General features: G+C 70.4%; 104 protein-coding genes and 1 tRNA gene (1 of these 105 only partly in view). 56 read left to right on the top strand and 49 right to left on the bottom strand.

Features of this window, described 5'->3' with window-relative positions; genetic code table 11:
• The 3 genes from ACE3QY_RS16265 to ACE3QY_RS16255 all read left to right on the top strand — a co-directional run.
• Positions 1-532: the 3' portion of an SGNH/GDSL hydrolase family protein gene (locus ACE3QY_RS16265; RefSeq protein ID WP_374457088.1), read on the top strand. Its footprint begins 179 nt before the window's first position; the window shows 532 of its 711 coding nt (coding positions 180-711); the start codon falls outside the window, past its left edge; its stop codon occupies positions 530-532.
• Positions 533-744: 212 nt separating this feature from the next.
• On the top strand, positions 745-2,760 hold the full coding sequence (locus ACE3QY_RS16260) for a M4 family metallopeptidase (protein WP_374457087.1): 2,016 nt from the start codon (positions 745-747) through the stop codon (positions 2,758-2,760).
• 79 nt (positions 2,761-2,839) lie between these two features.
• Positions 2,840-4,276, top strand: coding sequence for a M28 family peptidase (locus tag ACE3QY_RS16255; RefSeq protein WP_374457086.1), 1,437 nt, complete (start codon positions 2,840-2,842; stop codon positions 4,274-4,276).
• A 106-nt stretch (positions 4,277-4,382) separates the two neighbouring features.
• On the opposite strand, the gene ACE3QY_RS16250 is transcribed toward ACE3QY_RS16255, so the two are convergent.
• A complete protein-coding gene (locus tag ACE3QY_RS16250) occupies positions 4,383-6,314 on the bottom strand; it encodes a M3 family metallopeptidase (protein WP_374457085.1) in 1,932 nt (643 codons plus the stop codon).
• Between the two features lie 63 nt (positions 6,315-6,377).
• Here ACE3QY_RS16250 and ACE3QY_RS16245 point away from each other — a divergent pair, with 63 nt between their 5' ends.
• Together ACE3QY_RS16245 and ACE3QY_RS16240 are read left to right on the top strand one after the other, a co-directional pair.
• On the top strand, positions 6,378-7,220 hold the full coding sequence (locus ACE3QY_RS16245) for an aldo/keto reductase (RefSeq protein ID WP_374457084.1): 843 nt from the start codon (positions 6,378-6,380) through the stop codon (positions 7,218-7,220).
• Positions 7,221-7,473: 253 nt separating this feature from the next.
• On the top strand, positions 7,474-8,703 hold the full coding sequence (locus ACE3QY_RS16240; protein ID WP_374457083.1) for an MFS transporter: 1,230 nt from the start codon (positions 7,474-7,476) through the stop codon (positions 8,701-8,703).
• On the opposite strand, the gene ACE3QY_RS16235 is transcribed toward ACE3QY_RS16240, so the two are convergent.
• The gene (locus ACE3QY_RS16235) at positions 8,684-9,214 is read right to left on the bottom strand and encodes a hypothetical protein (RefSeq protein WP_374457082.1); all 531 of its coding nucleotides are present in this window, start codon (positions 9,212-9,214) and stop codon (positions 8,684-8,686) included. The two genes, ACE3QY_RS16240 and ACE3QY_RS16235, sit on opposite strands and share 20 nt — an antisense overlap.
• 173 nt (positions 9,215-9,387) lie before the next feature.
• On the opposite strand from ACE3QY_RS16235, the gene ACE3QY_RS16230 reads away from it, so the two are divergent.
• From ACE3QY_RS16230 to ACE3QY_RS16220, 3 genes are all read left to right on the top strand, one after another.
• Positions 9,388-10,170, top strand: coding sequence for a hypothetical protein (locus tag ACE3QY_RS16230; RefSeq protein WP_374457081.1), 783 nt, complete (start codon positions 9,388-9,390; stop codon positions 10,168-10,170).
• A 108-nt stretch (positions 10,171-10,278) separates the two neighbouring features.
• A complete protein-coding gene (locus tag ACE3QY_RS16225; protein WP_374457080.1) occupies positions 10,279-10,578 on the top strand; it encodes a hypothetical protein in 300 nt (99 codons plus the stop codon).
• A complete protein-coding gene (locus tag ACE3QY_RS16220) occupies positions 10,575-11,576 on the top strand; it encodes a hypothetical protein (RefSeq protein WP_374457079.1) in 1,002 nt (333 codons plus the stop codon). Before ACE3QY_RS16225 ends, ACE3QY_RS16220 begins: the two co-directional genes overlap by 4 nt.
• 14 nt (positions 11,577-11,590) lie before the next feature.
• Here ACE3QY_RS16220 and ACE3QY_RS16215 read toward each other — a convergent pair whose 3' ends face one another.
• The 9 genes from ACE3QY_RS16215 to ACE3QY_RS16175 all read right to left on the bottom strand — a co-directional run bounded on the left by ACE3QY_RS16215 (position 11,591) and on the right by ACE3QY_RS16175 (position 22,557).
• On the bottom strand, positions 11,591-12,490 hold the full coding sequence (locus tag ACE3QY_RS16215; protein ID WP_374457078.1) for a sucrase ferredoxin: 900 nt from the start codon (positions 12,488-12,490) through the stop codon (positions 11,591-11,593).
• Complete coding sequence (locus tag ACE3QY_RS16210; protein ID WP_374457077.1) at positions 12,487-13,641, bottom strand: cupin domain-containing protein; 1,155 nt, start codon at positions 13,639-13,641, stop codon at positions 12,487-12,489. Before ACE3QY_RS16210 ends, ACE3QY_RS16215 begins: the two co-directional genes overlap by 4 nt.
• 124 nt (positions 13,642-13,765) lie before the next feature.
• Positions 13,766-14,017, bottom strand: coding sequence for a hypothetical protein (locus tag ACE3QY_RS16205; RefSeq protein ID WP_374457076.1), 252 nt, complete (start codon positions 14,015-14,017; stop codon positions 13,766-13,768).
• Between the two features lie 97 nt (positions 14,018-14,114).
• Entirely contained in the window at positions 14,115-14,873 is a 759-nt protein-coding gene (locus ACE3QY_RS16200; protein ID WP_374457075.1) for a sucrase ferredoxin, read from the bottom strand.
• Positions 14,874-14,905: 32 nt separating this feature from the next.
• Positions 14,906-17,824, bottom strand: a complete 2,919-nt coding sequence (locus ACE3QY_RS16195; RefSeq protein ID WP_374457074.1) for an AAA family ATPase — start codon at positions 17,822-17,824, stop codon at positions 14,906-14,908.
• Between the two features lie 331 nt (positions 17,825-18,155).
• The gene (gene hutI, locus ACE3QY_RS16190) at positions 18,156-19,319 is read right to left on the bottom strand and encodes an imidazolonepropionase (RefSeq protein ID WP_374457073.1); all 1,164 of its coding nucleotides are present in this window, start codon (positions 19,317-19,319) and stop codon (positions 18,156-18,158) included.
• Positions 19,316-20,626, bottom strand: coding sequence for a formimidoylglutamate deiminase (locus ACE3QY_RS16185; RefSeq protein WP_374457072.1), 1,311 nt, complete (start codon positions 20,624-20,626; stop codon positions 19,316-19,318). Before ACE3QY_RS16185 ends, hutI begins: the two co-directional genes overlap by 4 nt.
• Positions 20,623-21,825 carry an allantoate amidohydrolase gene (locus ACE3QY_RS16180; RefSeq protein ID WP_374457071.1) on the bottom strand — a complete coding sequence of 401 codons (1,203 nt, stop codon included), beginning with the start codon at positions 21,823-21,825 and terminating at the stop codon, positions 20,623-20,625. The genes ACE3QY_RS16185 and ACE3QY_RS16180 overlap by 4 nt, the downstream gene beginning before the upstream one ends.
• 72 nt (positions 21,826-21,897) lie before the next feature.
• Positions 21,898-22,557, bottom strand: a complete 660-nt coding sequence (locus ACE3QY_RS16175; RefSeq protein ID WP_374457070.1) for a hypothetical protein — start codon at positions 22,555-22,557, stop codon at positions 21,898-21,900.
• 80 nt (positions 22,558-22,637) lie between these two features.
• Between ACE3QY_RS16175 and ACE3QY_RS16170 the strand changes: the two genes are divergently transcribed.
• On the top strand, positions 22,638-23,234 hold the full coding sequence (locus ACE3QY_RS16170; RefSeq protein ID WP_374457069.1) for a nitroreductase family protein: 597 nt from the start codon (positions 22,638-22,640) through the stop codon (positions 23,232-23,234).
• Here the strand turns inward: ACE3QY_RS16170 and ACE3QY_RS16165 are convergent.
• Together ACE3QY_RS16165 and ACE3QY_RS16160 are read right to left on the bottom strand one after the other, a co-directional pair.
• Complete coding sequence (locus tag ACE3QY_RS16165; RefSeq protein WP_374457068.1) at positions 23,181-24,035, bottom strand: serine/threonine-protein kinase; 855 nt, start codon at positions 24,033-24,035, stop codon at positions 23,181-23,183. The genes ACE3QY_RS16170 and ACE3QY_RS16165 overlap by 54 nt on opposite strands.
• Complete coding sequence (locus tag ACE3QY_RS16160; protein WP_374457067.1) at positions 24,032-25,786, bottom strand: ABC transporter ATP-binding protein; 1,755 nt, start codon at positions 25,784-25,786, stop codon at positions 24,032-24,034. The genes ACE3QY_RS16165 and ACE3QY_RS16160 overlap by 4 nt, the downstream gene beginning before the upstream one ends.
• 359 nt (positions 25,787-26,145) lie before the next feature.
• On the opposite strand from ACE3QY_RS16160, the gene ACE3QY_RS16155 reads away from it, so the two are divergent.
• Positions 26,146-27,480 (top strand): M20/M25/M40 family metallo-hydrolase, encoded by a 1,335-nt coding sequence (locus tag ACE3QY_RS16155; protein ID WP_374457066.1) that lies wholly within the window; start codon positions 26,146-26,148, stop codon positions 27,478-27,480.
• Complete coding sequence (locus ACE3QY_RS16150) at positions 27,477-28,937, top strand: MFS transporter (protein WP_374457065.1); 1,461 nt, start codon at positions 27,477-27,479, stop codon at positions 28,935-28,937. Before ACE3QY_RS16155 ends, ACE3QY_RS16150 begins: the two co-directional genes overlap by 4 nt.
• 108 nt (positions 28,938-29,045) lie before the next feature.
• On the opposite strand, the gene ACE3QY_RS16145 is transcribed toward ACE3QY_RS16150, so the two are convergent.
• From ACE3QY_RS16145 to ACE3QY_RS16130, 4 genes are all read right to left on the bottom strand, one after another.
• A complete protein-coding gene (locus ACE3QY_RS16145; RefSeq protein WP_374457064.1) occupies positions 29,046-29,681 on the bottom strand; it encodes a maleylpyruvate isomerase family mycothiol-dependent enzyme in 636 nt (211 codons plus the stop codon).
• Positions 29,682-29,719: 38 nt separating this feature from the next.
• Positions 29,720-30,400, bottom strand: coding sequence for a maleylpyruvate isomerase family mycothiol-dependent enzyme (locus ACE3QY_RS16140; RefSeq protein ID WP_374457063.1), 681 nt, complete (start codon positions 30,398-30,400; stop codon positions 29,720-29,722).
• 20 nt (positions 30,401-30,420) lie between these two features.
• Positions 30,421-30,669: a PspC domain-containing protein gene (locus tag ACE3QY_RS16135; protein WP_374457062.1), complete on the bottom strand. Its 249-nt coding sequence runs from the start codon at positions 30,667-30,669 to the stop codon at positions 30,421-30,423.
• Between the two features lie 168 nt (positions 30,670-30,837).
• The gene (locus tag ACE3QY_RS16130) at positions 30,838-31,773 is read right to left on the bottom strand and encodes a hypothetical protein (protein ID WP_374457061.1); all 936 of its coding nucleotides are present in this window, start codon (positions 31,771-31,773) and stop codon (positions 30,838-30,840) included.
• Positions 31,774-31,985: 212 nt separating this feature from the next.
• Here ACE3QY_RS16130 and ACE3QY_RS16125 point away from each other — a divergent pair, with 212 nt between their 5' ends.
• The 12 genes from ACE3QY_RS16125 to ACE3QY_RS16070 all read left to right on the top strand — a co-directional run bounded on the left by ACE3QY_RS16125 (position 31,986) and on the right by ACE3QY_RS16070 (position 43,123).
• Positions 31,986-32,549, top strand: coding sequence for a DUF1992 domain-containing protein (locus ACE3QY_RS16125; RefSeq protein ID WP_374457060.1), 564 nt, complete (start codon positions 31,986-31,988; stop codon positions 32,547-32,549).
• A gap of 55 nt (positions 32,550-32,604) precedes the next feature.
• Positions 32,605-34,212 (top strand): LuxR C-terminal-related transcriptional regulator, encoded by a 1,608-nt coding sequence (locus tag ACE3QY_RS16120; RefSeq protein WP_374457059.1) that lies wholly within the window; start codon positions 32,605-32,607, stop codon positions 34,210-34,212.
• Positions 34,213-34,326: 114 nt separating this feature from the next.
• Complete coding sequence (locus ACE3QY_RS16115; protein WP_374457058.1) at positions 34,327-35,409, top strand: class I SAM-dependent methyltransferase; 1,083 nt, start codon at positions 34,327-34,329, stop codon at positions 35,407-35,409.
• 74 nt (positions 35,410-35,483) lie between these two features.
• The gene (locus ACE3QY_RS16110; protein ID WP_374457057.1) at positions 35,484-36,569 is read left to right on the top strand and encodes a CoA ester lyase; all 1,086 of its coding nucleotides are present in this window, start codon (positions 35,484-35,486) and stop codon (positions 36,567-36,569) included.
• Positions 36,562-37,431, top strand: a complete 870-nt coding sequence (locus tag ACE3QY_RS16105; RefSeq protein ID WP_374457056.1) for a CoA ester lyase — start codon at positions 36,562-36,564, stop codon at positions 37,429-37,431. Before ACE3QY_RS16110 ends, ACE3QY_RS16105 begins: the two co-directional genes overlap by 8 nt.
• 26 nt (positions 37,432-37,457) lie before the next feature.
• Complete coding sequence (locus tag ACE3QY_RS16100; protein WP_374457162.1) at positions 37,458-37,700, top strand: DUF3040 domain-containing protein; 243 nt, start codon at positions 37,458-37,460, stop codon at positions 37,698-37,700.
• 135 nt (positions 37,701-37,835) lie between these two features.
• The gene (locus ACE3QY_RS16095) at positions 37,836-39,152 is read left to right on the top strand and encodes an MFS transporter (RefSeq protein WP_374457055.1); all 1,317 of its coding nucleotides are present in this window, start codon (positions 37,836-37,838) and stop codon (positions 39,150-39,152) included.
• Positions 39,153-39,213: 61 nt separating this feature from the next.
• Positions 39,214-39,855 carry a hypothetical protein gene (locus tag ACE3QY_RS16090; protein ID WP_374457054.1) on the top strand — a complete coding sequence of 214 codons (642 nt, stop codon included), beginning with the start codon at positions 39,214-39,216 and terminating at the stop codon, positions 39,853-39,855.
• Positions 39,840-40,694 carry a 3-keto-5-aminohexanoate cleavage protein gene (locus ACE3QY_RS16085; protein WP_374457053.1) on the top strand — a complete coding sequence of 285 codons (855 nt, stop codon included), beginning with the start codon at positions 39,840-39,842 and terminating at the stop codon, positions 40,692-40,694. Before ACE3QY_RS16090 ends, ACE3QY_RS16085 begins: the two co-directional genes overlap by 16 nt.
• Complete coding sequence (locus ACE3QY_RS16080; protein WP_374457052.1) at positions 40,691-41,785, top strand: DegT/DnrJ/EryC1/StrS family aminotransferase; 1,095 nt, start codon at positions 40,691-40,693, stop codon at positions 41,783-41,785. The genes ACE3QY_RS16085 and ACE3QY_RS16080 overlap by 4 nt, the downstream gene beginning before the upstream one ends.
• Positions 41,778-42,125 carry a WxcM-like domain-containing protein gene (locus tag ACE3QY_RS16075; RefSeq protein ID WP_374457051.1) on the top strand — a complete coding sequence of 116 codons (348 nt, stop codon included), beginning with the start codon at positions 41,778-41,780 and terminating at the stop codon, positions 42,123-42,125. Before ACE3QY_RS16080 ends, ACE3QY_RS16075 begins: the two co-directional genes overlap by 8 nt.
• On the top strand, positions 42,122-43,123 hold the full coding sequence (locus ACE3QY_RS16070; protein ID WP_374457050.1) for a glycosyltransferase family 2 protein: 1,002 nt from the start codon (positions 42,122-42,124) through the stop codon (positions 43,121-43,123). The genes ACE3QY_RS16075 and ACE3QY_RS16070 overlap by 4 nt, the downstream gene beginning before the upstream one ends.
• Here the strand turns inward: ACE3QY_RS16070 and ACE3QY_RS16065 are convergent.
• Positions 43,120-44,463, bottom strand: coding sequence for a hypothetical protein (locus tag ACE3QY_RS16065; RefSeq protein ID WP_374457049.1), 1,344 nt, complete (start codon positions 44,461-44,463; stop codon positions 43,120-43,122). The two genes, ACE3QY_RS16070 and ACE3QY_RS16065, sit on opposite strands and share 4 nt — an antisense overlap.
• 10 nt (positions 44,464-44,473) lie before the next feature.
• Positions 44,474-45,505 (bottom strand): M48 family metallopeptidase, encoded by a 1,032-nt coding sequence (locus ACE3QY_RS16060; RefSeq protein WP_374457048.1) that lies wholly within the window; start codon positions 45,503-45,505, stop codon positions 44,474-44,476.
• Positions 45,506-45,638: 133 nt separating this feature from the next.
• On the opposite strand from ACE3QY_RS16060, the gene ACE3QY_RS16055 reads away from it, so the two are divergent.
• Positions 45,639-46,697: a GGDEF domain-containing protein gene (locus ACE3QY_RS16055; protein ID WP_374457047.1), complete on the top strand. Its 1,059-nt coding sequence runs from the start codon at positions 45,639-45,641 to the stop codon at positions 46,695-46,697.
• A 19-nt stretch (positions 46,698-46,716) separates the two neighbouring features.
• Here the strand turns inward: ACE3QY_RS16055 and hutU are convergent, their stop codons facing one another.
• The 3 genes from hutU to hutH form a co-directional block, all read right to left on the bottom strand.
• Positions 46,717-48,435: a urocanate hydratase gene (gene hutU, locus ACE3QY_RS16050; protein WP_374457046.1), complete on the bottom strand. Its 1,719-nt coding sequence runs from the start codon at positions 48,433-48,435 to the stop codon at positions 46,717-46,719.
• Between the two features lie 84 nt (positions 48,436-48,519).
• On the bottom strand, positions 48,520-48,822 hold the full coding sequence (locus tag ACE3QY_RS16045; protein WP_374457045.1) for a hypothetical protein: 303 nt from the start codon (positions 48,820-48,822) through the stop codon (positions 48,520-48,522).
• Between the two features lie 97 nt (positions 48,823-48,919).
• Positions 48,920-50,473, bottom strand: a complete 1,554-nt coding sequence (gene hutH / locus ACE3QY_RS16040; protein ID WP_374457044.1) for a histidine ammonia-lyase — start codon at positions 50,471-50,473, stop codon at positions 48,920-48,922.
• 167 nt (positions 50,474-50,640) lie between these two features.
• On the opposite strand from hutH, the gene ACE3QY_RS16035 reads away from it, so the two are divergent.
• The 6 genes from ACE3QY_RS16035 to ACE3QY_RS16010 all read left to right on the top strand — a co-directional run bounded on the left by ACE3QY_RS16035 (position 50,641) and on the right by ACE3QY_RS16010 (position 57,392).
• Positions 50,641-51,054, top strand: coding sequence for a hypothetical protein (locus tag ACE3QY_RS16035; RefSeq protein ID WP_374457043.1), 414 nt, complete (start codon positions 50,641-50,643; stop codon positions 51,052-51,054).
• A gap of 74 nt (positions 51,055-51,128) precedes the next feature.
• A complete protein-coding gene (locus ACE3QY_RS16030; RefSeq protein ID WP_374457042.1) occupies positions 51,129-51,845 on the top strand; it encodes a response regulator transcription factor in 717 nt (238 codons plus the stop codon).
• An 86-nt stretch (positions 51,846-51,931) separates the two neighbouring features.
• A complete protein-coding gene (locus ACE3QY_RS16025) occupies positions 51,932-53,188 on the top strand; it encodes a vanadium-dependent haloperoxidase (protein WP_374457041.1) in 1,257 nt (418 codons plus the stop codon).
• Positions 53,189-53,290: 102 nt separating this feature from the next.
• The gene (locus ACE3QY_RS16020) at positions 53,291-53,977 is read left to right on the top strand and encodes a hypothetical protein (RefSeq protein WP_374457040.1); all 687 of its coding nucleotides are present in this window, start codon (positions 53,291-53,293) and stop codon (positions 53,975-53,977) included.
• Between the two features lie 49 nt (positions 53,978-54,026).
• A complete protein-coding gene (locus ACE3QY_RS16015; RefSeq protein ID WP_374457039.1) occupies positions 54,027-54,788 on the top strand; it encodes an IclR family transcriptional regulator in 762 nt (253 codons plus the stop codon).
• A 30-nt stretch (positions 54,789-54,818) separates the two neighbouring features.
• On the top strand, positions 54,819-57,392 hold the full coding sequence (locus ACE3QY_RS16010) for a hypothetical protein (RefSeq protein ID WP_374457038.1): 2,574 nt from the start codon (positions 54,819-54,821) through the stop codon (positions 57,390-57,392).
• A 5-nt stretch (positions 57,393-57,397) separates the two neighbouring features.
• Here the strand turns inward: ACE3QY_RS16010 and ACE3QY_RS16005 are convergent, their stop codons facing one another.
• Genes ACE3QY_RS16005 through ACE3QY_RS15990 form a run of 4 tightly spaced genes read right to left on the bottom strand, consistent with a single transcriptional unit; the run spans position 57,398 to position 60,552 of the window.
• A complete protein-coding gene (locus tag ACE3QY_RS16005) occupies positions 57,398-58,255 on the bottom strand; it encodes a hypothetical protein (RefSeq protein ID WP_374457037.1) in 858 nt (285 codons plus the stop codon).
• Complete coding sequence (locus ACE3QY_RS16000) at positions 58,252-58,605, bottom strand: hypothetical protein (RefSeq protein WP_374457036.1); 354 nt, start codon at positions 58,603-58,605, stop codon at positions 58,252-58,254. The genes ACE3QY_RS16005 and ACE3QY_RS16000 overlap by 4 nt, the downstream gene beginning before the upstream one ends.
• On the bottom strand, positions 58,602-60,227 hold the full coding sequence (locus ACE3QY_RS15995) for a putative T7SS-secreted protein (protein WP_374457035.1): 1,626 nt from the start codon (positions 60,225-60,227) through the stop codon (positions 58,602-58,604). Before ACE3QY_RS15995 ends, ACE3QY_RS16000 begins: the two co-directional genes overlap by 4 nt.
• A gap of 1 nt (position 60,228) precedes the next feature.
• The gene (locus ACE3QY_RS15990) at positions 60,229-60,552 is read right to left on the bottom strand and encodes a hypothetical protein (protein WP_056905706.1); all 324 of its coding nucleotides are present in this window, start codon (positions 60,550-60,552) and stop codon (positions 60,229-60,231) included.
• A 121-nt stretch (positions 60,553-60,673) separates the two neighbouring features.
• Here ACE3QY_RS15990 and ACE3QY_RS15985 point away from each other — a divergent pair, with 121 nt between their 5' ends.
• From ACE3QY_RS15985 to ACE3QY_RS15965, 5 genes are all read left to right on the top strand, one after another.
• Positions 60,674-60,994 carry a WXG100 family type VII secretion target gene (locus ACE3QY_RS15985; RefSeq protein WP_374457034.1) on the top strand — a complete coding sequence of 107 codons (321 nt, stop codon included), beginning with the start codon at positions 60,674-60,676 and terminating at the stop codon, positions 60,992-60,994.
• Positions 60,991-61,290: a WXG100 family type VII secretion target gene (locus tag ACE3QY_RS15980; RefSeq protein ID WP_374457033.1), complete on the top strand. Its 300-nt coding sequence runs from the start codon at positions 60,991-60,993 to the stop codon at positions 61,288-61,290. Before ACE3QY_RS15985 ends, ACE3QY_RS15980 begins: the two co-directional genes overlap by 4 nt.
• Before the next feature lie 126 nt (positions 61,291-61,416).
• Positions 61,417-65,010 (top strand): (Fe-S)-binding protein, encoded by a 3,594-nt coding sequence (locus ACE3QY_RS15975; RefSeq protein WP_374457032.1) that lies wholly within the window; start codon positions 61,417-61,419, stop codon positions 65,008-65,010.
• 81 nt (positions 65,011-65,091) lie between these two features.
• Complete coding sequence (locus ACE3QY_RS15970) at positions 65,092-65,637, top strand: toxin-antitoxin system HicB family antitoxin (RefSeq protein WP_374457031.1); 546 nt, start codon at positions 65,092-65,094, stop codon at positions 65,635-65,637.
• A gap of 97 nt (positions 65,638-65,734) precedes the next feature.
• Positions 65,735-66,568 (top strand): DUF4097 domain-containing protein, encoded by an 834-nt coding sequence (locus tag ACE3QY_RS15965; RefSeq protein ID WP_374457030.1) that lies wholly within the window; start codon positions 65,735-65,737, stop codon positions 66,566-66,568.
• A gap of 187 nt (positions 66,569-66,755) precedes the next feature.
• On the opposite strand, the gene ACE3QY_RS15960 is transcribed toward ACE3QY_RS15965, so the two are convergent.
• From ACE3QY_RS15960 to dcd (ACE3QY_RS15935), 6 genes are all read right to left on the bottom strand, one after another.
• Complete coding sequence (locus ACE3QY_RS15960) at positions 66,756-67,694, bottom strand: siderophore-interacting protein (protein WP_374457029.1); 939 nt, start codon at positions 67,692-67,694, stop codon at positions 66,756-66,758.
• Entirely contained in the window at positions 67,691-68,542 is an 852-nt protein-coding gene (locus ACE3QY_RS15955) for an ABC transporter ATP-binding protein (RefSeq protein WP_374457028.1), read from the bottom strand. Before ACE3QY_RS15955 ends, ACE3QY_RS15960 begins: the two co-directional genes overlap by 4 nt.
• Positions 68,542-69,603 carry a FecCD family ABC transporter permease gene (locus ACE3QY_RS15950; protein ID WP_374457027.1) on the bottom strand — a complete coding sequence of 354 codons (1,062 nt, stop codon included), beginning with the start codon at positions 69,601-69,603 and terminating at the stop codon, positions 68,542-68,544. The genes ACE3QY_RS15955 and ACE3QY_RS15950 overlap by 1 nt, the downstream gene beginning before the upstream one ends.
• The gene (locus tag ACE3QY_RS15945; protein ID WP_374457026.1) at positions 69,600-70,619 is read right to left on the bottom strand and encodes a FecCD family ABC transporter permease; all 1,020 of its coding nucleotides are present in this window, start codon (positions 70,617-70,619) and stop codon (positions 69,600-69,602) included. Before ACE3QY_RS15945 ends, ACE3QY_RS15950 begins: the two co-directional genes overlap by 4 nt.
• A gap of 30 nt (positions 70,620-70,649) precedes the next feature.
• Positions 70,650-71,717 carry an iron-siderophore ABC transporter substrate-binding protein gene (locus ACE3QY_RS15940; protein ID WP_374457025.1) on the bottom strand — a complete coding sequence of 356 codons (1,068 nt, stop codon included), beginning with the start codon at positions 71,715-71,717 and terminating at the stop codon, positions 70,650-70,652.
• Between the two features lie 114 nt (positions 71,718-71,831).
• Positions 71,832-72,407: a dCTP deaminase gene (dcd, locus tag ACE3QY_RS15935; protein WP_374457024.1), complete on the bottom strand. Its 576-nt coding sequence runs from the start codon at positions 72,405-72,407 to the stop codon at positions 71,832-71,834.
• Positions 72,408-72,462: 55 nt separating this feature from the next.
• On the opposite strand from dcd (ACE3QY_RS15935), the gene ACE3QY_RS15930 reads away from it, so the two are divergent.
• Both ACE3QY_RS15930 and ACE3QY_RS15925 read left to right on the top strand, forming a co-directional pair.
• On the top strand, positions 72,463-73,224 hold the full coding sequence (locus ACE3QY_RS15930) for an SGNH/GDSL hydrolase family protein (RefSeq protein ID WP_374457023.1): 762 nt from the start codon (positions 72,463-72,465) through the stop codon (positions 73,222-73,224).
• Positions 73,225-73,266: 42 nt separating this feature from the next.
• A tRNA-Gly gene (locus ACE3QY_RS15925) sits at positions 73,267-73,342 on the top strand.
• Positions 73,343-73,563: 221 nt separating this feature from the next.
• On the opposite strand, the gene ACE3QY_RS15920 is transcribed toward ACE3QY_RS15925, so the two are convergent.
• The gene (locus ACE3QY_RS15920; protein ID WP_374457022.1) at positions 73,564-75,333 is read right to left on the bottom strand and encodes a hypothetical protein; all 1,770 of its coding nucleotides are present in this window, start codon (positions 75,331-75,333) and stop codon (positions 73,564-73,566) included.
• Complete coding sequence (locus ACE3QY_RS15915) at positions 75,333-76,307, bottom strand: hypothetical protein (protein ID WP_374457021.1); 975 nt, start codon at positions 76,305-76,307, stop codon at positions 75,333-75,335. Before ACE3QY_RS15915 ends, ACE3QY_RS15920 begins: the two co-directional genes overlap by 1 nt.
• Before the next feature lie 162 nt (positions 76,308-76,469).
• Between ACE3QY_RS15915 and ACE3QY_RS15910 the strand changes: the two genes are divergently transcribed.
• From ACE3QY_RS15910 to ACE3QY_RS15900, 3 genes are all read left to right on the top strand, one after another.
• Entirely contained in the window at positions 76,470-76,799 is a 330-nt protein-coding gene (locus ACE3QY_RS15910) for a helix-turn-helix domain-containing protein (protein ID WP_374457020.1), read from the top strand.
• Positions 76,800-78,047: 1,248 nt separating this feature from the next.
• The gene (locus tag ACE3QY_RS15905) at positions 78,048-78,236 is read left to right on the top strand and encodes a hypothetical protein (protein ID WP_374457019.1); all 189 of its coding nucleotides are present in this window, start codon (positions 78,048-78,050) and stop codon (positions 78,234-78,236) included.
• An 88-nt stretch (positions 78,237-78,324) separates the two neighbouring features.
• Positions 78,325-79,410 carry a hypothetical protein gene (locus tag ACE3QY_RS15900; protein ID WP_374457018.1) on the top strand — a complete coding sequence of 362 codons (1,086 nt, stop codon included), beginning with the start codon at positions 78,325-78,327 and terminating at the stop codon, positions 79,408-79,410.
• A 58-nt stretch (positions 79,411-79,468) separates the two neighbouring features.
• Here the strand turns inward: ACE3QY_RS15900 and ACE3QY_RS15895 are convergent, their stop codons facing one another.
• A complete protein-coding gene (locus tag ACE3QY_RS15895; protein WP_374457017.1) occupies positions 79,469-80,119 on the bottom strand; it encodes a hypothetical protein in 651 nt (216 codons plus the stop codon).
• Positions 80,120-80,416: 297 nt separating this feature from the next.
• On the opposite strand from ACE3QY_RS15895, the gene ACE3QY_RS15890 reads away from it, so the two are divergent.
• Complete coding sequence (locus ACE3QY_RS15890) at positions 80,417-80,986, top strand: hypothetical protein (protein WP_374457016.1); 570 nt, start codon at positions 80,417-80,419, stop codon at positions 80,984-80,986.
• Positions 80,987-81,095: 109 nt separating this feature from the next.
• The gene (gene dcd / locus ACE3QY_RS15885; protein ID WP_374457015.1) at positions 81,096-83,453 is read left to right on the top strand and encodes a dCTP deaminase; all 2,358 of its coding nucleotides are present in this window, start codon (positions 81,096-81,098) and stop codon (positions 83,451-83,453) included.
• A 9-nt stretch (positions 83,454-83,462) separates the two neighbouring features.
• Here dcd (ACE3QY_RS15885) and ACE3QY_RS15880 read toward each other — a convergent pair whose 3' ends face one another.
• From ACE3QY_RS15880 to ACE3QY_RS15870, 3 genes are all read right to left on the bottom strand, one after another.
• Positions 83,463-83,807 carry a hypothetical protein gene (locus ACE3QY_RS15880; RefSeq protein ID WP_374457014.1) on the bottom strand — a complete coding sequence of 115 codons (345 nt, stop codon included), beginning with the start codon at positions 83,805-83,807 and terminating at the stop codon, positions 83,463-83,465.
• 1,567 nt (positions 83,808-85,374) lie between these two features.
• Entirely contained in the window at positions 85,375-85,668 is a 294-nt protein-coding gene (locus ACE3QY_RS15875; RefSeq protein WP_374457013.1) for a helix-turn-helix domain-containing protein, read from the bottom strand.
• 111 nt (positions 85,669-85,779) lie between these two features.
• Entirely contained in the window at positions 85,780-85,911 is a 132-nt protein-coding gene (locus ACE3QY_RS15870; protein ID WP_374457012.1) for a hypothetical protein, read from the bottom strand.
• Positions 85,912-86,349: 438 nt separating this feature from the next.
• Between ACE3QY_RS15870 and ACE3QY_RS15865 the strand changes: the two genes are divergently transcribed.
• Genes ACE3QY_RS15865 through ACE3QY_RS15850 form a run of 4 tightly spaced genes read left to right on the top strand, consistent with a single transcriptional unit; the run spans position 86,350 to position 90,910 of the window.
• On the top strand, positions 86,350-86,667 hold the full coding sequence (locus tag ACE3QY_RS15865) for a hypothetical protein (RefSeq protein ID WP_374457011.1): 318 nt from the start codon (positions 86,350-86,352) through the stop codon (positions 86,665-86,667).
• A 60-nt stretch (positions 86,668-86,727) separates the two neighbouring features.
• Positions 86,728-87,900, top strand: a complete 1,173-nt coding sequence (locus tag ACE3QY_RS15860; RefSeq protein ID WP_374457010.1) for a HigA family addiction module antitoxin — start codon at positions 86,728-86,730, stop codon at positions 87,898-87,900.
• A complete protein-coding gene (locus tag ACE3QY_RS15855) occupies positions 87,897-89,033 on the top strand; it encodes a hypothetical protein (protein WP_374457009.1) in 1,137 nt (378 codons plus the stop codon). Before ACE3QY_RS15860 ends, ACE3QY_RS15855 begins: the two co-directional genes overlap by 4 nt.
• Positions 89,033-90,910 carry an ATP-binding protein gene (locus ACE3QY_RS15850; protein ID WP_374457008.1) on the top strand — a complete coding sequence of 626 codons (1,878 nt, stop codon included), beginning with the start codon at positions 89,033-89,035 and terminating at the stop codon, positions 90,908-90,910. Before ACE3QY_RS15855 ends, ACE3QY_RS15850 begins: the two co-directional genes overlap by 1 nt.
• 87 nt (positions 90,911-90,997) lie before the next feature.
• Here ACE3QY_RS15850 and ACE3QY_RS15845 read toward each other — a convergent pair whose 3' ends face one another.
• From ACE3QY_RS15845 to ACE3QY_RS15835, 3 genes are all read right to left on the bottom strand, one after another.
• Entirely contained in the window at positions 90,998-92,464 is a 1,467-nt protein-coding gene (locus tag ACE3QY_RS15845) for a Druantia anti-phage system protein DruA (RefSeq protein ID WP_374457007.1), read from the bottom strand.
• A 195-nt stretch (positions 92,465-92,659) separates the two neighbouring features.
• Positions 92,660-93,580, bottom strand: a complete 921-nt coding sequence (locus ACE3QY_RS15840; protein ID WP_374457006.1) for a hypothetical protein — start codon at positions 93,578-93,580, stop codon at positions 92,660-92,662.
• Entirely contained in the window at positions 93,577-94,239 is a 663-nt protein-coding gene (locus tag ACE3QY_RS15835) for a hypothetical protein (RefSeq protein ID WP_374457005.1), read from the bottom strand. Before ACE3QY_RS15835 ends, ACE3QY_RS15840 begins: the two co-directional genes overlap by 4 nt.
• A gap of 257 nt (positions 94,240-94,496) precedes the next feature.
• Here ACE3QY_RS15835 and ACE3QY_RS15830 point away from each other — a divergent pair, with 257 nt between their 5' ends.
• Complete coding sequence (locus ACE3QY_RS15830) at positions 94,497-95,273, top strand: hypothetical protein (protein WP_374457004.1); 777 nt, start codon at positions 94,497-94,499, stop codon at positions 95,271-95,273.
• Positions 95,274-95,311: 38 nt separating this feature from the next.
• Here the strand turns inward: ACE3QY_RS15830 and ACE3QY_RS15825 are convergent, their stop codons facing one another.
• On the bottom strand, positions 95,312-95,803 hold the full coding sequence (locus ACE3QY_RS15825; protein WP_374457003.1) for a hypothetical protein: 492 nt from the start codon (positions 95,801-95,803) through the stop codon (positions 95,312-95,314).
• A 188-nt stretch (positions 95,804-95,991) separates the two neighbouring features.
• The gene (locus tag ACE3QY_RS15820; RefSeq protein ID WP_374457002.1) at positions 95,992-97,362 is read right to left on the bottom strand and encodes a hypothetical protein; all 1,371 of its coding nucleotides are present in this window, start codon (positions 97,360-97,362) and stop codon (positions 95,992-95,994) included.
• A gap of 110 nt (positions 97,363-97,472) precedes the next feature.
• Here ACE3QY_RS15820 and ACE3QY_RS15815 point away from each other — a divergent pair, with 110 nt between their 5' ends.
• From ACE3QY_RS15815 to ACE3QY_RS15805, 3 genes are read left to right on the top strand one after another with little or no spacing between them, the layout of a single operon-like run.
• Entirely contained in the window at positions 97,473-97,697 is a 225-nt protein-coding gene (locus tag ACE3QY_RS15815) for an Lsr2 family protein (protein ID WP_374457001.1), read from the top strand.
• A 37-nt stretch (positions 97,698-97,734) separates the two neighbouring features.
• Entirely contained in the window at positions 97,735-98,010 is a 276-nt protein-coding gene (locus tag ACE3QY_RS15810; RefSeq protein ID WP_374457000.1) for a hypothetical protein, read from the top strand.
• A complete protein-coding gene (locus ACE3QY_RS15805) occupies positions 98,007-98,651 on the top strand; it encodes a Fic/DOC family protein (RefSeq protein WP_374456999.1) in 645 nt (214 codons plus the stop codon). Before ACE3QY_RS15810 ends, ACE3QY_RS15805 begins: the two co-directional genes overlap by 4 nt.
• A 132-nt stretch (positions 98,652-98,783) precedes the next feature.
• On the opposite strand, the gene ACE3QY_RS15800 is transcribed toward ACE3QY_RS15805, so the two are convergent.
• Together ACE3QY_RS15800 and ACE3QY_RS15795 are read right to left on the bottom strand one after the other, a co-directional pair.
• Entirely contained in the window at positions 98,784-99,611 is an 828-nt protein-coding gene (locus ACE3QY_RS15800; protein WP_374456998.1) for a hypothetical protein, read from the bottom strand.
• 362 nt (positions 99,612-99,973) lie between these two features.
• Entirely contained in the window at positions 99,974-100,885 is a 912-nt protein-coding gene (locus ACE3QY_RS15795; protein ID WP_374456997.1) for a tyrosine-type recombinase/integrase, read from the bottom strand.
• A gap of 502 nt (positions 100,886-101,387) precedes the next feature.
• Between ACE3QY_RS15795 and ACE3QY_RS15790 the strand changes: the two genes are divergently transcribed.
• Together ACE3QY_RS15790 and ACE3QY_RS15785 are read left to right on the top strand one after the other, a co-directional pair.
• Entirely contained in the window at positions 101,388-103,577 is a 2,190-nt protein-coding gene (locus ACE3QY_RS15790) for a hypothetical protein (protein ID WP_374456996.1), read from the top strand.
• Between the two features lie 719 nt (positions 103,578-104,296).
• Positions 104,297-104,872: a hypothetical protein gene (locus ACE3QY_RS15785; protein WP_374456995.1), complete on the top strand. Its 576-nt coding sequence runs from the start codon at positions 104,297-104,299 to the stop codon at positions 104,870-104,872.
• A gap of 323 nt (positions 104,873-105,195) precedes the next feature.
• Here the strand turns inward: ACE3QY_RS15785 and ACE3QY_RS15780 are convergent, their stop codons facing one another.
• Together ACE3QY_RS15780 and ACE3QY_RS15775 are read right to left on the bottom strand one after the other, a co-directional pair.
• Positions 105,196-106,662, bottom strand: coding sequence for a hypothetical protein (locus ACE3QY_RS15780; protein ID WP_374456994.1), 1,467 nt, complete (start codon positions 106,660-106,662; stop codon positions 105,196-105,198).
• A gap of 128 nt (positions 106,663-106,790) precedes the next feature.
• Positions 106,791-107,756 carry a hypothetical protein gene (locus tag ACE3QY_RS15775; RefSeq protein WP_374456993.1) on the bottom strand — a complete coding sequence of 322 codons (966 nt, stop codon included), beginning with the start codon at positions 107,754-107,756 and terminating at the stop codon, positions 106,791-106,793.
• 594 nt (positions 107,757-108,350) lie between these two features.
• Between ACE3QY_RS15775 and ACE3QY_RS15770 the strand changes: the two genes are divergently transcribed.
• Genes ACE3QY_RS15770 through ACE3QY_RS15760 form a run of 3 tightly spaced genes read left to right on the top strand, consistent with a single transcriptional unit; the run spans position 108,351 to position 111,343 of the window.
• A complete protein-coding gene (locus tag ACE3QY_RS15770) occupies positions 108,351-109,574 on the top strand; it encodes a hypothetical protein (protein WP_374456992.1) in 1,224 nt (407 codons plus the stop codon).
• Entirely contained in the window at positions 109,567-110,694 is a 1,128-nt protein-coding gene (locus tag ACE3QY_RS15765) for a hypothetical protein (protein ID WP_374456991.1), read from the top strand. Before ACE3QY_RS15770 ends, ACE3QY_RS15765 begins: the two co-directional genes overlap by 8 nt.
• Positions 110,695-110,704: 10 nt before the next feature.
• Positions 110,705-111,343 carry a DUF2461 domain-containing protein gene (locus ACE3QY_RS15760; protein ID WP_374456990.1) on the top strand — a complete coding sequence of 213 codons (639 nt, stop codon included), beginning with the start codon at positions 110,705-110,707 and terminating at the stop codon, positions 111,341-111,343.
• 7 nt (positions 111,344-111,350) lie between these two features.
• Here ACE3QY_RS15760 and ACE3QY_RS15755 read toward each other — a convergent pair whose 3' ends face one another.
• Together ACE3QY_RS15755 and ACE3QY_RS15750 are read right to left on the bottom strand one after the other, a co-directional pair.
• Complete coding sequence (locus tag ACE3QY_RS15755) at positions 111,351-112,109, bottom strand: hypothetical protein (protein ID WP_374456989.1); 759 nt, start codon at positions 112,107-112,109, stop codon at positions 111,351-111,353.
• Between the two features lie 10 nt (positions 112,110-112,119).
• Entirely contained in the window at positions 112,120-112,626 is a 507-nt protein-coding gene (locus ACE3QY_RS15750) for a SigE family RNA polymerase sigma factor (RefSeq protein WP_374456988.1), read from the bottom strand.
• A gap of 149 nt (positions 112,627-112,775) precedes the next feature.
• Between ACE3QY_RS15750 and ACE3QY_RS15745 the strand changes: the two genes are divergently transcribed.
• On the top strand, positions 112,776-113,312 hold the full coding sequence (locus ACE3QY_RS15745) for a hypothetical protein (RefSeq protein ID WP_374456987.1): 537 nt from the start codon (positions 112,776-112,778) through the stop codon (positions 113,310-113,312).
• Positions 113,313-113,382: the final 70 nt, after the last annotated feature.

The following is a 113,382-nucleotide window of genomic DNA, read 5'->3' as shown; positions in this document are numbered from 1 at the left end:
CCTGGTCATCGGCGACTCGTGGTCCGTGGGCCTGGGCCAGGACGACCTGAGCCGCTCGTGGGCCGCCGAGCTGCCGGGCGAGGTGCACGTCGCCGGCTTCTCGGGCTCGGGCTTCAGCGCCCGCGCGAGCAGCTGCGGGCGGGTGTCCTTCCACGACCGCGCGCCCACCGCGCTCGACGTACGTCCCGCGCTGGTGGTCGTCGAGGGCGGCCTCAACGACTACGACCAGCCCGCGACCGCGATCGACCGCGGCTTCCGCGACCTGATGGCCGACCTCGCCGGCCAGCCCGTCGTGGTCGTCGGCCCGGCCGCCGCCCCCTCCCGCGCCGGTGCCGTGCCGCGCGTGGACGAGCTGCTCGCCTCGCTGAGCGACCAGTACGGCGTGCCCTATGTCCAGACCAGCGACCTCGACCTCGACTACCTGGACGACCGGCTGCACCTCACCGAGGGCGGCCACGAGGAGTTCGGCCGCGTCGTGGCCGAGCGGATCGCCGCGGTTTCGCCCGGGCGCCCCGTCGTACTCCCTCGCTGAGACCGCTCTCACGCAACGGATTCCCGCGACGCACCGATTATCGGACAACTACCCGGGTTCCCGTTCGGGACGTGCATCTTCTCGCGTTGCACGAACCTGCAGATCGGGGGTGATTGACGCGCGTCCGGCCGATTGCGAACTTGTGCACTGGTCTGCATCACCCAATCCGTCCTCGGGCTCTCGGGCCCGAACTCACGATTGGAAAACCCCAAGTGAAGACAACTCGACTGGCCGCACTGGCCGGTATCGCTGCGACGGCCGTCGCGGCGTCGTTCCTGGCGCCGACCGCCACCCCGGCCGACGCCGCACCCTCGGCGGGCAACCCCCGTCTCGAGGCCCAGCAGGCCGCCAGCGCCTGGGTGAAGGGCCACGGCAACGCGCTGGAGCGCGCGTCGCAGGACGCGTTCACCCGCACCGGCACCTTCACGGGTGACGCCGACATCTACTCGATGGCCTACGAGCGGACCCACGAGGGCCTGCGGGTGGTCGGCGGCGACTTCGTCGTCCTGGCCAACGGCGAGGGCCAGGTCGTCGGCTCCTCGGTCGCCCAGGAGGCCCCGGTCGAGATCACCGGCACCACCCCGAAGGTCAGCGCCGACCGCGCCGCCAAGGCCGCGCAGGCCCTGGCCGACCAGGGCTCGCAGGCCTCGGCACCCGAGCTGGTCATCTGGCACCGCGACGCCGGCACCAAGCTCGCCTACGAGGTCGAGGTGCGCGGCACCGACCAGGGCGAGGTCTCCTGGCAGAAGGTCTGGGTCGACGCCCTCACCGGCTCCGTCCTCGAGTCCCGCGAGCAGATCGCGCACGGCACCGGCACTGCGGCGTACTCCGGCCCGAACCCGCTCTCGATCGCGACCAGCGGCTCGGGCAGCAGCTACACCATGACCGACCCGACCGCGACCACGCTGAGGTGCCAGGACGCGGCCAACAACACCACCTTCTCCGGCACCGACGACGTGTGGGGCAACGGCAACGCGACCAACCGCGAGACCGGCTGCGTCGACGCGCTCTACGCCGCCCAGCAGATGAAGGCGATGATGTCGTCGTGGCTCGGCCGCAACGGCATGAACGGCTCGGGCGGCTGGGTGCCGATCCGCGTCGGCCTCAACGACATCAACGCCTATTACGACGGCACGCAGGTCCAGATCGGCAAGAACCAGGCCGGGGCCTGGATCTCCTCGATGGACGTGGTGGCGCACGAGTTCGGCCACGGCGTCGACGACAAGACCCCCGGCGGCATCTCGGGCGGCGGCACGCAGGAGTTCATCGGCGACGCGCTGGCCGCGGCGACCGAGTACTACGACGGCCAGTCCGCGCCGTACGACAGCCCGGACCACACCGTCGGCGAGGAGGTCAACCTCGTCGGCCAGGGCCCGATCCGCGACGGCTCGAACCCGGCCAACGTCGGCGACCCGTCCTGCTACACCAGCTCGATCCCGAGCCAGGAGGTCCACGCGGCCGCCGGCCCCGGCGACCACTGGTTCTACCTGCTCTCCCGCGGCGGCGTCTCCAAGTGTGACGGCACCTCGGTGACCGGCATCGGCGAGCAGGCGGCCATCAAGGTCCTCTACAACGGCATGCTGATGAAGACCTCGTCGTCGAACTACCTCAAGTACCGCACCTGGACGCTCACCGCGGCGAAGAACCTGGACAGCACCTGCGCGCAGTTCAACGCGGTCAAGAACGCGTGGGACGCGGTCAACGTGCCCGCCCAGACCGGTGACCCGACCTGCGGTGGCACCACCACGCCGCCCACCACCCCGCCGACCGGCGGCAACATCCTGGGCAACCCGGGCTTCGAGTCCGGCGCGACCACCTGGACCGGCACCTCCGGCCCGATCACCAGCAACACCGGTCGTCCGGCCCGCACCGGCTCGTGGAAGCTCTGGCTCGGCGGCAACGGCTCCAGCAGCACCGAGACGATCAACCAGTCGGTGACCATCCCGGCCTCCGCCACGGCGGCCACGCTGTCGTACTGGATCCGCACCGACACCTCGGAGAGCGGCTCGACGGCCTACGACAACATGCGGGTCCAGGTCGTCGACGGCTCGACCGCCACGACGCTGCGCACCTTCACCAACGTGGGCACCAACGCGACGTACACGCAGTACTCGCACAACCTCACCGCCTACAAGGGCAAGACGGTCACCATCCGCTTCACGATGACCGAGGACTCGTCGCTGCAGACCAGCTTCGTGGTCGACGACACCGCGCTGAACGTCTCCTGACGAACACCGCGTCCTGACGGGGCGGGGCAGCACTGCTGCCCCGCCCCGTCTCCTTTCCACCGACTCCTCAGGAGATCCCATGCGTTCCCTCCGTACGACGGCCCTGTCCGCCGTCGCGGCCTCGGCCGTCGCCGCCTCGCTGCTCGCCGGCACCGGCTCGCCCGCCGTCGCGGCGCCCTCGCCCGACCTCAGCATCACCAACGTGACCGCGCACCTCCAGCAGTTGCAGAACATCGCCACCGCCAACGGCGGCAACCGCGCCACCGGCCGACCGGGCTACAAGGCCTCGCTCGACTGGGTGAAGGCCAAGCTCGACGCCGTCGGCTACACGACCCAGGTCACCTCGTTCTCCACCTCGTCGGGCACGTCGTACAACCTCGTCGCCGACTGGCCGGGCGGCGACCCGGAGCACGTCGTGATGACCGGCGCCCACCTCGACAGCGTCTCGTCCGGTCCGGGCATCAACGACAACGGCACCGGCTCCGCCGCGGTCCTCGAGGCGGCGCTCGCGTGGGCCTCGAGCGGCAACACCTCGCGCAACCACCTGCGGTTCGCGTGGTGGGGCGCGGAGGAGCAGGGACTGCTCGGCTCCAACCGCTACATGGCGACGCTGCCGACGGCCGACAAGGACCGCATCGACCTCTACATGAACTTCGACATGGTCGGCTCCCCCAACCCCGGCTACTTCGTCTACGACGACAACGCGGCCGGCAACTTCGCCCGCGACACGATGACCGCCTACTACACGTCGAAGGGCATCCCCTGGGAGTACATCGACGTGCAGGGCCGCTCCGACCACGCGTCGTTCCGCAGCTACGGCATCCCGACGACCGGCATGTACTCCGGCGGCGAGGTGACCAAGACCAGCGCGCAGGCCCAGAAGTGGGGCGGGACGGCGGGCCAGGCGTTCGACCCCTGCTACCACCGCTCCTGCGACACGATCTCCAACATCAACACCACCGCCCTCGACCGCAACCTCGACATGATCGGCCACATGGTCTGGCTCTACGCCGACAAGGACTTCGGCACCTCGATCCCGCCGACCACGCCGCCGACGGGCAGCAACCTGCTGGCCAACCCCGGCTTCGAGTCCGGCGCGACCTCGTGGACCGGCACGTCCGGGCCGATCACCAGCAACAGTGGGCGCCCGGCCCGCACCGGGTCGTGGAAGGCCTGGCTCGGCGGCAACGGCTCGACCTCGTCGGAGAACATCGCCCAGAACGTGACGATCCCGGCCTCGGCGACCGCGGCGTCGCTGTCGTACTGGATCCGCACCGACACCGCCGAGTCCGGCTCGACGGTGTACGACACCCTGAAGGTGCAGGTGGTCAGCAGCGGCACCACCACGACGCTGAAGACCTTCAGCAACGTGGGGACGAACGCGACCTACACGCAGTTCAGCCACAGCCTGCTCGCCTACAAGGGCAAGACGGTCACGGTGAAGTTCCTGATGAGCGAGGACTCCTCGCTCCAGACCAGCTTCGTGGTCGACGACACGGCCGTCACGACCTCCTAGGCCCGAGGGTCTCGATACACCGCTCGCTGGCGCTCGCGAGCTACTCGACCACCTGCCCTCAGGTGGTCGAGTAGCCGAGCGAGGAACGAGCGAGGCGTATCGAGACCTACTCCGCGAGCCAGGCCTCCCAGGCGGCGAAGGAGTAGGGGCGGCCGAGGAAGTCGGCGACGAGGTCGGCGGCGTCCTTGCGGCCGCCCTGCGCGAGGACGCGGTCGCGGTAGCGGCCGGCGACGTCGGGGGCGAAGAGGTCGTCGACGTCGAAGGCGGAGAAGAGGTCCTTCGCGATGACCAGGGACCACATGTAGGTGTAGTAGCCCGACGAGTAGCCGTCGAGGTGGCCGAAGGCGCAGTGCATGTGCGCGCCCTCCAGCGGTGGGTACACCGAGTAGCGGCGCTGGAGCTCGTCGCCGTAGGCCGTCAGGTCGTCGTGCTGCTGCGCGTGGAACCAGTAGGACCGCGCGGCGTACGACATCTGCTGGGCGGCGTGCGTGCCCTTGCCGAAGTGGTCGGCCCGGCGCATCGCCGCGACCAGCTCGGGCGGGATGGTCTCGCCGTCGGCATCGCGGGCGAAGGTCGCCAGCACGTCGGCGTCCCACGCCCACTCCTCGAGCATCTGGCTCGGCGCCTCGACGAAGTCCCACTCGGTGGCGACGCCGGAGAAGCGGACCCAGTCGCCCTGGCCGCCGAGCACGTGGTGGACGAGGTGGCCGAACTCGTGGAAGAGGGTGACGACCTCGCCGTGCTCCATCAGGCCGCGGCTGAAGTTGCAGACCAGGCCGCCCTCGGGCAGCTGGACGCCGGCGATGCCGCGGACCACGTCGAACTGGGCGGCGTGCTTGAACTTGCCCTCGCGCGGGTGCAGGTCGAGGTGGATGCGCCCGATCCGCCGCCCGTCGAGCCCGACGTCGTACGTCGCGACGTCCTCGTGCCACGTGCCGGCCTCGGCCCGGTCGACCGGGGTCCACTCGAGGCCGAAGAGTCGCCCGGTGACGTCGAGGAGGCCCTGCCGGACCTGCTCGAAGGGGAAGTACGTGCGCACGACCTGGCCGTCGACGTCGTACTGCTCGCGGCGCACGAGCTCCTCGTAGTAGCGCGAGTCGTACGTCGCCACGGTGTCGGCCGCGGGGTCGTCCTGCCGCTTGCGCTCGAGGAGCACCGCGAGCTCCTCGCCGGCCCGCTCGTTGGCCGCGTCGCTGATCCGGTCGATGAACGCGGCGACGGCCGCGCCGGTGCCGATCATCTTGACCTCGGTGTCGTAGTCCGGCCACGAGTCGTAGCCGAGGAGGTCGGCGGTCTCGCGGCGCACCGCGAAGATGTCCTGGAGGACCTGGTCGTTGACCGGCCAGGCCACGTTGTTGGCGGCCAGGCTCAGCTCGCGGCGTGCCTCGCCGTCGGAGCCGAACGTCATGAACGGCACCAGGTCGGGGTAGTCGGTGGTGATGGTGACCAGGCCGTCGTCGTCGGCCGGGTGGGCCGCGCGGTAGTCGTCGGGGAGCCCGGCGAGGCGCTCGGGCGCGAGGCGCACGGACCGCACGTCGTCGCGGATGTTGCGGCCGAAGTCCTGCGACAGCCTCACGCCGCGCTCGCTCAGCTCACGCAGCCGCTCGCGCGTGGCGTCGTCCCGGTCGACACCGGCGCGGCGGAAGTCGCGCAGCGTGTGGTCGAGCACCCGGCGCGCGTCGTCGTCGAGGCCGTCGGCAGAGAGGGCGTCGAAGACGGCGAAGAGGTCGCGGTCGAGGCCGAGCTCGGTGACGTACTTCTGGACCTCCTGGCTCAGCTCGTCGGCCCGGTCGCGGACAGCGGCGTCCGGGTGCACCTCGGCCCACAGCGACACCTCGCCGGCGTTGGCGATCGCGGTCTCCGCGCGGTTCCAGTCCGCCAGCACGCCCGGGGCGTCACCCGATCCCGTCTTCACCTGCTCGACGAGGCGCCGCGCCTCGGCGAGCTGGCCCTCGCAGCGCTCACCGACCCAGGCGAGCCAGTCGCCGTCGCCGGGGAGCTGGAGCGGAACGGATGCACGGTCGGTGTCGTGGGTCACGCAGCGAGCCTAGGACCCGGAGTCCAGCGGAATACCTCGCGGAGCGGGTGTGTAGGGACCTGTATGACTGTTCCGACCATCACGCTCCACGACGGCACGTCCATCCCCCAGCTCGGCTTCGGCGTCTTCCAGGTGCCGCCGCCCCAGACCGCGGCCACGGTCGCGCAGGCCTTCGAGGTGGGCTACCGCCACATCGACACGGCCCAGATGTACGGCAACGAGGCCGGCGTCGGCGAGGCGATCCGCGACTCGGGCCTCGACCGCGACGACCTCTACGTCACGACCAAGCTCAACAACTCCTTCCACCGCCCCGACGACGCGCGCCGTGAGATCGACGCGTCGCTGGAGCGGCTCGGCATCGAGAAGGTCGACCTGTTCCTCATCCACTGGCCGCTGCCCACCCGCTACGACGGCGACTACGTGCAGACCTGGCGCGCGCTGATCGAGGCGCAGGAGGCCGGGAAGACCCGCAGCATCGGCGTCTCGAACTTCCAGCCCGCCCACCTCGACCGCATCGTCGAGGAGACCGGCGTGGTGCCGGTCGTCAACCAGGTCGAGGTGCACCCGTTCCTCACCAACGAGGACGTCCGGGCGGCCAACCAGAAGCACGGCGTGCTGACCGAGGCGTGGTCCCCGATCGCGCAGGGCGGCGTGCTGGACGACCCGACCATCGGCGAGGTCGCCGCCGCCACCGGGCGTACGCCAGCGCAGGTCACGCTCCGCTGGCACCTCCAGCGCGGCGACATCGTCTTCCCGAAGTCGATGAGCGCCGAGCGGATGAAGGAGAACTTCGAGCTCTTCGACTTCGAGCTCACCTCCGACCAGGTCGACGCCATCTCCGGCCTCGACCGCGGCGAGAAGGGCCGCACCGGCCCCAACCCCGACACCTTCGACTGGATCCCCTGATCCGTCGCTGAGCGGTGGCCGAGGGGGATTCCTGCACCGTTGAATCCCCCTCCGTCACCGCCCACCGGAGCGTCGTACGCAGACACGCCCACCAGCGGTGGCCCACCCACATTCCTCGCCCTGCGAATGTAGGTGGACCACCGCTCCGAGGTCCTCTTGGGCGTGTCGCCTCGACCGGCGGTGGCCCACCCACATTCCTCGCCCTGCGAATGTAGGTGGACCACCGCCGACAGGCAGTTGAGAGGATGGGCGGGTGAGCTCGGGGGCGGAGGACTTCAGGTTCCGCGACATCTGGCTCGTCGCGTACGGCCCCTCGATCGTCTCCGCGATCGGGCACGGCGCGATGATGCCGGTGCTCGCACTGCGGGCCCGCGACCTCGGCGCCGACGTCAGCACCGCGGCCGCCATCGTGGCGATGCTCAGCGTGGGCATGCTCCTCGCGAGCCTGCCGTCGGGGGCGCTGATCGCCCGGATCGGCGAGCGCCGGGCCCTGGTGGGCGCGGGGTTCCTCGACGCCGCGGCCATGACGCTCGCGGCGACGACCGGGTCAGTGGCCGCGCTCGCCGCGGCCGTGCTGCTGAGCGGGATGTGCTGGACGCTCTTCCTGATCGCACGCCAGGGCTTCATGATCGACGTCGTCCCTGCCACCCACCGGGCGCGCGCGATGTCGTTCCTCGGCGGCACCTACCGGGTGGGCATCCTCGTCGGCCCGCTCCTCGGCGCGGCGCTGATCCGCGTCTCGAACATCTCGGCGGTCTTCTGGCTCGGCGCGGTGACGTCGATCGGTGCGGGCCTGCTCGCCGGCGCGATGCCCGACCTCGGCGAGGACAAGCGGGCCGCTGCGCGGGAGGCCGGGCACCTCCCGGTGTGGACGGTGATCCGGGAGCACCGCCGACTGCTCGCCACCCTGGGCAGCGCGATGGTCGTCCTCGGCATGAGCCGCTCGCTCCGGATGAGCCTGCTGCCGCTGTGGGCGGACCACGTCGGGCTGTCCGCCTCGACCACGTCGCTGATCTTCGCCGGCGCCGCCGCGCTCGACGTGGCCCTGATGTGGCCCGGCGGCTGGTTGATGGACACGCGCGGCCGCCGGGTCGTCGCCGTACCCGTCGTGCTGTCGATGGCCGTGGCCTGCCTGCTCCTGCCGCTGGCGACGTCAGCCGTCACGGTCGCGCTGGTGATGGCGCTCATCGCGGCCGGCAACGGGCTGGGCGCCGGGATCGTGATGACCCTCGGCGCGGACGCGGCGCCGGTCGACGGCCGGTCGCAGTTCCTGGGCGCGTGGCGGCTCTGCGGCGACATCGGCAACACCGGCGGCCCGCTGCTGGTCAGCGCCGTCGCCGTCGTCGCCCCGCTGGCGACCGCCTGCCTGGTCGTGGGCGCCCTCGGACTGGCCGGGGCGGGCTGGGTGGGCTACTGGACGGGTCGCGTGGACCGGGTTCGCGCCACCGAGGCGAACGTCGAGGTCAGCCGACCGTCACGGTGATCTCGTTGGAGGTCGCCTGGGTGTCGGTGTCGATCACGCGGAACTTGTTGGGCCCGGTGCGGCTGGTCTGGACGTACGTCGCGAAGGTGCCGCCGCTGACCGACATGGTCACCGGGAAGTCGGACCACTCGCCGTTCTCCATCCGCTGCACCTGCAGGATCGCGCCCTCACCGGACTGGTAGGTGCCAGTCAGGTCGATCTGCTGCATGGGGCTCACCGACTGCTGCGTGGCCGACAGCGAGATGGCCTCGGCCGGCGTCTCGGACGTCGACTCCCCCGCGCTCGGCTCGGACGTCTCCTCCGGCGCCGGGATCGAGCTCTCGGTGTCGGTGGGCCGCGGCAGGCTGAAGGTCGCCGAGGCGGTGCTGTCGTCGGACGCGCTCGTCTCCTCGCCGATCCCGGCGGCCTTGACCCCCACGAGGACGGCGAGCCCTCCGAGCAGACCGATGGCCACGGCGACTCCGACGAGGGCGAGCAGCCCCGTCAGGACGGGACGGTTCTCGGTGTCCATGGAGACCTTTCAACCGGCGGGCACGGGCGCGGCCATTCTCCGTGATCGCTGGTTGCATGGCCAACCGGCGGCCGCCGCACCCCTCGGGGTAGTCCAGTGGCAGATGGTCCTCCAGGAGGCTGTCGGACAGCCATCTGCCACTGGACTACCCGGGCGTCGGGAAGGATGGGCGCATGCAGTCACCGTTGCGACACGGCAGGGCAGCCCTCGGTACGACGATCGCCGGGGGCGCGCTCGCCGCGCTGTCCCAGGCGCCCGAGCGGGCCTCGCGCCTCCTCCGGCACCGCTACCCGACCGTGGCCGTCACCGGGATGACGGGTGTCGGCAAGACCCGCCTGGCCGACCGCCTGTCCCGCCGCGCGAGCGCCGAGAGCGGCCAGGACGTCGGCTCCGCGGTCATGGAGCGGCGTACGCGCCGGGACGCGCGGATGCGCGGCTACCGCTTCCGGGTCGTGCCGGGCGAGAACGCCGCGACCCGGCTGGGTGCGCTCGACGAGGTCTTCCACGACGAGCCCGTCGACGGCGTGCTGCACGTCGTCGCCAACGGCTACGCCACCCCGCGCCGCGCGGGCGGCACCACCGGCACGGCCACCGCGACCCGTGAGGAGCAGCTGGCCGCCGAGCTCGAGGACTGGTCGATCACCGCGCACCGGATCGCGAGCATGGCCGTACGCCGCGACCGTCCCACCTGGCTGATCGTCGCGGTCACCAAGGCAGACCTCTTCGCCGACGACGTCGAGGCGGCCGTTGACTACTACTCCCCCGGCAGCGGCTCGCCCTTCGGCGACAAGCTCGACGAGCTCCGGGCGCTCGCCGGCGGCGCCAGGCTGTCGATCGACGTACTCCCCGTCTGCGCGCAGGGCAGTGGGAAGAAGTCGTCCATGCCGGAGAAGGCGTGCACCGACCTCCTCGGCCGGCTCGAGCTGCGGATGGCCCAGCTGAGCGGGCACGTCTGACGCTCCGCCCCACCCCGATGGGCGAGGCGGTCCAGACCACGGCGAGGCCGTAGTTCACAGTTTCACCACATCGCGTTTCGACTCCCTTCATCGGGGCAGAAGGTCGCCATGAGGCCGATCGCGATCAACCAGCGGGCGCTGCGGACCGCCAAGGCAGAGCTGGACTCCGCGCGTGAGGCGCTCAAGGACGCGCTCGGCGACGTGGACCACCCGGCCGACGACTTCCCGTGGCGCGACCTGATGGTCGAGGGCGTGCGCAGCCTGGTCGAGGACGCCGAGCAGATCAGCAAGAAGTGCCGCACGCTCGCCGGGGCGATCGACGACTCGATCATCGACTTCGACGAGCTCGACCTCATGGTCGGCGAGGCCGCCCGGGTCGCCGCGAAGCTGGACCAGGTGACCCCGTGACCAAGGTCGTCGCCGACAGGATCGAGACGCAGCAGGACGGGCTCCAGTTCGGCGACCCGATCGGCTGCGGCTACCACTGGCTCGAGCCCGACAAGATCGACTCCTACGGCGACTCCGTGCGCCGCCTCGCGTCCAAGGTCGAGCTCGCCGTCGACGGCTTCGAGCGCACCGCCACCCTGTCGGAGGAGGTGTTCGCCGGCGAGGCCGCCGACACGCTCCGCGACCGGGCCGGCCGTCGCCACGAGGAGTCGGTGACCGTGCGCGACAACCTCCGCGGCCTCGGCCGCGCGATCAACGCCTACTCAGACGTGCTGCGCCGCCACCGCGAGGGCCTCGAGCAGCTGCGTGCCCACGCCGCGAGCCGGGGCCTCGAGGTCCGCGGCCAGCGCATCTGGCCACCGGTCGAGACGCTGCCCGGCGACGCGACCCAGAAGCAGGCCGACGCGTGGGAGGCCGACTGGAAGGCCTACCAGGAGTGCTTCGAGATGAAGATCGAGCTGCGCGACGCCCGGCGCGCCAGCACGCGCGAGCTGGTCAGGGCGCTGGCCGACTACGCCGACGTGCACCCCGACAAGGACAAGGTGAAGCTCGTCGCCGCCGACGCCAACCAGGTGAAGTTCGGTGAGCTGCGCCGCGAGGCGGCCGAGGAGGCCATGGAGGCGGTCCAGGCCAACGACCGCGCCGACGCCGCGCAGCGCACCGTCGACCAGCTCAAGCGGCGCGAGCAGCACGCCCTCGACCAGCTGGAGAAGCTGGTCCTCGAGGAGCGCCCGCCGGAGGAGATCCAGGCCCAGGCGGCCAAGGTGCAGACCCTGCACCGCGAGCTCGCCGAGGCGAGGGTCGAGGCCCACGACGCCGAGCAGGTCGCCGAGCGCGAGCAGGCGCAGGCCAACCGCGCCGCCCGCAACCTCGAGGCCGCCGAGGAGGGCAAGCCGCGCCTCGTGGTCGAGCGCGCCGACTGGCAGCCCGCGACCAACCTCAAGGACCGCCTCGGCTGAGCACGGCGCCGGTCTCAGGCCGGCCGGACCTCGACGACCTCGTGGCGGGGCACGGGGTTGTCACGGCGCGCCGAGCAGGTGAGCCGGTGCGCCGTCTCGCCCGGCACCCGTCGTACGACGACCTCCCGGGCGCCGTGCCCCGCGACGTCGAACCGGGCGGTGGTCACCTCGCCGTCGACCCGCACCGACCGGGCGAGGACGTCGTCGAGCCCGGTCAGGCCGAGCTCGCGGCGCAGCGCCGAGTCGGCGGCCTGGGCGCCCATCGGCAGGTCGGAGCGGCCGCGGAAGTGATCGAGGAGGACCTCGCCTGCGGCGGTCGCGTCGGCGACCGCCAGGGCGGCCGCGGCGTCGAGGCCGCCGTAGTAGAGGCCGCGCGGCAGCACCACGAGGTTGCCGGCGAAGCGGTCACCGCCGACGTGCGAGGTCTCCCACACCTCGTCCGCGTGCGGGCCGTCGGCCAGGGCGAGCGCGGCGGGTCGGCCGAGCTCGGCGCAGCAGGCGTCGTGCCGCCCGTGGGTGCAGACCGCGAGCAGGGGCGGGGTGTGGGGCTCGAGGCCGAGCGAGCGGCCGGCACCGAGCGGGGCGAGGTCGAGGTCGCGCAGGTCGTTGAGCTCGTCGAGCACCACCGTCTCGGTCCACGACTCCGGACCGGCGGCCCGGCAGGCGAAGACGTGGACGCCCGCGTCACCGGCGCGGCGACCGGGGCGCCGGATCAGCAGCACCCGGACCCGGTGGCGGCCGGCGACCTCGCGCAGGTGCACGCCGAGGCCGTAGGGCAGCCGCGCGTCGCGGAGCACGTCGACGCCCCAGGGGCCGGCGTGCTCGACGAGCAGGTAGCTGCGCACGGTGGAGGCCGTGCCGGCGAGGGCGTCACCCCGCTCGCGACTGGCCGCTGCGCAGCGGAAGTCCGTCACCGGACGACCTCGAGCAACCCTTCACGCACCAGGCGCCGACACAGCACCAGCGCACTCCCGGGATCGAGCGGCAGGTCGGCGGGGGTCAGCTCGCGGTGGGCCGCGACGTGCTCGAGGGCCGGGCGGACCCGGATCGGCACCCGCAGCACCCGGTCGCCGATCAGCACCCGGACGACATCGCCGTCGTCGGCGAGGACGCACGGCCGACCGGAACGCCGACGCAATGGCGTGGTGGCGTCGAGGGCCGCGAGCGCGGCACGGTCCAGGAGCGCGCCCGGGAGCCGGGCGGGACGGCCGCTGAGGAACCGGTCGGCCTGCTCGTCCGCGACGGCCGACGGGTCGAGACGGCGTACGGCATCGGCGAGCGCGGCGAGGTGGTCGCCGAGGCCCTCGGCGAGACGGGCGGGGTCGTCGAGGTAGCCGGCAGGCAGGTGGGAGTCGGGGACCTCGTCGAGCAGCCGGCCGACCTCGCGCTGCAGCAGGCTGCGCCAGGTGAGCTGGTTGATGCCGATCGTGAGGTGGAGCGAGACCGCCTCCTGCGCGCGGGCTGCGTGCGGCGTGCCGGTCGGGAGGTAGGCCACGACGCCGGGCTCGAGGAGCAGCTCGCCCGGACCTCCCTCGCCGTGGATCTCCCACAGCTTGGTGCCGTGGGTCTGCACCACGAAGACGTCGTGGGAGTCCGAGTGCACCGCGAAGCCCTGGGCTCCGGGCGGGGTGAGGTAGGCGTTGGCCTGGCAGGGGTGGCCGAGCTCGAGCTCGAGGTCGGCGATGAGGTCGCCGACGGGGGTCCAGTAGCGCTGCAGGCCCTGCAGCACGATGGTGGCGCCCTCGTCGTGGAGGCGCATCAGCTTCACCGGGTCGACGAGGCCGGTCAGCGGCTTGCCGGCGAGGCTGCCGCCGCGGGTGAAGGAGGACTCCGGAAGCACCGAGCCGTTGCGGGCCACCCGGACCGCCGGCGTGCGGATGGCCGTCTCCGTCAGCAGGTAATCGACGTCGGCGAGGGAGAGGACCTCCGCGCCGAGGCCGGGGGCGGTGCGGTGGACGTGGACGTGCGACGCCCAGACCTTGTCGACGAAGGTCTGGGCGTCACCCGTCAGGCGGTCGAGTGCGCTCGGCCTGGATCCACCGGCCGACGCCGTCGCGAGCGCCATCAGGCGGGTGCGATGGCAAGGCGGAGCGCCGAAGGCGGGCCGCTAGGCCCGTCGAGCGCGCGACAACGCAGCCAGCGTGCCCGCATGGTGGGGCGCAGCAGGCGAGAGGTCGGTGGATCCAGGCTCAAAGCGCGGTCCCGTCGGTGCCGTCGGCGTCGGTGGAGTCGCCGTCCGTGCTGTCGGTGGAGTCGCCGTCGGTGCCGTCCGCGTCGGTCGAGTCACCGTCCGTGCCGTCCGTGGAGTCGCCGTCGGTGCCGTCGGCGTCAGCACCATCGGTGCCGTCGGCGTCGCCCGGGGCGGCGGGCACGCCGGTCGGGTCGGTGCCCTCCGTGGTGATCTCGTCGTCGCCCAGGGGGCTGTCAGGAGTCGTCGTCATGGATCCTCCTCGTCGTGCCGCGACGGACGGTCCGCCCCGGATACGTCATCGAGTCTCGTGCTCGCCCCCACACCGTCCCACACCCCTGGGGACGTGGTCACCGGGCCGGACGCACCTCGAACGACGTCGTGCCCTTCACCTTGTCGTCGCCGCAGGACTGGCGGCGCGCGGGGCCGGGCACCGCCACGACCTCGTCGGCCGGGTCGCCGCCCGCCAGCACGTGCAGCTCGCGGACCTGGTCGACCCCCGGACGCCCGGCGCGGCCGCGGACCCATGCCGTCGGCACCTCGCCGCGATCCACCGCCTCGCACGCCGCCAGGGCCGTCGCCGTGTCGAGGCGGCCGAGGGTGAGCCCGCTCGGCAGCGAGAGCAGGGTGCCGGAGAACCGGTGGCCGCCGAGGTGCGTGGTCTCCCACGTCCCCTCGGGCCACTCCTGCGCGAGCAGCCCGGCGATCGGGCGGCCGACCTCGGCGCAGCACCGGTCGCGCTTGCCGTTGGTGCAGACCAGCCACAACGGCCCGTCGTACGCCGGCAGCGCGGCGAGGTCGAGCCCGAGGAGGTCCTCGGGCCGCTCGAGCACCGTGCCGCGGACGTCGAACCCGTCGGCGGTGGCGCGGGCGTGGAAGACGTGGGTGCCGGGCCCGGCCCCACCGTCGTACCGGCGCAGGAGGAGGACCTTGAGGTCGAGCCCGCCGAGGTGGTCGCGGACGGCCTCGGGCAGCCGGTTGTCGGCGACGGCGTCACGTCCCCACGGGCCGGGCGACTCCACCAGCAGGATCTCGGGGTCCGTCGGTGCGGTGCCGATGATCGGCTCGTCGTCGGTGAGGCTGGCGAGCGAGCACCGGAAGTCAGGCATGGGCGCAGTCTTGCCGATGCCTCAGCGGCTGCTCACAGGAGGCCGCGGCGCCGCGCCACCGCGGCGGCCTCGGTGCGGGAGGCGGCGTCGAGCTTGGCGAGGATGTTGGAGACGTGGACCGAGACGGTCTTGGTGCTGATGAACAGCTGCTTGCCGATCTCGCCGTTGGATCGGCCCTCGGCGACGAGGGCGAGGATCTCCCCCTCGCGCGGGGTCAGCGTCGCGGTGTCGGATCCGGTCGCCGGGGCCGGTGCGGAGCCCTGGCTGGTCAGCTCGGCCACAAGGGGCTGGGCGCGCAGCGCATGGGCCGCCTCGCGCGCCAGGTCGCCCACCTCGCGGGCGCCTGCCGCGTCGCCCGCGGCACGCAGGACGCCGGCCAGGCGCACGCGGGTCTGCGCGATCTCGGGGACGGACCCGTAGGCCACTGCCGCGTCCTCCGCGGCGCGCCAGGCGCCGACCAGCTCGTCGCTCGACGGCGGGTCGACCTGCGCCAGCCACCGCCAGCGGAGGTGCTCGGCGGTGCGGCGCGCGACCCACATCCGGTACTCCGGGCCGTGGCTGCCGTCGTAGGGGGCGTAGAAGTCGATGACCCGGCCGCCGTCGCCCATCATCCGCTCGACCTCGAGACCGGCCGACGCGCGCTCGTCGGCGGACTGGTGCGGAGCGGCGTTGGCGAAGGCACCGACGACGATCGTCGCGAGGCGGAGCCGGGCCTGGAACCAGTCGTGCCACAGCGGCACGACCGTGGCGACCACGTCGTCGTAGACCCGGGCGGCCCGCGCGGCGTCCGCGGCTGCGGCGGCCCGCATCAGCTCGGCGCTCGCCGAGGAGATGGCCGTGAGGCCGTCGGTGCCCCAGTAGTCGCGCAGGCGGTCGAGCGCCTTCGCCTTCTGCTCGCCGCGGATGCCGATGGTGATGAGCATCTGGTGGGCGAAGTAGAGCCACTCGAAGACCATCGGCGGGTTCTGCCCGCTGACGTCGAGGAGGTCCCAGGCCTCGTCGAGCCTGCCCTGGTGGGTGAGCGCGACGGCCAGCAGGAGTCGCGCCTCGGCGGGGTAGGGGGACCACGTGAGCCCACCGACCTCGCTGCGGGCGATCACCTCGCGGTAGACCTCCACGGCCCGGTCGAGGTCGCCCTCGTCGTGGTGCAGCCGGCCGAGCAGGTAGAGGGCACGGAGCTCGGGCTCGACGAGACCGGCCTGCCGGGCCCGGTCGGCGGCTGCCCGCCAGCCGGCGCTCGGGCTGGCGCTGCCGGCCGGATCGAGGCCGGCGACCGTGGTGTGGAGCTCGACGGCCAGGCTGGTGAGGTCGTTGCGCTCGGCGATCTCGAGCGCTCTCAGCGCGACCGCGCGCGCCTCGTCGGCGTGCCAGCCGCTCAGGCTCTGGGCGTGCACCAGGAGGGCGCGGGTGAGCAGCTTCGGTGGGGCGCCGCGCAGCAGCCCGACCGCCTCGGCCGCGATGTCACGCGGCGACTCGGGGGTGTCGGTCAGCATGAGCGCCGCGGCCAAGGACGTCAGCAGCTGGCCGCGGTCGACGTCGGCACCCTCGGGCGGGAGGGCGGCGAGGCGGGCCCGCAGGACCTTGACCGCCTTGGGCACCCGCCCCGAGGCGATCAGCGCCTCCGCGCAGCGCCGGGCGAGGGCGAAGGCGTCGATGTCGGCGACCGGCGCGCGGGACGTGTCGATCAGCTCGAGCGCGTCAAGGAAGTGGGTGGCCGCCTCGGAGGGACCACCCACGGCGAGCGCCTCCTCCCCGGCCTCGATCGAGGCCCGGACCGCCACCGGACGGTCGTCGGCCCGGCGGGCGTGCTGCGCCAGCTCGGCGGCCGTGCCCACGGCGCGGCCCTCACCCAGGGCGGCGACGAAGTCGGCGTGCAGGCGGACCCGCTCGCCGGGCAGCAGGTCGTCGTAGACCGCCTCGCCGAGGAGCGCGTGACGGAAGGCGTAGGTGCCGCCGCGCGAGGCCACGAGGACGTGGGACTCGACGGCGTTGCGCAGGGCCGCCTCGAGCTCGGCCGCGCCGAGGTCGGACACCGCGGCCAGCAGCTCGTGGCTCACCTGGCGCCCCGCGACCGAGACGATGCGCACGACCTGGCGGGTCGTGTCGTCGAGCCGGTCGAGGTGGACGAGCAGCACGTCGGCGAGCTCGCCGGGCACCTGGCCGGACCACGCGGCGCCGACGAGCTCCTCGATGAAGAACGGGTTGCCCTCGGCCCGGTCGACGATCGAGGTGTACTCGGCCTCCGACATGGTCGAGGGGTGCAGCGCCCGCACGAGACGTCGTACGTCGTCGTCGGCGAGCGGCTCGAGCTGCAGCCGGTCCACCCCGCGCAGCCGCATCCACTCCGCGACCTGGCGGCGCAGCGGGTGGCGCCGGTGGAGGTCGTCGGCGCGGTAGGAGACGACGAGGGAGACGCCGGGGACGGGACGGGAGAAGAGGAAGCTCAGCATGTCGCGGGTGGACTCGTCGGCCCAGTGGGCGTCCTCGACCATCACGAGCAGCGGCGCCTCCTCGGCGACGGCGGAGAGGAGGTCGCCGAACGCGTCGTAGACGTTGCCGCGGTCGAGGGCCTGGTCGCCCGACGCGGTCTCGCTGCTGCGGATCCGCCGGCCGGGCTGCAGGCGGGCGAGGGTGGGGTGCAGGTCGAGGACGCGGGTCGCGACGTCGGACCGGTCGGCCATCACCCGTCCGAGGACCTCGGAGAAGGGGAGGTAGGGCAGGGAGCTGTCGGCGAGGTCGAGGCAGTGGCCGGCGACGACCTGCCAGCCGGCCTCGAGGGCGGCGTCGCGCAGCGCCATCAGCACGCGCGTCTTGCCCACGCCCGCGTCGCCGGCGACGAGCATCGCTCGCGCGGACGGCTCGTCCCCGGACGTGCGAATGCCGAGCTGGGCAGTCAGCTGCTCCAGCTCGGCATCGCGTCCGATGAGGTCGGTGGTCCGCAGGGCCGGCACGGACGACATTGTGTCGTGCCGGACCGACACTCGCGGGTCGACCGCGGTGTGGCTCACTTCTGGGTGTCGTCGGCGCGGACGCGGGTCCAGCGGCGGACGCCGTAGTCCTTGCGGACCTTGTCCTGTCGGTAGGCGATCTCGGCACCCAGGAAGCTGTCGGTGGCGAACATGTGCTTCTCCTCTTCTCGGCGGTCCCGGCTGGACCGTGGGAAGAGAGTCCGTCGCTGAGGTAGGGGCGGACATCGGGCGGGTGCCCTATTCACGCGGGGACAGCTACCTCAGACGGGGTCCGGGTGGCGTACGACGGCCGTCTGAGGTAGCTGCCACTGGACTACCCCGGGACGACGGGGCGGCCGTGCTGCCACACCCCCGCCACGAGCGGGACGCCGGGGCGGTAGGCGAGGTGGACGTACGACGGTGCGTCGAGGAGGACGAGGTCGGCGGCCTTGCCGGGGGCGAGGACGCCGACGTCGTCGCGGTCGAGCGCGGCGGCCCCCATCGCGGTCGCGGCGTGGAGCGCCTCGGCCGGGCTCATCCGCATCTCGCGGACCGCGAGCGCGATGCACAGCGCCATCGAGGAGGTGAAGCACGACCCGGGGTTGCAGTCGCTGGCGAGCGCGACGCGGACGCCGGCGTCGAGCAGGCCCCGGGCGTCGGGGTAGGGCTGCCGGGTGGAGAACTCCACGCCCGGCAGCAGCGTCGCGATGGTCCCTGAGTCCCTCAGCGACTCAACGTCCAGGGCGCTGAGGAAGGTGCAGTGGTCGACCGCGACCAGGCCGAGCTCGCAGGCCAGCCGCACGCCGCCGCCGTACGTCAGCTGGTTGGCGTGGAGCCGCCCGCGCAGGCCGATGTCGGACCCCGCCGCCAGGATGGTGCGCGCCTGGTCGACGTCGAAGGCGCCGTCCTCGCAGAACACGTCGATCCACCGGGCGTGCGGTGCCGCCGCCGCGAGCATGGGGCCGGTGACGAGGTCGACGTAGTCCTCGGGGGTGGTGTCGGCGGGGACGACGTGGGCTCCGAGGAACGTGGTCTCGTCGGTGAACTGGCGGGCCACCGCAAGACTGCGGGCCTCGTCGTGCACGGACAACCCGTATCCACTCTTGATCTCGAGGGAGGTGGTGCCCTGGGCCCGCATCTCGGCGACGAGCCGGGCGACGTGGGAGGTGAGCTGCTCGTCGGTGGCGGCACGGGTCTTCGCGACCGTGGTCCGGATGCCGCCGGCCGTGTAGGGCTGGCCGGTCATGCGCGCCTCGAACTCCGCCGACCGGTCGCCGGCGAAGACCAGGTGGCTGTGTGAGTCGACGAAGCCGGGGACGACCGCGCGTCCGCCGGCGTCCACCCGGACGTCGGCGTCCGGGGCCTCGGCGGCCGGGCCGACCCAGGCGATCCGGCTGCCCTCGACCACGACCGCGGCGTCGGTGACCAGCCCGAGGAGGCCGTCGCGGTCGGGGTCGTTGGTGGCGAGCTCGCCGATGTTGGTGATCACGGTGCTCATGGGAAGACCCTCTCGATCGCCTCGCCGAGGTCGCGGCCGATCTCCGCGCGGTCGCCGTCCTCGACGATCCACCGCCCGTCGGCCATGACCCGTCGTACGTCCTCGGCGACGGCCGCGAAGACGACGGTGTTCTCGTCGCGGCCGGTGCCCGCCGTGCGCGGGGAGGCCGGGTCGAGGACGACGAGGTCGGCGCGCTGGCCGACCGCGATGGACCCCGCGTCGGCCCACCCGAGCGAGGCGTGGCCGTCGGTCGTCGCCGCGGTCAGCAGCTCGGCCGCCGCCCAGTGCCCGCGCTGCTGGGTGGCCAGCCGCTCGTCGAGCTCCACGGCCCGCATCTCCTCGAAGAGGTCGACCATCGCGTGGCTGTCGCTGCCGAGGGTGAGGCGGGCGCCGGCGTCGTGCAGGGCTCGCGACGGCCCGATCCCGTCGCCGAGGTCGCGCTCGGTGGTTGGGCAGAAGGATGCGTAGGCGCCGGCGCCGCCGATCAGGGCGACGTCGTCGTCGGTGAGGTGGGTCGCGTGGACCAGGGAGGTCGTCGGCCGGAGGAGGTCCCGCTCGGCGAGCAGGCGCGCGGGGGTCATGCCGTACTCCTCGAGGCAGGCATGGTTCTCGGCCACCTGCTCGGAGAGGTGGACGTGGAAGGGCCGCTCGCCGACCCAGGAAGCGACGGCGTCGAGGTCCTCCGCCGGCACCGCGCGCACGGAGTGGACGGCGGCACCGACCTTCTCGGTGGACGAGGATCGGGCACCCAGACCGCTCACCCGGTCGATCCACGCCTCCACCGACCCGTCGGAGTAGCGCACCTGCGCGCCCTCGGGGGCGGCCCCGAAGCCCGAGGAGAGGTAGAGCGTGTCGAGCAGCGTGACCCGGATCCCCGCCTCGCGCGCCGCGTGCACGAGCACCTGCCCCATCTCGTTCGGGTCGGCGTAGCGCGTCCCGTCGGGCTGGTGGTGGAGGTAGTGGAACTCCCCGACGCAGGTGATCCCGGCCGCCGCCATCTCGCGGTACGTCGCCCGCGCGAGGGCGAGGTAGGTGTCGGGGTCGAGCCGCGCGGCGACGTCGTACATCTGGTCGCGCCAGGTCCAGAACGTCCCGCGCCCGCGCTGGGTGCGACCGCGCAGGGCGCGGTGGAAGGCGTGACTGTGGGTGTTGGCGAGCCCGGGCAGGACCAACCCACGCACCGGGATCGCGCGCGGCGGGTCGGCGTCGGGGGTGACCGAGGTGAAGCGACCGTCCTCGACCTCGACGAGGACGTCGTCGCGGAAGGCGTCGCCGAGCCAGGCACGCTCGAGGAGGTACGCCGTCATGCGGGGCCCATGGGGCGTGCCAGCTCGGCCAGCACGTCGGCGAGCGCCTCGACCCCGGCCAGGCAGTCGGCGGTCTCGGCGTGCTCGTCGGGCGAGTGCGAGACGCCGGTGGGGTTGCGCACGAACACCATGGCGGTCGGGATGCCGGCGTCGGACAGGATGCCGGCGTCGTGGCCGGCCTGGGTCGGGATGACGGGCCAGCCGCCGAGACCGGCCAGCCGGGCCGCGAGGTCGGCGTCGAAGGCGACGGAGCCGGAGACCGACTCGGCGGTGACGGTGAGCGAGGTGCCGTCGCGGCCGGCCCGGTCCTCGGCCTGGCGCCCGATCGCCTCGACCAGCGCGGCGAGGGCGTCGTCGGAGGAGGCGCGCGCGTCGAGCCAGGCCGTCACGAGGGAGGGGACGGCGTTGGTGCCGTTGGGCTCGACCGCGATGCGGCCGAAGGTGGCGCGCTGCTCCGCGAGGCGGGCCTGCTTGTTGGCGGCCAGCGCGGTCATCGCGTAGGTCAGCATCGGGTCGTGCCGGTCCTCCATCCGGGTGGTGCCGGCGTGGTTGGCCTGGCCTGCGAAGTCGAAGCGCCAGCGGCCGTGCGGCCAGATCTCGCTCGCGAGGCCGACGGCGACCTCCCGGTCGACGAGGTCGCGTCCCTGCTCGACGTGCAGCTCGACGAACGTGCCGACCCGGCCGAGGTCCATCAGCCCGCGCTCGGGGTCCAGCCCGGCGTCGGCGACGGCGTCGGCGAGGAAGGTGCCGTCGCGGTCGCGCAGCTCCCTCGCCTGCTCCCAGGTGGTCGCGCCGGTCACCAGCCGCGAGCCGAGGCAGGCCCGGCCGAAGCGCGAGCCCTCCTCCTCGACGAAGACGCCGACGCCGAGCGGGCGGCTCGGCTCGAAGCCGCGGGCCCGGAGGGTGTCGACGGCCGCGAGGGCGGACACGACGCCGAGCGGACCGTCGTACGCCCCGCCGTCGAGGACGGAGTCGAGGTGCGACCCGGTGAGCACGCCGGGCTGGTCGGACCCGCCCCACCAAGCGACCTGGTTGCCGATGCCGTCGGTCTCCACGGCCAGCCCGCGCGCGGCGCACTGCTCGGCGAACCACGCCCGCAGCTCCGACTCGGCCGAGGTCCACGGCTGGCGGAAGTAGCCACCCGACGCAGCGGAACGACCCACCGGCGACAGGTCCCGCCACATCTCCTCGAACGCCATGCGCCAAGTCCACCGTGCCGGCCCACCCGGGTCAACGAACCGCCCCGGCACGGCGTCTCGGATCTGAGACGCCTACCCCTCGACCCAGATCCGCGTGGTGCCCACGGGAGTGAACCCCACCTCCAGCGCGGCGGCCAGGTCCTCGCCGCGGTCGTAGGTGACCAGCGACCGCCCCGGGAAGGTCGCGCCCACGGCGGTGACCACCTGGTCCCACGCGCGCTCCGCTCCTCGCACGTTGGTGAGGTAGACCGCACCGGTCCCGAGGGTGGCGACGCACCCCAGCGGGGCGCGCTCCGACGCGAGCACCGCGAACGTCGGCCGCTCGAGGAGCGAGGGGACGATCACCCCGGTCGTGTCGCCGGCCGCGTTCCAGCGCTCCAGGCCGTCGGGCGCGACCCGGGACCAGCCGGCTGGCACGGACGCGGACGACGGGGCCGGGAGGTGCAGCCACGAGGCCTCGAAGAGCGCTCGCAGCCCCAGCACGGTCAGGTCGAGGGTCCCGAAGCAGTCGGCGACGCCACGATGCGGAGCCTCGGCCAGCGCCGCCTCGACGTCCCCCACCCCCGCCCCGGGCTCGATCACGAGGGCGGCCGAGTGGAGGGCCGGCACGGGGTCGAGTGCCCGCCAGACCCCGTCGGCGAGCCTGCTCCGGACGCCGTGCGCGGCGCACATCCCGACGTACCAGTCGAGGCCCGCGTCCACAGCCACCCGCAACCGCGCGTCGATCGCCATCGCGCAAGCATGCCGGTCCTCTTGATGGTTGAGGTGCGAGGAGCGCCAGCGACGAGCCTCGAAACCACGATGATGGAGCCATGGAGTTCCGTGAGGTCGTCCGCCGGCGCCGGATGGTGCGGCGCTACTCCGAGGAGCCGGTAGACCCGGCGGTGGTGGACCGGATGCTCGAGCACGCGCAACGCGCGCCCAATGCCGGCTTCACGCAGGGGTGGGCGTTCCTGGTCCTCGACACCCCCGAGGACGTCGGGCGCTTCTGGGAGTCCACCGGCGCCGATCCCACGACCCACAACCGGTGGCTCGACGGCATGCGCACCGCGCCGGTCGTGATCGTGCCGCTCGCCTGCAAGGACGCCTACCTCGAGCGCTACGCCGAGCCCGACAAGGGCTGGACCGACCGCCGCGACGACCGGTGGCCGGTCCCCTACTGGTACGTCGACGCCGGCATGGCCGCGCTCCTCATCCTCCAGACGGCCGTCGACGAGGGGCTGGGCGCCTGCTTCTTCGGCATCCCCGGCGAGCACACCGGGACGTTTCGCGCGGCCTTCGGCGTCCCGGACGACCACACGCCGGTCGGCGCGATCACCGTCGGGCACCGGGTGACCGACCCCGGCGCGGCGGGCTCACCGGCGCGGCGGGAGCGGCGCGACGACGTGGTCCACCGCGGGCGCTGGTGAGCGGAGCGGCTCGAGCGCGTCGCGCACCTGCGCGAGCCGCGGCCGCGACGCCACGTCGAGGCTGAGGCAGGCCGCCAGCAGCTCGCGCACCTCGACCGGCAGCTCGTCGAGCCCCTCGGGCGCGACGGGCGCGCGCCGGTGGACCAGCGGCCAGCGCCTGCGGCTGTCCCACGTCGCCTCGTCGCCGTACGGCGCCGCCCCGCCGAGCGCCTCGACGAGGGTCATGCCGAGCCCCCAGACGTCGGTAGCCGCCGAGAGCCCCCGGCCGCTCGCCTGCTCCGGCGCGAGGTAGCCGCGGGTGCCGGCCCCCGGCCGGCCGACGCCGGGTCGCCCCGCCAGGCTGAGGTCGATGAGCACGGCCTTGCCGTGGTCGACGACGACGTTGTCCGGCTTGAGGTCGAGGTGCAGCCAGTCGTGGCGGTGGAGGTAGCCGAGGACCGCAGCCAGCTGGCACCCGAGCTCGGCCACGTCCGGCAGCCCGAGCGGCTCGTGCTCGAGGACCGCCGACAGCGTCGCGCCGCGCAGCGTCTCCAGCACCACCGCCGGCGGATCGAGGTGCACGTCGTAGCCGCGCACGAGGTGGGGATGCGCGTACGTCGTGACGAGGTGGCCCTCGAGGAGCACGGCCTGCCGGACGCGTGGGTCCGCGCGGCGGTCGGCTCGCAGCAGCTTCACCACGCAGCGGGTGCCGCGCGCCTCGTCCCACGCGTCCCAGGTCTCGAGCCGTCGTCCGAGGGCCAGCAGGGTGAGCGGACGATAGCCCGGTGGCAGGTCGCCCGTCGGCGTACGACGGCGCGTCACCGGGTGGCCCCCACCGCTGCCGGGTCGAGGCTGACCACGCGGTCGACGTGCTCGAGCACGACCGGGTCGTGGGTCAGCACCAGGATCGTCCGGTCGCGCGGGCCGGCGGTCAGGGCCTGCATCAGCCGGCGGGACGACGCCGCGTCGAGCCCGGTGGTGGGCTCGTCGAGGACGAGGACGCGGCCCGGCCGCAGGAGCGCCCGGGCGATCGCGAGCCGCTGTCGCTGGCCGCCGGAGAGCGACCGCCCGCGCTGGCCGACGCGGGTCCCGAAGCCCTGCGGGAGCCGTTCGACGAAGTCGAGCGCGTCCGCCGCCCGGGCGGCTGCTCGCACCTCCGCGCCAGTGGCGCCGGGCCTGCCGAGGACGAGGTTGTCGTGCACCGACGCGTCCAGCATGAGCTGCTCCTGGAGGACGACCGTCACGGCGTCGCGCACCGACGAGGCGGTGTGCTCCGCGACGTCGTGCCCGTCGACCAGCACCACGCCCGCGTCGGCCGACAACTGCCTCGTCAGCAGCCGGCCGACGGTCGACTTGCCGGATCCGCTCGGGCCGACGAGACCGACGACCTCGCCGGGGGCGACGTCCACGCTCAGCCCAGCCAGGGCGGGCGCAGTCGCGCCCGGATAGGAGTACGACACCTCCCGCAGCGACAGGGCGCCGGGGCCGTGCGGGAGGTCGGTGGCGCCGGGGCGGTCGCCGCCCGCGGGCTCGTCGAGCAGCTCCACCACCCGCTCGACGCCGGCGCTCGCGGAGTACAGCGCCGGCACCAGGTCGGCCAGCGTGCGCACCGGCCCGAAGCACTGCATGAGCAGGGTGAGGAAGGCGAGCAGCCCGCCGAGCGTGAGCCGGTCCGTGGCCAGCGTCCACACGCCGAGTCCGACGACGACGAGGACGCCGACGAGCTCGGCGAGGTCGACCAGCGGCAGGAAGACCGCGCGGATCCGGCTGGCGGCGAGCTCGGCACCGGCGATCGCGCGGTTGTGGCCGTCGTACGCCGCCACGGCCCGGTCCTCGCGGCCGTAGGCCTGGACCAGCGCCGCGTTGCCGAGCGCCTCCTCGGTGACGCTGCCCAGCGAGCCACCGCGCCGTCGCCGCTCGCGCGAGACGTCGCGGGTCAGGCGGGCGAAGCGCGTCGAGACCCACCAGAAGAGCGGGCCGACCACGAGGGAGGCGAGAGCGAGCTGCCACTGCATCCACGCCAGCGCACCGACGAGGACCAGCAGCCGCACGAGGGCACCGACGCCCTCGCTGGCCTGGGAGACCATGAACCGCTCGACGGCGGCGACGTCGGAGGTCAGCCGCGTGAGGGTGTCTCCGAGGCGGCGTCGGTCCTGGACGGCCGCCGGGAGCGACAGGACGTGGGAGAAGACGTCGCGGCGGAGGTCGACGAGGAAGCGCTGCGAGACGTACGTCGCCAGGTAGTCGTCGGCACCGGAGACGATCCCGCTGGCCACGTTGAGGCCGACGTAGAGCAGGGCCAGCCACACCAGCGGCTCGAAGGCCGCCGGCACCAGGACGTCGTCGACCAGGCGCTGGTAGAGCATCGCCTCGGCCACGGAGATGGCGGGCGCCGCGGCCAGGACGAGCAGTCCGAGCAGGAGCCAGCCGCGCAGGGGCCGCAGGCGGGGCCAGAAGCGTCGCGCGATGTCGAGGAGCCGCATCGAGGCCGCGACGTCGACGAGGGCCGACTGCTCGGGCGCCGCGCTGAGCGCGCGCTGCAACCGATCGGCGAGACGACGGCGTACGGACATCGGCACTCCTCGGGATCTGGCGGCGGACGACGGAGGACGGGTGGGCGGCCCCGGAGGCCGCCCACCCGTCGTGGTGGGGCGCGGTTCAGCTGGAGCGCGAGCGCGACCGGCTGCGGTTGCGACGCCGACGACGGCGGCGCCGGCGGCGCCCGTCGTCACTGGAGGAGTCCCCCCGGCGAGCCTGGACGGCCGGCGCGAGGGCGGTGAGGATTCCGGATCGGGCCACGACGGCCTCCTTCGGTTTCGGTACCCGGGTCTTCCCGGCTGACACGGAGGACTCTCCGGGCCGGACGTGACACCTCCATGAGCTGATGATGAGAGCGCCCTCATGGACGGCCGTGCGGCGCTACCGTCTGCGCATGACCGACCGCGTGGTCACCGCATTGCAGGCCCTCGTCCGCATCCCGACCGTCTCCGACCGCGATCCCGCGCGCGTGGACACCGACGCCTTCGACCGGCTGCTGGTCGAGCTGGAGGCGCAGTTCCCGTTGCTGCACGAGCACCTCGAGCTCACCCGGGTCGGGACCCACGGGCTGCTGCTCCACTGGACGGGCGCGAGTGCCGAGAAGCCGATCGTGCTGATGGCGCACCTCGACGTCGTGCCCGTCGACGGCGAGGCGCCGTGGCAGCACGACGCGTTCGGCGGCGAGATCCACGACTCCGATGCGGGACTGGCGATCTGGGGTCGCGGCACCCTCGACGACAAGGGTTGCGTGGCCGCGATCTGCGACGCGGTGGAGACGCTGCTCGAGGCCGGGCACGTCCCGGCCCAGGACGTCTGGCTGTCCTTCGGCTGTGACGAGGAGGTCAGCGGCACGGCGGCGCCGGAGGCCGTCTCGGTGCTGCGCGAGCGTGGGGTGACCCCGTGGCTGGTGCTCGACGAGGGCGGTGCGATCGCCGGCGGCGCGTTCCCCGGCGTGAAGGCGCCGCTCGGCGTCATCGGCGTGACCGAGAAGGGCACCACCTCCCTCGAGCTCGTCGCCGAGGGGCGCGGCGGTCACGCCTCGACCCCGGCGAAGAACGGCCCGACCGCCCGCATCGCCCGGGCGATCCTGCGCATCGAGAAGTCACCCTTCCCCGCCTCCGCGCCTGCCCCGACGCTCGAGCTGATGCGCCGCCTCGCTCCGCACCTGCCGCTGCCCGTGCGCCCCCTGCTCGGCCGGGCCGACCAGCTGGCGCCGGTGATCACCCGGGTGCTGCTCGCGGCTGGCCCCGAGGCCGCCGCCATGACGCGTACGACGGTCGCCGCCACCACCCTGAGCGGATCACCGGCGCTCAACGTGATCGCCTCGACGGCGAAGGCCGGGCTCAACATCCGGGTCATGGTGGGCGACACCGTCGCCGGGGTGGTCGAGCACGTCCGCAAGGCCGTCGGCGACGACTCGATCCGGATCGACGTCGTCGAGTCGGGCGAGCCGTCGCCGGTCTCGCCGATGGACGAGCCGTTCGAGCTCATCGAGGCGTGCATCGGCGAGGTGTTCCCCGAGGCGGTCGCGACGCCCTACGTGATGATGGCGGCCACCGACTCACGGCACTTCACCGCGATCAGCGAGCACGTCTACCGCTTCGCCCCCTTCCGGATGACCAAGGCCCAACGCCAGGCGATCCACTCCTACGACGAGCACATCGGCGTCGCCGACCTCGTCGACGGAGCGCGCTGGTACCAGCTGCTGATCGAGAGGCTCCCCCGATGACGACCACCTCCCCGGCCGCCCCCACCGCCGTCAAGGGCCTCGCCGCGATCGTCGGCTTCCTGGTGATGGTGGAGTTCGCCAGCGGCATCCTCCAGGGCTTCTACACCCCGATCTACCCGCAGATCGCCGACCACCTCCGGATCCACGAGGGCGACGTCAACTGGTTCGAGGCCGCGCAGCTGATCGTCAGCGCGCTGTGCATCCCGCTGCTGGCGCGCCTCGGCGACCTGGTCGGGCACAAGCGGGTGCTGCTCATCTCGACGGCCGTCACCGCCCTCGGCTCGTGGTGGCTCGCCTTCTCGCCGACCTTCACGACCTTCCTGATCGGCTGGGCCATCCAGGGTGCGTACGTCGTCTGGCTCCCGCTCGAGATCGCGATCATCCACCGCCGCACACGCACGTCCGGCCGGCAGGAGCTGCTGACCCGGCGCGGGGCCGCGATCCTCGTGGGGTCGCTCGAGCTGGCCGTCATCGTCGGCGCCGTCGCGAGTGGCGCGCTCGTGGACTCCCTGGACATGAACGTCCTGCTCACCCTCCCCGCGCTCGTCGTGACAGCCGTCTTCTTCGTCATCCTCTTCGGCATCGAGCAGGCGCCCGGCGACGACACCGGCGGCATCGACTGGACCGGCCTCGCGTTGATCACCGTCGCGCTCGGCGTGCTGATGGGCGGCCTGGTGTGGCTGCGACTGGACGGGCCGGGGTCGCTGCGCGGCTGGGCCACGATCGTGGCGGCCGTCGCGGTGTTCGCGGCGTTCTGGCGCTTCGAGCAGCGGCACCCGGAGCCCATCGTCGACGTCCAACTGCTGTCCAGCCCGGCGCAGTGGCCGGTGCAGCTGACCGCCTTCCTCTTCGGCATCCCGGTGCTCGGCGGCCAGATCCCGCTCTCGACCTTCGCCCAGGCCGACCCGGCCGAGCGCGGCTACGGCCTCGGCGCCGACTCGGGCTTCATCTCCACGCTCATCGGCGTCTACGTCATCACCCTCGCGATCGGCGCGTTCACCCTCCCGCTGACCACGCGCCTGCTCGGCGGCGTGCGCCGTGCGCTGGTCGTCGCGTGCGCGCTGGTCGGCGTCGGCTACCTGCTGTGGCTGCCCTTCCACGAGCACACCTGGCAGGCACTCATCAACATGGCTGTCGCCGGTGTCGGGTCGGGTGCGCTCGTGGCCGCGCTGCCGGCGGCAGCCGCCGCTGCGGCACCTCCCGAGCGCACGGGCATCGCGACCGGCATGACCAACGGCACCAAGACCGTCGGCGGCGCCATCGCCTCGGCCATCTTCGCGATCGCGCTGACCGCCACCGGCTCGCTCGACGAGGCCTCGGAGAAGGTCGCCCCGCTCGGCGGCTACCTCACCGTCTGGGCCGTCTGCGCCGGGGCGTCGTTCCTCGCCGCCCTCGCCCTGCTCGCGGCACCGCGGCACGCGTTCAGCGACGTACGCACCCCACAGGTGGTCGAGTAGCCCGCGAGCGCCAGCGAGCGGGCGTATCGAGACCCACTCACCCGGGTCGGGTCTCGATACACCTCGCTCGTTCCTCGCTCGGCACTCGACCACCCGGAGAAGGGCCGGCTACTCGGCCGCCTTCAGGACCTGCGTGAGCCGGGTGGCGCCGGGACCGTCGAGGTCGGCGAGGGCCTGGTGGCGGCCGGAGACCGCCAGGAGGATCGACACCAGCGGGCCGCGCACCTCGGCCCCGTCGCCGTACGCCAGCTGGGCGTCGGTGGCGACCAGCCGGAGGCCGGCCGCATGCTGCTTGCCCCCGCCCAGCCCGACGGATGTCCTGAGCTGGTGCGTGAGGGCGCGAAGGACCGCCTCCTGCGGGTAGGCCCGGACGAGGCCGAGCGGCCGCCGGACGTCCTCGCCGTGCACGACCTCCTCGACCAGGCGGCTGTCGAGCGGTGCCGGCGGGGTGGTGCGGCGCCCGGCGACCTCGCGCAGCCGCTGCAGGGTCTCCGCGGGGGTGGCACCCTTGTGGCGGGCGACGCCCGCGTCGTTCTGGCGGTCGAAGTCGAAGCGCGCCCGCGTCATCGCGACGACGATCCCCCAGCGCGTGGTCCGCGCGTTGTCGACCAGGTGGGCGGCGACGTCGTGCACCGTCCACCCCGCGCACAACGACGGTGTCTCCCACTGCTCGTCGGCCAGCCCCGCGAGGTCGTCGACGAGCGCGTCGCGCTCCGCATGCACCAGGTCCCAGACATCCGCCATGTCGTCAGCCTGTCAGCCGGGTCGGACACCCGCCGCGGTCAGGGCGCCAGCGCTCCCGCGAGGAGCGACGCCGCGCGCGGATCCAGGGCCGAGGTGTCGGCCCGGTGCCAGATCAGCCGGAGCAGCACCTCTGCGGTGTCGCGCACCTCGACCGGGGCGCCGGCACCCAGGGTGACCTCGCCGGCCACGTCGGTCGGGACCAGGCGTAGCGCTGAGGTCACGGCGTCCACCCGGCCGAGCCGCACCTGTCGCGGGTACATCACCCCGGCGACCTCGAGCACGCCGTCCCAGGCCAGCGCCGGGTCGTACGGCCGGGGCGTGCCGAGCGCTCCCTCGAGGTCCCACGCGTGCATCGCTGTCTCGTGCACCTGGCGCCGCCGCCAGAAGCCCGCAGCCCGGTCGTCGGGGTCGAGCGTCCACGCGGGCGCGTCGGCCGGCGCCGACTCCAGCACCTCGACGAGACCGGCGGCGGAGCGGCGGTACCACGCCACGAGCTCATCGAGCCCCGCCGCGGCACCAGGCTCCGACGGGACGAGAGAGGGGCTCTGGTGCGTCACCGCGTGCGCGGCCCACTGGTGGACACCGCCGAGATGGACGGCGAGGTCGCGCACGGACCAGCCGGGGCAGTGCGCCACGGGTGCGGCGAGGTCGGCGCCGTCGAGGACCTCGGCGAACCGGTCGGTGTGGTGGCGCAGCAGGGGCAGCCAGTCGAGGGCCATGCCCCGACGCTAGCGGTGCCTCAGCGGGTCGCGCCGTACCCGGCGGCGGCCTCGATGCTGTCCTCGGACGGCATCAGGAACCAGAGCAGCGGGTAGACCAGGAACTGGCTGCCCGGGATGACGATGAGCGAGACGACGAACAGCAGCCGCGTCATCCACGGCGTGAGGCCGAGGCGTCGTCCGACGCCGGCGCAGACGCCGCCGATGATGGCTCGCTCCGTGGAGCGGACGAGGCCCTGCCGGGCGAAGGACGTGCGGATCTTTTCCATGCCTCCAGCATGCGCCGACCGGGCCCTCCGCACCATCGGGATCGCCCCCGGCTCCACCCCGAGCCCGTCCCCGATGATGAACTTCCACCCGAGCGCGTGGAACTTCAGGTCGCTCCGACCCGCTCCACGCTCAGCCCCAGATGAACTTCCACCCGTGTGCGTGGATCTTCAGGCGGCCAGGCGTCCGGGGAAGTGAGGCCGCCAGTCCTCGCTGGGACGCTCCGGCAGGTCCTCGAGGCCCCGTTGCGACAGGAGCCGGAACACGCGCCGCACCGTGCGCCCGGGATCGCCGTAGATGCCGGACGCGACGACGACGAGGATCCGCCACTCGTCGTCGTCGATCTCCTCGCGCCGGTCGAGGTCGGCCTCCCACTGCTCGATGCGCTCGACGTGGTGGCGACCGTCGTACTCGACGATCACGCGCACCTCGGGCCAGCAGAGGTCGAAGCGGCGGACCACCTCGCCGTCCACGGTGCGCACGGACATGTTGACCTCGGGCTCGGGCAACCCGGCGAGGACGATGAGCATCCGCAGCCGCGTCTCCATCGGCGAATCCACCTTCGCGCGGACGTAACGCGCGGCTTGGCGCGCCAGTCGGGCGTGAGTGCCGGTGGCTGTCTTGGCCGCGCGGCGCAGGGCCTTGACCCGGACGTGGTGACGCCGCACCATCCAGTCGCCGGCGACCACCAGCTCGACGAGCGACAGCTCGTCCGCCAGCTCGACGAAGAGGTCCACGAGAGTCGACACGCGCACACCGTCGCGGACGACGGTCGCGGCCCCCGGCCGGTGATGGGTCGTGACCCCGGCTCGGCGGAGGCGGTGCCCCTGGTCGGGGACGGTGACGTGCTCGCCCGGGCGGGTCTGCACCGGGACGCGCCACACCCGTGCCGCCGAGGCGTGGCTGGCGAAGGCAGAGTCGAAGTGGCACGCCAGCGCGGCCTTCACCCGGAGGACGGCCGAGTCCGGCACGTCGGCCGCCACGACGACCCCGTGCAGGAGCCGCCTGAAGGCAGGCGAGTCGACCGTCGCTCGGGGGATGCCGGCCTGCAGCGCGCGGAAGCGGGGGAACGGCTGGCTGGGGTCGAAGGGGCGAAGGCGGTGCACCAGAGCAGGGTGCCCGGATCGGATCGCGGACGTCGTACGTCATCCACAGGCCGCGCAGCCCCCACGCTCAGACCCAGATGGAATTCCACCCGAGCGCGCGGATCTTCAGGCCGCTCCGACCCACCTCACGCTCAGCCCCAGATGAACTTCCACCCGAGGGCGTGGAAATCCATCGCGCGGCCACCGACGGCAGCGCGACGTAGGGTCGGAGCATGTCGGCAGACGACGAGTTCGAGACCGCGGACACCGAGTCCGTACGTCGCGGGGTCGAGCGCGACGAGCGGACCGGGCGGTCCGCCGCGGCCGCGCGCATCGCCCAGCAGGCGAGCTGGGTCGACCTCCAGGTGCGGCAGGCGATGGAGCGCGGCGAGTTCGACAACCTGCCCGGGCAGGGGAAGCCGATCGAGGACCTCGGCGTCGAGCACGACCCGGACTGGTGGGTGAAGAAGCTCGTCGAGCGCGAGCACATCGCCCTCCTGCCACCGGCGCTCGCGCTCCGCAAGGAGGACGCCGAGCTGGAGGCCCGGCTCGACGCGATCACGGTCGAGCGCGAGGTCCGTCGCGAGCTCGAGGACTTCAACAGGCGGGTTGTCGAGACCCGCCGCCAGCTGCAGGGCGGTCCGCCGGTGGTGACGGCCACCCGGGACGTCGACGCCGAGCTCGCCGCCTGGCGCGAGCGGCGTACGGCCCGGATCGAGGCACAGCGCGCGACGCGGGCCGCCGGCGAGCCGGCTCCGCGGAAGCGGACCTGGTGGTACCGCTGGCGCTCGCGCTGACCTCCCGGTCCTGACCGGCGTTGCCTGTCCGGGGTGCCGGGACGACACTCGGGGGATGACCTCCGACCCGGTCGCACCGGCGGGAGCGACGCGAGGGCGGCGCGACTGGCGCGCGGTCCACGCCGGGCTCGCGGGCGTCCGCGAGGGGCTGACCACCACCGACCTCGGCCTGCTGGCCGATGCCGCGTGGTGGATCGGTGACTCGCCGGAGTCGATGGAGGTCTCCGAGGAGGTCTACCACCGGCTGCTCCTCGAAGGACACCAGCACGAGGCGGCCGACAGGGCGCTGCGGCTGGCCCTCGCGTGGAGCACCCGCGGCGACCTGACCGTCGGGATGGCGTGGCTGGCCCGGGCCCGACGGGTCATCGCCGGACTCCCCCGGGGCGCCCTGCACGGCCACCTGCTCTACTTCGAGACCGCGGCGGGCATGGACGTGACCGGTGACGCCGAGCATGCCGAAGCCGCCGCCGAGGAGATCGCGGACCTGGCCGCCGAGCTGGACGACGCCACCCTGGCCAGCTTCGCGCTGGCGACTCGCGGCATGGCCGCCGTGCGCCGCGGGAGGACGAGCGAAGGCTTCGCCGAGCTCGACGAGGCGATGCTGCCGGTGCTCGCCGGGCGCGTGGACCCGCTGTGGTCCGGTGACCTCTACTGCACCGTCATCCACCTGTGCGACGAGCTCGGCGACCTCGCCCGGATGCGGTCCTGGACGGAGTCGATGGCGCGCTGGTCCCGTCCACAGGGCGGCACGTTCCTCTACGCGCACGTGACTCGGGTGCACGAGCTCCAGCTGCTGGTCGCCGAGGGGGCGTGGGCCACCGTGGAGGCCGAGCTCGGCGCCCGGAGCGCCGACCTCGTCGGCGCGCACGGGTGGCTCGCCGGCGAGGGGTACTACACGCTGGGAGAGGTACGACGGCTGCGGGGCGATTGCGCCGGAGCCGCCGAGGCCTACGCCCTCGCGCGCGACCTCGACCACGACTCCCTGCCGGGGACGGCCCTGCTGATGCGGGCCGAGGGGAGGTCTGCGGATGCGCTCGAGGCGCTCCGGGTCGGCCTGGCGGACGCGACCCGCCTGGGGCGCGCACGCATGCTCGGGGTGGCCGCCGAGCTCGCGCTCGAGGAGGGCGAACCGGCGTACGCGGGTGTGCTGGTGTCCGAGCTCGAGGCCACGGCGACGTGGTTCGCGACCCCGGGCCTGGCCGCCCGGGCCGCGCAGGCCCGGGCCGCGCTCCTCGTGCACGACGGGGCGCCCGCCGAAGCGATCACCCTGCTCGAGCGCGCGGCGGTGACGTACCGCGAGCAGCGCAACCGGTACGCGACGGCCCAGGTCCACGAGGCACTGGCGGGCGCGCGGCGCGCAGTGGGTGCCGATGCGCAGGCGAAGGCCGAGACGGCGACCGCGCTCGCGATCTACCGCCAGCTGGGGGCCAGCCCCGACGTGGCGCGACTGACCGACGTCGGACCGCGCCCGTGCGGGCTGACCGAGCGTGAGGTCGAGGTGCTCGCCGCCGTCGCCGCCGGCGCGACCAACCGCGAGGTCGCGTCGTCGCTGGTGATCAGCGAGAAGACGGTGGGTCGCCACCTCGCCAACATCTTCACCAAGGTCGGCGTCGGCACCAGGACCGCGGCCGCCGCCTGGGCACGGGACAACGGCCTCGTCTGAGGCGTACGCCCCATGCGCGCCGGCACGGATGGCGCATCTGCCCGACGCGGCGGCGCCCCGGCGGCGCCTAGCGTCCCGAGGCAGCACCATCCACCACCCGCCCAGGAGGACGTCATGACCACGCTCGAGCCTGCTCCGACCGCCACCCCCGATGCCGCCGATCCCGAGGAGGTCGCCGGCCGGGTCGTCGGCATCCTCAACGACGGAGCCATCTGCGTCCTGGCCAGCATCGGCCACGAGCTCGGGCTCTTCGACGCGCTGGCGTCGCTGCCCCCCGCCACCAGCGTCCAGGTCGCCGACGCGGCCGGCCTGGACGAGCGCTACGTGCGCGAGTGGCTCGGCGGGATGGTGACGGCCTGCTTCGTGCAGTACGTCCCGGACGACGGCACCTACTACCTCTGCCCCGACCATGCACCGTTCCTGACCGGGACCGGAGCCGACAACCTGGCCCGGACGATGCGCTTCATCTCCCTGATGGGGCAGGTGCAGCCCAAGGTCGTCGAGGCCTTCCGCCGCGGCGGCGGGTTGTCGTACGACGACTACCCGGGCTTCCACCACCTGCAGGCGGCTGACAGTGCCGCGGTCAACGACGCCTCGCTGCTCGACACCATCATCCCGCTGGCCGGCGTGACCGAGCGGTTGGCGGCCGGCATCGACGTCGCCGACATCGGCTGCGGAGAGGGTCACGCGATCAACCTGCTGGCACGAGCCTTCCCGAGGAGCAGGTGCGTGGGCTACGACTTCAGCGAGGAGGCCATCGAGACCGCGCGGCGCGAGGCCGCCGCCTGGGGGCTGGCCAACGCACGCTTCGAGGTCCTCGACGTGGCGACACTGGCGGAGGAGTCGGCCTACGACCTGGTCACGACCTTCGACGCGATCCACGACCAGGCGCACCCGGCGACCGTGCTGTCCAACGTCCGCCGCGCGCTCCGTCCCGACGGGCGGTACCTCATGGTCGACATCAACGCGTCGAGCAACCTCGAGGACAACCTCGGGCTGCCGTGGGCGTCCTTCCTCTACGCGGCGTCCACCGTCCACTGCATGTCGGTCTCGCTCGGCCAGGGCGGCGACGGCCTGGGCACGGTCTGGGGCACCCAGACGGCCGAACGGATGCTCCGCGAGGCCGGCTTCGCCGACGTCGTCGTGCACGAGCTCGACGCGGACCCGTTCAACGCCTACTTCGTGGCGCGTCCCTGAGGTCTTCGCGGCACACCGATCCGGGGAGACATCCGTCATATCGACGCACGCGCGCGCGGCGGTAGTTTGCGGCCATGACACGTTCTGCCAAGGACTTCTTCGCCCCGCTCGCCGTCGGGGCGCCCGCGCCGCTGCGCGACATCCCCGCCCGGCCGAGCCGGGCGATCCACTTCTTCGACCCCGGCAACGAGAAGATGGCGGCCAAGGTGCCCGGCATGGTCGGCACGGTCGACGTGCTGCTCGGCAACCTCGAGGACGCGGTCAAGGCGGAGAACAAGGAGAAGTCCCGGCAGGGCCTGGTCGACATCGGGAAGGCCACTGACTTCGGGCCGACCCAGTTCTGGACCCGGATCAACTCCCTCGACAGCCCGTGGGTGCTCGACGACCTGACCACGCTGGTGCCCGAGATCGGCGACAAGCTCGACGTGATCATGGTGCCGAAGGTGCAGGGCGCCGAGGACATCCACTACGTCGACCGGCTGCTCGCCCAGCTCGAGGCCAAGGCCGGGCTCGACCGCCCGATCCTCGTCCACGCGATCCTCGAGACGGCGCGCGGCGTGGCGAACATCGAGGAGATCTGCGCGGCCAGCCCGCGCATGCAGGGCCTCTCCCTCGGCCCGGCCGACCTCGCCGCGGACCGCCGGATGAAGACCACCCGCGTCGGCGGCGGCCACCCCGGCTACCTCGTCCGCCAGGACCCGCCGCGCGACGACCTCGGCGTGGCGCAGTACGACGCCCAGCGGACGACGTACCAGCAGGACCTGTGGCACTACACGATCGCCCGCATGGTCGACGCGTGCGCGATGCACGGGATCTATCCCTACTACGGGCCGTTCGGCGACATCGCCGACACGGTCGCGTGCGAGGACCAGTTCCGCAACGCCTTCCTGCTCGGCTGCGTCGGCGCGTGGAGCCTGCACCCGGCGCAGATCAAGATCGCCAACAAGGTCTTCTCCCCCAGCGTCGAGGACGTCGCGCACGCCCGCCGGGTCATCGCCGCGATGGGCGACGGCACCGGCGCGGTGATGATCGACGGGAAGATGGAGGACGACGCCTCGGTCAAGCAGTGCCAGGTGATGGTGCGCCTCGCCGAGGAGCTGGCCGCGATCGACCCCGACCTGAAGGCCGCCTACGACGCGATCGAGGTCTCCGATGCCTGAGCTCACCCCGCTCCGCTCCGTCCTCTACATGCCCAGCTCCAACGAGCGGGCGCTGGAGAAGGCGAAGTCGATCGCCTGCGACGGCCTGATCCTCGACCTCGAGGACGCCGTCGCCCCCGACGCCAAGCCCGCCGCCCGCGACGCTGCCGCTGCCGCGGCTGCCGGCGGCGACTACGGCCGGCGCACGGTCACGATCCGCGTCAACGGCATCGGCACCGAGTGGCACGACGACGACATCGTCGCCGCCAGCCAGGCCGGGCCCGCGGCGATCGTGGTGCCCAAGGTCAACAGTGCCGAGGAGGTGCAGCAGCTCGTCTCGGCGATGGAGAAGGCCGGCGCACCCGACCACACGAAGCTCTGGGCCATGGTCGAGACGCCCGTAGCGATCCTCGACGCGCTCGCCATCGCCCGCGCCTCCGAGCGCCTCGGCGCCTTCGTGCTCGGCACCAACGACCTCGTCAAGGAGCTGTACGCCGAGCACGTGCCGGGTCGCGCGCCGATCCTGCCGAGCCTCCACACCGCCCTGCTCGCCGGCCGCGCCGCCGGCATCGCGGTGATCGACGGCGTCTACAACGACGTGAAGGACACGGACGGCTTCCTCGCCGAGTGCGAGCAGGGACGCCAGATGGGCTTCGACGGCAAGACCCTCATCCACCCCGGCCAGGTCGAGGGCGCCAACGCCGCCTTCGCCCCGAGCGAGCAGGCGGTGGCCGACGCGCGTGGGCTGATCGCCGCGTGGGAGGACGGGCAGGGCGCCGGCGTGGTGACGTACAACGGCCGGATGGTGGAGAACCTTCACGTCGAGTCGGCCCGCCGCACGCTGTCGATCCACGAGGCGATCGAGGCGCTCGGCACCGTCTGAGGAGCTCGATGGTCCGCTGAGCGGACATCACCCGCAGGGATGAACCGAACTTCACAAACGTTCCGGGCCCCGGCACAGTGGTGCGGCGCCGCCCACCGTGGGCTGCCGTACAAGGAGGAACCACCATGATTGTCCTCGGACTGATCCTGCTCATCCTCGGACTGCTCCTGCCCCAGAGCATCCTGACCACCCTCGGCATCATCCTGATCGTGGTCGGCCTGGTGCTCAACTTCGTCCCGATCGGCGGCAACAGCCGTCGGGTCTGGTAGCGGCGCACCTCACCTGGCTCCAGGCGCGATCTCGGGCCCCGGACACCTCGCGGTGTCCGGGGCCCGCGCTCGTCACCGTCGGTCCCGTCCGAAACCCGCGTGCCCACCGTCGGTGGCGGGAGACACAATCCTCCGGTGAGCTCCTCGGTGACCCTGCGCCAGTTCTGGACACTGCTGTCCCCCGAGGGGCGCTGGCTGCTCTCGACCGTCGCCGTCCAGACCCTCGGCCGCGGCCTCACCCTTCCCTTCACCGTGATCTACCTCCACGAGGTGCGCGGCTTCTCCCTCGACCTCGCGGGCGCCCTGATGGCGTTCATCGCGATCGTCGCCCTCGCGGTGACCGGCCCGGGTGGCGCACTCACCGACCGCGTCGGTGCCCGTCGGGTCCTGCTCTTCTCCACGACCAGCCAGCTCGTCGGCTGCGTGGTGCTCGCCTTCGCGACCACGCCGGTCGTGGCTGCCGCCGCGATGATCTTCCTCGGCATCAACTTCGGGATGTCCTGGCCCGCCTTCAACGCGCTCATCGCCGCGGTCACCACAGGCGAGATGCGCCAGCAGTACTTCGGCATCAACTTCGCCCTCGTCAACCTCGGGATCGGGGTCGGCGGAGTCGTCGGCGGGATGTACGCCGACGTCTCCCAGCCGCACACGTTCACGGTGATCTTCCTCGCCGACGGCGCCAGCATGCTGGTGCCCATCGCGCTGCTCCTCGGTCCGCTGCGGCGGGTGAGCGGCCACCACGAGGCGCCCGACGACGCCGACGCCGCCAGCGGCTCCTACCTCGCGATCCTGCGCAACCCCGCCGTGGTCGGCATGACGGCGCTGACGTTCATCGCGGTGTTCGTCGGCTACGGCCAGCTCGAGGCGGGCTTCCCGGCGTTCGCCCGGCAGGTGGGTGACGTCTCGACCCGCGTCGTCGGGTTCTCCTTCGCCGTCAACACCGCGGTGATCGTGCTGCTCCAGTTCTTCGTGCTGCGTCGGATCAGCGGGCACCGGCGCACCCGCGTGATGCTGGTGATGTGCGCGCTCTGGGTGCTCTCGTACGCCGTGCTCGGCGCCACGGGAGCGCTTCCGGGGCCGCTGGCGGCCACCGCGGTCCTCGCCTACATGGGCCTGTTCGCCCTCGGCGAGACGATGATGCAGCCGACGATCCCGGCGATCACCAACGACCTGGCGCCCGACCACCTCCGCGGTCGCTACAACGCCGTCAACGCCGGCGCCTTCCAGGGCGGGGCGATCCTCGGTCCGCTGTTCGCCGGCTTCGTCCTCGACCGCGGCTGGTCGACCGCCTACATCGTGGTCCTCGCCGCCGGCTGCGGCCTGATCGCGGTCCTGGCCCTCGTGGTCGAGCGCCTGATCCCTCCCGCCGTCAACGGGGTGCCCGACGAGCCCGTCCTCACCGCCGACCCGGCCACCGGCGACCGGGCGCCGCAGGGTTCTGCACCGGCCTGAACGACGACGCCTCGCGCGACATTTCACTCGCCGGCGCTCGTGGCGCCACTAGGGTCTGTCCATGCCTCGCCCCCTCACCCTCTTCGGCGTGGCCTCGCCCTACGCCTTCGACGTGGTCGAGTCCGCCCGCCGCCTGGACCGGGACGTCGTCTGCGTCGACAACCACGGCGGCGCCGACACCCGGCTGCCCGGCCTGAGCGGGCTGTCCGACGACACACCGCGCACGCCGTTCACGCTGGGCCTCTCCTCCGCCGCCCACCGGGGCCTGGCCGCCCACGCCGCCGCCGACGCCGGCTGGTCGGAGCCCGAGGCGCTGGTCGACCCCACCGCCGTGGTGCCCTCGACGGCCACGATCGGCCACGGCGCGTACGTCAACGCGGGTGCGGTCCTCGGCTCCCACGCGAGCATCGGCTGCCACGCCAACGTCAACCGGTCCAGCTCCATCGGCCACGACGCGCGCCTGGGGTTCGGGGCCTCGACCGGGCCGGGGGTCGTCCTGGCGGGCGGTGTCGTCGTCGAGGCCGGTGCCTTCGTGGGCGCCGGAGCCACGGTGCTGCCGGAGGTCACGGTCGGGCACGGCGCGACGGTTGGCGCCGGTGCCGTGGTGACCCGCGACGTGGCGGCCGGCGACGTGGTCGTCGGCAACCCCGCGCGGGTGCTGCGCACCCAGGAGGTCGAGGAGCTGGCATGTCCGCACTGCTGAGCGACCTCGACCGGCCGGCTCCCATCGTCCTCGCTCCGACCGGCATGGTGCCGACGCGCGCCATGACCCCGCACGTGCCCCTCACGCCGGCCGAGATCGCCGCGGACGTGGCGGCCGCGGCGGCGATCGGCATCACCTCCGTGCACCTCCACGCCCGCGACGAGGCCGGCGACCCCACGTGGGAGCGCGAGGTCTACGCCCGGATCGTCGGGGCGGTGCGGGAGAAGGCGCCCGACGTGGTGATCAACGTCAGCACCAGCGGCCGCACCTGGTCGGAGGTCGAGCGCCGCGCCGACTGCCTCGCCCTCGACGACGACCTCAAGCCCGACCTCGCGTCGCTGACGCTCTCGTCCCTCAACTTCCTCACCCAGGCCTCGGTCAACAGCCCCGACACCATCCACGCGCTCGCGCAGATCATGCTCGACCGGGGGATCGTCCCCGAGCTCGAGCTGTTCGACTTCGGGATGGTCAACTACGTCCACGTGCTGCGGCGCAAGGGCCTGCTCCCCGGCCCCGTCGTGGCCAACCTGTTCTTCGGCAACGTCGCCGGCATGCAGGCCACGCTCGGCGAGATCGGCCTCGCGGTCGACCGGCTGCCGGAGGGCACGATCTGGTCGGGCGCCGGGCTCGGCGACTTCGGCCTCCCCGTCCAGTCCCACTCCATCGCGTCGGGTGGCGGCGTCCGGGTCGGGCTGGAGGACGGCATCTGGTTCGACCGCCACCGCACCACGCCGGCCACCAACCCGATGCTCGTCGAGCGGGTCCACGAGCTTCTCGCGCTGCACGCCCGCACGATGATGCCGCCGCAGGAGCTCCGCGACAGGCTGGTCGCGCCGTGAGGATCCCCTCCGCGGCCCCGACCCGGCTCTCCGGGGACGAGGCGGCCGCGGTGCGTGCGGCCGTCGACCGGGTGATCACCGACGGGCCGTGGATCCTCGGGCCCGAGGTCGAGTCCTTCGAGGCCGACTTCGCCGCCTACACCGGGCTCGCCCACACGGTGGGCGTCGGCAACGGCACCGACGCCCTGGTCGTGGCCATGACCGCGCTCGGTCTCGCCCCCGGAGCCGGGGTGCTCGTGGCCGCCGACGAGGGCGGGTACGCCGCGACGGCCGCCCGCCTCGCCGGGCTGGTGCCGGTGGTCATGGACCTCGCTCCCTCGTCGACCGTGGTCGACGCCTCCACCGCCGCTGCGGCCCACCGACCGGGGGTCGAGGCGATCGTCGTGACGCACCTGCACGGCGACGCCGTACCCCTGGCGGAGCTCGACGCCTGGCGCCGCGCCCAGGGCCTGGCGCTGGTCGAGGACTGCGCGCAGGCGCACGGCCTCCGGGTCGGCGACCGCCACGTCGGCAGCACGGGTGACGCGGCCACCTTCAGCTTCTACCCGACGAAGAACCTCGGTGCCGTCGGCGACGGCGGCCTGGTCGGCTTCAGCGACCCGGCGGTCGCGGAGCGGGCGCGGGCGCTGCGGCAGTACGGCTGGGTGGACGAGCGCTTCCGCCCGGACCTCGCCGGCGGCCGCAACACCCGGCTCGACCCGCTCCAGGCGGCGGTGCTGTCGGCCCGGCTGCCCCACCTGGACGAGCGCAACCGACGCCGGCGCGAGCTGGCGAACCGGTGGCGGGAGGCCCTCGCGGGCTCGGCTGTGCTGTGGGGCGACCCCGCGACCACCGTCGCGCACCACGCGGTCGTCGTCACCGACGACCGCGACGGGCTCGCGGACCACCTGGCCGCGCACGACATCGACACGGCCGTGCACTACCCCCACCTCGTCGGCGAGATGCCCGGCCTCCGCGCCGAGGGAGGCCCCGCGCCGGTGGCCGCCTCCGTCGCGCGCCGGATCCTGAGCCTGCCCTGCTTCCCCGAGCTGTCCGAGGCGGAGGCCGACCAGGTCGGGACCGCCCTGAACGACTGGAGACCCCGTGGCTGACCGCACCTTCCCCGTCCACCGCGACGACCGCGGCGAGCTGCTCGTGGTCGAGGGCGACGAGCTGGACTTCCCGGTCCGCCGGGTCTTCACCGTGGTGGGCCGCGCGGGCGGTGGCCCGCGCGGCGGGCACCGCGCGACCTGCACCGAGCTGCTCGTCCTGGTCAGCGGTGCCGCCACGGTCACGCTCGAGCGGAGCGGGCCCGCGGCGGAGGTCCACGTGCTCGAGAAGCCGGGTGACTCCGTCACCATCGCCCGCGGTGACCACGTCGACTACCAGCTCGACGGTCCGCACTCGGTCGTGGTCGTGCTCTGCGACGAGCCCTACCGGAGTCCCGCATGACCCGCGCCTCGGTCCTCATCCCGATCCACGACAAGCCCACCACGCTCCCGCTGACCGTGGACACGGTGCTGCGCCAGACCGTCGCCGACCTCGAGGTCCTGCTCATCGGAGACGGGGTGACCGACGACGTCCGCGCGGTCGTCGCGGAGCTCACCGACGGTGACGAGCGCGTGCGGTTCCTCGACTTCCCCAAGGGCCCGCACCACGGCGAGCGCTACCGCCACGACGCGGTGCAGGAGGCACGCAGCGACGCGATCTTCTACCTCTGCGACGACGACCTCCTGCTCCCCGACCACGTCGCCGACCTGCTGAGCCTGCTCGAGGAGCACTCCTTCGTGCAGAGCCTGAACGGCGAGGTCAGGCCCGACGGCAGCGTGCGGTTCTACGCCGCTGACCTCGGCGACCCCGAGGTGGTCGCGATGCACCTGCGCGACGACATCCGCTTCTGCTCGGTGAGCATCACCGGCACCGCGCACACCCGGGCGCTCTACGACGCTGCGGACGACCGCTGGGACACCACGCCGACCGGGTGGTGGCCGGACCACTGGCAGTTCCGCAAGCTGATGCGGCACCCGTCGTACTCCGGGGCCACCTCGTCGCGGATGACCGCGCTGCAGTTCCCCACGAGCAGCGACGGCCGCGACACCTGGAGCGCCGAGGCCCGGGTCGAGGAGCTGCGTCCCTGGCACGCGCTGGTGGTCGCACCGGGCGCACAGGACGAGATCGACCGGCGCTGTGAGTCCGGCCGGCGGGAGCAGCTGGTCGAGGAGCGCGCCACGATCGCGCTGCTCCAGCGCGACCTCGCCTGGTTGCGCGCGGAGCACGAGCAGACGACCGAGCAGAAGGACTGGCTGCGCAGCAAGTTCGACGAGAGCCAGGGGCACCTCGAGTGGCTCAAGGGCCAGCACGCGGCCGCACTCGCGACGATCGAGCGGCTCGACGCCAAGGTCGCCCGCAAGGACGAGGTGATCGCCCGGCTCCGCGCGAAGACGGGCTAGTCGCTCCGGGCGTCGGGCTCGTCGCGCGCCAGGTCGGCCGGCCACAGCGCCGCACCGAAGACCGCGCACGCGTGGATGAGGAAGTAGTAGTTGGTGAAGGCCTGCTTGCTCAGCAGCACCGTCCCGAGCAGCGACAGCCCGATGCCGAGCACCAGCCACGTAGCGCCCGCCGGCGCAGTGGCGCGCACCCAGGCGGCGATCGCCAGGCCGGCGAGGAGTGAGCTGACGGAGAGCACGACGGCCGGGATCGGCACGCCCACGTCGACCAGGTCGACCGCCAGCGAGATGGAGTCGGCGCGGTAGGGCTGCACGAGCTGGGCCCGCACCACGGCCTGCCAGAACTCGGCGGGCGCCCAGAGGAAGCCGGCGACCACCAGCAGCGCGGCCGCCCCCACGCCCGCGAGCAGGGCGCGCACACCGATCGTCCGGCGCACCAGCCTCTCCAGCGGCAGCCACACGACGGCGTACTGCTTGGTCGACAGCAGCAGCGCGACGGCGGCGGCACCTCCCACCCGTGAGCCGCGACGCGCGGACCAGGCGAGCAGGGCGACGCCGAGCACCAGCGCCGGCTCGATCCAGTAGTTCACGCTCGTGAGCAGCGCGAGGGCGGTCAGCGGCAGCGTGGTCACCAGGATGCGGCCGACGAGGTCCGTCGTCATCCGCCAGACGAGCGCGGTGGCGACCAGCAGCGCGGCCACGCTCGCCAGCCGGACCTCGCCCACGACGTGCCCGGGGAGGTACGCCACCAGGCTCCCCGGCAGGTAGGGGTAGCCCAGCAGGATGCGGTCACCGTCGACGAACTCCTCCGCCCACAGCCGCGCCGTCTCGGCCGCCGTGTAGGGGTTGTGGAAGGTGAGGGCCCACGGGTTGCGGCCGTCGAGCAGCGCCGCGGTCGAGTCCCGGACGAAGTAGCCGACGTCGATGTCGGGGTGCACGTCCCACACGTAGAGGACGTGCAGCGCCCCGGCTGCGGTGAGGTGGAGCCAGAAGAGTCGCGGCACGACCACCGCGGCCACTGCCGTCAGGGCGGCGAGCCCGCCCAGCACGGCGGCGAGCGCGGGGCGGTCCGAGAAGCCGAGGACCATGACCAGCTGCCCGGTCACGGTCCCGACGACCGCCGCGGCGACCGCGAGCGGCACCACCAGGCGGGACTCGGTGCCGCCGCGACGGGTGCCGGCGAGCGCGAGGAGCAGACACACCACCAGCGGGACGGTGGCCAGGAACGGCACCGACTCCACGATCCCGAGAGTCGAGGCCACCAGCGCCAGCACCACCAGCGGCACCCGGCTCGGCCACGTCCGCCGCCGCCCGATCGCCGGGACAGCCGGAACGAAACCCATGTGGAGCAGCTCAGGCGCTCTCGGGGCCGCGACGGAAGCGGTCGTTGAGCCAGGTGCTCGCCGTGCCCATCCAGCCGGCGAGGTCGTGCACCACCTTGCCGAGGGTGTCCTGGGTCCGCTCGAAGGCCTCGCCGTAGCTGGCCGCGGCCTCCTGGGCGGCCGCGGACACCGAGGCGCTGTCGTCGTCCTGGCGGCGCGGGTAGGTGCCACCCAGGACCGCGGTGTAGGCGCCCGAGTCGATCCAGCGGCGCAGCTCGGTGGCGCGCACGACGGCGAACGGGTGGGACTGCTGCTGGAGCAGGGTGAGCTTGATGAGCGACTCGCGCACGTCGCCGCCCTCGTCGTACTCCGCGCCCTGGGCGAGGAACGAGGTGACGTCGAGCTCGTCGAGGGTGCCGCCGCTGGCGATCTTCATGTGCGTGCGCAGCGCCGCGGTGGGGTCCTGGCAGGCCAGCACGCCGGCGCGGTCCGCGGAGAGCTCGGACTTGCGCGACCATTCGAGCAGTCCGACGGTCACCATCCGGATGCCCAGTGCGCCGCCCGGGATGGCGCTGAGCAGGCCGGTGAGGCCCAGGAGGCGCAGCAGCAGGGTGCGGTAGACCGCGTGGCCGCTGATCGCGTGACCGAGCTCGTGGCCGATGAGGAAGCGCAGCTCGTCGTCGTCGAGGTGGTGCACGAGCCCGGACGACAGCACGATGATCGGCTTGTCCATGCCGACCGTGATGGCGCTGAGCGTCGGGTCGGACTGGACGTACATCTCCGGGAGGTCGGACGCGTCGAGCGTCTGGCCGACCTCGGCGAGGATCCGGTGCAGCCGCGCGAACTGGCGCTCGTCCACCCGCACCGCGGAGCCGAGCAGCGTCAGCCGCCAGGCCCGCTCGCGGAAGACCCCGGACATCGTCTTCAGAAGCACGTCGAAGCCCTTGAGCTTGCGCAGCGCCACGAGCGCGCCGCGGTCGGCCGGGTGTTCCCAGGTCCGCGAGCTGATGTCGGTCAGTGTGACGCGGGCGCGCGCCGGCTTCTTGTCCCCCGTGTTGGCCATGGCGCGCATCCTGCCGCAAACCGACCGCGCGTGGGGCCCACTTGCGCATCGGGGACCCGCCCCGCCTTCCCGGACGTCGAGCAATCCCCCGGAAAGAGCCCGAGCTCGGACCGTGCCGTCTTACCGTGAAAGCATGATCGACCGTGCGGTCCTCGAGCCGCGAGACCCGAAGACCGCCACCACCTTCGCCGTGACGCTGTGCGTCGTCGGGGGTGGGCTCAGTGCCGCTGTCACCGCGTTCGCGCCCCAGGACGTCGACCCGGGGATGAAGGCTCCCGTCCTCATGATCTCGTTTGCGGTGATGCTGGCCGGCCTGCTGCTCGTCGTCGTCAAGGAGCAGCTCCGGGTGTGGCTGTGGCTTCCCGTGCCGCTGCTCGGCATCGTCTCGATCGTGCTCGCCGACCTCGCCACGAACGACGCCTCGGCCGCGGGGCAGGTCATCCTCTGTGCCCCGGTGCTCTTCGCCGCCTCGCAGCTCCGGGCTCCGGCAGCCTGGCTGGTGACCTGCTGCGCGGTCGCCGCCGACGCCGCGATCGTCCTCGCCCTGAGCCCGCCGGAGCGTGCCCTCCCCGACCTGGCCTCCGTCGGCGTGCTCCTCGTCATCACCACCTGGCTGCTGGTGCGCGCCGGGGAGCGCACGACGCGGCTCACGGACAAGCTGCGCGAGCAGGCGGCCATCGACCCGTTGACCGGCCTGGTCACCCGCCGGGTCCTCGACGACGCCGCCCGATCCGTGCTGACCAGCAGCGACGGCGACGGTGGCACGTCGCTCATCCTGCTCGACGTCGACCGGTTCAAGCAGATCAACGACACGTGGGGACACCCCGCCGGAGACGCCGCCCTCACCCATCTCGCCGAGGTCCTGCGGGCCCACAGCCGCCCCGAGACGGTCCTCAGCCGGCTCGGCGGCGACGAGATGGCGATGCTGCTCCCCGGCTGTCCCTACGACACAGCACTCCGTCGCGCGTGGGAGCTCGTCGAGGCCGTCCGGACGTCCCCGCTGACCCTGGCCCACGGCGAGCAGGTGACGCTCTCGATCAGCGTGGGGGTCGCGCACGCGCCGGTGCACGCCGACACCCTGCAGGGCCTCTACACGACGGCAGACCTCTCCCTCTACGACGCCAAGCGCACCGGGCGGGGTCGGGTCGGACGCGTCCCGGACACCGTCGAGGGGACGGACGCGCGAGCGTGACGGCGGAGCACCACCACCCTCAGCCTTCGCGGACCGGGATCCGGACGCCGCGCTCCTCGGCGACCTCGACCGCGCGGTCGTAGCCGGCGTCGACGTGGCGGATGACGCCCATGCCCGGGTCGTTGGTGAGCACGCGCTGGATCTTCTCCGCCGCGAGCTCGGTGCCGTCGGCGACCGTGACCTGCCCGGCGTGGAGCGAGCGGCCGATGCCGACCCCTCCGCCGTGGTGGAAGGACACCCAGGTCGCCCCCGACGCCGTGTTGACCAGCGCGTTGAGGATCGCCCAGTCGGCGATGGCGTCGGAGCCGTCGAGCATCGCCTCGGTCTCGCGGTAGGGCGAGGCGACCGAGCCGCAGTCGAGGTGGTCGCGGCCGATCACGATCGGCGCCGTGAGCTCGCCGCTCGCCACCATCTCGTTGAACCTCGCGCCGGCCTTCGCCCGGTCGCCGTAGCCCAGCCAGCAGATCCGGGCTGGCAGGCCCTGGAACTGCACGCGCTCGGCGGCCATGTCGAGCCACGTGTGGAGACGGGCGTACTCCGGCTTCTCGTCGGCGGGGAAGAGCTCCTTGATCGCGCGGTCGGTCGCGGCGATGTCGGCCGGGTCGCCGGACAGCGCGGCCCAGCGGAACGGGCCCTTGCCCTCGCAGAAGAGCGGGCGGATGTACGCCGGCACGAAGCCGGGGAACTCGAACGCCCGGTCGTAGCCGCCCTTGCGGGCCTCGTCGCGGATCGAGTTGCCGTAGTCGAACACTTCGGCGCCGGCGTCCTGGAACTCCACCATCGCCCGCACGTGCGTGGCCATCGACTCCTGCGCTCGCTTCGTGAAGCCGCGAGGGTCCTCGGTGCGCTCGCGCTCCCAGTCGTCGTACGCCGTCCCGGAGGGGAGGTAGAAGAGCGGGTCGTGCGCCGAGGTCTGGTCGGTGACGATGTCGACGAGCGGCCCGTCGCCCGTCCCGACGCGGTCGTTGTGGCGCTCGAGGAGCTCGGGCAGCAGGTCGGCGGCGTTGCCGAGCAGGCCGATGGACAGGCCCCGGCGCTCGTCGCGGGCCTCGAGGGCGAGCTCGATCGCGTGGTCGAGGTCGCGCGCCTGGACGTCGAGGTAGCGGGTCTCGAGACGGCGGTCGATGCGGTGCTGGTCGCACTCGATGCAGATCGCGACGCCGTCGTTCATCGTGACGGCGAGCGGCTGCGCGCCGCCCATCCCGCCGAGGCCCGCGGTGACGGTGATGGTGCCGGCCAGCGTGCCCTCGAACTTCTTGTCCGCGATGGCGGCGAACGTCTCGAAGGTGCCCTGCAGGATGCCTTGGGTGCCGATGTAGATCCACGAGCCGGCGGTCATCTGGCCGTACATCGTGAGCCCGAGGTCCTCCAGCCGGCGGAACTCCTCCCAGTTGGCCCAGTCGCCGACCAGGTTGGAGTTGGCGATCAGCACCCGCGGCGCCCACGCGTGGGTGCGCATCACGCCGACCGGCTTGCCCGACTGCACGAGCAGCGTCTCGTCGTCCTCGAGGTCGCGCAGGGTGCGGACGAGGGCGTCGTACGCCTCCCAGCTGCGCGCCGCCTTGCCGGTGCCGCCGTAGACGACCAGGTCCTCGGGGCGCTCGGCGTTGTCGGGGTCGAGGTTGTTCATCAGCATCCGCAGCGGCGCCTCGGTCTGCCACGACTTCGCGGTCAGCTCGGTGCCACGCGCGGCGTGGATGGGGAGGCGGGGGTTGCCGAGAGGAGCGTCCGTGGTCATGCCCTCATGAAAGCCGCGCAGCGCCCGCCACCGGAAGAGGGCGGCCCGGATCGCAGTCTGTGATCCGAGACTGCTCGGTCGGCTTCAGCGACCTCGGTTGCGGGCCGCGGCCCAGGCACGTGCCGACCTCATCAGCTCGTCCTGAGTGATGTAGGTGTCACCGGGTCGCAGGTACGGGCGCACCTGCTTGACCCCGTTGGAGCACAGCGCGTCGTTGTGCCAGTTGTGGTCCATCGTGGGAGCCCACCGGCACGTCCACTGGGACGCCGCGGACGACGCCACGACGGCACGCGCGTCATCGGTCCTCGGCGACGCCTGGGCCGCCGGGCCGACACCGGTCACCAGGAGGGCGCCCAGCAGGAGGGCACCGCTGAAGCTCGTTCTCACGAGACGCAACGTAGTACCGCCCGGGAGCTGCGTCCCCGGAACGACACAATTGCGCAGGCGGCGGCCGTGCCGCTCCCTGGCCTCAGGCCAGCTGGCCTCAGGCCAGCTGCCCGACCACCGACTCCGCGGCGGCGAGGACGGCGCCGGACTGGACGAGGTCGACGGCGGCCTCGATCTCGGGCGAGAGGTGGCGGTCGGGGCCGGGGCCGGCGATGCCGTTGCTGCGGAGCAGCTCGACGACGGCGCCAGTGGCCGGGGACGGGCTGAGGGACGCGCGCAGGTCGAGCGCGCGAGCGGCGGTGAGCACCTCGACGGCGACGACGCGGGCGAGCCCGTCGACGGAGCGGCGCAGCTTGCGTGCGGCGTTCCAGCCCATCGAGACGTGGTCCTCCTGCATGGCGCTGGAGGGGATCGAGTCCACCGAGGCCGGCACGGCCAGCCGCTTGAGCTCGGAGACGATCGCGGCCTGGGTGTACTGGGCGATCATGTGGCCGCTGTCGACGCCGGGGTCGTCGGCGAGGAAGGGCGGCAGGCCGTGGCTGCGTGCCTTGTCGAGGAAGCGGTCCGTGCGTCGCTCGCTGATCGAGGCCACGTCCGCCGCGACGATCGCGAGGAAGTCGAGGACGTAGGCGACCGGAGCGCCGTGGAAGTTGCCGTTGGACTCCACCGCATCGCCCAGCACGACCGGGTTGTCGATCGCGCTGGCGAGCTCGCGACCCGCGACGGCGGCCGCGTGCTCGACGGTGTCGCGGGCCGCGCCGTGCACCTGCGGTGAGCAGCGCAGCGAGTAGGCGTCCTGGACCTTGTTGCACTCGATCGTGTTGTCGGGCCCCTCGCGGTGCGAGGCGACGATCGCCGAGTCGGCCATCAGGGCGGTGAGGTTGGCCGCGGACAGGGCCTGACCGGGGTGCGGCCGGATCGCCTGGAGCTCGGGCGCGAAGACACGGTCGGTGCCGAGCTGGCCCTCGACGCTCATCGCCGCGGCGACGTCGGCGGTGCGCAGCAGCATCCGGAGGTCGGTGATCGCCATGACCAGCATGCCGAGCATGCCATCGGTGCCGTTGATCAACGCCAGGCCCTCCTTGGCGGCCAGCTCGACCGGCTCGAGGCCGGCGGCGGCGAGCGCCTCGGCGGCCGGCACGAGGGTGCCCGCGGCGTCGCGCACGTCGCCCTCGCCCATCAGCGCGAGCGCGCAGTGCGACAGCGGCGCCAGGTCGCCCGAGCACCCGAGCGAGCCGTACTCCCGCACGACCGGCGTGATGCCGTGGGACAGCAGGTCGGCGAGCAGCTGCGCCGTCTCACGACGTACGCCGGTGTGCCCGGTCGCGAGCGTGGAGAGGCGCAGCAGCATCAGCCCGCGCACGACCTCCCGCTCGACCTCGGGACCGGAGCCGGCGGCGTGCGAGCGGACCAGCGAGCGCTGGAGCTGGGCGCGCATCTCGGTGGGGATGTGCCGGGTGGCGAGCGCGCCGAAGCCGGTGCTCACGCCGTACGACGGCGTCTCCGCGGCAGCCAGCGCGTCGATCACGCCGCGGGCGCGGTCGATCTCGGCGAGCGCGTCCGCCGTGAGCTCGACGGCGGCGCCCTCCCGGGCGACGTGGATGAGGTCCTCGAAGGAGACGGGGCCCACCCCGACCTGGATCGTCTGCATGCCCACATTGAAGCCTCGGCGCGGGCCCGCGACCAGAGGCCGGAGCAGCACCGCAGTCTGGGATGCGAGACACGCGGCACCCACCCCGGAGGGGGAGAACATTCCGGCGCGGGTGTGGCACGGTCGAGGTGGATGCGGCCCAACCGGGCCGCGGGGAGCAGGTCGTCATGAGCACCACCGCATGGGTCATCCTCGTCATCGTCGTCGTGCTGGTCGTCGCGGCGCTCGCCGCCTGGGCGATGGCGCAGCAGCGCAAGAGGAAGCACGTCGAGCACGCCGAGCACCTGCGCCACGAGGCCCGGGAGCACGCCAGTGAGATCCCGGAGAACCAGGTGCGCGCCAGGGAGGCCGAGGTCGAGGCCGAGCGCGCCCGCCTCGAGGCCGAGCGCGCCCAGCAGCGGGCGCAGGAGGCGCAGGTCGCCGCCACCCAGCAGCAGGCTGTCCACGAGGACCGGCTGCGCACCGCCGACCAGGTGGACCCGCGGGTCGACACCACGTCGGAGGACTACACCCCCGACACGGTGCTCGACGCCGACGACGCCCGCCGGACGGACGGCACGGAGGGGACCCGCCGCACCTGAGCCCGCAGGCCCCAGTCACGTATTGGGGATGACGGCACCGGCGTCGATCTCTAGCCTCGAGGTGAGGGATCACGATGCCGGACCTGGTGCTCACCGAGACGCAACAGCGGGCGCTGCGCCACCTGCTGGCGGCCGAGCCGCGCCCGGGGTCACCCCTGCCGGCCCGTGACGTCCTCGAGCGCCTCACCCAGCTGATCCCCGCGGACGCGGTCGAGGCCGTCTACCAGGACGGCAGCTACGCCATCACCCATGCGATCTGCCTCGGCGACCACGGCGACGAGGAGGTCGACCTGCCGGAGCCCGGCGACGGACCGCACTACCTCGGGATCATGCACTGGCGCGCGAACCCCCTTGCCGCCGAGGCGTGCCTGGGTGGGCTCAAGGGGCAGTCGGACGGGCTGTGCATCGGCTTCCGCAACGGCGCCGACGGCTTGGTCCAGATCGCCCTCGGGCGGTGGCACGGACCGTTCTCCGAGCGTGACATTGCGATGCTGCGGATGCTGTCGCCGCTGCTCGCTCGTCTCTCGCGCGAGCGCCTCACGCCCAGCCTCCCCGTGTCGCTGACGACGCAGGAACGGCGGGTGCTGAGCCACGTAGCGGCGGGCCGGTCCAACGCCGAGATCGCCCAGGCGCTGTTCGTCGCCCCCTCGACGGTCCGCAAGCACCTCGAGCACAGCTATCGCAAGCTGGGCGTCACCAGCCGGGTCGCGGCCGTGGCGAGGCTGCAGGGCAGGGACCTGCCCGACCTGGACCTCCGCGAGCGGCTCGAGCGGCTGCACGCGAGCAACTGATGTTCGCGCAAACGCGTATGGCAGGGGCGCCAAGGGCCGCCTGACACTCACGAGCAGGGACATCCCTCTCGCGAAAGGCAGCTGCCATGACACTGAACCGAACTCGCGTCGCGATCGGCGCCGCGGTCCTCTTGGCCGGGTCGGCCCTCTACGCCCCGTCGGCCACGTCCTCCACGCGCGGTGGCTCGCACCACCACCACCCGGACCCGCCGAGCTCACCCGACAGCGCCCAGGTCGTGCTCGACTGGGAGCGCGTCGCCTTCGCGACCATCTACCCGGCGACCCCCATCCCCGTTGGCGTACCGCTGCTGGGCTACACCTCCACGGGGATGTACGACGCCATGCGGGCCTCGGCGTCGTCCCGCCACGACAGCTCCGAGACCGCGGCCGTCGCGCAGGCGGCGCACGACGTGCTCGTCCACTACGTGCCCACCGCCGCGAGCTCGCTCGACACCAGCCTGGCGACGTCGCTGGCCGGCGTGCCGGACGGCAGTGCCGAGGACCGGGGCGTGTGGATCGGCAGGAAGGTCGCGGCGCGGCTGATCGGTGAGCGCGCTGACGACGGCTACCTCGACACCACCATCCACTACACGCTCCCGCCGGGCGTCGGCACGTGGCAGCCCGTCCCGCCGGCAACCGACATGCTCGGCGCCTGGATCGGCTCCATGGACCCGCTCGTGGTGAAGCGGCTGGCCAAGGTCAACGGACCGGACGCACTCACCAGCGACGACTACACCACCGACTACAACGAGGTGAAGCTGCTCGGCTCCGCGACGTCCACCGTGCGCAGCGCGGCGCAGACCGACACGTCCCGCTTCTTCAACAGCAACTCGGCGACCATGGTCGGTGACGCCCTCGTGCGCTACCTCGAGGCCCACCCCGAGAGCCTCGAGGACACCGCGTGGCTGTTCGCCGCGATCCACAGCTCCATGACGGACTCGCTGATCAAGTGCTGGCAGCTCAAGCGCGACGTCGGGTTCTGGCGGCCGATCGAGGCCGTCGCCGGGGCGGCGGACGACGGCAACCCCGACACGCAGCCGCAGGCCGGGTGGACGCCGCTCCTGGCGCCGACGCCCCCGTACTCCGACTACGTCACCGGTCACGGCTGCCTCACCAGCCCGGCCGTGGAGGTCATCCGCACCCGGCTCGGCGAGACCACCCAGCTGGAGCTGCGCTCGTCCAACTTCCCCACCGCGCCGCGCACCTACCCCAGCCTCAGCGAGCTGGAGTTCGACGCCCTCAACTCGCGCATCTGGGGCGGGCTCCACTTCCGTGACGCCATGTCGGACGGGTACGCCATCGGCCACCGCACCGCACGGGTGGTGATGCAGCGACTCGACTGAACGACACGGGCACTCACCCCTGAAGGTGGGCGAGTGCGCTGCACGCGAGCAGGGGTGCTGCCAGACTGGCGGCATCCCTGACTCGTGAAATGAGGAAGTCCCGTGACCACGCTCATCAGCATCACGCTCATCGTCATCCTCGTGATCGCCCTGGCCCTGGTGGTCCCGATGGTCCGGCGGAAGAACCGCGAGGCCAACGTCGCCCGCGCCGAGCAGCTGCGGTCCGAGGCGGCCACGAGCGCGCAGACCGTGCTGCCGCCCGCGCAGGCCAGGGCCGAGGAGACGCGGGCCAACGCCGAGGAGGCACGCGCGATCGCCGAGCGGGCCGAGGCCGAGGCCGAGCAGGCGCGGATCGCCGCCAGCCAGGCCGAGGCGGCCCACGAGGACCGGATCCGCGCGGCCGACCGGCTCGACCCGCGCGTCGACCACCAGGCCGACGACTACGCCCCGCAGGTCCCCGGCACCGAGGCCCCGCGACCCACCCCGCCGGCCGAGGTGAACGCCGAGCCCGAGCCGGCGCCGAGCGCCGCGGCCGAGCCCGCTGCCGCACCCGCGGCCGAGCCTGAGCCCGCTCCGCAGGCCGAGGAGACCCCCGCCGAGGAGACCCCCGCCGAGGAGACCCCCGCCGAGGAGACCCCCGCCGAGGAGACCCAGGCCGAGCAGCCGCAGGCCGGAACGCCGCTGCTGCCGCGCCGCACCCCGGGCGCCAACGACATGCCCGGCAAGCCGATGGAGAGCGAGGGTGGCGGCGGCGGCTGGTTCACCAAGAAGGACGGCTCCGGGTCCTGACCCGACCGGGCGGCCGCGCGCCGGCCGCCGACGTGCCACGATCGGCCCCGTGAGCCAGGTCCCCGCAGCCACCCGCGCCCTGCGCGTGCTGCGCTTCCTGGCCACGCAGGCCGACCCCGTCCCCCTCGACCGGATCATGCGGGCCTGCGACCTGCCGCGCAGCACGGCGTACCACCTGCTCAACACGATGATCGACGAGGGCTTCGTCGTGCACCTGCCCGACGAGCACCGCTACGGGCTCGGCGTCGCCGCGTTCGAGGTCGGCAGCGGCTTCACGCGGCAGGAGCCCCTGGCCCGGCTCGCGCGCCGCCCCCTCGCCGAGCTGGTCGACCGCACCGGCCACGGCGCCCACCTCGCGGTCCTGCACGGGCGCGACGTCCTGTACGTCATCGAGGAGCGCGCGCCGGGACGCCCGCCGCTGGTCACCGACGTCGGCGTACGCCTCCCCGCGCAGCTGACCGCCTCGGGCCGGGCGATCCTGGCTGCGCTGCCCGCCAGCCAGGTCCGGGCGCTGTACCCGGACCGCAGCGCGTTCGTCGAGCGGCACGGCAAGGGTCCTGCGTCACTGAGCGCACTGCGCACGATCCTCACCGAGACCCGGCAGCGCGGCCATGCCTCCGAGGACGGCGAGGTGACACCCGGCCTGCAGAGCGTCGCCGCCGCGGTGCTCGACCACAACGGGCACCCGGTCGCCGGGGTCGCGGTGACGTTCGCGAGCGACTCCGCCGCCGACGCCGGCGCCATCGCCCGGGCCGTCACGGCCACCGCGACCCAGCTGACCAGGAGGGTCAGCGGCGGGCTCGCGACGTAGCCCCGGCGGGCACCGGGTCGTTGGGCCCTCGTGACCACGACGCCCCACCCCGCTCGCCGTGTCCTGATCTCCCTGCTGGCCGCCGCAGGGTTGGTCGGCGCCGGCGCCCTGACGGTCGCGCACGACCCGACCCCGTCGGCCAACCTGTCGTCCACCTACGACTCCCAGGCCCGCCAGCGCGCCGAGGTCGTGGCCGAGCGCAGGCCGCACAGCCACCCGGGGGTCGGCGGCATCACCGCGGCCCTCGACGACGGCCACGGCCACGTGCACGACCCGGCCACGAAGAACGCGATCAGCCGCAGCGGCGAGGCGGCGACCGCTCCTGACCCGACGACCCCGCGCCAGCGCGCCGCGAGCCGGGCCCGCGCCGAGGCGCAACGGACGCTCGCCGAGCCGCGGCTGACCGAGGTCCCCCTGCGCAGCAAGCGCCGCGTCGTCCCGGAGAGCCGCTACGCCATGGCCGGTGGCTGCTACACCCTCGGCGGTCGGCCGCTCACCTTCCAGGCGACCGGCCTGGGCACCTACCTCCTCTACGCCGCCGACCGCACCTTCCTCGCCGCCTCGTCCGGGGACACCACCACGTGGGCCGCCGCCCCCTCGCCGGACGCCGACTGGACGGTCCGCGGCGCCGGCCGGGGACGCTTCACCTTCACCCTGGCCGACGGGCGCGCGCTGCGGCGTACGGCGTCGGGGGTCGGCATGGGCACCGCCGAACCGTTCGCGCTGCGCCGCACCGAGGGGTGTGCCGCCTTCCCCGAGGTGGAGACCAACGTCGACGGCCGCCCCTTCGGCGGCGCCACGTCGTTCCAGGAGGTCCGGGGCTACGTCGACCCCCACGTGCACGGCCAGACCCACGAGTTCCTCGGCGGCCGGGTGATCTGCAGCCCGCCGTTCCACAAGTACGGCGCCGCGGCCGCGCTCGTCGACTGCCCCGACCACCAGCTCGCCGACGGCCGCGGTGCGCTGCTGGAGGACGTGCTCGCCGGCCACGCGCCGGGCACCGGGCACGACCCCGTCGGCTGGCCGACGTTCTCCTACTGGCCCAACCCGCACTCGCTGACGCACCAGCAGGTCTACTACAAGTGGCTCGAGCGCTCGTGGCGTGCAGGACTGCGCATCCACACCAGCCTGCTCACCGAGAACCACATCCTCTGCACGGTCTACCCGCTGAAGAAGAACTCCTGCGACGACCGGGACGCGGTGCGGCTGCAGGCGAAGGACATGCGGGCGATGCAGGACTACATCGACGCGCAGTACGGCGGTCCCGGCCGCGGCTGGTACCGGATTGTCACCGACCCGTTCCAGGCACGGAAGGTCATCAACCAGGGCAAGCTCGCCGTCGTCATGGGCATGGAGACGTCCGTCCCGCTGGGCTGCAACGTCCAGCTCGGCCGCCCCACCTGCACCGAGGAGCAGATGCTCACCGAGCTCACCGAGATGAAGCAGCTCGGCGTCAGCCAGATGGAGCTGACCAACAAGTTCGACAACGCCTTCACCGGCGTCGCGGGCGACGCGGGCACCATCGGGCCGCTGACCAACAGCGCCAACTTCCTGAGCACCGGGTCGTTCCTGCGGATGCAGCAGTGCCCGGCGAGCAACCCGCCCGGCACGGAGGACCGGCTCCAGTCGCCGAACCTCGGTGACCTCGGAGGTGGCCAGCAGCAGACGCCCATCGGAGGAGCACAGCAGGACGCGATCTTCGGCGCGATCTGGAAGCTCTTCGGCGACGTCGGCGTCCAGCCGGCGCCGGTCTACCCCGCCGGGCCGCACTGCAACCAGCTCGGCCTCAGCCCGCTCGGGCAGAAGCTGCTCTCGGCGATGATCGACCAGAAGATCCTCTTCGACCCCGACCACATGAGCGTCGCCGGCCGCAACGCCGCCCTCGACTACCTGGAGCAGCAGCAGGCCGCCGGCCGCTCACCGGGCGTGGTGTCCTCGCACTCCTGGTCGACGCCCGACGCCTACCCGCGGATCTACCGCCTCGGCGGCTTCGTCGCCCCCTACGCCGGCGACTCGACCGGCTTCGTGGAGAAGTGGCGCCAGCACCTGGGCTGGACCGACTCCCGCTACTACTTCGGCTTCGGCTTCGGCTCCGACATGAACGGCTTCGGGGCACAGGGCGACCCGCGCGGCGCCGGCGCGAGCAACCCCGTGACGTACCCCTTCACCGGCCTCGGCGGCGTCACGGTCGACCGGCAGCGCAGCGGCGAGCGCGTCTTCGACGTCAACACCGACGGCGTCGCCCACTACGGCCTGTACGCCGACTGGGTGGAGGACGCCGAGCACGTGGCCGGCGCCGAGGGCGGCGCGCTCGCGGCCGACCTCTCCCGCGGCGCGGAGGCCTACCTCCAGACCTGGGAGCGGGCCTGGGGCCTGGCCCCCGACTCGTGCCGCAACCCGGGGCTGCGGACGTCGGTGCGCACCTTCATCCGCGCTGCGGACCCGGGCCTGCGCGCGCGGGCGCTCATGCGCCGCGTCGGGCAGCCGTGGCAGCGGCTCGGCCGCGAGTTCACCTACTGCGCGACCAAGCCGGGGAGGGAGCGGGTCCTGATGACCGTCGAGCTGTCCCGCGGCGGGACCGTGGTCGGGGTGCGACGCGGCTGACGGGCTCAGCCGTGGGTGGCGCGCGGCTGCGTGGGCATCGGGTCGGAGCGGACGCCCTCGGTGTCGGTGAGCTCGGAGGCCGGGATGACCGCCTGGTAGATCCCCGGCTCGACCTCGGCGGCGCCGAGCTCCTCGGCGTCGGCGGCCGAGTCCGGCGTGACGACCACCAGCACCTCGTCACCCGCCTGCTGGAGCACCCGCACGCGGTGGTCGCGCCAGCGGCCGACGAGGGCGATGTCGAAGACCTCGCACTCGGCGACCGGCACCACGCGGGCGTGCACCATCGGACGTACCTGGGTGAACCCCTCGGGGACCCGCTCGTCGCCGACCCACACCAGCTCGACCGACTGCTGGTCGGCGGTGTAGGAGCAGGACAGGTCGAGACCGGCGTGCTTCGCGCGCGGGCCGACCACGTGGAGCGGGGGGAAGTAGCCCTTCGCGCCCTGCCAGCCGCGCGCGGCGCCCTGGTAGCGGGAGAACTCCCGCTCGCGGCCGTCGAGGCCGATGCGGATGTAGCGGGCGCCGACCGGCACGCGGGTCATGGTCAGGACCCAGACCGGCGCGGCGTTGCGCAGGAAGCCCGTCGGGTACGTCGGCCACGGCACGTCGGCGTGGCCCGGCGCGTTGGTCGGCACGCGCAGGTCCATCAGCGGGTTGGTGCCGAAGCGGACCACGTCGACGTGGTCGGGAGCCTCGCCGAACGGTCCGTCCGCACCGTCGAGGCCCAGCGCCCGCACCCGCTCGACCGGCGTGAGGCCGATGAGGTCGTCGGGCCGGTAGACCGGCCCGGTCAGCTCGTCGTAGCCCTGGTCGACGATGCGCCGGGAGACCTCGGGCACCAGGAGCTTCTCCAGGACGGTCATGACTCGCGCCTCCTCGGGTGGATGGACGTCACCCTCTCATCCACCTCGGTCAGCTCCGACAGCGGCGCGGAGCCGTGCCAGCCGTTGTAGCTGTCGCCGGCGAGCCCCTCGCGCTCCGCGAGGCCGCTGTCGTTGGTGAAGAAGCCGCACTCGTCGCCCGACACCGCGCTCACCGAGATCGTCCCGCCGCGCCAGACGGCCGACGTCTTCACCGAGAGGAAGTCCTCGAGGTCGTCGAGGTCGGTGCGCGCCGATCCGGTCCCGGGGAGGCGTACGAAGTCGCGCCCGTGCGACTCCACCTGGATCTGCTTCCCGTCGACGACGGCGTAGAGGCCGGAGGGTCGGATCACTGGACCGGCATCCACATCTTGGTGCCCATGTAGTCCGTGAGGACCGCGACCAGCTCCTGGCCGCCCGAGCTGTCCATCCGCCAGATCTGCGAGCCCTCCGGCATGGTCGTCGGGGTGTCGGTGCGGAACTCGGGGATGCCGCCCGAGGTGTAGCCGTTGCCGGTGAACGGGTTGTCCGGGTCGAGGGCGTCCTTGTCGTAGTTGCCGTTGCCACCGAGGTCGGAGTGGCGCGGCACGTCGAGACCGCTGGGATCCGTCTGGTCGTAGCGCAGGACGTGGATGTCGGAGTCGTCGGGCGAGAAGGGTGAGTCCTTGTAGTCGAGGCCGAGCTTGTCGTGCATCTCGCGCGGCGTGTGGAGCTGGTCGACGTCCTCGGCGCGCGAGGTGAAGCCGAAGGTCTGGTCGGACTTGAAGTAGGGGTTGGTGTCCGAGCTGCCGCGGAGGTAGTCGTCGACGGTGCTCTGCGGGATGACGCGCTGCATCGGGGTGCCGGGCTCGACCCGGATCGCGTCGCGCGCCTCGACGAGCCGCTGCAGCTCGCCCGGGCTGAGCTCGTCGATCGGCTTGTTGACCAGGCCGCGGAGGTCCTCGGGCAGGTCGTCGAGCCGGCGGAGGCCGGTGAGCTCGTCGAAGCGGTCGAGCTTGCCGAGGTCGGCCAGGTTGTCGAGGCGGTTGAGGTCGCCCAGCGCGTCGATCGCGTCGAGCCCGCCCCTGGCGCCGCGGGTCGCGAGGGCGCCGGTGCCGGCCGTCGCGACCGCGATGATCGCGTCGGGCACGAGGTGGCCGATCGCGCGGGCGGGGTCGTCGGCCCAGGTGTCCCAGTCGAGCAGCGCCTTGCCGAGCTCCTTGCCGAAGCCGATGGGGTCGGTGGTCAGGCCGGTGTAGATGCCCTTGGCCATCTCCCACGCGTTCTCCGCGGAGAGCTCGTACTTCTTCATCAGCTCCTCGGGGGTGATGTCACCCGTCGCGAGCTTGTAGGAGTCCATCACCATGTTGACGGGGCTGAACGGCACCATCGTCAGCAGGTCCCACACCGCCTCGCCGGCGCCCTCGAGGATGCCGCCGACGAACTTCAGCCCGGACTCCCACCAGCTCGGCTCCTCCGGCGCGTCGGCGCACCCGGCCCGCACCTCGCCGGCGCACACGTGGGCGGCGTTGTCGAGGTCGGCCCGCGCCGCGGCGAGCTCGGCGAGCGCCCCCTTCTGGATCGGGTCGCCCCAGTCGTTGAACGGCTCGGCCGGGTCGGTGCCGCCGCTGCTCCAGTAGGCCTGCATCCTGCCCATGTAGGAGTCGTACTGGGTGCGGGCGCTCTCCGACTCGCGCTGCCCGCGTTCGTACTCCTTGCGGGCCCACTCGGCCCGCGACTGAGCGTCCTCGAGCGCACCGGCGTACGTCCTCAGGCCGGCGGCGGCCTTCTTGAAGCCGTTGCCGGCCTTGACCCAGCGGTCGGGCTCGAGGTCGTGGGCCTCGCGGAACTCGTCGGCCGCACGGCCGGTCCACCCGGAGACGTCGATCTTGGCCAGTGCGTCGCCCGTGTCGTAGAAGAGCTGGCCCTTCTGCTCCATGGTCAGCGCCCTGGAGCGGACGTTGCCGGGGTTGCCCTCGATCTCGAAGTCCGGCATCTCACATCACCTTGATCGCCGCGATCGTGCCCTTGAGGCCGGAGAGCGCGTCGTAGCCGGCCTTGTCGGTCTCGAAGTAGTTCATCGCGATCTTGCCCAGCCGGCCGGCCATCTCCTCGACGTCCTGGCAGAGGTTGTTGACGCCTTCCTCCCAGCGGTTCTTGAACTCGTCGAGAGCGTCCCACACCACGTCGCTGCCGACGTCGCCCTTGCCGGGCACGAGGTCCTCGACGTCCTTGTCCTTGAAGAGCTTGACGGTGTCGTTGAGCCCCTGGGCGGCCTTGCCCATGCTCTCGAGGTCGACTTCGTAGTCGTAGGACGGCATGGCTGAGGAGTTCCCCCTGACGACCGCCCTCAAACCGGCCGAACTCGGGCATCGTGGTGCGTGTAGACCTGTCCGCGCGGGGTATGGATCCGGACGACACCCGAACAGGAAGGGGGCGGTCGTGGCCGTCGGACTCGTCTACGCCGAGATGCAGGCAGCCGCCCAGGCGGCGGCCGACGCGGTGGAGCCGCTGCAGCAGACGCTGCGCGACCTCGCCGCCACCATCGAGACCGAGGCCGGCGCCGGCTTCAAGGGGCAGGCCGCCGTGGGCTTCGGCGAGGCGGTGAACGCGTGGTTCGACGTGGCGGTCACCCTCGGCCCGATCCTCGAGGGCTACTCCCAGAACCTCACCTACGTCGCGCAGGAGCACGCCACCAACGACGTCGCGCAGGCCGAGCGCGCGGGCCAGCTCGCCGACCGCCTCGGCGGTGGTCCCCGATGAGCGAGCGCGGACTGGTCGTGCACCAGGGGGCGCTGTCCTCGATGGAGACGGCGCTGGCCGACGCCACCACGGCGATCACCCAGCAGATCGACGACCTGCTCGAGGAGGCCGAGCGCCTCACCCCCGGCTGGGACGAGAGCAGCGAGTCGCACGCCGCGCACCTCGACTACCAGCAGAAGCTCCGCGACGGCGTGAAGCAGCTCACCGACGCCCTCGACCAGGTCCGGCAGAAGGTCGCGACCTACCGCGAGGACGCCCGCGAGATCGAGGTCGAGAACGTCGCGATCGTGAACTGACCGCACGCCGGTCGGTGCCCCAAGTTACCTGCGGGTAGGATTCTTCTCACTCGTACGTGCCTGCCGTCGGCACCGTGGGCGGCCATATGCTCCGGCTCGTACGCCCCGACCGAGGAGCAGTCCTTCATGCAGATGTTCGCGATCGTCGTCTCGCTGGCCGCAACGGCCGTGGCCGTGGTCCTGACCGTGCGCGCCGTACGCCACATGGTCGGCGTGATCCGCACCGGCCAGCCGGCCTCGCGCAGCGACGCACCCGCCGCCCGCCTGCTCAACATGCTCAAGGAGTCGGTGCTCCACACCCGGATGCTCCAGTGGCACTGGATCGGCATCCTCCACTGGTTCGTCTACGCCGCCTTCATCTTCCTGTCCTCGGCGGTCATGGCCGGCTACGTCCAGCTCTTCGACCCGATGTTCGAGATCCCGGTCGTCGGCAAGTGGTACATCTACGGCTGGGCGGCCGAGATCCTCGGCCTGCTCGGCACCCTCGGCATCATCGCGCTGGCGGTCTACCGCCAGGTCAAGCACCCGCGCTCGCTCGGGCGCCGCAGCCGCTTCTTCGGCTCGAACTTCTGGCAGGCCTACTTCGTCGAGGGGATGGTGCTGCTCGAGAGCGCGGCGATCCTCTTCATCCGCGGCGCCGAGTACAAGCTCCACCACGGCACCAAGCTGCACTTCCCGCTCAGCCACCTCGTCGGCGAGTGGTTCTACCCCGACTCCGTCGACGCCCTGAAGAACATCGTGTTCTTCGTGGCGATGGTCAAGATCACCTCCGCGATGATCTGGCTGATCGTGATCGCCTCCAACCTCACCATGGGTGTGGCCTGGCACCGCTTCACCGCGTGGTTCAACATCTTCTTCAAGCGCGAGGCCGACGGCAGCACCGCGCTCGGCGCGATGAAGCCGCTGACGTCCGACGGCAAGGCGATCACTCTCGACGACATCGACGACATCGACGAGGACTCGGTCCTCGGCGCCGGCAAGGTCGAGGACTTCTCGTGGAAGGGCATCCTCGACTTCACGACCTGCACCGAGTGCGGCCGCTGCCAGTCGCAGTGCCCCGCCTGGAACACCGAGAAGCCGCTCTCGCCGAAGCTGCTGGTCACCGCGCTGCGCGACCACGCGTACGCCAAGGCCACCGGCGACGAGGCGCACGCCGAGCGGGCGCTGGTGGGCGTCGGCTCGAAGGGCGAGTCCGCCGGCTCGGGCACCGACGTCCTCGACTACTTCTACAACCCCGGCGACGGCGACTTCGTCATCGACGAGGACGTGCTCTGGAGCTGCACGTCCTGCGGCGCCTGCGTCCAGCAGTGCCCCGTCGACATCGAGCACGTCGACCACATCATGGACATGCGGCGCTACCAGCTCCTGGTGGAGTCGAACTTCCCGGCCGAGCTCAACCAGCTGTTCAAGGGCCTGGAGAACAAGGGCAACCCGTGGAACATGTCGCCCTCGAGCCGGATGGACTGGGCCAAGGGCCTGGAGTTCGACGTCCCGGTCGTCGGTGAGGACCTGGAGTCCCTCGAGTCGGTCGACTGGCTGTTCTGGGTCGGCTGCGCCGGCGCGTACGAGGACCGCGCGAAGAAGACCACCCGCGCCGTCGCCGAGCTGCTCGACCTCGCCGGGATCTCCTTCGGCGTCCTCGGCAACGGCGAGACCTGCACCGGTGACCCGGCCCGCCGCGCCGGCAACGAGTTCGTCTTCCAGGGCCTCGCCCAGCAGAACGTGGAGACCTTCAAGGAGTACAAGGTCAAGAAGGTCGTCTCGACCTGCGCCCACTGCTTCAACACCCTGAAGAACGAGTACAAGGACTTCGGCATCGAGCTCGAGGTCGTCCACCACACCCAGCTGCTCAACCGCCTCGTGCGTGAGGGCAAGCTGACCCCGGTCAAGGACGGTGCGGGCGCCGCGAAGCGCTCGATCACCTACCACGACCCGTGCTACCTCGGCCGCCACAACCAGGTCTACTCGCCGCCGCGCGAGCTGCTCCAGGTGCTGCCCGGCGCGGAGTACGTCGAGATGGAGCGCAACTCCGAGCGCTCCTTCTGCTGCGGCGCCGGCGGCGCGCGCATGTGGATGGAGGAGAACCTCGGCGAGCGGATCAACGTCAACCGCACCAAGGAGGCCGTCGGGACCGGCGCCGACCAGATCGCGGTCGGCTGCCCCTTCTGCCGCGTCATGCTCTCCGACGGGCTGACCGCCCAGCAGGCCAAGGGCGAGGCCCGCGAGGAGGTCGAGGTCCTCGACGTCGCGCAGATGCTGCTCGCCTCGGTGAAGGGTGAGCAGGCGACCAAGGCCGCCCCCGGCTCCTCCCCCGCCGCGGCCCCCGCCGCCGCTCCCGCTGCTTCCGCCGCCGCGGACGTGGCCACCAAGGACGAGCCCGAGGCCGGCGACGTGACCGTCACCGAGGACACCGTCACCGAGACCGCGGACGCGGGTCCGGCCGCGAAGGCGTCGGGCGGCTCGTCGCTCTTCGACACCCCTGCGCCCGAGGAACCCGCCGCTCCGGCGAAGCCCGCCGAGTCGGGCTCGCTCTTCGACACGCCCGCGCCGGAGCCCGCCGCTGCCGAGAAGCCCGCCGAGAACCCCGCCGAGAAGACGATCGAGAAGTCGGCGGACACGGACCTCGGCGCCGGAGGGTCGCTGTTCGCCCTCGGTACGCCGGCCGAGCCGGAGGCCCCGGCCTCCGCTCCCGAGCCCTCCGCACCCGAGGCCGCCGAGGAGACCCCCGAGGAACCGGCCGCCGAGGCGAAGCCCGCTGCGGAGCCGGCGGCCGACCTGGGCAGCGGCGGATCCCTCTTCGACATCGCCGCCCCCGAGCCCGCCGCATCGGAGCCCGCCGCACCCGCGGAGCCGGAGGCGGAGGCAGAGCCGGCGGCGGACGTCGAGTCTCCCAGCGACTCGACGCCGAGCGAGCCGGTCGACGCACCCACGACGGCCGCGCCGACTGCCGCGAGCGGGACGACGTCGACGCCGACCACCGACGCCGACCTGTCGAGTCTCGGCTCCCTCTTCGACCTCGAGGCGCCCGCGACCCAGCCCGCCCCCGAACCCGCAGCAGCCGCCGAGCCCGCAGTGGACGTTGAGTCTCCCAGCGACTCAGCTCCCAGCGAGGCCACCCCGGAGCCCGCAGTGGACGCTGAGTCTCCCAGCGACTCAGCCCCCAGTGAGGCGGCAGCGGCGCCCGTGGCGAGCGGTACGACGTCCTCGCCGGCCACTGACGTCGACATCAGCGGCGTCGGCTCGCTCTTCGACATCGAGGCTCCGGCAACCGTCGCCGCGCCGACTCCGGCTGCGCCCCCCGAGCCCGCGGCAGAGGCCGCACCGGAGCCCGAGCCGGCCGCTGATCCGGAGCCGGCAGCCGTGCCCGAGGCGGCCGCGGACCCGGTGTCCGACCCGGAGCCGGAGGCAGCGGCCGAGCCGGAGGAGGTGGAAGCGCCCGGTGCACCGCCGAGCGGCGCCGACCTGAGCCAGGCGGCGACCTTCCGCGACCCGGAGGACACCCCGGCGCCGGCCGAGGCCGCTCCCGCCGCGGACCCCGACACCGTTCTCGACGCGGACGACGCGCCCAGCGAGGAGCCCGCGGCGGAGGCGACGGACGAGGACGACGTACCGGCCCAGCAGGTGGAGGAGCCCGAGAAGAAGCCGTCGGCGCAGCCGGCCGGCCACACGCCGCGCACGGACGCCGACATCGACGGAGCGAGCTCCCTGTTCGACCTCTGACCGAACCTGATGTCACGTTTGATGCCACGTGATGTCACTAAGGTGTTGACATGACATCACCGTGATGTCACGATGATGCACATGGACATCACCCCGTACGTCGACACCCTCCGCCGCGACCTCGTCGCCGCGGCCGAGGCCGGCAGCGACGACCTCAAGCAGGCGGCCGAGCGCCTGGCGTACGCCCTGGACCCCAGCGCCCGCCTGGCGCTGATGGAGGCCATCTCCCACGCCGCGGCCGAGATCACCGCCGAGCTGCCCGAGGGCAGCGTCGACGTCCGGCTGGTCGGCCGCGAGCTCGACTTCGTGGTCGAGGTCGCGCCGCCGAGCGAGATCCCCGCGCCGCCCCCGCCGCCGGCACCGCCGGCCGCACCGGAGGAGGACGACGGCGACCTCGCCCGGATCACCCTCCGCATTCCCGAGGCGGTCAAGGCCCGCGCCGAGGAGAAGGCGGCCGCCGCGGGGCAGAGCCTCAACACCTGGATGGTCGGCCTGGTCCGCAGCGCCACCAACGAGCACTCCATCAACGTCGACATCGACCTGAGCAGCGTGCCCTTCGTGGGCTACGACCCGTTCGCTGCCAACCGCAAGCAGGGCGGCAACCGCCGGATGACCGGCTGGCTCTGACGCCCCGGCCCCGCTGAGGGCCACCCCACCACCCGCTACAGCGGACCGGCACCGGCCGGCCCGTCGGACGAACACACCCCAACGACCGGAGAGACCGATGAGCAACCAGCTGGACCTCACCTTCGACACCCCCGAGCCGATCGCCCTCTACGTGGAGAACGGCCGCGGCAGCGTCGACGTCACCGCGACCGACACCACCGAGACCACCGTCCGCATCACCGGCGAGCGAGCCGAGGAGTACGACGTCCGCGACCTGGGCGACAGGATCGCGATCATCGCCCCCAAGCGGAGCGGCGGCTTCCTGGGCAAGGACGCCCGCGCCGAGATCGTCGTCGAGGTCCCCGTGGCCAGCGGCCTCAACGCCAAGGTCGGCAGCAGCGACCTCGCCGCCCACGGCCGGTTCGACGACACCCGCGTCGACAGCGGCTCCGGCGACGTCTCCCTCGACGTCGTCGACGGCGAGACCGTCGTCCAGTCCGGGTCGGGCGACGTGGTCGCCGAGCACCTCGCCGGCGACGCCCGGATCAAGTCCGGCTCTGGCGACGTCCTGGTCCGCCGCGCCGACTCCCGTCTGCTGGTGACCACCGGCAGCGGCGACGTCCGCATCGAGGCCACCGGCGACGAGCTCGCCGTGAAGACCGGCTCGGGCGACGCCCTGGTCGGCCACCTCGCGGGCGAGGCCATCTTCACCACCGGCTCGGGCGACCTGGTCGTCCACCGCGTCGAGGCCGGCCGGGTGACCGCGAAGACCGCCAGCGGCGACGTGCGCATCGGCGTCGTGCCCGGCACTCCGGTGTGGACCGACGTCCGCACCGCGAGCGGCCGCCTCGCCTCGGACCTCCCGAGCACGGGCGAGCCCGCCCCCGACCAGCCCTACCTCGAGGTGCGGGCGACCACCGCCTCCGGCGACGTCACCCTCCACCAGGCCTGACCGACAGCACCCACACCACTCCGCAGCGAGACCACCGAAAGGAGCACGGCCATGTTCGACTCACTCACCGACATCGAGCTCATCGCCCGGCACCGCATCGCCGAGCGCGTGCGCTACTCCCCCCGCGCACCCAAGCGCCGCTGACGCACCACCACGCACTGGCGTCGCGCCGGCGACAGGAGTCCGGTCAGGACTTCATCGCCACGCCGCGGCGCCAGTAGCCCATGAAGGCCACCTGGCTCCGGTCGAAGCCGAGCTCGTTGACCAGGTGCCGCCGGAGGCCGGTCACGACCTTCGACTCGCCGGCGATCCAGGCGTAGGTGCCCCCCACGCCGTTCAGGTCGCCGGACACCTCCTCGCCGGAGGAGGAGTAGAACGGCGTCTCCCACAGGTCCGGGTCGACCTCCTCGGCAGCCACCTCGACAATGGCCCCGGGGATCCCCAGGTGGGCGACGACCGCGTCGTGCAGGCCGGCACCCAGCTCCTCGCCCTCCCGGGCCAGCCACACGACCTCGACGCCCGCCGGACGGCGTACGTCCTGCACGTCGGCCGCGTGCGGCACCTCGAGGAACGCGATGCCCCGCGCGTCGTCAGGCAGCTGCTCGAGGACCGTGCAGATCGCGGGCACGGCCGTCTCGTCACCGACGAGCAGCAGGTCGGCTGCCGGGGGCGGGGTGAACTCGATCCCGCCGTAGGGGAAGCCCCGCCGGGGCGCGAGGACCACGAGGCGGTCCCCCGCGGCCGCCGTCGAGGCCCAGGTCGAGCCCGGGCCGACGAGGTCGCCCTCGAGGTGGAGCACCATGTCGACGACGAAGGTGGTCTGCTCGCCCGAGCCGCGGACGTCGCGGATCGTGTACGTCCGCATGTGGCCGCGCTCGCTCGCCGGCCGCTCGAGCCACGTCCCGAACCACGACTCGTCCGCACCCTCAGTCGAGGTCCGGCCGCCCGTCACCGGGTCGGGGAAGATCAGCTTGATGCGCTGGTCGTAGCGCGGACCGTCGACGCCGAAGTCGGCCAGCTCCGGGCCGCCGAGCTCGATGCGGACGAAGGTCGGGCTGATCCGCTCGACGGAGACGACCTCCAGGTCGGCGAACAGCATGGGCAGGGTCGAGGAAGTCACGGTCATCGGTTCTCCTGGCGCTGGGGGTCGGTCGGGATCTGGCTCGGGATGTGGTGCGGACGATGGCGGCCCATGGGCACCACCAGCGGGGTGTGCGACACCGGGTCCTCGATGACCCGGTTGTCGAGGCCGAACACGGTCCGGACGACCTCCTCGGTGACCACCTCGCGGGGCGTGCCCTCGGCCGCGACGGCCCCCTCGTGCAGGGCGACCAGGTGGTCGGCGTACCGCGCGGACAGGTTCAGGTCGTGCAGCACCATCACGATCGTGGTGCCGCGACGCGCGTTGAGCTCGGCGAGCAGGTCGAGCATCTCGACCTGGTGGGCGACGTCGAGGTACGTCGTCGGCTCGTCGAGCAGCAGCAGGTCGGTGCCCTGGGCGAGGGCCATCGCGATCCACACCCGCTGGCGCTGGCCGCCGGACAGCTCGTCGACGGCGCGGTCCGCAAGGGCGTAGGTGTCGGTGAGCACCATCGCCTCCTGCACGGCCTGGCGGTCCTCGGCGGTCCAGCGCGTGAAGACGCCCTGGTGCGGGTGGCGGCCACGACCGACGAGGTCGGCGACCGCGACGCCGTCGGGCGCGATCGGGTTCTGCGGCAGCAGCCCCAGCACCTGCGCGACCTCCTTGGTCGGGCGGCGGTGGATCTCCTGGCCGTCGAGCAGCACGGTGCCGCCCTGCGGCCGGACCAGCCGGGCCAGGCCCTTGAGGAGCGTGGACTTGCCGCACGCGTTGGGTCCGACGACGACGGTCACCTTGCCGTCCGGGATCGCGACGCTGACCTCGCGGACGACCGTGCGGTCGCCGTAGCCGAGGGTCACGCGGTCGGTCAGCAGCCTGGGGGTGGAGGTGGTCATCATCCGGTCCTTCCCGTCGCGGCGCCGCGCGCCAGCAGCCAGAGCAGGAACGGTCCGCCGACCGCCCCGGTCACGATCCCGACGGGCAGCACCACGTCGGGGATGAGGTACGCCGCCACGTAGTCCGCGAGCAGCATGAGGATCGCGCCGACCAGGGCACCGCCCAGCAGGCTGTGCCGGCCCCCCATCAGGGCGCGGGCGATGGGGCCGGACATGAACGCCACGAAGGCGACCGGCCCGGCCGCCGCCACGGCGACGGCCGTGAGCAGCACGCCGACCAGCAGCAGCGCGTCGGTGCGGTGGCGGCCGACGCCCAGCCCGGCCGCGGCGTCGTCACCGAGCTCGAGCGCCGGGAGCGCACGGGCCAGCACCACGAGCGTGGGCAGCAGCACGGCGAGGGCGACCGCGAGCACACCGATGGTCGACCAAGGGACGTTGGTGACGCTGCCGACGAGCCAGCGCAGCGCGAGCTGGACGTCCCAGGTGTTGGAGCGGGCCAGGAGGTACTGGACGACCGAGACCATGGCCGCGGCCACGCCGACCCCGACGAGCACCAGCCGGTAGCCGCCGGTCGTGCCGGCGACCCACCGCACCACGGCGGAGATCGCGACGGCGCCGGCGACCGCGAAGAGCGAGACCGCCCCGTCGCGCAGGCCCAGGGTCAGCAGGGCGAAGATGCCGGCCGCGCTCGCCCCGAGGCTCACGCCGACGATGTCGGGGCTGGCCAGCGGGTTGCGGAGCACCATCTGGAAGAGCGAACCCGCCGCGCCCAGCGCGACGCCGACCAGCACGGCGAGGACCGCGCGGGGCAGCTTGGACTCCATCAGGATGAACGTGGAGACGGGCATCTGCTCGCCGAAGAGGATGCGGAAGAAGTCCGGGACCGTAAAGGTGTAGTCGCCGAGCAGCACCCGGACCGCGAAGGCCGCGACGAGGGCGACACCCAGGCCACCCAGGGCCAGCCGGCGGCGACGCCGCGGCCGCCGGGTGAGGGTGCGCAGGTCGGCCAGCTCCTCGGCGGGAGCGGCGGGGGCCGTCGGCGTGATCACGGGAGCAGTCACAGTCCCATCCGTCCGCGGCGTACGAGGAGGAGGAAGAAGGGCACGCCCACCACCGCGGTCATGATCCCGACCTGCACCTCCGAGGGCGGCAGGACGATGCGGCCGGCCGTGTCGGCGAGCAGGACGAGCACGGCCCCGAAGCCCGCGCTGAGCGGGAGCAGGTGCCGGTGGTCCGAGCCGGTGCGGGTGCGGACGAGGTGGGGGACGATCAGGCCGACGAAGGCGATCGGACCCGCGGCGGCGGTGGCGGTGCCGGCGAGCAGCACGATCGCCAGGCCGACCAGGATCCGGTCGCGCGTGGTGTGGCGGCCGAGGCCGGTGGCCATCTCCTCACCCAGCGCGAGCGCGTTGAGGGTGCGACTGAGCGCCAGCGCGAGCAGCGTGCCCACCAGGAAGACAGGGGCAAGCGAGACCACGAGGTCCCACGGACGACCGCCGATCGAGCCGACCTGCCAGCGCCGCATCACGTCGAGCGCGGTCTGGTCGACGAGCTGGACGGCGACGGTCCAGCTGCTGGCCGCTGCGGCGAACGCCGCTCCCGCCACGGTCAGCTTGGCCGGCGTCGCGCCGTCGCGCCCGATGGCCGCGATGGCGTGGACCGCGACGGAGGCGACGGCCGCACCGACGAGCCCGAGGGCGACGAACGCCCAGATGCCACCTACCCCGAGGACCGAGATGCCGAGCACGATCGCGAGCGCCGCACCGGAGTTGACGCCGAGGATGCCGGGATCTGCGAGCGGGTTGCGGGTGAGTCCCTGCATGCAGGCCCCGGCGAGCCCGAGCGCCACACCGACGAGCAGGCCGAGGACGGTCCGCACGGCCCGCACCTCGATGACCGTCCGGTCCGGGCCGGCCTCGAGGACCGCGGTCGGCGAGATCATCCGCGACCCCAGGAAGACGGACGCGAGGACGGCCACCACCAGCAGCCCGAGCAGCACGGCGTACGCCGTCCCCGGACCGGCCGCGGAGGTGCTCCGCGGCCGGTCCAGCAGCTCCAGCCCGGTGGTGGCCGTCATCTCAGGTCTCGTCCGTCGTCCGGCGCGCGATCAGGGCGTGGAGCCGTCGCCGTCGACCGCCGCGGCGACCTTCGGGATGAACATGTCCATGGCGACCGGGATCGACAGCGGCGAGGGGGCCGAGAGGCCGATGGACTCGATGGGGTCGACCTGGGCGTACCAGCGGTTGTCGGCGACGGCCGGGATCTGCTGGACCAGCGGGTTCTCCGCGAGCTCCTTCACGTTGGCCTCCGAGGTGGCGTAGGTGAGGAAGACGTCGGCGTCGAGCTGGGCGGTGCGCTCGGAGGAGATGTTGAACAGGAACTGGCCCGGCTCGCTGCGCTCCTCGACCAGAGGCGAGTTCTTCATGCCGAGCTCGACCAGCAGGCGGGGGCGGTTGTCCATCACGGTGTAGACGTAGAACGACGACGGGTCGGCGTTCGGGCCGGCGTAGGTGAAGGTCTTGCCCTCGAGCTGCGGGAACTCGGCCGCGGTGTCGGCGATGACCTGCTCGGTCTCGGCCTTGACCTCCTCGGCGAGCTCGGAGCGGCCGAGCGCCTGGCCGACCATCTCCAGCGACTCCTGCCAGGTGGTGTTGTACGGCGCCTCGGGGTAGGCGACGACCGGGATGCCGGCCTCGGTCAGCTGGTCGTACTCCTCCTGGGTGATGCCGGACTGGGTCGCGGTCACCAGGTCGGGCTGCAGCTTGACGATCTTGTCGACCGGCACGCCGTCGGCGGTGCTGAAGCGCGTGGGCTGCTCGGCACCCTCGATCTCGCCCAGGGCCTCGTCGAACCAGTCGGACGAGGAGTTCGCGTTGCCGGCGTACTCGATCTTGTCGGCCCCGACGGGCACGACGCCCAGGGACAGCGGGTAGTCGGCCTCGGCGTAGCCGACCGCGACGACGCGGGTCGGCTCGGACTCGATCGTGGTCTCACCGAGCGCGTGCTCGATGGTGACCGGGAACGCGTCGGCGTCCGCACTGGTGGTGGCCGTGGGCTCGCTCTCGCTGGCCGACGAGTCGGTGGAACCGGTGCTGCAGCCCGTGAGGGCGGCGACCAGCAGGGTGGCCGCGGCCATCTTGAATGCCGTGGGCGCGGCGAGCGTTCGCTTCATCATGTCTCCGGTGCAGGGGTGGGTGAGGCTGACCTAACTTAGGCCAGCCTAACCACACTTGTCCCGGAGATGGGAACACGGGTGTGCCCTGATCCACGATGCGGACCGGGCGCGACGTCAGATCTGCGTGCGGTGGAAGTTCTGGAACGAACGGCTGGGCGTGGGGCCGCGCTGTCCTTGGTAGCGCGAGCCGTACTTCTCCGAGCCGTAGGGGTGCTCGCTCGGCGACGAGAGCCGGAAGAAGCAGAACTGGCCGATCTTCATGCCCGGGTAGAGCTTGATCGGCAGGGTCGCGACGTTGGCCAGCTCGAGCGTGACATGGCCGGAGAAGCCCGGGTCGACGAAGCCGGCCGTCGCGTGGGTGAGCAGCCCGAGGCGGCCCAGCGACGACTTCCCCTCCACCCGCGCGGCGATGTCGTCGGGCAGGCTCACGACCTCGTACGTCGACCCCAGCACGAACTCCCCCGGGTGCAGGATGAACGGCTCGTCGCCCTCCGGCTCGACCTCGCGCGTCAGGTCGGACTGGTCGGCCATCGGGTCGATGTCGGGGTAGCGGTGGTTCTCGAAGACCCGGAAGAACCGGTCGAGGCGTACGTCGATGCTGGAGGGCTGCATCATCGCGGGGTCCCATGGATCGAGGGCGATCCGGCCGGCGTCGATCTCAGCGGTGATGTCGCGGTCAGAGAGCAGCACGCGGCCAACCTAGGCCACCCGTCGGGCGCTGTGGAGGGGGTCGCACAATGATCCGGTGACCTTCCACCGCTACGTCGCCCTGGGCGACTCGTTCACCGAGGGCGTCGGCGACCCCGACCCCTCCCGCCCCAACGGGCTGCGCGGCTGGGCCGACCGCGTCGCCGAGGTCCTGGCGCAGCAGACCGACGACTTCGGCTACGCCAACCTCGCGATCCGGGGCCGCAAGCTCGGCCCCATCGTGGCCGAGCAGGTCGACGCCGCGATCGCACTGGAGCCCGACCTCGTCACGATCCACGGCGGCGGCAACGACGTGCTCCGCCCGCGGGTGGACCTCGACGCCCTCGCCGTGACGTACGACGCCGCGATCGCGCGGCTCGCGGCGACCGGTGCACGCGTGGTCATGTTCACGATCTTCGACCCGGGCGGCGGCGGGATCTACGGCCCCGTCCGCGGCCGGATGGCGATCTTCAACGAGTGGGTGCGCGAGATCGCCGACCGCCACGGCGCCACCATCGTCGACATGTGGCGGATGCGCGACATCGAGATCGCCGGCGTCATGGACACCGACCGGATGCACCTCAACTCCTTCGGCCACACCCACATGGCGCACGCGGTCCTCGAGGCCATCGGCGTCGAGCACGGCCTCGAGCCCGTCGAGGTCGGCCCCCTGCCCGTGCTCGACCGCCGCCAGCAGTGGCGCGCGAACGCCCAGTGGACCCGCGAGTTCCTCGTCCCCTGGGTCCACCGCCGGATCACCGGCCGCTCCTCGGGCGACACGGTCACCCCGAAGCACCCGAGCCTGTCGAGCGTCCGGTAGCCCCGGTCCGGTATCGTTCGGCCCGCCGTCCCCGGACGGCATGCGGATGTAGCTCAGTTGGTAGAGCGCGACCTTCCCAAGGTCGATGTCGCGAGTTCGAGTCTCGTCATCCGCTCCAATGGGGTAGTAGTGGAACTACCCATCGCATAGTTGCGAAACCCTCTCCAAGCAGGCCTGGGGTGGCTTCTTGCCACGCGATCTGCTGCGTCGGCGCCTTGCCCCCGGCTGAGGATGCGTCCTGGCGCACGCCGACCCATTCAGCGGAGCAGTTTCGAGTGTGTCCGGGCACGCTTGCGCCGCGTCCAGCTCGATGCTGAACGCGGCGCGGGCGAAGCTTCTTCAGGCAGCGTCGGGAACGGGTTGATCCGGTAGCCCGACACCTGGCGGCGCCTGCTTGTTGTGCGGATGGCGCTTGCCAGCTCGCACCCAAGCCGGTGGACGGGTGTAGCCGTTCTTGGTCGGCTTCGGCCTGGGCTCGCCGACGGGCGACTCGCCGTCCTTGTAAAACCGCTCGATCTTGCGGATGTTAGCGGCCGTCAGGCACAGGACGGCGACGAGGGCGTTGGCGGCGAATCCGCGCACGCGGCGCTGGGAGGCGTCGGCGGTCCGTTCCTTCTTCGGCGTCTTGATGTAGCCGTTGTAGCCCTCGATGAGCGTGCGGGTGTCGTAGTGGTCTTCCCACTTTTGAGACTTGTAGAGCAGCGGCTGCAGGTACTTCTCGGCGGCGGTGCCAGCGGCGGGCAGGCTGACCTGACCGCCGGTGCAGCAGTCGGGACGCTCGTCCGCGGGCGGCGGGCCGAGGACAACCGCGTGCTCGCGGATGGTGGGCATCCCGAGTGACAGCGGACCCTCGGGACGTGCCGGGCACACGGCGGTGGCGCTGCCGCCCATGGCCGGGCAGAACCATGCGTCGCCGCCCTTCTTCCGGAAGCGGTAGAGCGAGCGTCGGGCGATGCGGTCGCGCAGGGTCTGCCAGTCACCGGTGCGCTCGTAGTCGGCGCGCGCCTCGACGAGTTCGGTCGGGGTGGAGGGGCAGAACGGGGTGCCGTCGACGTAGATGGCGCCGCGCTGGGTGCCCTGGATGCTGCCTTCGTGCTTCTTCGTGGACTTCTTGTAGTCCATGACGGGTTTGTAGCCCAACTCGATGAGGGGCCGGTTGAGGTCCTTGGCGAGGGCGTGCCCGAGGATGCCGCGGTCCGCGATGGCGTAGTTGGGCTGGTGTCCGCGGTCCACGATCGAGTGGAGCAGACCGGCGAACTCCTTGCCGACCTCTTTGGCGTGCGTGTTCATGGACGCGGCGATGGCCAGAACAGGGTGCCGGCACTCGCGGTAAGGGTCGGGCCCGGTGGCGGCGATGTGGAGGCTGTACGCCCACGCCATGGGGTCGTTGTGCATGAAGTGCCAGTCGACCATGAACTCGGGACTCATCCGGTCGGTGGGCTTCTTCTTCTGCGAGTTGTGGCCGTTCTTGCCCCATACGAAGATGGGCGTGGAGTCCATGACGATGTTGCCGCTCCAGTCGGCACGTGTCTCCTCATCAAGGAGGTTCCAGGTGGCCTCCAGGAGGGCGTTCTGGATCCAGTTCAGCCTGGCCTTCTTCAGCTTCACCAGTTCCGGGTCGTACCTGGCGACGATTTGTTCGACCTCGGCGCGGGTCTTGCGCATGTGGGTGGCCCCAGGGAACGGGTCGCAGACGTCGGTGAACCGGTGCCACGCGCGCAGGACGCGGTGGTAGACCGCGGTCTTGCTGGCACGCCCGTTGTCCACCGGCAGCCCGAGCAGGGCGCGTGTGCGCGCAGCGAGGCGGTTGCATATGACATCAGCGATCTCGATGAGCTGCGGGCTGTCGCCGATGCGAAGCAGGCACAGCATGATGACGAACAGGAACCGGTCACGGTCTTCCCCGTACACCGACGGCCGACCACCCAAGCCTCTGGCGGGCTCGCGCCACTTCGCCACCTGCTCCGGGATGCCGGTCAGTTCGACGAGCTCGTTCATGCCCTCGACGAGCTGGTGGTCGAGAAGGCCCTTGTGGGTGGTGCCGTCGTCGCGCCGTTGGACGTCGAGGAGCATTGCCAGGTGGCGGCGCTTGTTCTCGCTGATGTTCATCAACGTCGCCCCTTGTACGGCGCGGCCCTCGAGGCACTGGGCGCCATGCAACCCTCGGCCCGGGCACGCTGCGTCAACGCCGCGCGCGCTTCCCCGGGGTCGACGCCGGGTGCGAACTCGAGGAACCGGCCCAGACCGCTGAGGGTCTCGATGCCGGAGGCGTCGAGAATCGCCTGAACCGGCACGCCGGCGATCAACTGGGTCACTATCCACGTGCTGCGCAGCCGCTGGGCGTTGATCGGGAAGGGCTTGTCGTTGCTGCGCCGGATCAGGCGATGCACCTGATTGACGTCGCACGTCGTACGGCCGGGCAGGAAAATCCACTGCTCAGGCTTCCACGACGCCCGAGCGATTTCCGCAAGCACGGTCTCCCATTCAGCGAGGACCGGCACCTTTCGCGGGCGCCGGCCCTTGATGTCCAACACCACGCCCAACCGGTCTGGATGGACGTCAGCCGCGGTCAGCTCGAGGAGCTCGGTGGCGGACAACCCGGCACCCGTGCAGCCGGCAAGTAGCGTGGTGCACCCGATGCGCCGAGCATTGGTCGCCTGCCCGGCAGCCCAACTACGCAGTGCGATCTGCTGGTCCCAGTCGAAGGGAGCGACCGGCTTGTTCGTACGGAGCGGTGGCAGCCGGTAGGTCGTGGACTCCGCTCCCATGAGCACGTCGGCCATCCGCATCAACGTGGAGCGGTAGGTGGCCACCGTCGCGTTGGTGAACTCGCCGCGCGCAAAGAGGTGGTTGGTGTAGGAGGTGATGATGTCGTGCCTAAAGGCGTAGCGATCCTCCAAGGGGATGCCGGCGATCTTCCAGCACCAGTACGCCAACCCGGCAGTAGTCCCCAACATGATCTGCGCCTTGTGCGGCGTCTTGCCTTCGCACCGAGTCACGGCCGCTCGGACGTACGGTCCGATAACCGCCCACGCATCGGCCGACATGTCGCGTGGCCGGTAATCGGCGATGGCATCGTTCACAGCGACCTCGGCAGGCGACGCGACGACGGGCTCACCCTCAGGAGTCGCGTGTTGATTTCGACCATCATGGCCCGCGGTGAGCGATTTTGCGAGGTATACGTCTTGGACGTTTAAGTCCTTCGAGCATCCGACGAGCGTCAGGTGCCGACCTACGCTGGGGTCATGGCGCGTACCCGACGGAGGTCGCCCTCCCACCTGGTCGACGGCTGGCCCGACGAAGCTGCCTCCGACGCGACCGTCGAAGTCGCGCGTATCCTGGCCATCCGACTGAGGGAAGCAATGGATGGTCGCTCCGCCCGAGAGACCGGTCGCATCAGCCGCGTCGACTACTCCACCGTCTCCGCGATCCTGAACGGAACTACCTGGCCTGACCTCAGGACGATTGCCCGTCTCGAAGCCGGCCTGGGCGTCGACCTGTGGCCCTCGGGTGTAGCTCTTTCGGGCGCGGCTGCTCGCGGCCCGCAGGAGGGTCCGTTCGGCGTCGCTGGCTGAGTTCACGACCGGCACCATGCGCAAACTCGCCGCGGTAACCGGCAACGACGAAACAGCAAGGACTGGGACATACGCACGCTGTGTGCGGGAGGCCAGAGTTCATGCACCATCTCGCCGCCGTGAACTTCCGGCGGCGACCAGGTGCTCACCTTCGCCCCTCTTATGGCCCATACGCGAGCGTGAGCAATGCCGGGTTCGCGGCCGAGGCGTAAGCCCACCGACGGGTCCCGTGATGCGGCCCGTAGAAGTTAGATGCGACTTTGATATTTTTGTTGGAAGCCAACCGCAAGAGTTACGAATGAGCTCGGCTCGTCCCACGTGACTGACTACCACTCACTTCGCGCGCAGGCAGCCTTTGCCATCGTCTTGCCCACCCCAGAGATTGAGGTGACCGGATCGTCCCAAGGACGGGGCGACGTGAGTCCGACGCGCGCGCCCCGTCCGGTGCGGACTGGCTTCCGGGCGCACCGTAGGCACAGCCACGCCGGACGAGCGCCGTGCTCGTCTTCGCGGGCAGAGCGCGAACGAGGGGCCGCCCCGCGGCGACCCCTCGTTCGCGAAGTCCCCTCACCGCCAAGTAAGGGACGCGCCCATCACTGGAGCACGCGACAAACGTAGTTCGTGATGGGACGTATTCGTCTCAACCCCGCCGGCGTGTCGCCGCCTTCGCCCGCAACTGCAGCTCTAAGTGGTCGAGTCGGAACCAGTGGCGGCCGTCGGACACAACCGAGGGAACCCGATGCCGTCTTGCGCGGGCGCCGAGCGCTATCGCGGAGCAACCCATGATCACGGCTGCCGGTTGAAGAGGCAGCCAGACGTGCTCATCATCTGGAGGCCTTGGGGCCCGACGGCCTTCCGCCTTCTTATCCATCCTCGCAGCAGCCCTGGATCGCCGTTCCGCAGCAAGGGCCACTACCTGCGCTCGAAGCAGCGACGGATGGCGAGGACGCGATGCAAGGTCGCCCCGACGGAGCATCTTCGGAGTCAGACTGGGGTGGACCCCGAGGATCGCTGCGGCCTCGACTTGTGTCACCCACTCGGACATGACAAGCAGGCTAGTGAGCGTGCGCAATGACTGGTAGCCCTCTCGGCCAGCCTGTGGAGGCGGCGACACGGCCGCGCCTTCGGGAGGTGGCTAGGACGTAGCACGTGACCTGAGAAGGCCACCCATTGCGTCAAGAAGTTCATGACAAGATGGCGGCAATCGCGGTCTGGGCGCTCCCGGCTAGATCTGTGAAGGGACAGTGGGTGGATAACGTTCTGGTCGAGCGAGTGGTCACGGCAGCCCAGCGCCTCGAGATGGCCGAGTGGGATCGAGAGCACGCACGCGCTCGCGCACTACTGCAAGAGCATCGCGACACGATCTCGATCGAGGACGCACAACGGCTGACATTCCTACCCCCCGACGAGTTGCAAACGTTGCTGGCTGGCGCGTGAGCTGTCAGCAACCCTGCCGACCGGTTGAGGCCACGACCTCGCCGGACGCCCGGCCGAGTTCGACTCTTCTAACGCAACGAGGGGCGTGATGGCTCAACAAGACTGGAAGCGCAAGAAGGCAGCACGCCGCCGGCGAGCCGGCGCTGTTGTCATCGCGATCGTGCTTGTTACGACCGCGCTGCTTGCTCGGTACCAGCTCTTCTCCCGCGAGGTGTTGTTCGGGCCCCGAGCGGAGTTCTACGCAAACCTGGCCACAGCGTCTGTAGTGAGTTCTGTGCTCCTGCTCGCGGCATGGATTTGGGTCTCAAACTCGAGCTCGTCGAGCGACTCTACGTCATCGACGTCGGGCTCCTCGCCGGCACTGGCCTTCGCCGCCGCGGCCGTCGCACTGCCGACTGCAGCCGTTGCAGCCATTCAGGTCATGTTTCCCGCCACGCCGTACGACGCTGCAGCGCCAGCCTGTGCGGGCGCACCGGTCCTCAAAGCCCGCTTTCTGGGTCAGACTGTCGCCCCCGGGGTGAACGCACGGGATGGTGCCGGAACTGGGTTCCCGAACGTCGATCGTTACGGCGGTTCATGCACGCTCGGCTTCGACGGCTTCTGCATCGGCGAGCCCGTTGTGGAGAAGCTCAGCGGTCTGGAAGACACGCGTTGGTACATCGTCCATGGCCGAGACCACGTGGTGTCGTCTTCAAAAATCCGCGACCAATCCCCCGTCGCGCGTCTCGCCCCGAAACCCGACGCTGACTGTGAGAGCAAGTACGGCGGCCTACCCGCGCCGGACGAACTGGAGTTCACACCTTCGCGCGACAGCGGCCCGCTCGTGAAGCTATCCGCCCGGGCTGAAGGGGCATCGCTCGTGGGCTACGCCGTCTATAACCCCGATCCTCGTAGCGGCACCTACGGGTACTCGCGAGTAGGGATCGTCGACACAGAGCCGACCTTCGATGGGACGTGGGACAGTTCCACGGCCGTTTCCGACCTACGCAAGCAAGAAGGAACCATCTACCTGGGGGCGGCGATCTGCCTGGCAGCCGAGGTTCCTTTCCGCGACGCAGCCGTATTTGCGGCCACCTATCGCGACGGCCGAGTGGTGCGTCTGCGTCCCGACGAGAGACTCAACGATGATGCGACGAAGTTGCTCCGCCAGACCGCCTGCTCTACCAGCCCATGACTCGAACCGCCGGCTGCGCGGTTTGACGTGATCTGGCGGGTCCACGAACAGGCGTGCTTCACACGTCGGACTGCGGCGAGCTCTCGCCATGCCGACTCAGAGCGGCCAGGCGGGCATAGGCCAGGTCTCGCGCTGCCACCAACTCGTCCCAAATAGGCGTCGCTGTTCCGGTAGGCGGCTCGATGAGTGCGAGCTGAATCGAATGAAGCAGCTCGACCAGGATCTGCTGAGCCTGGTCGGCGCCGCCAACTGACGCACCGGGGTTGCGGATCGCCCGTCTACCGGAGTCTCGCGGTCCGACGTCGCTTTGCGGCACGGCGCTGGATCCGTCGAGTCGGACCTCGTACTGAGCAGCAAGTCGGTGCAGCTCGCGCAGTTGGCGCCTCACCTCGTCGCGCTCACGCTGATAGGTGGACTGACAGCTTGCGCTGCAGAACAGGGCCGGACGTCCACCCGTCCGTTCAACGGGCTCAGCGCATGCCGGTCGCTTGCAGATCAACCGAGGAGTCGGTTCTCCGCGATGCGCAGAACGGAGGCGTCGCACGCTGTCAGCCAAGACGTCCTCCACATATGTCGGATGAAACTCACCCAGTCTACGCGGCTCGGCGGCGTTCGCGAGCGTCAGTTCCAGCGCTCTGACCTGCACGATGCGCTGCGCGGCGCGCCACAAAGGTCCCACGAAAGTCGGTGGGTTGTAGGACGCTGTCACTATCTACTACTCGAGAGGAGAAGCAGTGGCAACGCAAGCTGAGTGCTCACGCGTTCTGCCTCGATGCGCACTCGCGGGCAACCGCCGAGCTCGCAAAGCACTGCAACTAGTCCTAACGGACCAGGCGAATACCTATGGACTCGAGAGCCGATTGGCACCGAAACTGGGTACTTCTCTTTTGCGCAGTGCCTGCCGCCCGCCAGCTCGATCACTGTGGGTAGCACACCGTGTCGCGTGTCTGACACGAACAGAAGAGACGAACAGAGTCGCTGGAGTTGTCACGAGGGGGGATGCGAAGTGAGCTGGAGAGCCTTTGCCGGGGAAAACGTCGCACGCACCCGTGACGAGCGCGCTTTGCAGGGACTAGTCGGTCCGCTTTGGGAGACGGTCACACGTGTCGCGGACGGATTCGACCCCGACGACGCCGACAAGCGAGTGATCGCCACCGCTCAAGCTGCCCTACGAGGCGAGCTCGAGCTGCGTAGGTATGTTCGCGATCCCCGAGAGGCGGCGCCGCTCCCGCGCTCTTTCCGCGGGTCCGACACCTTCATCGACCTCATCTGGCTGTCAGCTGAGTACCTCGCGCACAGCTCTGCCTCTCACAGCAACTCCGTTCTGGTGTCGTTGGGGCCAGCCTCCGGCGGCGATTGGTCGTCCTTCGGGCTTGACGAAGGTGAGGACGAAGAAGTCACCCCGGAGGTGAACTCTCTCCTGGCTGGTTCGCGTGACGACGGGATCGAACAACTCATCTCGGATCTCGCGCGTATCTGCGACGGGAACCGCGAAGTTGCTCGCGCGTATGACCACCTGTTTGCGCGCGTGGCGCTGCTCGCCGAAAGCTCCAGCGGCAACACACTGATCCAGTAGCTGTTCGAGCACCGCACGCCGACCGTCACCGCTATGGCGGCCGGCCGGTGATCCGCGCTGCGCGATGTGAGCAGACAAACTGGCAGGCACGCCGATTTCGGGAGGGCAAGTGGCGCAGACGGGGGACCTGGATCTGGCGAGTCTCGATGCCCGCGTGTTGGAGATCCGCCGTGCGATCCTGGACCGACTCAACACGCTCGAAGACGACCTCAAGTCCCTCGTGGGAAAGTACGAAGGAGCCGGGGGCGAAGCGAGCGAATCGGCCACCGACCCAACCCGGCCCGCCGCAGTGGCATGGAACCTGCTGCAAGAGCTTCTTGACTACCCCAAGGCCGTTCGGCACAGGATCGACACCAGCCTCGCGCGCACGCCCGATCGTCCGCGCAATCAGGCCAGGAGCCTTCGCGACATCTCCGAGCAGGTCGTCGAGGCTGCAAGCAGCGTCCAGCAATGGTTCGCCGCCATGCACTCCAGCGACATTCCCTCGGCACTCGAGGAATCCCTTAGCGTCGCCATGAGCGAGCTCAAGATCGAGAACCAGCTTGGGTTCATCGCCGCCGGCAACGCCGACCAGCTCGAGACGATGGTCGAGGATGCGCGCAGGAAAGTCTTCCAGGACACTCCGGATCCAGAAGTTGGCGACGCAGAGCGGCGCGACACCACGCCTGTAGCAGTGTTCCGCAGTCCTCACCACGAGGCGACCGCGCCCAGACACTGGCCCATCATCTTGGGTCACGAGGTCGCCCACCTCAAGCTCGACACCCTCGCCGCGTCCTGGGCGACCGAAGCCAACGACGTCCTTGGGACGGAGAATGGTCGCGAAGCGCCTCCGGACCCGGTCTACCTACTGAAGCGCCTCGACCTCATCAAGGACTTCGACTTCGATGAACTCCAGCGAATCCTGATTGAAGAGCGGGAGGCTCGAGTCCAGCGCCGGCCGCCAACGCCCCATTTGGGCCACGACGAAGGTCCCGGAAGACACTCCGGCGAAGCGCCAGACGAAGACCCCAGTCTGCCGATCCAAGAGTGTCTTCGAACGGCCAATGACTGGGTCGAGGAAGTTGTGTGCGACCTGTTCATGGTTCGCCGTTTCGGACCGGCCGCGGTCGCGGCGATGGCCAGCTACCTCACCGCCGTGGGCGCCTATGTTGCATGGCGGGGAACTCACCCACCGGGCTTCTTCCGCATCAAGCTGATGGTCGACTACCTCGGTGGCGTCCCGCCTGAGATGGAGGACGTCATTGCCCCGTGGCGCAAGGTTCTCGCCCCCACTCCCCAGCCGACATCTTCGGCATGGGCCGCCCAGCTCATGCGGTTCGTGGTGACCAACATGAACCAGATCCGTGGGTTCGTCGACTCCTGGCCCGGTGAGCGATACGACGTCACCGACGAAACCCGTCGCGCTGCTGTCACTCTTGCTTTGCGGCAACTCAGGTTCGGCATCCCCCCGTTCAGCGCTGCCAAGGACTCCTTCTCAGACACCCCCAATAATCAGCCCGCTCCCGATGGGGGTGGCGGCAACGACGGCAACAACAACAACGAGCGCACGGCAGATGTCGCCGCTGTCGATGCCCGGTCGGACGCCCCGGCGGTGGGCAGCCCGGACCGGTCGGACTCGATGCGAGGCGCCGACCTCGTCGAGCATGTCAAGTACGAGCAGGTGCAGCTTGAATCCGCCGACGTCATCAACGCTGCCTGGCTCGCAGCAATCGAGCGATCGCGGCCAGAGAGCTTGGTGCACGAGAAGGTGCCGATTGACCGCCTAGCGCTCAAGTCCATCGAGACCCTGCGGATGCTCGAAACCCACCCTGGCATCGCGGCCGAGACGCATCACTCGCTTGCAGAGCCGAGGCCTTCGGACCCAACATCTGGAGCGATTCTGGGTCTAGAGGAGATCCGCCGGCGGATGTCTGCCCCCGACCACTGGCGACGGATCATCGTCACGCCACGCATCGAGGACGGTGGGACGGCCGCCAGCATGGATCTGCGGCTCGGCAATCGGTTCATCGTGTTCCAGCGCACCGGCATCTCGAGTTTCAACGCCGCACAGGGCAGCAGCCCACGAGCGGTCCAGCGTCTGGTCGAGAGGCCGCTGACAGCACCTTTCGTCCTGCACCCAGGTGAGGTGGTGCTGGCAGCCGCGCTGGAGTACATCGCGCTGCCGCGGGATGTGGGCGCACAGGTGATCACCCGCTCGGCATATGGCCGGCTAGGGCTCATCACCGCGACCGCGGTACAGGTTCACCCGCTCTACCGGGGCTGCCTAACCCTGGAGCTCGTCAATCTCGGCACCGTGCCGTTGACTCTCTACCCGGGCGAGCGAGTGGCGCAGCTCGTCTTCTTCAACGTGCAGGCTCACGACCCAGACCGAGGCCTCACGCCTGACGAACTCTTCGGCGGCTCATTCGTCTGTCCCACGGCTCCGGAGTTTCCTGATGTGCAGGTCGACCCTTGGATCAAGACCTGAGCGGCTCGGCTAACACTTCTCAGCCGACTCCACAGACCCGACTTCGGTGAGTTCGGCCGTGTGGGTTGTCCCATCGGCCCCGGTCACGACCACGGTCTTGCCGTCGTCGCGGAACGACATACTGCCGCAGTACTCGTCGGAGCTTCCAACCGTGACACGGTAGAGAGGTGAGGTTGGTCCGCTATTCGCGTAGCCGATTCCAGCTGCGATCACCAGCGCGCCGAAACCGACCACAGTCATGAGTCGGGCCGACGCCAACTTTTCGGAGGCCGAACGCGCTTCGTTCTCGCTCCAGATCCGCAGGTCTTCGCCATTGTTCTTGATTGTCTTCGGAACCCCGAAGGCTGCGGTCATGGCCTGCCACGACCCGAACCCAAGCGCGCCCACGGCGCACGCGATGAAGACAAGGACGAAGAAGCGCGCGAAACCACCTTGGACGGCCCCGCTGACGAAGGGTGCAGCGAGAGCCAGCGCAGTGGTGAGTACACCGGTGAGTCCGGTAAGCCCAGTGCGCCACTTGTCCGCTGTCGCCCGGAGATCAGTCAGGCTGGTTTCACTGAGAACCAGGGCGCGGCGGGCCCAGTACCGGTCTTCTGAGGTCAGCCGCCTTCGTGGCTCTGGGGCTGGAGGAGCAGGAGCGGGGGCGCCCTGCGCCGCAGGTGCCGGACCAGGTGCCGGGACTGGCGCAGGTGTCGAGGACTCCGGGGGCGGAGGAGTCGCGGTCATCGGCCGTCGTCCTCCGATCCTTCCCACATTGCGCCGCATCCGGCCGGAACGGTTCCTATCTCGCGGTTCTTGTGGGACTTGTTGCAGTCACACATCACGGCCTGTTGGGATGCGTCTGCCGTGATCGCAGCAGCGGACTGGGACACGATGATCGGGCCGAACCGCCTTGACGTGCGGTGCTTACACCGCGAACAGGTTCCCTCGACCCACACGGACCCCTGGCTCTCCCACCGGACACAATCGGTCCACGGATCGACGCTGACTTCGTCGTAATCGACGTCCACGGGCGGTGCCGGGTTGGGTGCCGGGTTGGGTGCCGGGTTGGGTGCCGGGTTGGGTGCCGGGTTGGGTGTCGGCACAGGGCCCGGCGGTGGTTGCCCAGCCACGTTTTCGTTGCCGACCAGATCCGAACCTTCGTCGACGCTCATACATCCCCCTTCGCACTTGTCTGAACGCTACCCACCTTGCGGGGTGATGGCTACGCACAACGGCCGCTGTCGGCGGCTGAGGCTAGGCTCGCGACGACGGGGCGGCAGCGGCGAGATAGAGGTGTCCCGATGACTGGCGGGTCCAAGCGCGTCATCTTCATGCAGGAGGGGCGGTGGCGCTGGGAGTTGATCGTGGACGGCGTCACGGTGGCCCAAAGTCCTAGCGTCGGGTACGCCTCACAGTCCGAGTGTCGCGCCATCGCCGATCTGGTCGTCAGCGGTCACTTCCGCGACGCGGACCGACGCATCCGCGACCCGCGGAGGTGAGCGTGAGGGGTCTGGGCCGTAAACCAGTGCGTGAGGGCAACGCACAATCGAGGAATCCTCGAAGCCAATCACAGGGAGGGCCTGGCCGCGCCACCGCCGGCGCCCGTGTCGGGATCGCAGACTCGACAAGCCCAAGGGAACTCGCCCAAGACGAGGTGATCCGCCTGCCTGCCGCACGAATAGCAGAGGCGACGCTCGTGCAGATAGTCAACGCAGCTGTCGATGAAGGGCGCTCCCGGGTCGCCCCATTCGGCGAAGTGGTCACGCCACGCAGCGACTTGGAGTCCACTTGGTTCGTCGAGCGTCAGCTGCACGTGTAGCGCGTCAAGCGATGTAGGCGGTGTGGGCACCGCACCTCTAGTGTTAGGATGTATACGTCCTAACATGATGGGGCCGCAGTGGCTGCCCGCGCCGATCGACGCGCCGAACGGTGGGACTGGCTAGTTCGACCGTCTTGACGAGCGTCGAGAGGTTGCGGGCTCGGGCGGGGGAGGCGATAGCCCCTTGAGGAGCGCGCCCGGATCCATCTCCAGCGAAGCGGCAACCCGCAGGATGCTGTGCAAGGTCAAGTTGTTCTGGCCGCGCTCGACTTGCCCGAGATACGACCAGTGCAACTCAGAGCGCTCAGCCAACGACTCCAAGCTCAGTTCGAGGTCCAGGCGGCGTTCGCGGACGCGACGCCCGAACTCGCCCGCTGCTTCGGAGATGGGTTGCTTGTTTGAAGTGGCGGGCATGCGCACACTTCATCCATCTCAGACGCCTTCATCCAGCGCCTATTCGTCTAGGACGCATACGTCTTAACATCCTCGGAGCGCCTGTGGCGTCCCTGAGCCGTATCGACGAAGTCAGAGGTTCTTGCGAATCCATCCCACGCCGACGTCTTGGCCAGCGGTCACGAGGCGCGCGCGGTCCACCTGCGCGAACATGGCGGCGTTGCGCTCGTCGCTGAAGCGTCGTTCAAGACGGTCGACGCGCATGGACTTACCGCTCTCGGTGCTGACCCGCCAATGAGTGTCTGGGTGGACTGTCGCCTGGTCGCCCGACCCCGCCCGTCTCGTCAGCCTGCTCGTCGACCACCTGACGGGTTGACCTCGCTCTGCGACCCATGAGACGCAAGCACCGACCGGGTCGGGATCAGGCGCAGCTCACCGGTTGTCGCCGGAACCGCCGAGCAGCCCTTGCCGCTGCCGATCAGCCAGCTTGGCGATGTTGCGCTCGGCCACCTCGTTCAGCGACAGACCAAGGAATGCATCGCTCAACGCTATCTAGAGGCCGCCCTCAGGAGTGGGGCGAGGTGCAGACGTCGATGGCCTCACCACTGCCGTCGGCCGGACCGTTCAGCGCGCACCACCTGACCCACACTCGCGTTAACCGATTTGGTTATGCACCGAATCGGTTTATGCTAACCTGCACCGGTGGACGTCTTCTTCGATGACCGGAAGTTCGGGGAGACGTGCGCCAACGACCGACAACTCAAGCGCAGATACGGCGAGAAGCAGGCCAAGCGGATCGCGCTGCGCCTGCAGCAACTTCGCGTAGCCGACAACGTGGCGGATCTCCGGCAAGTCACCGGGAGGGTGCACGCGCTGACCGGTGACCTAGCCGGGCTGATCGCCCTCGACCTCGACGGGCCGTACCGCCTGCTCGTGGAGCCCCTGGTGGACGGCGACGGGCCGGTTGAGTGGGACAAGGTCACCGAAGTGGTGGTCCTCGAGGTACGGAACTACCACTGACCGCCACCACCGCCCGCGGTGCCAAGAAGAAGAAGAAGAGGCCGAGAGGAGGCCATCCGGATGACGAAGCAGAACAGGACGCTGTACGCAGCGCCTGAACCCGACTACGCCGTAGCGCCGGGCGAGACGTTGCGTGATCGGCTCGACGAGCTCGGGATGAGCCAAGCCGAACTAGCGCGCCGCACAGGGCTGACTCCCAAGCACGTGAACCAAGTGCTGCACGGACAAGCGTCACTGAGTTCCGACGTCGCCCAGCGCCTCGAGTACGCCACTGCCACCCCGGCGCGCTGGTGGCTCCGGCTCGAGGCCGACTACCGAGCTGCTCAGCAGAAGCTGGCCGAACGGAACCTCGTGGAGTCCGACATCGCTTGGGTCAAGTCCATGCCCGTGCGGCATCTGGTCAAAGTTGGAGCAATCCCGGCCGAACCCAAAACCCCGACCGACCGGCTGGACCAGCTGCTCCGATTCTTCGGAGTGGCCAACGTCGATGCGTTTCGACGTATCTGGGCCGAGCCTTCAGCAGCGTTCCTCCAGTCCCGCGCATACGAGATCGACACCGCCGCAGTCACTGCGTGGCTGCGCCTGGGCGAAGTAGAAGTGCAAAAGGATGCACCCGTAGCGCTTTTCGATCCCGACGCCTTGCGAAGCAAGCTTCCCGAGCTACGCGCCGCAACTGCGCTTCCTACCCGACGCGGGATTCAGCACTTCCTCACCCATTGCCGAGAGGCCGGCCTGGCCGTCGCCTTGGTTCCGGAGATCTCGGGAGCCCGCGCGTACGGCGCCACCCGGTGGGTCGCGGGCCGGCAGCGTCCCTTGATGCAGCTGAGCATGCGAGGCAAGACCGACGCGGCGCTCTGGGACGCCTGCTTCCACGAACTGGGCCACGTGCTCCTGCACGATCGACGCTCGGTGTTCATCGAAACCGACGCCGGTGACCCGTCCGGGACCTCGGTTGAGCAGCAGGAAGCTGAAGCGAGGCAGTTCGCCGAAGATCTCCTCATCCCGCCCCATCACGCAAGGGAGCTCTCCGAACTCAAGAGCCCAGAGGACGCACTGGACTTCGCGGAGAGCATCGGCGTCGGCGTCGCCGTCGTGGTCGGACGTCTCGAGCGCGACGGCCTGTGGAGCTACACCACCGGCGCCCATCTCAAGACCCGTCTGGACGTAGAGCACCTGGTCGCCGAAGACACTCGACCGACCCGCACGTGGACACTGCCCGGGGCCAGCTCATGAGCATCAGCGCCGGCTCTCCGGAGATGAACTACGCCAGGCTGCCCGAGGACCTGCTGGCGGAACTGCTCGCAAGCACCCCGAGCATCACTCAACAGGTCACCAGCCTCCTCGTCCCAGCCTTGGAACGGCGCGGCGAGCTCCGCGAAACCGCAGAGCGTGCTGGATGGATAGCCAAGACGCGACCCAGCGCCACGGGGACGGTCTGCGCTGTCGACGGAGGGTTCGCCGTCGAGCGGACAGTGGCCGTGGACATAGCCATGGCAGTAGCGGTGGGCGTCGAAGGGTTTGCCGACGGCACCCCCGCGTGGGACACCAACCAGTACCGCTCCTTCCACCGCGTGCTCGTCCACGACATCGACAACGAGCGGCTTGCTCGTTCGGCGATGATCGCCCACGAACTGTCCGTGATCGCCGACGCCACGCATGACGTGCGCATCTACGACGGCAGCCACGTCACCCCGATCATCCAACTCAACAGCGGCTTCTCGTCGCAGAGCACCGACGTGAGCGGAGGTGCCGTCGAAGTCGCCGAAGAGAGCGACCTGCTCGACACGTTCGAATGGTTCGTAAACGACCCCAAGATCATCGCCATGCCGAAGTACGACTCGAGCAGAGACATCGCCAAGGCTCTCTCCGACGTCGTGGGCACGACCATCCCCGGCGACGACAAATACATCACCTCGCTCATCCTCGAAGGCGGCGAGTACATACGGCCGCGACGAGTCAGCGGCGACCCATGGCGCCAACTGCACCTGATCGCTCGTGCCGGATCGCCCGCCGAGCGGTGGGGCGCGGTCCGACGCCTCGATGAGCTGCTCGACCCTCTTCGTCACCAGGAGCTCTGCTACACCTACTGGCGACCCACCAACGACAGCCCCACCTACCGCATCGAGCTCAAGCCGGCCCTCGCCGACGACGAGACCGCGCTTCAGCTGGTCTTCGCCACGCTCGCACGTCAGATCACCGGCCCCTTCGTGCGCGAGCCCTACCCGCAGTACCTCGCCGACGTCATGGCCAAGAGCGTCGGTCTCGGCCTGTCGGCCCTGCAGACCGCATCGCTGCTGCAGCTGAATCGTCAGCATCCTGAACTGAGCGAGTTCTTGGTGCACTCGTACCGCACGGAGGGAATCTGATGAACCACGACGACACGGTCTACCGCGACGACCTCGACCCCGACCTCGAGCCCGACTTCGACCCGGACGTCGAGGACCTTCTCGGCGTGCCTGTTGCCTCGGATCGCAGCATCGCTCCGCCCACCTCCCAGGGCGAGGTCGTCGGGATCGTCGGCTCTCCATCCTCGACCGGTGAGATCACGATGGATGTGGTCGAGTCAGCGTCCGGTGCCTCGCTTCTCGGTGATCTGATCTACACCTGCCACCCCCTCGACGGCGGACGACACATGCTTGCACTGGGGTCGGTTGGGGAGATCTCCACTCACAACCGGTGGCACGAGGACCCGAACATGCGTGGCGTGTTGCGGGTCCACGGCGCCCTCCCGCACCTGTCCGGAGACGGGGACGTACGAACCGCGACGGTGCAGGTGCAGGCCGTCTATGAGACCGACGCGGCGTGTCCCCCGTTCGCCGAGAACCCCCGGGAGTCTGGAGGCGCCCTGGGGATGAGCCCCACCACCGGACAGCCGGTGCGGCGCGTCGATGAGGGACTCGTCCAGGCGCTGGTTCAGCGCCACCAGGACGACGTGGTGTACCTCGGCCGCGTGTACCGCAGCGACGTGCGCCTGCCGATGTTCGTGCGTGACTACACCGGGCCAGCTACGGACGGTGCCTACCACGTCGGCATCTTTGGACGCTCCGGCAGCGGCAAGACCGCCTTCGCCACCTACTGGCTCGCGATGCAGCTTCGGCACCCCGAGCTCTCGGTCCTGGTGTTCGATCCCCAGGGGCAGTTCGCTCGCCAGCCCGACGGCTTTGTCCTTGACTTGCAGGGGTACGCACGCCAGTTCGGCCGGGACGTGCACACCCTGTCGATCGCCGAGGACATCCAGATGCCGAAGGACGCCCCCTTGGCGCTTGAGCTTCTAGAGGGCACCTCGTTCTTCCGGCACCTGACGATTAAAATGGCCCTCAACCGTGAGGCCGCCGTGTCCGAGCTCGAGCGCAAGCTGCAAGCCGTCGAGGACTGGGAGGACTCGCCAGCGGATGAGGTATTGCGCGCCATCCTCCAGGCGTTGGCTGATGACGACCAGGCCCTCCAGCGCATCTTCTCGGGCAAGCCGCAGCGGGAACGGCTCACCACGTCCCTGCTTTTGGCGCTCAGCGACGAGAGGGAGTTCGGCCATCTCCTGGCGGACTTCGGTCCGATCCATTCCCTGTTCACGCGTGAAGCGACGCGGGGACAGCGGCTCAGTCTTCGGTGGCTGCTTCATCGCGTGCTCGACCAAGACGTCAGTCCCAAGCCGTACGTCATTGTGGACTTGAGTAGCCGATCGGGCACGCCGTGGCTGGACAGCGCCGAGACGAAGGCGCGCCTCATGCGCAAGATCGCCCATGAGCTCCGCCAGATGGCCGAGCGGACATGGCGCGAAAGTGGAGGCAACCTCATCAACTGCTCAGTGGTCTTTGACGAGGCGCACCGTTTCGCCCCGGCGAAGGCCGAAGGCGAGGAGGTCGAACGCCTTAGCGCGCGTCTCGTGGACTACGTCCGCGAGACCAGAAAGACCGGCCTCGGCTGGACCTTCATCACCCAGGAGATCGGCTCGCTCAACCCCGGCATCTTCACCCAGCTCCGCGTACGTGCCTACGGATACGGCATGACCAGCGGTTCGGATCTGAACAAGCTTCGCGACGAGGTGGGACGCGACGCATCCCTGTCGCTGTACCAATCGTTCCCCGACCCGAACTCGCTGAGCGAGAAGGTCTACCCGTTCATGATCACCGGCCCCGTCAGCCCGCTGAGCTTCACTGCAGCGCCGATCTTCTTGCAGGTTTTCACCGACGAGGCGGAGTTCCGCGACGCCAACCACGCCGTCTTCGAACCAGGGGGGAGCTAGCGGGCTGGCCGCGGCCTCGACCCATCGCGCCCAGAGAGCAGCGGGCCGCCACCGGGCCACTATTGCGGCCCAAACACCGGTGGCGGGTCAGGTGTAGAGGCGCCAGGTGTTCGGATCGAAGGAAAGCCAGCTCGTATCACGCTGGCTGCGTGGCAACGCCCACCTCTCGCGCCAGAAGGCCGCTACGTCGTCGGCGGCATCGTCGAAGAAGTCGAGGTCGTGCTCGTCGCCGCGCAGGTACGAATACGAGTTGCGGGCGAGTGGATTGAGGAACACTTCGCGCTGCACCCCGTGGAAGCGCATCGCTCGGGACGGCAACCCCAACGCCTGCAACGCCTTCTGGATCACTTCGCGGCGATTGCGGAAACCTGGAGCGCCCCACCGTTCGTGCCGGTGGCTTGCTCCGGCGGAGCGTTGCATCGCGAACGCGGCGAGTTCTTCATAAATGTCGCCCGAGAAGTGGAAGTCTCCGCTGCCGCGAGTAAACCCGACCGGGTGCATGACAAGACTTCCGTCGCGTCGGCGGACACGGTTGTAGACCGACGAACGTCCGAGGGCGGAGGACGTGGTGATGAGCGCGAGCTGGGCCTGTGGATCGCGGCCCGCGATGAGAGTTTCGCGGTGGCCGTAGCGTTCCGCGAACGTCTCGCGAACCTCACGCGACCCGGCGATCATGGCCATCAGCTTGCCGCCCAGCAAGTTCGAGTAAGGCGGCACTGCACCGAGGACGAACGCGTCCATCACCGAAGTGAGCCGCTCTCCTCTTTGATCTGCATTCCAACCGATCCGCTGGTCACGGCTGTTCAGGGCATAGACCGGGTCGGCGAGACCGATGAGTCCCATCACGGCATCGTTGTGCGCAGTGTCGACCACAAGGAAGCGCAGTCGCCGGCCGTATCCCCCAGAGACTGGCACCGACCAGTGCAAGCTGCACCACCGCCACAGAGGGGCGTCGGGGCTGCGGTAGGTGTCGACGGGAACCAGGCGCGGACGGATTCGCGACGGCGCAACGTCGATGCCGGCAGCCAGACGCTCGATAAACGCCGGCTCCTTCTTCGCCAGTGCCGCCCTGCCGCGGTTGCGCAGTGCCTTCACTGCCTCGAGGTGTAGCCCCCTCAGGTCGTCCTTGCCATTTGCGACCGGCGCGATCAGGCCGGTAGAGAGGAGTCGAAAGCCCTGCTGTTCCAGATGCTCCGCAACCCTCGCGCGAAGCCGGACCGCTTCCGGATCATCGTGCTTGCCAGCCTCGTCGTCAGTCGGGCGAGAGTCTGCGTCGGATGCCTGTCCGAGCGGTGCGCCGCGTTCGGAGTGCGGGTTACGCGGTGCTGATGTTGGCTTTGGAACAAGCGGCGAAGTCTCCATGAGCTGCACCATGCGCAAACGCTGAGCCGCCGTAGGCAACGCATGTCCCGACTCGAACTCGGCCATCTGAGAGACGCTGACCCCGACCAACTCCGCGAGACCCGAGTCAGTCATTGCAAACTCGCGGCGCAGGCGTCGCACAATGACCGGCACTGCGTCAGGCTCCGCACCTGCGAATGCTGCATCGGTCATGCTCGAAGTATGTCGGAGGTATCGCGGTGAACTACGACCGAATCGCGGGCCCCGGCAAGCTCAGCGGACTTGACGCGGGCATCTCGGTACCGCCTCGTTAGCCAGCACGCGTCACGTGCCGCTTGGCGGCTGAGAGTCAGACGACGCCCTGCCGCAACCGCGCGAGTTGTGTTGCTGTAGCGAACGAGACTCCTCTCAATCGTTGCCGTACTCGCCTTCGTAGTAGTCCATGTCCTCGTCACTTCCTTGGGCGTTGAAGACGACCGGTAGGTCGGCGGTCTCGATGAGTTCCGCTCCATCGAGGACGAGTCCGCAGTTGCTGCACCCGAAGTAGTCGGACGCGACGGTGAGCTCAATGGTGGCTTCGAAGTCGTCCGGACCGACCTGATCCCACGACACTTCCGTGTTCAGCACTTCCTCTCCCTCGAGCATGCCCACGTATCCGCACGCGGTGCAGCTCGCGTCTGCGCTGTGCTTTAGTCCCGCGTCAACGGGACGGCCCGGGCGCCACTGTCCGGCAACTCGCGCGGGAAGGGTGCCCGCGGTGTGTTGGGCGAGGCGTTGTTTGGCACGCTCCATCAGCATCTGCACCCGGTTGGTGAGGTTCTGGGCGTTCGACGCCAGGTACGCGTTGACGATGTCGTCGCGGTCTCGCCCGACGAGGTCGGCCATCTCGAGGTCGAGGGCGTGGACGAGGATGGCCGCCTGCGCCCAGTACCGGGGCCACCAGGCCGCCTCGGGGATGTTGGTGAATCCGGCGGTACTTCCGTGCAGGTAGTCGTTGCGGGCGTTGGTGATATGGCCTGCTTCGGTCTCGTTGAATGGCCGGAAGGCCTTCTGACACCGCGAGTACAGGGTCTTCGCGCGCACCGAGGTGAAGCGGGCGTCGCCTTCGACGAGGCCGCTTGCGATGAGGAGGTTCCTGCCGTCTTCGGTCGGCTCGGCGATGAGCAGCGGCGAGACGCGCGCAAGTGCAGCTTTGGCGAGGAGCTCTAAGGCGAGGGAGGCCCAGAGCGCCTGCTCCTCGAACGGGCGGGCGTCATCGGGGTCCATGGCGCGGTTCACGAAAAGCTTTGCCTTGGTGAACAGTGCGTCATGGTCGTAGGGAGTGCTCACGTTGGCTCGTTGGCATACCGGATCGCGAGGCGCTTCATGAGCCGGTCGGGTTCACTGGAGGCGTCATCTCTGGCGTGCAGGAACTGGTGGTTGTCGATGGCGAGGACCTGCCCGGCTGTGGCCCATTCGAACGGCGTGGCTTGCTCTTGGGCGGCCTGCGTAAGGACCAGGCTTGCTCGGGCGGCTCGAGGATCGGCGGGTGTCATGCAGACGGGGTCGAAGCGAAGGCGCTTTCCGTCGAGTGCTGGGGCTAGGAAGGCGGTACTACCGCTCCTGACGGTGAACAAGCCTTCTCTCATGTCGCACAGCTGCGGCCAGGAGAACTGGGCCAACTGCATACCCCAGAGCAGTGTTGGCACGGCGCTTGGCGCATCGACGGAGAGCAGAAGGACATCTGGCGGCATGCGGTGGTGGGCGCAGTCGCTGTGGAAGGGTTGGCGACCGGTGCCGTATCGAGCGCTGATCGAGCGTTGGTGGGAGTCTTCCTCTTTCGTCGGCTTCAGCACCTCGATCGGTCGTTGCCCGGGCCGTGACAAGGCGGTGCTCCAGCCTTCTTTGCGGACCCAGTAGGCGAGACGGTCGATTCCGCCGTCGGTGGTCGCGAAGCCGTTGCGACGCACCTCGTCGACAATTTTACCTAAGGACTTCAATGACTGCATGTTCGCCCATGACCGCCTAACTGCGCGCCATCACAGCGGGGCTACGCCTGGTGTTGAGCAGAAGCGCGCGGGGCAGCCTCGCTTCCCATCTACGTGTCGTGGCACACCGCACCCTCTCCTGACCTGAGGGATCTGATGACTCGGCTTCGCCCGGGCTAGCAGCCGAACCTCATCGACGCCCGTTGATACTTCTTTGTACTTTTTCATACTTTTGGTACTTCGCCCGATCGGTCACAGAACTGGCTAGCATCCACGACATGCTGCCGGGGGCTGTGCTGGACGACGTCGTCGATGTGATCCGCGAAGCGTCGGAGGGCCTTCGCCGGCGCATCGTCGAAGGACGCGTAACCCAAGAACCCGACATGACGTCGCGGGTCGTGCAAGAGATCGAAGTGCGCAGTGCGAGCGTGCCGGGCGTGACCATCGAGTTCACCGTCATCGACGGACTGGGTCCCGGAGCCGCGGAGAACACCATCGGCGCTGACGTCTTGGGCGTCGTCAGGATCGAAGTCGAGGGCCGCCGGCAGTCGAAAGGCTTCTTGGCCCAGTCCAAGCGTGATGGCCAGGACGGTCTGCACCTCGATCCCGCTCCTCCCGAAGACGAGGGCGGTGCCTACTCGCACTGGTTGTGGCGGGGCGACGAGGTTCGCCTCGAACGCAGCGGCACCATCCACATCACGAAGCCCTCGGCGCGGCTGGCCGAGCAGTGCGAGAACATGCTGCGACTCACCCCGGCGTCGTTCGTCTTTGTCTACTCCCCGGATCAGATCGCCGTGGTGAGCGCCACGGCCGTCAAGGCGCACCGGTCCGCACCTCCTCGAACGAAGAAGTTCAAGCCGTTAGGCACCAAACAGCTGGACGATTTCTTCGTGCACGTCCTCGACTGCTTCATCGGTGACGAGAGCCTGTCGGCCGCCTCAACGGAGGAGCTGCGCCAGCTCGCCCTCACACAGCGTGCGTCGACGGCTTGGCTGCTGAGAGTGCGCGACGAGCAAACCGATGATGAGGACGGCGCAGGCGGAGCCGCCCGCTAATCCCAGCGTCACGATGATTCCCCCGGGCCGACCCCGGGTCAGTCGTAGGCCGTCGAGACGGCGATCGAGACGATCGGGTCTACGGAGCCTCCACCGGCGAGCCACTCGACAGCTGTCATGTCGTCCAACTCCTCGTGAGGCGCCTCAGCGAGGAGTCCTTCAACGCTGTACGGGTGCATGCCCGGGGAGAGCTCTCGCAACACGAGCTGCAGCTTGGGCAGCCGTTGCCCGTCGGGAAACTGCCACTCCGGGAACCGGACGTTGTGACCAGGACCCACCGCATACAAGACCTGCTGTTCCGCCCACTCGAGCACCTGGTCGGTCGTGCAGCTCAGCAGCTGCGCTACCTGATGCGCAGTGAGTTCTGGAGAGGCTTTGCGTCGCGTTTCTTCTGCGCGCCTGCGTAGGGAGGCGCGAGCGGCCTCCTTGCGCGCCGGGTCGAAGGAGTCGGGTGGTGCTCCAGAGTCCAGAAGGAACTGCCGCTCTGCAGGCGTCAGCGGTTCATCGGCACCTAGCGGGTCGTGTCCCACGCAGACACGCTACGCCTGGCAGTGCGGTTCGAATACAGCACGCCTGTCGCACCACCGGCCGGTGACGCGGTCGAGGCCGGTCCGTCGTCGGACCGGCTAAGCGCGACCTCGCTCCCTGAGGCCCGCCACGTCTCCCCGATTGAAGGCGGCAGACGGGCGGTCGTTTCGACGTACCGCCAAGCACGGGCTCATCGACCCGGAAGGAGGTGAAGCGGAATGGCCGAGGGAACCAGACGCAACCAGTTGCCGTGATGGCCTTCGCTTGCCCCCCAGGTACTGACCTCCACGACCGCTGCCTCCAAGCCACCGTCGAACTCGACGATGATGCGGCGCGGCGGAGACGATCCGAGAAGATCTACGAGCGAGCTGACGTGCTCGCCCGGGGTCCTTAGCCGGTTGATGTGCGAGTGCGGCGTAAGCGTCTCGATACGTACACGGGCCACGGTGTTGTCCGAGGGGTCGCGCCGCACATCGCTGACAGCTGCTCCGTGGTTTAGGTTGACACCCACCATGAGCAGCGCTCGTTGCTCCAGTTGCATCCGAACATCGTCTTGGTGATCATCCAGTGGCGTGAACGCCGCCTCCAGGGCGTCAACGTACGAACCGATCGCGTCGGCTCCGCCGACGACCTCGATACTGGATCGGTCGCACCCGATGGACACCAAGTGATCGACGACGCTGCCGGGAGCCGGGTTCACCACTCGTATGGACTTCGCCCCTCTCGCGAGCGTGTCGGCGAGCATCCCCGTCGTGACTAGATCTGTGGCCGGCATGCTGTACCCCACGACGTCGATGGTGTCGGCTGCGTGCAGCGCCTGAGCTGCGTCTCGCCATAGCTGCCGAGTCAGTGGGTTGGCGTAGAAGGCTGATTTCGCGGCCGCCGGCGGGACGATGAAGGGCACGCGACCGGGCAGTCGCAGACGCCGTGTCTCGGTGCTGTCATGTTCCTCAGTCCAGCGCTGCGAGTTGCCCAAGCGGTTGATCGTCGCTCCGGTCGTGTCTCCTGAGACCCAGAACGTGTCCACCGATCCGTGAAGCTTCAGCAGCTGGAACGTCGTCGCAGATCCTTCGCGGAAGGTCTGAACCTCGGGAACTGGTGGGCGATCCTGGATGGTGTGGTGACCCCTGACGACGTTGTTCAGAGTCCAGTCCACTCGCCACTGCGATCCGACGAGGTGCTCGACCAGCGTGTCGTAGTTGAATGTCGCGACCGTGGAACGCCTGGCATGCAGAGCACCGATGAAGCGCTGGAAAGCCCACGGTGGCGCGTCCCGCACCGTCACATTCTGGGCCTCGAGCAAAACCTCACGCACGAGCTCCGATATCTGCAAGAACAACGCGTGATTGCGCGCGTTGGCCACTTCGTCCAGATCGGGCTGCGGTTCGGCAAGTCGAGAAAGCCACGTCTCGAACCGGCCCCCCGAGAACGACGCGGGCACATCGACTCCCGCCAGCCGAAGACGCCGCGCGATCTCAGTACCTAACGCGTCCGTCAGCGGCATGCGACCTTCCGACAGCGCGTAGGAGAAACCTGCCCCGAGAATCACCACGTGGTTCATGACCGAGATCGTCGCACCTCCCCGAGCGCGAGGGTCTCGCCGGAAGCAGTTGCGTTTTCAGTACCGTTCACCTCGACGAGCAAACTCCCGGCGCGAGGATCGGCGACAAGATGGCGAAGCGTGTAGAAGTCACGTTGGTGGACGACCTCGATGGAAGCGCCGCGCAACAGACGATCACTTTCTCCCTCGATGGATCGGCATACGAGATCGACTTGAGCGACGAGAACTCGAACCGATTGCGAGACGCGCTGGCCCGCTACATCGAAGCCTCGCGAAAAGTCTCCAGCACGCCGGGCCGCCGCCGGACACGCTCCGCGTCGCGCCCCGCCGGCTGACGCGCGCAGCCCTGTTGTCTGCCCCGCTCACCGGTCAATGGCTTGCCAACACACGCACGCAAACTGCGGTCCAGTTCTCGTCGAGCGTCGCCACCAGTCGGTACACTGGACCACCAAGAACGGAGTGATCACGATGACAGTCGACGAGCAGTGGCAGCGCGAGCGTGCGATCCGAGACGCACGGCAGACCAACATGCTTGAAGGTACTCGCAGCACTCCCGCCACCCGGGCCGATGAGGACGCATACCAGCGTGGGGAGATCGACCTGTCGCAACTGAGCCAGAGGGTGCGAGCGCGTTACGGCCTCGCGTGACAACACGCCCCTGGGAGGTTGGCGGCCACGACGAGCGGTGGGACGGCTACTTTGCTGGACCGGACCTCGCCGTCCTCGCCAACAAGGTCGGCGCGACTACGCCCGATGAGTTGCACGCGGCGGAGAACGATCTCCTCGAAGTGCGTTTCGTCGAGCTTCGCACCGGTGCAGTCTGTCTGTCGCGCTCGTACGACACCCAACACTTGAAGGCCATCCACTTTCATCTTTTTCAGGACGTCTACGAGTGGGCTGGCGAGGAGCGAACCGTCGGGCTGCGCAAAGGTGGCGGCGACTCCTTCATGCCCCCACTCGAGATCGAACGTCCTCTCGAACACGTGTGGCAACGCGTGGCAGAGACCGACAAGTTGCGCTCGATCGAGGCAGACGAGCTACCCCATGAAGTGGCGTATCTGTACGACTACGTCAACTTCGCTCATCCGTTCCGCGAGGGAAACGGTCGGACGCAGCGAGAGTTCTTCGACCAGCTGCTGTCCGAATCTGGCCGCGGCATCAACTGGCAGCTGATCGAGAAGGACGACCTGCACACTGCCTGCCACGTCGCCCGAAACGACCAGGACCTGGAACCGATGGAGCGACTGTTCGCTACCATGCTCAACGGCAACCCGGCGTACCAGTTATGAGAGTTGGCGGTCCTTGAGCGACTCCGCGGCACCAGGCGGGAGCAGCGCCATCTTCTGTTGCCTTCTCTCTGCGCCCTGGATCATTGACGGGCCGCTAGCTGGGTATGTCGTGCGAGCGGGCGCAGCGATCGTTCAATCGCTTCCTGCAGTCGCCCGAAGTGCCTGGCGCAGGGTGCGAAGGTCTTCCAGCTGCCAAGGCATCTCCTGGGCGTCGGCTCCTCGCTGGGCTGGGTCGAGGTAGCGGCTCCATGCGATGCCAAAGAAGCAAGTCTCGTCGGGGATAGCGGGACCGTCTGTGAAGTGGTCGATCAGCCACTTTTCGGCCGTGTCAGCGTCGAGCAGACCTGCGGTTGGCTGGTCTCGGGCCGGGTCCTCCTGGCCCGTCTTCTTCACGACGGCATGGTTGGTGCACGCGTAGAGCATCTCTGCGACGTCGTCGTTGCCTTTGCCGAGCTCGTGCATGCGAGCCACGATCTTTGCCACGGTGGAGGCCGGGACGACGTGCTCCAGCACCAGCTTGCCGCTCCACGAGGCGTGCGGCAGTCGGTCACCGTTCTTATCCACGACCAGTGCGAGCGCGGCTGGCGACCAAGCCGCGTCGAACCCGTACTTGTGCGCCAGCGGTTTGTCAGCGCCGGTTCGCAACCGAGGCACTTCCCAGATGTGGTGGATGGTCTCGCGCGCCACCCGACGCATGACCGATCGCGCCTTCTTCGCGCCCTTCGATTCAGGCAGTGCTTCGGCCTGCCGCAGCGCTGAGACGATGCCGGGAGTCACAGTCATAAGGGCATTCGCGTCGTCAGTGTCCCGGCGATCGTTCCGCTCCTCCCCCTCTCGGGCGCCATAGAGGGTGGACATTCCCAGCACCGTGTCGCGGGTCGTCGCATCCACGTTGAGCGGGTGGCCCTCGGGCACGGCTGGGCCGTCCTCGTAGAATGGGGAGTCGGCACAGGTCGTCATGACGCCATCGTGTCGGGTGGAGCTGCAGCACGGTCGGCGGCGCGCGGCGCATCCGTCCCGTCGGGGCTGGGACAAGCGTGGGGCCTTTCACCGGGACCCGAGTTGGCAGTCAAGTCGCAGCCTTAGAGGACGTAACCCCTGGGCCTGTAGGCATACTTCGCGCAGTGCTGTCACAGCCCGTAGCTGTACGGGGCTGGCGTGTTCCAGAACTCTCGCTCGGTCGTAGCAGCAGTCGCGGGCAGCCTCGAGCCGACGGCTGCCCGCAGCTCCTGACAGTCGCTGAGCCACCACGGAGTAGACGCGTGGCGGTAGGTGCCGCCGACATTAAGTGAGCCCGAGTGTCGAGATGCGTGTAGCAGCGCTTACGCCGGATCGTCTGCGGACGAAACCTCCGAGGCCCCGGAGCCGGAAAGGAACGCGACGAGCGAGTGCACAGCGTGGTCATCCAAGCTCGTCCTGTTGCGGTCGTAGTGCATGGTCGTTCGAGGGTCTGAATGCCTTGCGAGGTCTTGGACTTTTCGGAGCGATGCGCCGGACTCCAGCGCGTTGGTGATGGAACTGTGCCGCAGCAGGTGCGGGGTTACTCGCGCGGGGATGCCTGCCTGTCGGGCCAAGTAGCCGACGATCCTGTAGGTCCCCCGGCGGCAGAGCGGCTGCCCGTCGCGTCCGCGCAGTAGTTGACCGTGGGTACGACCCTCGGCAGCCGCGTCGAGTGCACGCAGTACGGGCACTGGGAGCGGCATGCGAGCGGGGACATGTCCCTTGCCGGTGAAATGAAGGACCCGGTGTCCGCGCACCGTCTGCTGATAGTCCTCAATCTGGATCGAACACGCCTCACTGGATCGCAGCGCCATGCACGCGAGGAGGTACGCGATCGCGCAGTCGCGCGCCGACCGCTTCGAACCTGCTTCGAGGAGAGCTCGCATCTGTTGGCGGTCAAGGCCGATGGTGTCCGTGACCCCTCTGGAGAGTCGTGGCCGTCGCGCCAGAGCCGCCGGGTCCCGAGCGATGATCTCCTCATTGAAGGCGTAACGGTAGAAGCCCCTCACGGGCACCAGCGCCGTGTGAATGGTCGAGATCTTTTGGTTCTGCTCCTCCTGCAGGTACTTGATGTAAGTCTCGACATCCGCGCGTTTGGCTTGAAGAGGCTCGATCGAGTTGTCCCTGCACCAAAGCAGCCATCGGTCGAGTTGATAGGTGTAGGTCAGCAGGGTGTTGTTGGCGTAGGGGAGCAAGAAAGCTCGGCGAACTTGCTGGGCATCCGGGTAGGTCATCTGGCCATCAGGCCCCAAGAGTGCGAACCGGCGCAACGGCGAGTTTTGGCCGCGACCGGGTGTTGTCCCGCGCAACGTTGATCTCGCGCTGCCACCCCTTGAAACGTCCCGACCGACATTCTGCAAGGGCGCCTCGTGGGTGGTCGTGGGCCGTCGGCAGTTCGGGCTGGTAACCTCGCAACACCGAGATCTCCGGACCTCGGCCACGCACACCGCTTCGATCCCTCGAAGCCTGGTCGTCGAGGCAACATCGAGCTCGGCGCCGCGTGAGGGCTGGCACCGTCTCCTGACGGCCACCTCGGCACTCGTGCCGGAAGACCAGCAATCACCTCCAGGTCGACAGCAAGTCGAGCCGGCCCAGCGTGGGACTGACAACAAGAGTCAGCCCCATGGTGGATTGGATGTCACAACCCGATGAAGTCGGTTTGTGACGGCGGGGTCGGGACACCCGTCTCGGCCCGCGGACCACTCCGCGAGCGTGTGACCGCAGGAAGGCGGCCACATGAACACCCAGCAGGACACTCAGAACACCAACGTCGGCAAGGAGAAGAACCCGCACAAGACCGACCTGGATCGCACCTTCCCGGTACTCAAGCACCGTCCCGCCCCGTTGGCGGTGCCGCCAGCGGCCAAGGTGCTCGCACCGGTGCGCACGGCGCTGCTCAAGAACCCGGAGGTCAACCTCCCCGAGGGTGCGGCCGGCGTCGTCACGGCGGGGCTGGTCGACCCGGCCCGGTTCCGCATGCTCACCGAGGCCCATGGCACCGCGGCTGGCGAGTCCACTTCGTTGCTGAACCGCAAGCGCGTGGGCGGTGGCGTGCTGTTCTCCACCCCACAGCACGATCGGCTCATCGACATGGGGGTCCTGCCAGACGTCGCTGGCGCTCGGTGGACTCATCTTCTCCACAACCAGCTCGACGTGGTCTCGGGCGAGCTTCCCACGGCTCACCTGGGCACCGCCGAGGGGCCGGACGGTCACTACGCCATGCTCGAGCTCGACGTTGCCGACCATGCTGAACTCGCGGCTCGCGTCGAGGAGGCCTTCACCAAGACCGTCCCCGACCAGGCAGCTGCCGCCAACGACTACACGGACTCGATCCTGCAGTCGGGCGTGAAGGAGCCCTTGCTTCTGGTGGTGATGAAGGTGGTCTTCGGTGACTCGTCGCCCGACGAGTTCTACTTGGTCAGCGTCGACGGCAACTCCCGCCTGGTGTCGTTGTGGAAGGGCCGCACCGGCGGGAGCACCGCGGACGCTGCGGCCGCCTGCATCAAGGCAGTCATCGGTGTCCCAGCTGGCAAGTCGTGGAAGAGCGTGAGCCAGCGCCAGACGCGCGACCGACTGACCGAGCAGGTCAAGCTGGTCAACAAGGGCCTCAGCGAGAAGCAGTTGACCGAAAACACGATCAGGGCAGGCCACACCCTCACGGCACCAACTGTGGTCGTCGTCGGCGGCCGCAACACCGCAGGCGATGCTGCGCTCACGGACATGGTCGCCGCCCGCGACGACCTGATCGCCACGATCCACACCGACGCGACACCCTGGTCCGAAGCTGCGCAAGCAGAGCAAGGCATGTCGCGGCTGCTACGACGCGCGCTCGCCGGCAACCTCCTGACCGAGGAGCAGTACCGGGTCGTCGAGGGTCAGTGCACCCCGGCCGAGATGAACAGCCTGGTCGGGCTCCCGCCACATCGACTGTGGGCTGCAGCCTTGACGCTCCAGGTCCTCCTCAACCCGTGGTATGAGACCAACGGCACGGGCGTGCTGTTCCGGGAGGAGTTCAACGCCAAGAACCCGACCCGGTTGATGATCGGGCGCAGCGTGGCGTCCACCGCGCTGTCGGGATACCGGTCCTCCCCGACACTCGGCCTGGCCCTGAACGCGTTCAGCGACGGCGGACCCATTGCCGGACTGATTTGGGAGTACCGCTTCAACCTCACGGGGGGAACTGATCCAGTCAAGGTGCTCGACGGACTGCTCCAGACCGCTCTGGGGCCGGCAGGAGCCAAGCGCCGCAACGCTCGAGCGCAGCTTTGCGTGCTGGGCGGCACCGCGGCCATGATTGACGGCCTGATCACCCGAGACCGGGGATCGAAGCTGACCGACGACGGCAAGCGCGCACCGCGGCGCGTGCCCTACCGGATCCGCCCGTACCGGCTTATCGACTCGCTCGCCGCCACCGACGGCGGCCTCCGCGCCCTCCACTCGCTAGCGGTCGCGCACGTCACTGGCAAGGCCGCCAAGCAGTTCCACACCACCGACGACCCCAACGGGAAGTTCCACGACGGCGACGCCAAGCTCGACGCCGCCGGCGCCCACGCGACCATCGAGCTCGAGTGGGACGTTCTCACGGTCGCCGACCCGGCCCGTGCCGAAGACGCCATCTCGGCCGCCGGCCATAGTTCCGGCAGCGGCAAGTCAAAGGACGAGGCGGTGCGTCTGCGCGAACAGATGGTGGGTGCCGCCAAGGAGGCCCTCAAGACGATCGAGAAGCTCGACGCCCTGGCGAAGACGCGAGGCGCCGACGTGTTCGGATCCTACGACGCCGTCGAGGACATCAAGGCTCAACTGCAGAGCGCCCGCGACCTGCTGAACGCCTCCGGGCCGAAGCAGTCAGTCATCTTCGACGACCTCGACGAGGACGACATCGACGACGATCTGGACGACGACGATCTGGACGAGGACGACCTGTGAGGCCGCACCGCGAAATGGCTCGAGGCATTGCCAGCGCCGCCAAGGCGCTGCTTCCTGCGCTCGACCCAGGGATGCTGGACGGTGATGGCCTGGTTGATGGCCGGGCGTTGCGGGCTGCGACAGTGACGGTCGACCAACTTCTCCGCACCCGCCGTGGTCCGACCGCAGCCATCTACATCACTTGGGACGTTCGCGGAACCTGTCGGTACGTGGGCAGTGCCCGGCGGCCAACTTCCCAAGCAGCTGTTCGAGGCCGGCTGCAGGAGCACATGGCGATAGACGGTCGCAGAGACCGGTGGTACGCGATTACCGTGCTGCCGATCCGACCGAGGCTCGGAATCGACCTCGTTCGTGAATGCGAGGGGATCATCGCGCGTCGGCTCAGGCCCGTGGAGGGCAGCACGCATCCGGTCCCTTCGACCGAGCGGCCGCTACGTGAGGTGCTCGCACAACAGCTGGTCGCGGCTGATTGAGGGCTGTCACGGATGAGGGACGGATGCCCAACGGGCATCCGTCCCTCTGTCTCCAGCAGTCTGGCGGATACCCACGAAATACGAGATAACCGATGAGGATGAAGCGCTGGATTGTGATTCCCGCGCTGCGGTCGGGAGCGTTGCCCTTGATACTTGCGTTAGCGGACCGCAGCAAGGCGGTTCCCGGACGAAGGTTGAGGCTGCATGTCGTTGGGGACGGAGCAGGACATGCGCTCGTTTCACTTAGTGAACACGCTGGTGCGCGATGCCTGCGCGTTGGTCATGGAACGCGATGTCCCGTTGCTAGCCACCACCGAGCGAGTCGTAGTTGCGCGCCTTCTCGTCTACTTGGATCGAGCGGTACGACAGCACGAGCAGCTGCACGACTACGACGTCGACTTCGAGTACGAACGCGCGGGCGTCAACGTGAAGGGCTTCGCTGGACGTCGAGCACAAGATGCAGATGGAATACAAGCTTCGTTTCGTCGCAAGATTGTTCCTGATCTACTCATTCACAAACGAACAGTGAACGACGCGACGTCCAACCTCTTGGCAATCGAGGTCAAGACCGATCCGGACGCAGGACTCGGGCCCGATCAAACCAAGCTCACCTTGATGACAGACCCCGACGCCTGGGCGGCCGTTTATCCGGTTGGCGTCCGAGGTGGCACCAGGCTCGCGCTTGGAAGAGGCCCCAGGCCGCGTGACATCGACACTGCCGCATTGCCGCACGTTGTTCATCCATACGCTCATGGGGTCCTGATCGACTTCAGGACTGTTGGACAGTTCCCCGCTCTTCAGTGGTTCCACCGACGCGTCTGAGTTGGCACGTTGACCGCAGACGGCGGCGCGCACGGAAGCCGTGAAGACGGGATCCGGGTTCTATCAACGCCGACCGGGCTTCAACCAGTTCGCCATTGTCTCCCTTAGGCGCCGCGCAGCCTCCCTGGCGCGTGCCGCGTGGTTTGCACCCGCTGCTATCGCAGGCACCGAGTCGACCGTCCACCACCAAGGTCACCGCGGCTCGTCCTTCGGAGACGCCTCCCGGCCGACCATGCCGCGGAAACGTCTGAGCGCTGACAGCACTAGGTTCACCAACTCCTGCGCGCCTTCGAGGGATAGCAGGTGCGACGGTAGCTACCTGATCAGGTCCTCCCGCCAGGGCCGTTATGGATGAGGTTGTAGAGCGGGCGCTCGTTCTTGATTGCGGCCACCTCTGCCTCGGCAAGCTCCTGTTCGCTGTCGAACCGTTCGTACTTGCTCTCGGCGACCTCGTTCCACCAGGTTTTGGTCTTCAGGTGTTCGTGCTGCCGCTGGAACACTGGACGAATGGTTCGGCCGACATAGAGCAGCTGACCACCCGAGTCGAAGTGCCGGTAGAGGGTGGGACGACCGGGACTAGCTGGTTGCGGGGCAGCCGGATTAGCAACGAGAGCGCGGACCGCCCCTTCGGCCCAGTCGTCGAGGTCCAGGAAGTCGATCTCGTGCGGCCAGCGCTCGGCTATTGCCCGCTTGGCGTGGTCTGCAGCGGCTTCGCGGCCCTCGCTCATCAAGCGGGAGGCCGTGTACGAGTCGAAGTACTTCGAACGTGCGTAAGCCATCTGAGCCGTCTCATCAAAACTCTCGATGCCGGCCTCGAACACGGAGTAGGCCACCTCGTGGTCGCATGCCGGGTGCTGCAGGACCTGAGCTGCCAACTCAGGGATGGCTGCCAAGAAGCCCAGCACCTCTCGGTCGACGTTTGGATGGCCGAGGAGCAGCCTGCCAAACCTCGGGTCGCGACCCTCGATGCCGTAGCCCCGGAATCCCGTGGCAACCTCGGTAAGCCACCCCAGAGTGTCGGGTGTGATGGCCGGGTTGTTCGCCAGGGCGTAGTGAACGGGCGTCGCGTGCGTACGGCTACCCGTGAGCTGGTTGGCCAAGCTGACCGGAAGGCGCGGGTTGGACGCCAGGTAGCGCTGCGCAGACTCCGGACCGCTATCGGCGATGTCGCTCAGCACGTCATCTGGTGCGAGGGGATGAAGCGCGGCGGCCTTGGCGATCGACACCTTCGCCCGTGCCCCGGCCCCCATTCCTTCATAGAGCAGCCTCACGGCTGCCGGAGGAAGGGAGTCGTCACCGAGCATTCGGCGCGCCTGGCCGAGGTTGCCGCGCCGCACCACCCACTCTGCCTCATCCACTCGAGGGTCCCGGTCACCCGGCCACGGCCCCGCGTATTCGGTCTGTTGGGTTCGTAGGCGCGACACAACGCGGTAACGGCGAGCGTCGTAAACGAAGTAGCCGCCGATTCTCAACTCGTCTCTAGCGTGCGAGACCGATCGACTGTGGCAATGCGCACCTCGATGTCCCTGCAAGCGTTCGTCGGACACGTAGCCGCCGTGGCGATGCTGTTCGCCGCACAACGGGCAGTCGATTACGACCTGGATGTATGAGCCGTCCCAAGGGCCTCCTTCGACATCGCCCGAACGCCATCGGATCGACCTCAGGATTGGCCACGTCTCGCGGACATAAGCCACAGGAGCCCAGCGACCGGAGCGGCGAGCGACTGCCCGCCCGTTCACGATGTCGTAGACCTCGTCGCCGGAGCGGAAGGGTTCCAGCACTTCCATCACGTCGCCAAACTACCGGCGTCGACGCCGTGACACCTGCGCGTGACCGCAAGCCCGGTGCGCGTGGCGATCAAGACGCACTGGAGCCACGACTCGCTTCCGCGGCGATCAGCTACGACCGCGCTGAGCGCTCAGCCGCGGAACGGTGTGTTCGGCCGCTCTCGGACGATCGCCTCCCCATGTACGACGTCGTAGACCTCCTCGACTCCCACCAAGGGAAACGACTGTCCTTCCAACCGGATCTGCGGAGCTGCGTTCTCGACGGCCGTGACGAAGATTGGCAGGGCGCGTCCCAAAGCGCGGATCGCCTGGTGCGTTTCCCGGTGGGTTTTGCGGATGGCCTGGGTCGATTCCAGCGTCCCCCGCGTCGGGAACTCCTCACGCAGGCGATGGAAGGCTTCGTTGCGGGTTCGAGCCATTGGGCTCCAAGACCGGGAGTTGTAGAGCGTCGCTGAGATCTGAAGGGGCTTCAATGCGCGCGGACGCCCGCCGAACCAATCGACCAGGGCGGGTGCCTGAGAGTGGAACACCCATCCCTTCGGATCGCGAGTGCCGACCGTCGCAGCGGCCTCCAGGACCTCGACCCTCTTGCGGCTCATCGCCGGAATCCTGGCCGCCAGCAGTGGGTCGTCGATCGCTACGCGAAGCGCGATGTTGGTCAGGTAGTGCCCGATCGACACCAAGTACTGCGCGACGCCCTCCAGCGTGAAGCCCAGCCGCAGCGAGTTCCAACGGGCCTCGACCAAGCCGTCGTGGCGTCCGAATCGTTGCGGAAGCGTGCCCAACAGACCCGCGCACTCGCACATTGCGGTCAGCGCCAGAAAGCCGGACTGCGCCGCTCCGTTGCAAAGTCCCGAGATCTCCTGCCAACGCGCGTGATCGCGGCCGGCCCGTTCCTCGAACTCGAAGCTGTCGAAGGTGCTCAGATGCCCTGCCATGCGTTGCCCAAGACTCTCGAAAGTCGACAGCGCATCCCGAGCGTCCGCCAGACCCGCTTCTTCCGCGTCCGGCACCGAGTAAGCCCAGTGCTCCGGGAAGAGTCGATGATCGAGGGTGAAGAAGATCTGGTGGTCAGATGTGATCTGAACGGTCCCCACGCCTGCATTATCCCTGGCTCGGCACGGACGACGCGCCGACTCTCTCGTTAGTCGCCGACAAGGCAAACGTGCCGGCTGGCAACATCAGTTACTACTCGGGCCGACTCCTTGCTCAAGGCCGCGGCGCTTCCTCGACCAAGCCGACAACTTCGAAGGACTCGCCCCTGAGCAACGAGGCCCCCTTCCGCTGGACGCCCAAGGCGGCCTCGTCATAGCTCGCTCGGAGCGTTGGGATTTTCTAGGCGACGCCTTGGGATCTGGTTCAAGGCAAGCATGTGATGTCGCAGGTCAGCGCGTTTCGCAACTACCCCTCCAATCCAATCTTGCTGACCGGGCGATTCCTCCCCGTCAGCCCCGCCGACCGGGCAGTTCCTCCCCGTCAGCCCCGCCGACCGGGCGGTTCCTCCCCGTCAGCCCATCTCGGGACGGGGACGAAGTGCCCGGTCACGCGTCGGGACGGGGAGGAAGTGCCCGGTCACGCCTCGGGACGGGGAGGAAGTGCCCGGTCACGGGTGGGGCGGAAGTGGGACTTGCGCCTTCTGTGGCCAGAGGGGACAGTGGTGCGTCCGTTCTTCTCGGATCGAGGTTCCACCCATGCCTGCCCTTCCCCGTTTCCTCGCCCACCAGATCGCCGGCGGCGACGGCTCCCGCCCGCTCTGGGGGCACCCCGTCACGATCGCTGCGGCTGCGCTCGCGCTGACCCTCGGCGTGGTGCCGTTCCTGCCGGACGGCGACGACGACCAGGGCTCGATCGCGCCGACCGCGGAGACCACCGAGGCTCCGGCCGCCGTCGGCCGCGGGCGGGTGACCCGCGCGATGCAGGCCGAGATCGACCGCGTGCTCGCCGAGGGCTCGGGCGTCGACCGCGCCCAGGGACGTACGGCACTCGCGCGGGCGTCCGTGCGGTGCGCCACCTTCGACGGCCAGCGCTACTGCCTCGGCTTCGGCTGGACCAACCAGACCCGCGAGGCCCTCGCCGCCCGGCTGACGGCGCGCCCGACGTTCGGGCGCGAGCGCACCGGCGACCTCGACGCCGACGCGATGGTGGCCCGCAGCAGCGAGCGCAGCGCGACCGCCCGCACCGAGGCGGAGCGCGCCGAGCTCACCATGGCCGCGCAGTCGGTGGGCAAGGTCTGGATGCTGCGGCACGAGATCCAGGGCGTCGAGCTGCCGGCGGACTTCGCGGCGCGGCACCCCGAGATCGCGATGAGCGACACGGGGACGGACGCGCGCGGCGGCTTCGGGAAGAAGTACCCGAGGAAGTTCTCGATCCTCAAGGAGTCGCGCGCCCTCGCGCAGAACCAGACCTACTGGTGCGGCCCGGCCACCATGCAGGCCATCGGCTGGGGCTCGAGCAAGGAGCGCAAGAACCAGTCCTACTGGGCCCGCCGCCTCGGCACCACGACCGACGGCACGGCGATCACCGACATGGTGCGCGTGGTCAACAACAAGACCGACTACGACGCCCGGGACAAGGCCGGCCCCTACATCGTCCTCGACATCAGCGACTTCACCTTCAAGCAGTGGTACCGCCTGATGATGCGGCACGTCCACGACTACCGCGCGCCGGTCGTGCTCCACCCGGTCCTGCTCAAGCAGTACTACCCCTACCTCGACGACGACGCGAGCGGGCACTTCCAGGTCGGCCGTGGGTTCGACCAGAACCGGAAGGGGAGCCCGCAGATCGGCTACTTCGAGCCGTGGGACCAGTCGAGGTTCGACCCGAGCGAGCCGGCGATCGGCCGGGTGCAGTGGCGCAACGCCTACCGCTCCTACCGCGCCAACCTCGACCACTTCCAGCACAACGTCGGTGTCTGACGTGAGGCGTACGACGATCGCGCTGGCGCTGCTGCTCGCCCTGACGGCGTGCGCGGGCACCGACGAGCCGGACGCCGACGGGCCCTCGACGGCACCGGCCGGCACGAGCGAGCAGCCGAGCAGCGAACCCACGAGCACCGAGCCCACGAGCACCGGCGGCACGCGCGAGGAGCCCGTGGCGGCCGAGCCGGTCGAGCGACTCCTGACGTGGAACGACACCGGCGTCCCGCGCGGGGTCCGCTACGTCAGGGGCCCGGAGTGGGAGGTCCTCGGCGACCAGGGCAACACCACCGTCGACCTGGCGCGCGACGGCGATGCGCTGAGCATCGCCGCCGGCGGCGGGCGCACCATCTCCGAGGTGCTGATGAGCGCCGAGTGGGCCGTCGTGGTCCGCCAGGACAAGGCCGAGACCGAGCCGAGCGAGGTGGAGGTCGTCGACCTCGCCACCGGCGAGCAGACCGCCCTCGCCGGGCCCCCTCCGGCCAGCGGCGGCTCCTGGGCGCTGGTCGGCGGCGACCTCTACTACCCGACGTACGGCGACGACCGGGCGTACTGCCTGGCCACCAACGCGCTGGCCGACAGCAACGGCGAGGACGGCTGGTGCGCGCCGGCGCGCACCGGGTGGTCGGGCCTCACCGCCAGCGAGGACGGCGTCGGGATGATGACCTTCGACGACGCCCGCCCGGTCGCCTGCCGGACCCTCAACCTCCTCGACGGCAGCGGGGTGCCCCAGCCGGTCACCGGCCCCACCGAGTGCCTCGGCTGGGACGTCGCCGCGACCGCCGATGGCGTGGTCTGGTCGGAGGTCCCCCGGGCGCGACGCCAGGAGGAGGCGACGTTCCACGCCTCTGCCAGCGACGGGTTCTTCGACCTCGGCCCCGGCACCACCGGGTCCCTCGTGCCGTGCGGCGGCTCGGTGTTCTTCGTCCGCGACCCGCAGGCGCCCGACGAGCCGGCGCGGCTGATGCGGTGGACCCCCGACCACACGCTCGAGATCGCCTACGAGAGCGACTCGGTCGGCAACGCCTTCATCACCGAGCCCGTCTGTGGCGGCGGCGTGCTCGCCATCTCCTCGATGGGCGAGAAGGGCGACGAGCAGGTCTGGGCGCCCGTCACCTAACCTTCGAGAGGTGAGCTTCACCGGATTCCCCGTCGCCGCCCTCGACTTCTACGACGACCTCGAGGTCGACAACACCAAGTCGTTCTGGGAGAGCCACAGGCACGTCTACAAGGAGTCGGTCGAGGCGCCGATGAAGGCGTTGATGGCCGAGCTCGAGCCGGAGTTCGGCACGGCGAAGGTGTTCCGCCCCTACCGCGACGTCCGGTTCGCCAAGGACAAGACGCCCTACAAGACCCACCAGGGCGCCTTCGTGTCGGCCGGCCCGGCGACCGGGTGGTACTTCGAGATCTCCCCGCGCGGCACCCGCGTGGGGGCCGGGTTCTACGACGCCGAGGGGCGGCGGCTCGCCGCGATCCGTGCGGCGATGGCCGAGGAGAAGACCGGCAAGGCGCTCGAGCGGGTGCTGCGCAAGCTCGAGAAGGACGGCTTCGACGTCGGTGGCGACCAGCTCAAGACCTCACCGCGCGGGTACGACGCCGACCACCCGCGCATCCACCTCCTGCGCCACAAGCAGCTCTTCGTGGGCCGCTCCTACGGCTTCGAGGCCGACGCCATCGACGCCGGCCTCGTCGACCGGGTCCGCGCGGACTGGAAGGCGCTCCGCCCCCTCGTCACCTGGCTCACCGCGGTCCAGGTCGAGCCGGTCTGACCAGGCCTTAGGGCGCGAACCACACGTCGTTCCTGGCGATCTCCACGAGCTCCGGCAGGCTGATCGGCGGCTCCGGCGCCAAGGTGGCGGCGTCCTTGGCTGCGGCCGCGTTGCACGAGTCGACGTAGACCTGCCAGCCGCCCCGGAACGACACCACGCCCTGGCAGGTCACGCCGTCCGCGAGGGTGGGGCCCCAGCGGATCCACGGCTCGGCGGGAGGGTCGAGCACGCAGGCGCCGCCGACCTCGTGGGCGGCCTCCGCGCACTGCTTCGGACTGAGGGCGTCCACCTGCTCGATCCCAACAGTGGTGAGCATCCCGTCGGTGGCGAACTCCACCCGCTTCAAGTGGACCTCGTCCACCACCCTGGTGGTCGGCTCGACCCGACCGCTCCGGTTCTTCCCGATGATGCCGACCACCATGACGGGGATCTCGTCGGCGGTGAAGTCCGCCAGCGGCACGGGCTCATCGGTCGGCGACGGGGTGGCGGCGGTGGTCGGCGTCTCGGTCGCCACGACTCCCCCTCCGTCCGTGGCGATGCCAGGGTCGCGGGCGCTGTCGGCTCCGCCGAGGTGGGGTACGACGGCCGCCAGCCCGCCGACGACGCCGATCACGGCGAGCGAGGCGACCGTCGTACCGATCCGGGCGCGGCGCTGGCGCGAGCGGCCGCGGTCGATGCCGCCGCTGACGAGGCGGTCGACGTCGGGGATGAGGCCGTCACTGGCTCGGCGGAGCAGCTCGGTGACGCCGGTGTCGTGTGCAGTCATGGAATCCTCCTCAGGTTTCCAGCAGGTCGAGGAGGGACGGGCCCAGCACGGCACGGAGGCGGTCGAGGGCGCGGAGCGTGCGGTTGCGCACCGCGCCCGGACTGACCCCGAGCGCGTCCGCGGTGTCGGCCACCGACACGTCCTCGAGGTAGCGCAGGACCAGGACGGCCCGGTCCAGCGGCGCCAGCTCGTCGAGCGCCGCCCTGAGAGCGAGCCCGGTGGCGGCGTCTCCACCCGGTCCGGCCTGCTCGGGAAGGTGCTCGATCGGTGTCTCGTGGGTGCTGCGTCGACGCTGCGCACTGAGGTACGTGCGGGCCAGCGTCGTGTGGGCGTACGCGACCGGGTGCTCGATCGGTGCGCCCAGGCGGCGGTGCCAGCGGACGTAGACCTTGGCCAGGGTCTCCTGGACCAGGTCCTCGGCCCGGTGCGCGTCGCCGCACATCAGCCACGCGGCGCGATAGAGCTGGGGGGTCCGCGCGACGGCGAACTCCTCGAACTCCTCGCTCGTGCGGGGCATGTCCCTCCTCCGTGATGGGTGTCGTTCTTCGGCGTCACCCGGTGAGACGCACTCAACCACGCCGGACGTCACACCCGGTCGGCAAAGAGTTCCCACCGACGACGGCGCGCGTTCACGTGGCTGATACGTGCCGGAGTCAGGCTGTCGCCATGGCCAAGCGACTGTTCCTGCTCCACATCGGCCCCGACCCCGTCGACATGTCCGCGATGACCGAGGCGCTCGCGCTCGGCCGGATCGCGGTGCCCGACGCGCCCGCCGAGGCGTTCGCGCACGCCGGCATCGAGATCCGCCGGACCCACAAGGCGGCGGGGCTCAAGCGCAAGCAGGTCGAGGGCGCGTGGGCCACGGTGTGCCGCCGCGCCTGGAAGACCAAGGGCGACTGCTTCGTCAGCATGCCCGACTTCTTCGACGCGACCCCCGAGCAGGCCGCCCTCGCCCTCGACGGCCTCGCGGACTTCAAGCTCGTCCTCGTCGTGACCAGCGGCTTCGACGTCGAGCCGCCGGCCGCGTGGATGAAGCTGGTGAAGGACGGCCGCACCCATGTGCTGCCCTCCCACCTCACCGACGAGCAGCTCGCCGCCCAGGTCGCGCGCATCGCGCTGATCGAGGAGGAGGCGCGGCTGGAGAAGCGGCTGACCAAGATCTCCAAGCGGCGTCGGCAGGTGAACCGCAAGCTGGCCGCCTGACGGCTGCCCGCCGGAAGTCACCGGATATCCGGCTCTTGTGACGTATGTGTGGGTGATGAGCGTGCCCTTG

Origin of the sequence: Nocardioides sp. (assembly GCF_041913365.1) — a bacterium.
Lineage (GTDB): Bacteria > Actinomycetota > Actinomycetes > Propionibacteriales > Nocardioidaceae > Nocardioides.
Note: the sequence above shows the minus strand (reverse complement) of the source record. Positions and strands in the feature narration are given on the sequence as shown.

What these genes read in the sequence shown, in the direction of transcription:
- ACE3QY_RS16255 (WP_374457086.1), top strand. Translation starts at nt 2,840, where the DNA reads ATGCGTTCCCTCCGTACGACGGCCCTGTCCGCCGTCGCGGCCTCGGCC.
- ACE3QY_RS16245 (WP_374457084.1), top strand. Translation starts at nt 6,378, where the DNA reads ATGACTGTTCCGACCATCACGCTCCACGACGGCACGTCCATCCCCCAG.
- ACE3QY_RS16235 (WP_374457082.1), bottom strand. Translation starts at nt 9,214, where the DNA reads ATGGACACCGAGAACCGTCCCGTCCTGACGGGGCTGCTCGCCCTCGTC.
- ACE3QY_RS16230 (WP_374457081.1), top strand. Translation starts at nt 9,388, where the DNA reads ATGCAGTCACCGTTGCGACACGGCAGGGCAGCCCTCGGTACGACGATC.
- ACE3QY_RS16225 (WP_374457080.1), top strand. Translation starts at nt 10,279, where the DNA reads ATGAGGCCGATCGCGATCAACCAGCGGGCGCTGCGGACCGCCAAGGCA.
- ACE3QY_RS16210 (WP_374457077.1), bottom strand. Translation starts at nt 13,641, where the DNA reads ATGGCGCTCGCGACGGCGTCGGCCGGTGGATCCAGGCCGAGCGCACTC.
- ACE3QY_RS16205 (WP_374457076.1), bottom strand. Translation starts at nt 14,017, where the DNA reads ATGACGACGACTCCTGACAGCCCCCTGGGCGACGACGAGATCACCACG.
- ACE3QY_RS16200 (WP_374457075.1), bottom strand. Translation starts at nt 14,873, where the DNA reads ATGCCTGACTTCCGGTGCTCGCTCGCCAGCCTCACCGACGACGAGCCG.
- hutI (WP_374457073.1), bottom strand. Translation starts at nt 19,319, where the DNA reads ATGAGCACCGTGATCACCAACATCGGCGAGCTCGCCACCAACGACCCC.
- ACE3QY_RS16185 (WP_374457072.1), bottom strand. Translation starts at nt 20,626, where the DNA reads ATGACGGCGTACCTCCTCGAGCGTGCCTGGCTCGGCGACGCCTTCCGC.
- ACE3QY_RS16180 (WP_374457071.1), bottom strand. Translation starts at nt 21,825, where the DNA reads ATGGCGTTCGAGGAGATGTGGCGGGACCTGTCGCCGGTGGGTCGTTCC.
- ACE3QY_RS16175 (WP_374457070.1), bottom strand. Translation starts at nt 22,557, where the DNA reads ATGGCGATCGACGCGCGGTTGCGGGTGGCTGTGGACGCGGGCCTCGAC.
- ACE3QY_RS16170 (WP_374457069.1), top strand. Translation starts at nt 22,638, where the DNA reads ATGGAGTTCCGTGAGGTCGTCCGCCGGCGCCGGATGGTGCGGCGCTAC.
- ACE3QY_RS16160 (WP_374457067.1), bottom strand. Translation starts at nt 25,786, where the DNA reads ATGTCCGTACGCCGTCGTCTCGCCGATCGGTTGCAGCGCGCGCTCAGC.
- ACE3QY_RS16155 (WP_374457066.1), top strand. Translation starts at nt 26,146, where the DNA reads ATGACCGACCGCGTGGTCACCGCATTGCAGGCCCTCGTCCGCATCCCG.
- ACE3QY_RS16150 (WP_374457065.1), top strand. Translation starts at nt 27,477, where the DNA reads ATGACGACCACCTCCCCGGCCGCCCCCACCGCCGTCAAGGGCCTCGCC.
- ACE3QY_RS16145 (WP_374457064.1), bottom strand. Translation starts at nt 29,681, where the DNA reads ATGGCGGATGTCTGGGACCTGGTGCATGCGGAGCGCGACGCGCTCGTC.
- ACE3QY_RS16140 (WP_374457063.1), bottom strand. Translation starts at nt 30,400, where the DNA reads ATGGCCCTCGACTGGCTGCCCCTGCTGCGCCACCACACCGACCGGTTC.
- ACE3QY_RS16135 (WP_374457062.1), bottom strand. Translation starts at nt 30,669, where the DNA reads ATGGAAAAGATCCGCACGTCCTTCGCCCGGCAGGGCCTCGTCCGCTCC.
- ACE3QY_RS16125 (WP_374457060.1), top strand. Translation starts at nt 31,986, where the DNA reads ATGTCGGCAGACGACGAGTTCGAGACCGCGGACACCGAGTCCGTACGT.
- ACE3QY_RS16120 (WP_374457059.1), top strand. Translation starts at nt 32,605, where the DNA reads ATGACCTCCGACCCGGTCGCACCGGCGGGAGCGACGCGAGGGCGGCGC.
- ACE3QY_RS16115 (WP_374457058.1), top strand. Translation starts at nt 34,327, where the DNA reads ATGACCACGCTCGAGCCTGCTCCGACCGCCACCCCCGATGCCGCCGAT.
- ACE3QY_RS16110 (WP_374457057.1), top strand. Translation starts at nt 35,484, where the DNA reads ATGACACGTTCTGCCAAGGACTTCTTCGCCCCGCTCGCCGTCGGGGCG.
- ACE3QY_RS16105 (WP_374457056.1), top strand. Translation starts at nt 36,562, where the DNA reads ATGCCTGAGCTCACCCCGCTCCGCTCCGTCCTCTACATGCCCAGCTCC.
- ACE3QY_RS16090 (WP_374457054.1), top strand. Translation starts at nt 39,214, where the DNA reads ATGCCTCGCCCCCTCACCCTCTTCGGCGTGGCCTCGCCCTACGCCTTC.
- ACE3QY_RS16085 (WP_374457053.1), top strand. Translation starts at nt 39,840, where the DNA reads ATGTCCGCACTGCTGAGCGACCTCGACCGGCCGGCTCCCATCGTCCTC.
- ACE3QY_RS16070 (WP_374457050.1), top strand. Translation starts at nt 42,122, where the DNA reads ATGACCCGCGCCTCGGTCCTCATCCCGATCCACGACAAGCCCACCACG.
- ACE3QY_RS16065 (WP_374457049.1), bottom strand. Translation starts at nt 44,463, where the DNA reads ATGGGTTTCGTTCCGGCTGTCCCGGCGATCGGGCGGCGGCGGACGTGG.
- ACE3QY_RS16060 (WP_374457048.1), bottom strand. Translation starts at nt 45,505, where the DNA reads ATGGCCAACACGGGGGACAAGAAGCCGGCGCGCGCCCGCGTCACACTG.
- ACE3QY_RS16055 (WP_374457047.1), top strand. Translation starts at nt 45,639, where the DNA reads ATGATCGACCGTGCGGTCCTCGAGCCGCGAGACCCGAAGACCGCCACC.
- hutU (WP_374457046.1), bottom strand. Translation starts at nt 48,435, where the DNA reads ATGACCACGGACGCTCCTCTCGGCAACCCCCGCCTCCCCATCCACGCC.
- hutH (WP_374457044.1), bottom strand. Translation starts at nt 50,473, where the DNA reads ATGCAGACGATCCAGGTCGGGGTGGGCCCCGTCTCCTTCGAGGACCTC.
- ACE3QY_RS16035 (WP_374457043.1), top strand. Translation starts at nt 50,641, where the DNA reads ATGAGCACCACCGCATGGGTCATCCTCGTCATCGTCGTCGTGCTGGTC.
- ACE3QY_RS16030 (WP_374457042.1), top strand. Translation starts at nt 51,129, where the DNA reads ATGCCGGACCTGGTGCTCACCGAGACGCAACAGCGGGCGCTGCGCCAC.
- ACE3QY_RS16025 (WP_374457041.1), top strand. Translation starts at nt 51,932, where the DNA reads ATGACACTGAACCGAACTCGCGTCGCGATCGGCGCCGCGGTCCTCTTG.
- ACE3QY_RS16005 (WP_374457037.1), bottom strand. Translation starts at nt 58,255, where the DNA reads ATGACCGTCCTGGAGAAGCTCCTGGTGCCCGAGGTCTCCCGGCGCATC.
- ACE3QY_RS15995 (WP_374457035.1), bottom strand. Translation starts at nt 60,227, where the DNA reads ATGCCGGACTTCGAGATCGAGGGCAACCCCGGCAACGTCCGCTCCAGG.
- ACE3QY_RS15990 (WP_056905706.1), bottom strand. Translation starts at nt 60,552, where the DNA reads ATGCCGTCCTACGACTACGAAGTCGACCTCGAGAGCATGGGCAAGGCC.
- ACE3QY_RS15980 (WP_374457033.1), top strand. Translation starts at nt 60,991, where the DNA reads ATGAGCGAGCGCGGACTGGTCGTGCACCAGGGGGCGCTGTCCTCGATG.
- ACE3QY_RS15975 (WP_374457032.1), top strand. Translation starts at nt 61,417, where the DNA reads ATGCAGATGTTCGCGATCGTCGTCTCGCTGGCCGCAACGGCCGTGGCC.
- ACE3QY_RS15970 (WP_374457031.1), top strand. Translation starts at nt 65,092, where the DNA reads ATGGACATCACCCCGTACGTCGACACCCTCCGCCGCGACCTCGTCGCC.
- ACE3QY_RS15965 (WP_374457030.1), top strand. Translation starts at nt 65,735, where the DNA reads ATGAGCAACCAGCTGGACCTCACCTTCGACACCCCCGAGCCGATCGCC.
- ACE3QY_RS15960 (WP_374457029.1), bottom strand. Translation starts at nt 67,694, where the DNA reads ATGACCGTGACTTCCTCGACCCTGCCCATGCTGTTCGCCGACCTGGAG.
- ACE3QY_RS15955 (WP_374457028.1), bottom strand. Translation starts at nt 68,542, where the DNA reads ATGACCACCTCCACCCCCAGGCTGCTGACCGACCGCGTGACCCTCGGC.
- ACE3QY_RS15945 (WP_374457026.1), bottom strand. Translation starts at nt 70,619, where the DNA reads ATGACGGCCACCACCGGGCTGGAGCTGCTGGACCGGCCGCGGAGCACC.
- ACE3QY_RS15940 (WP_374457025.1), bottom strand. Translation starts at nt 71,717, where the DNA reads ATGATGAAGCGAACGCTCGCCGCGCCCACGGCATTCAAGATGGCCGCG.
- ACE3QY_RS15920 (WP_374457022.1), bottom strand. Translation starts at nt 75,333, where the DNA reads ATGAACATCAGCGAGAACAAGCGCCGCCACCTGGCAATGCTCCTCGAC.
- ACE3QY_RS15910 (WP_374457020.1), top strand. Translation starts at nt 76,470, where the DNA reads ATGGCGCGTACCCGACGGAGGTCGCCCTCCCACCTGGTCGACGGCTGG.
- ACE3QY_RS15900 (WP_374457018.1), top strand. Translation starts at nt 78,325, where the DNA reads ATGGCTCAACAAGACTGGAAGCGCAAGAAGGCAGCACGCCGCCGGCGA.
- ACE3QY_RS15880 (WP_374457014.1), bottom strand. Translation starts at nt 83,807, where the DNA reads ATGACCGCAGCCTTCGGGGTTCCGAAGACAATCAAGAACAATGGCGAA.
- ACE3QY_RS15875 (WP_374457013.1), bottom strand. Translation starts at nt 85,668, where the DNA reads ATGCCCGCCACTTCAAACAAGCAACCCATCTCCGAAGCAGCGGGCGAG.
- ACE3QY_RS15870 (WP_374457012.1), bottom strand. Translation starts at nt 85,911, where the DNA reads ATGCGCGTCGACCGTCTTGAACGACGCTTCAGCGACGAGCGCAACGCC.
- ACE3QY_RS15860 (WP_374457010.1), top strand. Translation starts at nt 86,728, where the DNA reads ATGACGAAGCAGAACAGGACGCTGTACGCAGCGCCTGAACCCGACTAC.
- ACE3QY_RS15855 (WP_374457009.1), top strand. Translation starts at nt 87,897, where the DNA reads ATGAGCATCAGCGCCGGCTCTCCGGAGATGAACTACGCCAGGCTGCCC.
- ACE3QY_RS15850 (WP_374457008.1), top strand. Translation starts at nt 89,033, where the DNA reads ATGAACCACGACGACACGGTCTACCGCGACGACCTCGACCCCGACCTC.
- ACE3QY_RS15845 (WP_374457007.1), bottom strand. Translation starts at nt 92,464, where the DNA reads ATGACCGATGCAGCATTCGCAGGTGCGGAGCCTGACGCAGTGCCGGTC.
- ACE3QY_RS15835 (WP_374457005.1), bottom strand. Translation starts at nt 94,239, where the DNA reads ATGCAGTCATTGAAGTCCTTAGGTAAAATTGTCGACGAGGTGCGTCGC.
- ACE3QY_RS15830 (WP_374457004.1), top strand. Translation starts at nt 94,497, where the DNA reads ATGCTGCCGGGGGCTGTGCTGGACGACGTCGTCGATGTGATCCGCGAA.
- ACE3QY_RS15820 (WP_374457002.1), bottom strand. Translation starts at nt 97,362, where the DNA reads ATGAACCACGTGGTGATTCTCGGGGCAGGTTTCTCCTACGCGCTGTCG.
- ACE3QY_RS15815 (WP_374457001.1), top strand. Translation starts at nt 97,473, where the DNA reads ATGGCGAAGCGTGTAGAAGTCACGTTGGTGGACGACCTCGATGGAAGC.
- ACE3QY_RS15810 (WP_374457000.1), top strand. Translation starts at nt 97,735, where the DNA reads ATGGCTTGCCAACACACGCACGCAAACTGCGGTCCAGTTCTCGTCGAG.
- ACE3QY_RS15800 (WP_374456998.1), bottom strand. Translation starts at nt 99,611, where the DNA reads ATGACGACCTGTGCCGACTCCCCATTCTACGAGGACGGCCCAGCCGTG.
- ACE3QY_RS15795 (WP_374456997.1), bottom strand. Translation starts at nt 100,885, where the DNA reads ATGACCTACCCGGATGCCCAGCAAGTTCGCCGAGCTTTCTTGCTCCCC.
- ACE3QY_RS15790 (WP_374456996.1), top strand. Translation starts at nt 101,388, where the DNA reads ATGAACACCCAGCAGGACACTCAGAACACCAACGTCGGCAAGGAGAAG.
- ACE3QY_RS15770 (WP_374456992.1), top strand. Translation starts at nt 108,351, where the DNA reads ATGCCTGCCCTTCCCCGTTTCCTCGCCCACCAGATCGCCGGCGGCGAC.
- ACE3QY_RS15755 (WP_374456989.1), bottom strand. Translation starts at nt 112,109, where the DNA reads ATGACTGCACACGACACCGGCGTCACCGAGCTGCTCCGCCGAGCCAGT.
- ACE3QY_RS15750 (WP_374456988.1), bottom strand. Translation starts at nt 112,626, where the DNA reads ATGCCCCGCACGAGCGAGGAGTTCGAGGAGTTCGCCGTCGCGCGGACC.
- ACE3QY_RS15745 (WP_374456987.1), top strand. Translation starts at nt 112,776, where the DNA reads ATGGCCAAGCGACTGTTCCTGCTCCACATCGGCCCCGACCCCGTCGAC.